This window comes from Clostridium sp. AM43-3BH, from assembly GCF_003479985.1.
Taxonomy (GTDB): Bacteria; Bacillota; Clostridia; order Lachnospirales; family Lachnospiraceae; genus Otoolea; species Otoolea fessa.
Genome location: NZ_QUIH01000005.1, coordinates 56,836 through 172,178, shown reverse-complemented (window position 1 = coordinate 172,178; position 115,343 = coordinate 56,836). Strand labels below are relative to the sequence as shown.

Sequence of the window (115,343 nt, the reverse complement as noted above, 5' to 3'; positions counted from 1 at the left end):
AGCAGATTTTTAATGAATTATTTCTGAGATATCCTCAATTGGAAGTATGTAAGAAGGATATAATAGAAAGCTATCATTTGCTAAAAACAACATATAAAGAAGGGGGCACGCTTTTAACTGCTGGAAATGGAGGGAGTGCCGCAGATTCAGAGCATATTGTTGGCGAGTTAATGAAATCATTTCTTTTTAATCGCAGAATATCTGCTCAGGATGAAGAAAAATTTAAAGAATTATATGGTGAAGAGGGTGACGAATTAGCATCTAAATTAGAAGGAACACTACGCGCTATTCCCTTGACTTCAATGCCGGCATTGTCCACAGCATTTATAAATGATGTAGATCCTACGCTTACATTTGCGCAGATGCTTTATGGATATGGAAATAAGGGGGATGTTTTTTTAGGAATCAGTACATCTGGAAATTCAAAAAATATTATTAAAGCACTCCAGGTAGCAAAGGTAAAAGGGATCAAAACTATTGGCTTGACAGGAGCAAGCGGTGGAAAAATGAAGGAGTACTGTGACGTGACGATCAAGGTACCGGAAATAGAAACCTTTAAAATACAAGAGTTTCATCTGCCGATCTATCATTGCTTATGTGCAATGCTTGAGGCGGATTTTTTTAATGAAAAATAAATAGAGCGGAGACATATATGGATTACAGAAAATTAGACGTTTTTAAAAAATTAAAAGTTTTAGTTTTGGGAGATTTTATGCTGGATAAGTATATTATCGGAAGCGTAAAAAGAATATCGCCAGAAGCACCTGTTCCGGTTATAAATGTAAAGAAAAAAGATGTCCATTTAGGCGGTGCAGGAAATGTAATTAATAATATTGTTGCGCTTGGAGCGACCGCTCGTATTATCAGCTGTGTTGGAAAAGATGTAGATGGTGACTATCTGATTCATAGAATGAATGAAAAAGGAGTTGATACCCGTTTTGCCTGGCAGAATGAGAATGAACGGACAATTGTTAAGACAAGAGTGTCTGCGAAAGGACAACAGTTTCTTAGATACGATGAGGAAATTGTAAAAGATGTAGACAGAGCATATGTAGATTATTTGGAACAAAATATTGAGAAAGTATTTGAAGGAATTGATATTGTTATCATTTCTGATTATGGAAAAGGCAATGTAACATGCGATACAGCTCAAACATTGATCCGGAAAGCACGGGAAGAAGATATTCCGGTTATCGTAGATCCAAAGGGTAGTGATTACAAAAAATATACAGGAGCAACAACTTGTACACCGAATATGTCTGAATTTTGTCAGGTTGCAGGTTGCGGAGAGAACTTAACCGAGGAAGAAATTGCTCAAGAAGCGGTGAAGATTTGCAAGAAAATTAGTTTAGAATATCTTCTAGTTACTCGTTCTGAAAAAGGAATGTCTTTGGTTGATGAAGTGGCAGGAAAACAGGATTTTCCAACAGTTGCTAGAGAGGTTATAGACGTTACGGGTGCTGGAGACACGGTTATATCTACATATTCGCTAGCGATTGCAGCGGGTATGAGCCGAGAGGATGCTTGTATATTAGCGAATGAGGCGGCATCTATCGTGGTATCAAAATTTGGGTCAGCAACAACTACAGTACAGGAAATAAAAGCTGCTAGTAAAGATGGAGAACGTTCAAAGCTAGTTTCAAGTGATGAGATAGAAGAAATAGTATCTCAACTCAAGAAAAAAGGGAAAAAGATAGTCTTTACGAATGGATGCTTTGATCTGGTTCACGCAGGTCATATATCATCTTTTGTCCAAGCGAAAGCCAAGGGGGATGTATTAATTGTAGGAATAAATAGTGACGCATCGATTAAGCGCATAAAAGGAGATAAACGACCGATAGTTACACAAATGAATCGTGCAAAACTTCTAAGTGCACTTGGGATGATTGACTATCTCGTTATATTTGATGATGATACACCTCAGAAATTAATAGAGAAAATACTTCCAGATGTTCTTGTTAAGGGGAAAGATTGGGAAGGCAAGGAAGTAGCCGGTCAGGATGTGGTTGAAAGCCATGGAGGTAAGGTTTCTTTTATTAATCTTGAAGAAGGGTTATCGACTACTAATATTATAGAAAAAATAAGAAAATTGTATAACTAATCAATTTATAAAAAGGAGAATTCGAATGAGTGTAATTGTTACTGGTGGAGCAGGTTTTATTGGAAGTTGCCTTGTAAGAACATTAAATGATATGGGAATAGAAGATATCATTATTGTGGATCATATTTCAACGAGTGATAAATGGAAAAATATGGTAAATAAAAAGTACACAACCTATATTCCGCGAGATAAGTTTTTACAGCAGCTTGATACTTTTGATGGAAAAGTTACACATGTAATTCATATGGGAGCGTGCTCTGCAACAACAGAGAAAGACTTTGATTTTTTGTATCATAATAACTTCGAATTTACAAAAATGATATGGAAATTTTGTGTTAAAAATCAAATTTCTATGATAAATGCAAGCAGTGCAGCCACATATGGCGCAGGTGAAAATGGGTTTGACGATAAAAAGGATATATGTGCGCTTCGTCCATTAAATGGATATGGTTATTCAAAACAATTGTTTGATCTTTGGGAAAGAGAACAAGTACTACGTCCTAAACAGTATGTCGGCTTTAAATATTTTAATGTATATGGACCGAATGAATATTTTAAGGGAAGCATGGCAAGTGTAATTTTCCATACATTTAACAAAATCAAGGAAACAGGTGAGATGGGTTTATTTAAATCTTATCGACCGGATTATGAAGATGGACAGCAGTTGCGAGATTTTGTCTATGTTAAGGATATTTGCAAAGTTGTAAAATTTATGATTGAAAATCCAGCAGTCAATGGATTATTCAATCTGGGAACGGGAACCGCCCGCAGTTTTTATGATCTTGCAAAAGCAACATTTACAGCTCTTGGCTTAGAACCGAATATTAAGTTTGTTGATATGCCCGAAAGCCTTCGTGCAAAATATCAGTATTATACACAGGCGGATATGCAGAAATTAAGGGATGCGGGATATCAAGAAAAATTTTATAGTCTTGAAGAAGGATGCAGAGATTATGTAGTGAATTATCTGGCTCAGGATTATAAGACATATTAAGGAGCTAAAGAGCCGTATAATGGATCAGATTACAATTTTGATGGCGGTATACAATCCGGATAAGGAATGGTTTAAAGAGCAACTTAGCTCTTTAAACCAACAAACATATCCGAAGGTTAAATTACTAATTTGTAATGATGCATCACCGGATATAAGTGAAAAAGAATTAGAAGAATTTATAAATAAATATGTTGATAATATTCAGTGGAAACTAATATCAAATATTGAAAATAAAGGCAGTACAAAAACATTTGAACGTTTGACGTTAGAAGCAGATGGGGATTATTTTGCATACTGTGATCAAGATGATATATGGAACAAAGATAAGTTGTATAAAGAACTGGAATATCTAAAAAGTAATAAGGCATGTATGGTATGCTGCAATGCGGACGCGATAGACACAGTGGGAAAAATACTGACAAAATCATATATGTGCATTACAGATGCAGAAAAAGAAAAAATTGAGAATAATACAATATGGAAAGAGCTTTTAATTCGTAATTGTTTCTGGGGATGTACGATGTTGATAAGCTCAGATAGTGCAAGGAATTCATTGCCATTTTGCAAAAATATGTACCACGATCACTATTTGGCTCTGTATGCATCAATACAGGGAAGAATTTGTTTTGTGGATAAGGCATTAATGCAATATCGTATTCATGGAGACAATCAGACGGGTTTTTTAAAGGACGCAAATGATAAAAAAAGTTATATTAAAAACAGAATACTTCCATTGAGAGCAAGATATGAAATGCTTTTAAAAAAACAATTACCTGAAGAATACAAAGCTGAAATCGAGAATGTTTTGAAATGGGTAAAAAGTCGAGAAGAGTATGCACAAGGAAAATGGAGTAGAATGTTTGATATGTTGAGAACAGGTATAAATATTAACCTAAAAACCACAATGTTTGAAATTATGACATTGTGGTTGCCAGAGCGCTTGTGGAAATGGCAGATTGAATGGTTAAAACAAAATAAAGGAAAATAGCATGAAAGAATTTTTGAGTGAATTATATAATTATAGAGAATTGCTGCAAGAATTGATAAAGAGAGATCTAAGAGTAAAGTATAGAAAATCCGTTCTGGGATATTTATGGAGCTTGTTAAATCCGTTATTAATGATGATGGTTGTTTCAACAGTGTTTTCATATGTGTTCCGATTTGATATTGAAAATTATCCCGTATATCTGATTACTGGTCAAACACTATTTAACTTTTTTCAGGAAGCAACCAACATGGCGATGACTTCTATTACTAATAGTGCCTCTCTGATTAAAAAAGTATATTTACCGAAACAGGTATTTCCGGTATCAAGGATTTTATCAAGTTTTGTAACATTTTTATTCTCATTATTGGCGATTGTTATCATTATGATTTTGACGAGAGTGAAAATTACTTGGACTATCTTATTGTTTCCACTTCCGCTGTTATACATTCTTGTGTTTTCGATTGGATTGGGATTACTGCTTTCTATAATGTCTACTTATTTTAGAGATGTATATTATCTTTGGGGGATTTTTATTACTGCATGGATGTATTTTACACCTATTTTTTATCCTACAGCGCAGTTGTCGGGATTTGCAATGAGTATTATGAGATGGAATCCATTGTATCAGATGCTACAGTGTTTTAGAGAGATTGTTTTGTATGGAGTATTTCCTACATGGCGCCGACACTTGATATGTATACTATTTGCAGTTGGAGCATTATGTTTGGGTGTATATGTGTTTAGAAAGAAACAGAAGAACTTGATTTTATACTTATAAAATGGCTGGAGGAACAATACGTGGATTCGAATGCAATTGAAATAAAAAATGTTACTATGCAGTTTAATCTTGAGAGGGAAAGAACGGACAACGTAAAAGAATTTTTTATCAAAAAAATGAAAAGAAAATTACAAATAGATTCCTTTATAGCATTAAAGAATGTAAGTTTTAAAGTGAAAAAAGGAGAGGTATTTGGCCTCATTGGGGACAATGGAAGTGGAAAAAGTACTACGTTAAAAATTATTTCTGGTATATTAAGTCCAACGGAAGGAACAGTAACTGTAAATGGATCAATTTCACCATTAATTGAACTGGGAGCAGGTTTTGATATTGAATTAACAGCCAAGGAAAACATATTATTAAATGGATTGACTCTTGGATATTCAAAGAAATTTATTGAATCAAAACAGGAGGAAATCATAGAATTTTCTGAATTAAGAGATTTTATGGATGTTCCAATTAAAAACTATTCATCCGGTATGGTCGCTCGACTTGGATTTGCAATTGCGACATTGGTAAAACCGGATATCTTAATTGTGGATGAGATCCTTTCTGTTGGGGATAGAAGTTTTCAGGAAAAATGCGAGAAGAGAATTCAAGAACTGATGGACGGTGGGACAACGGTTTTAATCGTGTCTCATAGTATTGAGCAGATAGAAAAACTTTGTAATCGGGTGCTATGGTTAGATCATGGAAATATGGTTTCAATGGGGAAAACCGATATTGTATGTGAATACTACAAAAATAAGGATTTTGATGGGGCAAGAAAATATAATGAAGCTTCCTAAATTAATAAAAAAATTTAAACCAGTGTTGGCACATCAATTGGAAATGATTCTATTGTGGTACTACAGTAAAACAGCAAAATATAGAAGACCGTCTAAGACAACAGGAAAGATACTTCTGGCAAGAACAGATGGGCTTGGAGATTTTATTATATGGTTGAGTTGTGCTAAGGCATTTCGGCAGCTATATCCTGAAAAAAAGATTGTTTTGATGTTAGACTCTATTAAACCTACAAAACATTTTGCAGAGTCAATGCCTCAATATTTCGATGAAGTTTTTAATATTGATATCCATAATTACACACGGTTTTTTGAATTCAAACGGATGATGAAGTTGGAATTTGATGAAGTAATACAGCCGGCATATTCGAGAGTAGCATTTACAGATATTTTATTATTTGCATGTAAAGCTGGAAAAAGAATCACTTTGGATACGAATGCAAAATTTCTTTCGGCACGACAGTTGACTTGGACAAATAGGGGATATGATCAAATTATTCCGACAAGCGGAGGAATAAAGCATGAACTGATACGGTGTGGTGAGTTAATACGTGGATTAGGATGGATAGATTTTAAGGTTGGGTATCCAGATATGCGGCAATTATATGAAAATAAAGAAAACTATTTTGTTTGCTTTCCAGCTGCTTCTGGACCTACAAAAATATGGGAAGCCGAGAAATATGCATATGTGTTAGACAAAATTATTCGCAGAACAGGATGGAGCTGCAAATTATGCGGTGGAAAAGAAGATTTTGAACAGTTAAGTGATGTAATGGAACAAATGGAACTGAAAGGACAGGCAGAAAATCTGGCAGGTAGGAAGACGCTGCCAGATACTATTACATTGTTAAATAAAGGGCAAATGGCAATTGGTAATGATACAGGCGCTATGCATATGGCAGCAGCATGCCATATTCCATCGATTGTATTGATGGGCGATAATGAGTTGGGTCGTTTTTTTCCGTATAAAGCAGAGAAAGGGGAAAGTCTTCCTTTATGGGTGGTAGATGCAGGAATGTCCTGCCAGGGATGCAATGCAATGAAAGATGTTCCTTGTCGTTATCCGTTTGGAACCAAAGGAGTATATCGATGTATAGAACTTATATCAAAAGAACATTGCATGGATGTTGTTGAGATCGCACTTAAAGAACTCGGATTGTAAATAGGCCTATATCAAGGCAGAAAGTAGGCAGACAAATGAAAGAATCTTTAAAAAGAAATTTCTCAAAAGGATTAAATGAAGTTTTATTTCAAATACTGCGTTTAAGAGCATTAAGGAAAAAATATATAAAGAGCAATTATGTATATGTGATTCGTTTTGCACATATAGGAGATTTCTGCTTGTGGTTAGATTCTGCAAAAGAGTTTAAAAAAATATTTCCAAAGCATAAAATTGTTTTTTTGACGTACAAGTATAAAAATGTTAAAAAGATCGCAGAAGCAACAGGATATTTTGATAAGGTGATTTGTTTTGATACAGAAGGTTTAAAGCGAATTAGGACAATACAAAAAGCCTGTCATTTAAAAGGAGATATTGTTATTAATTCAAATCCTTCTCGTTCATTACTGTCTGATTTGTTTGTACTTGCAATTCGAACAAATAAGAGAATAGCACAAAAAAGTGATTTTTCGGAAATGGGTAAAAAGCAATTAAGCCGCTCAGATTTAATTTATGACAAAGTAATTGAATGTGATCTGAAACAAATGGAATTGATAAAAAACGCAGAATTTATAAGAGGATTAGGAGAAAAAGAATTTAAAGCGAGACTTCCACAACTTCCCAAAATTCCGTGCAATGTGAAATTACCAAAAGGAAAATATGCAATCATATTTCCAGATGCAGATGCACCGATACAGATGTGGAATTATAAAAATTTTTCGATTGTAATCCAAAATATGCTAAACGAAAGCATAGACGAATGTCTTATTCTTGGAAGTGTAAAATATAGAAATGTAGGAGATCAAATTGTAAAGGAACTAGAATGTAAAATGTTGGCGGAAGATAAAAAATTGAATCACCGTTGTATTAATCGGATGGGAGAGACATCTTTAGAAGAATGTATTGAATTAGTAAGGTATGCATCAATTGTTCTCTCTAATGATACGGGGGGAGCTCATATTGCAACTGCGTGTAATACACCGTGTGTAGTATTGGCAGCAGGATGGAATAGAGGAAGATTTTTTCCGTATAAAGTGGAAGAAAAAAGAATAGGGGAATGTATGCCTGTAGATATAGTATCTGCTCAACCGTGTTTGGGTTGTGGTATAGAAAATATAAACCGGTTTAATCCGGAATGTGGAATAAATGGAGTTCCTAAATGCATTGCTATGAATGGGACAGAAGAAATTATAAAAAAAATAAAAGAAGGTTTAAAAAAATAGTATGAGGATAAAAGAAAAAATACGAAAGATAAAAAATAGATTAATAGATAGTAAATTTTTGTTTACACATTCACATTTGATGCGTAATATGGTGGAATCGATAGAAGATGAACTTATTTCACAAAATGGAAAAAAGGATGATATTCTTTACATATCTTTTTATCCAACAGGAGGATTTGGAGATTACATTATTAGTTCTAAACTTTTGGATGAAATTTCCCAAATAGTTCCATGCAAAATAGATGTATATTGTGAAAATGTTACATTTGGAAAGGCAGTATATGAAGGTAGAGAAAAAGTTGAAATTTTTCCAATTAATACGTTTTATTCTCAAATGTGGAAATATGATTTGGCTTTGAAAGTGGAACATTTTATACATATAGAAAAACAGAACGCAAATAAAATAGCAAAAATCAACCCGATATTCATGGATAAATTAAACAAATTGGGACATGGTTATCGCACGTATTATCCGGATGTAGAACAGCAATGGTTTCGAGAAAATATACATTTTAGACGCTGTGAAATTAAAGGTATTAATCGCTGGACAGAATTGAGCCATGAAGGAATATTCAAAATTGAGGATCAAAAGACATGGATACCTATGCGTGAAGAGTACAAGAAAAGATTACAAGAACTTGGGTTAAACGAGAAGAAATATATTACATTAAACCGTGGTGCTGATAGCATGGGACGGAGTAAAATGCAAACAAAGGTATGGCCATTAGAACATTATAATGATTTTGTTGTGTTGTTTAAAAATCAGTATCCAGATATAGAAATTGTTCAAGTTGGAGCTTCTGGAAATGCCAAAATTCGTGGAGTTGATAAATATATATTGGGGGAAAGTTTGGAAGTGACTAAATGGATCTTAAAAGGTTCTATATTACATTTGGATTGTGAGGGGGGATTAGTTCATTTAGCAACACAGTTGGATACAAAATGTGCGGTTGTATTCGGACCAACACCAAAGCATTTTTATGAATATCCACAAAATATTAATATGGTGTATGAAGGATGTAATAATTGTATGGGAACACATCCAGAGTGGGCATTTGAATGTTATAAGGGACTATCAGAACCCGAATGTATGTATAAAGTGACACCTGAAATTGTGATGAAAAACATAAAATCCTATATGGATTCTATAAGAAAAGAGGAAAAATAATTGAAGTATGGAAAAATACATTTTATAAATAGGATCGATTTGGAAAATGCGGGCGACAGAGAATGTTGCCCGCTTAACTATTATTATGAATATTTTAAGCAATTTAATTTGATGAGACATGATATAGATTCTATTAAATATTATGAGATTAATATAGATGATATTGTGATTTTAGGTGGAAGTGGACTCTTTAATGTAACAAAGTCATTTAACAATGCAATAAATAAAGTCTTAGAATGCTGTCATAATGTAATTGTTTGGAGTGCAGGTTTTAATACACATGCTGGAAGATGGTTTCAAGGAGAAACGTTCCCTGATATTCGGATGGAGCGGTTTAAGATGGTTAGTATAAGGGATTATAATCACCCTTCTAAAATTGAGTATCTTCCATGCCCATCAGCTATTGCAGTGGGAAAGATAAATGGATATATAGATGGAAAAAAGATTAGGAAATATGGAGTGATTGAACATAAGGATCTTCCGATACAGGGAATTGACTGGCTAAAAGATAGAATCAAAAATTCTGAAACTTTAGATAATATTGTTCGATATATAAAAAGTTCAGAGGTTATTATTACTAATACATATCATTGTGCATACTGGTCAATTTTATTAAATAAAAAAACCATTGTGATAGGAAAGTGGAGTACTAAATTTGATTATTTTAAATGTAAACCAGAGTTTATTTCTATTGGACAAGGTGAAATCCTTACCCAAAAAAAGATAGAAGAAAGTTCAAAGAAGGCAAACATATATGAAGGCGCTTTAGAAGAAGCGGTGAAATTAAATGATTTGTATTTTAAGAGAGTAAAAGATTATATAGATAAGTGCAATCTTTCAAAGTGTAAAGAGAAGCAGGAAATATATCAAATGGAATATATCAATTCATGGAATTTGCAGTCTAAATTAGAGGAAATAGACTGGTTACTCGAAAGAAGACTAGAAATGGAAGAGTTTCATCAAGAAGTTTTCTTTAAGATTAATCAATTACATGATGAATTATATTTAGCAATGAATCAATTACACGACGAATTGTATGAGAGGATAAATGTTTTACATGATGAATTATATGATAAAATTAATACTTCACATGATGAATTAGTTGGAATAACAAATAAATTACATGATGAACTGTATGAAAATAAAAAATAGATACTTTATATATAAGTTTATAATAATGAAGAAAAAGCTTAAATTATGATTAGCGATAATTATACTATATTCTAAAGAGTGAGATAATAACAAATATAATTGTTAGATTTCGGGAGATAAAATGAGTGATAGATTACGTCCGTTAGATGGAGTGAGAGGAATTGCTGCATTAATAATAGCGTGTTTTTTACATTGGCATGACAATATAAATCCAAATTTCGTATTATTAAGATTTTGGAATGGATATTTAGATGGGAGAATTTTGGTTGAATTTTTCTTTCTGATATCTGGCTTAACATTTACTGCGTTTTATATGAAAAGAATTGCTAATAGTGAAGTGTCGTTTAGTGATTTTATTTATTCTCGTTTTGTGAGATTGGCACCATTGTATTATGGAACTTTGTTTTATGTAACATTTATGCTGATTCTTAGAAAAATATTCAGTGTTGGAACATTTACTTACCAGTATAATGACGTACATCATTTTGTATTGAATTTATTGATGATACAGAATTATGGGCTACAGACAGATGCAAATTTTAATGCTATATCATGGACGGTATGTATAGAAGTTTTAATGTATATTGTTTTTTTTGTTATCTGCAAGATGACAAAAACAAAACACACATATTTTGCTATATGTTGGGGGCTGATAATTGTAGGATATACACTAGAAAAGTCAGATTGGAAAGGAAGCACATTTACTTTGGTAAATGCTAATATTGGAAGAGGTATGATTGCTTTCTTCTTTGGTAGTCTATTATATTTTTTGCTTTTGAAAGCATATCAGGGTGGAATACGATTAAAATTAATAATGTTTAGTATATTATTGATAGTTGTGTTGATTTATTATTTTGGCGGTGTAGATGTATGGAGTCATGGTGATTGGTGGTATATGTTAAGTGGATTTGTTTTTATAATATATCCAATAATGATTTATTTAATTACAACAGTTAAACTTATTAGATGTTTTTTACTATTAAAACCATTACAATATTTAGGGAAAATATCTTTTACAATTTATATGTGTCATTATCCAGTGCAATTAACAATGGATTTTATTAATAAAGTTAGTAAGATTAATGGTTCTTATGATAATTATTTTATATGGGGATTATATTGTATTTGTGTAGTGGCAATTTCGTCTATAATAAACGCATTCTACGAAAAACCTTTAATAAATTGGCTTCGGAAATATAAAGATAAGATATGGAAAGATGAAAAACTGTCAAATTTAGAGAAATTTTGAATGAGTGATTAAAAAAGACATAAATTCGCTCAGAAGAAATTCCGGGAGATGATGGAAGAAGAGGTTTATCCGGAGTATTTATGGAAATAGAATAGTAAATTAACATAAGTTAAGGCGGCTACAATTTTGTAGCCGCTATTTTTGGTTGGGTGAAAATGATGGCAAAAACAATCAAACGATGAGGAGAGAGGCAGGTGATATTTGGAGGATGCTTCATATGAATATAAAAATGCAACATGATATGAAAGGGGAAAATAAAATGCCTAAAAAGGCCCTTCTGGTAACCCACGTCAGCGGTTTTGTCCCCCAGTTTGAGATGAACAATGTCCGCATTTTACAGAGGCTTGGATATGAGGTCCATTATGCTTCAAATTTTCATACACCGTCGTATGGAACGGATAATCACCGGCTGTATGGTACGGGGATCATCTGCCATCAGATTGATTTTATCCGGAGCCCGTTCGATGCCAAGAACCGGCTGGTGTACCGGCAGATGGTTGATTTGATGCGGCGGGAACATTTTTCGCTGGTACATTGTCACACGCCGATGGGAGGTGTGATGGCGCGGCTGGCGGCGCATGCCTCGCAGACGGGACCGATGATTTATACGGCGCACGGATTCCATTTTTTTAAGGGGGCGCCTTGGAAGAACTGGCTGTTTTATTATCCGATGGAGAAGTTTCTTTCGCGGTATACGGATCAGCAGATCTGTATTAACCGGGAAGATTATGAGCTGGCGAAGCGGAAGCTTCATGCGAAGTATGTGGATTATGTGCCGGGAGTGGGGATAGATAGTTCTCAGTTTCGACTTCCTGGGGATGAGGAAAGGCAGAGGAAGAGAGAAAGGCTGGGGATGCGGCCTGATCAGGTGGTGCTTCTGACATCCGGGGAGATGATACCCAGGAAGAATCAGGAGGTTCTGTTCCGGATGCTTGCCAGAATGAAGGATGAGCCGCATCGTAGTGCATATGAAAAGCTGCATCTGCTTTTGTGCGGACATGGAGAATTGAATGAGCATCTTCATGGGTTGGCGGACAGGCTTGGAATTGCAGATCATATATCGTTTTTAGGATACAGGGAAGATATGCTGGAGATCTTTGGAGCTTCGGATATCTTCCTTTTTCCATCCCTTCAGGAAGGGCTGCCGCGGGCGATGCTGGAGGCTATGGCCAGCGGGCTTCCGGTGATCTGTTCGGAGATTCGGGGCAATACGGATCTGATGGGAGATAGCTGGACCCTGTCGGCGGATCGGAAAAGAAAGCTTTGCCCGGGCGGTTTTATGCTTAACCAGCTTCAGGATGCAGATGTCTGGGCAGAAGCTCTTGAGGATATGCTGTCCAGGAAGAATCGCTGGAAAGAGATGGGTGAAGCCTGCATCCAGCGAAGCCAGGAATTTAGTCTGGATGCAGTGGAAAAGAAGATGAGGGAGATCTATGGACGTTTTGCAGAAATGGAATAGAAGTATACCGGATGGAAATGGGACGGCAGCGGCGGTCTTATTTTTTTTGCTTTTTATATTTTTGAAACAATTTTATTTATTCCCTTCAGGGAGGATGGAGGCGGCGGATGTATGTCTGTTCGCCTCTTTTTTTATGTTGTTATGTGACTGTATGAGAAGAAGACCGGAGCGGCTCTTGCAGCTGAAGACAGAAGGCCTGTTTTATGTGTTTCTGGCATCTGTTTTGATGATTAATGCATATTATGGGATTCGTCTTGGTCGTGGTGAATTTTCTAAGTATACTTGCTTTTGGATCTTCAATGCCTGTGCTATCTGGAGTTTCTGCTATCTGGCGGAATATGGCGGAAAAGCTTTTTTGACCGGGATTAATCGTGTGGTTAAGGTGAATATCGGAGTGCAGCTGCTGATATATCTGACGGGGCGCGGACGTATCTTCCGGGAATACTGGGGTGCGGTTCGCTATCAGGGAACCTTTAATGATCCGAATCAGCTGGCGTTTTTCCTGTTTATGATGATATTGCTTTTGTATCTGTACCGGTGCCGGTTTGGGGATCGGAGCTTTCCTGTGTTTTATGTGCTGGCGCTGCCGGTGATTGCGGCATCGAAGTCTACGGGAATTTTGCTGGGAGTTTTGATTTTTACGGTTCTGGCTGTTTTGCATGCCCTGTACCGGGTGGGATGCAGAAAAGGTGTGTCTATGAAAGTGTGGACCCTGGGAATCGTCATCGGAGTGGTTCTGTTTGGCCTGTTTTTGTGGTGGATATGGCCTGCAGCGGATTTTGATGTGAAGACGGTGGATTATAACATGTTGACGCGGATTCAGGAGAAGATATGGAAGGTGGCTCATGGCGGTCTGCTGGGACTTTTTCTGGATCGTGGAATGGAGAAGCTGGTACTGTACCCTCAGTATCTTTTGTATGGAGCTGGAGAGGGCGGTTTTGACCGATTTACACTGGCTAGTCAGGTGAATGAGATTCATTGCTGCCTGTTCAGTGTGATGTTTTGCTATGGTTTAATTCCGACTAGTTGTTTGTTGGTCTGGCTTGGACGCAAGCTGCGACGCATAGATGCGGCTATGACCTGCGCTGTGATTGGACTTCTGGCGGAGAGTTTTTTCCTTGTGAATTACCGGCAGCCGATGTTTTGGATGATACTCTTGTATGGGAGTGTGGCAGGCGGATGTAGAGGCGGGGACGTATGAAAAAAATGAAACATATAATTAGTTGTAAAATTTCTGGAAGTTCACATTAGCAATAAACTTAAAATAACTCAAAAACTTTACTTTTAACATTAGCTAAGTTAAAATGAAAGAAATTGAGTTAAGGAGGAATGGAAAATATGCTTACAAGCGTATTCGGGATTTCTATAAAATATGAAGCATGGAATCATCAGGATTCTTTGCCTGTTTATATTGCAGGAAGTTATAATTTTCACACAGCATATATTGGAAACAGACGCTGTATAATGCTTACTCCGACAGAAGAACTTGCCACACTTCCGGCATTGAAAAAACAGATTACAAAAATACAGCAGATTGATAATGTACCAGTCGTATTTGAATTTGCGTCGGTATCTAATTATCGAAGAAAAAGCCTTATAGAAAATAATATACCGTTTATTACTGATAAGCAGGTCTTTCTTCCTTTCATCGGGACAATGCTTTCTGATGAGAAAGAACCCCAAAAGCTGACAGGTAAGTTTGTTTGCTCAACACAGCAGTTGTTTTTGTTTTATCTGTATAGTAAGAAAAAACGATTGTATATTTCAGAAGCCGGAAAAGTGCTTCCATTTACAGCGATGACCTTGACCAGAGCAGTAAAGCAGTTGGAAGCGACGGATTTGTTTCTTGTAGCAAAAGACGGTGTCAACAAGTTTATTGAGTCAAAATATAACAGAGATGAATTATTTGAAAAAGCAAAAGTATATTTGACAACACCTGTCCGCAAAGCAGGATATATAGATAAGACGCAAGTTACAGAAAATATGGTCTTTGCAGGGGGGACGGCACTTTCTGAAAAAACAATGCTAAATCCAAGCCGAGTTGCTACCTATGCAATCAGTGAGAGGGATTATGATAAAACTTTGCTGACCGATGAATTGATAGACCCGGATAAGCAGGTAAGACTTGAATTATGGGCATACAACCCGAAACAATTTTCAGAGGATAACAGTGCTGACGATATTTCCATTGTTTTATCTTTTGGAGATACAAACGATGAGAGAATTGAAGAAGCAGTAGATGAATTGCAGGAAAGAAGGTTGAAGGAGTAATGGTCAGCGGATTTACAAAATTTAAGGAAAGATTTCAGGGTTTTGAAAATCAATATGTTATCATCGGCGGGACAGCTTGTGATTTGATTATGGAAAATGAAGAATTACCGTTTCGTGCTACAAAAGATGTAGATATTGTATTGATTGTCGAATCCATAACAGCGGAGTTCGGTAGGCAGTTCTGGGAGTATGTCAAGGAAGCAGGATATGAGCATTTGAATAAAAGTACCGGAAATACACAGTTTTATCGTTTCACATCTCCGAAAAGCAAAGAATATCCATATATGATAGAAATATTTTCCAGAAATCCGGATTTTGTTATATGGGAAGATGATGCAGTTCTCACACCGCTTCCGATAGACGATGAAATCTCCAGCTTGTCGGCAATCCTTTTAAATGAAGCGTATTATGAATTGCTAAAAACCGGACAATTGATGGTTGATGGCATTCCGGTATTAAGTCCGACTTGTCTGATACCATTTAAGGCGAAAGCGTGGCTGGATTTAAAGGAACGCAAGCTGAATGGAGAGCAGGTTGACAGCAAAAATATAAAGAAACATAAAAACGATGTGTTCCGATTAGCACAGTTAATCACAGCCAATACAAGGCAAGTTCTCAGTCCGGAAATAGCAGAGGATATGAAAGAGTTCTTATCTGAAATAGCTGATGAAACAGTGGATTTAAAGTCTTTGGGTATAAGAGGAACAGATAAGAAGAAAATGACAGATATGTTGTACCAGTGTTATGGGTTGAAGGATAATACATAGTAAAAGTGTTCTTGAAGATTTTGGACTCGCCCTGAGAGGGGAGGGTGCGGACATTTTCTTGGACAGGTTAAACAGCCAATCCAAGTCTACGTCTGTACTCCATAGGACTCATGTATCCTAATGGAGTATTAATAAGGTATTGTGTCCAAATTGAGAGTTTGTTTTGGGGAATGCTTGAAGCTGACGGGATATTCTTGTTTAAATTGTCGTTGTATGTTATAAATAAATCACAAGTATAACAACACGTGACAAGGAGAAAACCAACATGTACGATTATTTAATAGTAGGCGCCGGTCTCTACGGTGCCGTATTCGCCCATGAGGCGAAGAAAGCGGGCAAGAAGGTTCTGGTAATTGACCGCCGTCCGAATATTGCAGGAAATGTGTATACAGAGCCGATGGAGGGCATCCAGGTTCACAAGTATGGCGCGCATATTTTCCATACGAATAATAAAGAGGTCTGGAGTTATGTGAACCAGTTCGCGGAGTTTAACCGTTTTACAAACTCCCCGGTGGCGAATTACCACGGCGAGCTGTATTCCCTGCCGTTCAATATGTACACCTTCAACAAGATGTGGGGTGTCGTGACTCCGCAGGAGGCAGCGGCGAAGATCGAGGAACAGCGCAAGGCAGCAGGCATCACGGAGCCGAAGAACCTGGAAGAGCAGGCGATCAGCCTGGTTGGCACGGATATTTATGAGAAGCTGATCAAGGGCTATACACAGAAGCAGTGGGGAAGAGAGTGCAAGGATCTTCCATCCTTCATCATCAAGCGTCTTCCGGTTCGTCTGACCTTTGACAACAACTATTTCAACGCCCTGTATCAGGGAATCCCGGTGGGCGGCTATACGAAGATGGTTGCCAATATGCTGGATGGCATCGAGGTTCGTCTGGAAGAGGATTATTTTGAGAATAAGGCTGATTGGGATGCGATGGCAAAGAAAGTAGTTTACACCGGCGCGATCGATGCGTATTTTGAGTATTCGCTGGGCGTGTTGGAGTATCGCTCCGTCCGCTTTGATACAGAGGTTCTGGATATCCCGAATTTCCAGGGCAATGCGGCAGTGAACTATACGGATGCGGAGACTCCGTGGACGCGTATTATCGAGCATAAATGGTTTGAGTTTGGCAAGGATGCAGACGGCAATGATCTGCCGAAGACGGTCATCAGCCGCGAGTACAGTTCTGAGTGGAAGTTAGGCGATGAGCCGTATTATCCGGTCAATGATGCGAAGAATGGCGCGCTGTATGAGAAGTACAAAGAGCTGGCCAAGAAGGAAGAGAAGGTGATCTTTGGCGGTCGTCTGGGCGAGTATAAGTATTATGATATGGATGCGGTGATTGCTTCGGCGTTGGAGCTGGTGAAGAGGGAGCTGTAGGAGAATTTTTGATTTTTATCCGGATCGGCGGATGGTTTCGGAATCATGAAATGGATGGGAAGCTATCTGCTGATTCAGATAAAATGGTGAAATGAAAATTGCAAATTTTTAAATTGCTAAAAAATTGTAATTTCGCTTGAATCTTACGGACTATAATGTTATATTATATATAAAGGATGCCACCGATAGACGGTTTGGTTCCCTAGTGATTAAGACAAGAAAATAGCCGCAATCGTGTCAGGATGGGCGGCTATTTTTTTGCGCTTTTTTCTACATCTTTGCCAAGTGAATATCCGGCTTTGAAGCAAGTTGCGCCGAAACTCAAAATCGCTAGTACAATTCCAATGATTTCCATATGGCATCCCTCCTCTCAGGTAGATTCCCTTGCAGGTATCTATGTAATCAGAGGGTACGCAGCCCTCTGAAAGAGGACCAAGCCGCCTACCGTGTTATGGTGGCATCCATAGATTGATTGTATCACATTTCTTTTAAATTCGAAAGTTTTTTTGCACTGTTTAAATAAAAAAATGCACATATTATTTTTGCGTTGGCATCAATTTCTCCAAATCCTCCATCATTCTCCCCAAATCCCGTTCCACCACCTCATACACCAGCACATCCGGCTTATTTTCGTTCAAAAATTCCGGCTCGAATGCCTGCCAGTGATAGAAATCGGTATGCGCGAAGTATTTCGGCAGTCCTGCTAACAGGGCGGTTCCGAAGGAGTCACGGTAAATCGCGATGCGGCGCGGGTCGGGCGTCTGGACTGCTGAGATGTGGGCGATGTTGCCATCGTCAGAGGCACTGTCGTAGTGGATGGTTACGTTGTTTCGATAACCGGATACATCTGCTTTGGTATCGTCGCACATGGATTCTGGCATGTGGAACAGGTTCGCCAGATCGCCCGGATCGCGTGGCTCATAGGTGACAGTGACGTCCTCGATCGGCGTGGAGGTGCCGCCAGCGGCATCGATGATCTGCCCGGAGACGAGAAATCCGGCAGCATCGTTCCAGTGGGTATCGGTTTTGAAATACCACTGATAGTCCCGGCGGTTTTTGAGCTCCGGGTATGGATTGACAACTGGGACATTTGTGTGTATTTCCAGATAATCGAGCAGTTCACTGCGGCGGGTAGGTCCGTCCGGTGCGGTAAAGCCGTCCGGGAGGTATTCGCTGTATACGCCTTCTTTATTGGGCGCACACAGGAAGATAAATTCGGTGCCTTTTTCTTTCCAGGCGTCGTGGACGGTCTGGAGTTTGTCTGCCAGCATCTGGAGTTCCCCGGCGGAAAAACGGTTGGTGCCGAGGAAGTCCTCGACAGAGCTTCCGAGCGTGTAAAAGTACCAGCCATCTTTTCCGGTGATGACGTCCTGCGAGTCTCCGAACTGGAATAAGGAGAGGTTTAAGCGGGCGTTCAGGCTTAAGAAGCGGTTGCGGAACGCCGCATGGTCGTTGATCCAGTCTTCAACATCGGATGGAAAGGTATCGATGGTTTCCAGCGACAGAGTTGGAAATGCCGCCAGACTGCGGTTTTCGCCGGTGCCCTCATCGGCTGTGGTTTTCAGGATAGGAAACAGCAGGTTGGGGGAGAGGATGCAGGCGAAGAAGACTGCGATCATGATATGAGTGCGTTTCATAGGATAAAGTCCTCAATTCATAAATTTTTATTCATTTCTTGAATTTTCCGTAGTGTTTATGGTTTCATTGATAGCATTTTCGGAAGATTCGCCGTTTACCTCTTTTTGAATAGTAGCTTCTTCCGATATATTTGTTTTTTTCAGTTCATCGTCCTTTTTCGGCTTTTCAGCCGCTTCGGCAGCATCGGTTTCTTCTATTATTTCTGCGTCCTCAACCGCCTTCTCCGTCGTTTTCTCCACCAAATCAAACGCCACCTGTGCCTTAAACAGGTCCCCATCGATATACAAACTAAACTGCCCTTTCTGCAGTTCCGTCAGATCTTTGGCGATCGATAGTCCCAGTCCGCTTCCCTCGGTGGTGCGGGCGACGTCGCCGCGCACGAAACGTTCGGTCAGCTCGTCCGCACGGATGTTGAGCGGATTGGCAGATATATTTTTGATGGTGAAGACTGCCTGGCCAGCAGTACCGGTTTCTGGATTTCCGGGAACGCGGGCGAGGTCTACGTAGACGCGGCTGCCCTCCATCGCATATTTGCAGACGTTGTTGTACAGGTTTTCAAGTACGCGCCACAGGCGGCGACCGTCGGCCCGGATCATCAGTGGTTCCCGCGGGGCATTGATGATGAGCTGCAGATGTCTGGCATCCAGTTTTTCTTCAAATTCGCCGTTGGTCTGAAATGCCATCTGGACGAGGTCAATGTCGGTAAATTCGAGCTTCACATTGCCGGAGCTTGCCTTGGATGCCTCGACGAGGTCTTCAATCAGTGTTTTGAGACGCTGTGATTTCTGGTCGAGCACATCGAGATAGGCATTGATCCGCGCATCTTCAATATGTTCCCGTTTCATTAGGTTTACATAATTTATAATCGAGGTCAGCGGCGTTTTGATGTCGTGCGAAACGTTGGTAATCAGGTTGGTTTTGAGGCGTTCGCTCTTCATTTTCTCCTGAAGGGCGGTTTCAAGACCGGAACTGATGTTGTTGAGTCCCTCTGCCAGCGTGAGCTCCGGACCGTCAAATTCATCGAGATCAAGCTGATAGCTGGTCTCCCCGGCGGAGAGCTGGCGGACGGCATCGCGGATGGATTCCTGTTCGCTTGCCTGCCGGAACAGTATGTAAAAGATCCACAGGTTAAACAGCAGAAATACCAGCACAGTCAGACCTGTCAGCAGGTAAACAACGTATAAATTTGCATACACGCGGTCCCAGAAATACCAGGCAAGGCTGATAAGCGCTGTGTTGATTGCAAGATAGAGAACAAATCCGATGCCTAGGCGGCTGCGGAAGTTCTGCCGTGTTTTGAGGATCAACATTTTCTTCTGAATCCGGCAGATCAGGCTGGAGGTCCACAGGGTACCGGCGCGGTAGCGGCGCAGGAGGCTGAAAAAGAGCAGCAGTCCGCCCAGATACAGGACCAGCGCCTGCAGGCTGTGATCGGAGAAGTACCAATACTGCGATGGAATGACCAGATGCAGGATGCGGATGAGAATCAGGTCGCTTACAACCAGGGCGATCGCGGTCATGGCGGCAAAAAAGACGATGCCGGTTTCAGTGCCGCTCTTGTCGAAGCCGTGCAGCGTCACGTCGAAGCTGCGGTAACTCTGGTAGCCGGACACCCGGAACAGAAACAGGAAGCTTAAAAGCAGTCCGATCGTTGCAAAGATTGTCAGTGCAAATCCGGTCAGATACAGGTGCTGCCGGTGCAGGTATGCGGTATGCGTGCGCGCGTAAAGGTCAGTGACTGGATAATTTGTATCGATTCCGATCAGCAGATAATAGTCGCTGCCGGTGTACGGGTTATTGGATGCCAGTGCGGAAATGCTGCTGAGCGGGATCGCTTTCATGTTGGTGTCGTAGAAAACGGAATTGCCCGGCAGGTACGCGTAGCGCCCGTATTCCTTGACATTTTCCGGTGTCAGGGAATCGGTGTTTGTAAACTGGGTTGTTTCGCTCTGATCCGAATCTGGCTCCGTGTACTGGATTTTAAAATGCAGGTTGGATGGATTGGCGACGAAACGGTTATACACTGTGTAATAACGATGCAGTGTGTCCATGATCTCGACCGCCGCATCCTCCAATGTGCTGCGCTTCCGGCTGGCAGAACGGTAGCTGTAGATCCGCTGCGGCTCTTGAACCGACCATTCGACGTAGCCTTCGCGGCTCTTGACGCCGTCTGCCGGTTCAGAAACCTTCTGGCAGTTAAAGTCGTCGTCGAGCTGGTACCCCATGGATTCCAGATAGGAAATCAGGGAGGACAGGGAGAAATTTTCGGTCTCGCTTGGTCCAAAGGTCATTTTGAGCATCCGGCGCGAGAGGTCGATCGAGCTGTCGGCACCGAAGACGTCCTGATATTCCATATATAGGAAGATATCGTTCAGATCGTTATTAAATTGTGTGTTAAATTCCGCGGTGTCCTCATAAGGAACCGAGCCAATGCCGGTCAGCCCCAGCCCGAAATTTCCATTGATATACATGAGGCTGATACCGATGAGTCCCAGAATCAGGAAAAACAGATGCGCGAGGCTGGCGATCCATTTCTGGATCTGCATCGGAATATGTGAGAGTTTTGTCATAAATTTTGCAACTCCTAACTTCTGTTAGATGGATGATTCACATTTTTACTGCTTCTCAATTTTATATCCAACACCCCAGACAACCTTCAGATAGCGCGGCTCCCTCGGGTTAATTTCGATCTTTTCGCGGATATGGCGGATATGAACCGCAACTGTATTGTCCGCGCCGATCGCCTCCTCATTCCAGATCGCCTCGTAGATCTGGTCGATGGAGAAGACTTTTCCGGCGTTTTTAACGAGCAGAAGCAGGATGTTGTACTCGATCGGTGTCAGCTTGATGAGTTCGCCGTCCACGGTTACTTCCTTATTTTCATCGTTGATCTGCAAGCCGCCGCATTTGAATACGTGGTTGCCCATCTGATTGTTCATATTTCCCAGCTGCGTGTAGCGGCGGAGCTGCGATTTCACGCGGGCGACCAGTTCCAGTGGGTTAAACGGCTTCGTGATATAATCATCTGCCCCGATATTTAAGCCCAGAATCTTGTCCGCATCCTCAGACTTCGCGGAAAGAATAATGATCGGGATGCTGCTGGTTTCACGCACCTTCAGCGTCGTCCGGATGCCATCTAACCCTGGCATCATAACGTCCAGAATCATCAAATTCACGGTGTGCGTTTTTAAAAGTTCCAGTGCCTCCGCGCCGTCATATGCCTTGATAACCTCAAATCCCTCACCGGTTAAGTATATGTCAATCGCTTCCACGATCTGTTTGTCATCGTCACATACAAGAATACTCTGCATAGCAACTCCTCCTTTTAATAGGGTAATATATAGATAATATAGTATACAAATTTCTGTATAGATACAATAAAGATACCTATGTCTTATAATTATACAACGAAAAAGGAAACCGCGGTATCCTAATTTTTATGTATTTCAAGTGATGCGTATTTCAGGAGAAGAGCCGCCCCCAATCTGTAGGAAACATCACTCGCGCCGGCACTTAGCGAGGTTTTTTCGAGCTTAGTGTCCGCTGCAGCGAGTGCAAGAGCGAGAGCGTTTTCCGGAAGATTGGGGGCGGCTCTTCTCTGTCCGGGTTGCGTCTTCTCACCAGAATCCTGCCGTTCATTTACAAGTTATCCTTGACAAACCCCAGATTCTCCGCTACACTCTAAATTAATTTGAATATCAAACCATTTGAAATTAAAACTATCTTTTATAGAAGAAGCGGAGTTAAACGAGAAAATGACAGCTAGAATCATTGGAATTGGCGCGTATGCGCCGGAGCAGGTTGTGACGAATCAGGATTTGACGAAATTTCTTGATACAAATGATGCCTGGATCCGGGAACGGACGGGTATTGGAGCCAGACATGTCTCGACGAGCGAGGGAACCTCGGCGTTGGCGACAGAGGCGGCGAAGCGCGCGATCGCGGACGCGGGCATTTCTCCGGAGGAGATTGAGATCGTGATTGTGGCGACTTCTTCCCCGGATCGGGCGTTCCCGAGTGCGGCGGCGGATGTACAGGGAGCCATCGGGGCGAAACACGCGGTGGCGTTTGACATCACGGCGGCATGTTCCGGATTTATTTACGCCTTACATATTGTGCAGGGATTTATTCAGGCGGGCATCTACAAGACAGCGCTGATCATCGGAGCGGAGACACTGAGCAAGGTGTTAGACTGGACGGACCGCAGTTCCTGCATCCTGTTTGGTGATGGCGCGGGCGCGGCGGTTGTCCGGGCGGACGAGACGGGTGTGGTGAAGACGCTGGTCGGCAGCGACGGAACGAAGAACGACGTTCTGTACTGCCAGGCGAGAAGTCTTGAAAACTGCCTGACGGGCGGCAGACCCGAGCTTGGTTTTATGCAGATGGACGGTCAGGAAGTCTTCAAGTTTGCGGTGAAGAAGGTACCGGAGATTGTGAATGCGATTCTGGAGGAGACCGGAACGGACCGCGAGGCGGTACAGCATTATCTGCTGCATCAGGCGAATATCCGGATTCTGGAAGCGACGTCGCGCCGTCTGAAGGTTCCGATGGACAAGATTCCGGTCAATATCGAGCGCTACGGCAATACGTCGGCGGCTTCGATTCCGATTCTCCTGGATGAAATGCACCGGGACGGACGCTTAAAACGCGGCGATACGCTGGTGATGGCAGGTTTTGGCGCGGGTCTTACCTGGGGCGCGGCATTGATGACCTGGTAGGTGCCTGGAGAAGCAAAAAATATATAGCAAAACTAATGTACATTATTCCATTTTTTGATAAAATATAAGAACAGTGATTGCATTTTTGCGGTCACAAAAAGAAAATTCATTTAAAAAGGAGATTGAAACGATGTTAGAGAAAATGAAAGAAATTATTGCAGAGCAGCTGAGCGTAGACGCAGATTCCATTACCGAGGCTTCCTCTTTCAAGGATGATCTGGGTGCTGATTCCCTGGATCTGTTTGAGCTGGTTATGGCTCTGGAGGACGAGTACTCCGTAGAGATCCCGGCTGAGGATCTGCAGAACCTGGCAACGGTAGGCGATGTTATGAACTACTTAAAAGAAAAAGGTGTAGAGGCATAATGAAAACAAAGATCACAGAAATGTTGGGGATTGAATACCCGATTATTCAGGGCGGCATGGCATGGGTGGCAGAACATCATCTGGCAGCAGCCGTTTCTGAAGCTGGCGGTCTGGGCTTAATTGGCGGCGCCAATGCACCAGGTGAGGTTGTCCGCGAGGAGATCCGCAAGGCGAGAGAGCTGACAAAGAAGCCGTTTGGTGTCAATGTCATGCTGATGAGCCCGTATGCGGATGACGTGGCAAAGGTAGTTGTGGAAGAAGGCATCAAGGTCGTAACGACCGGCGCCGGTATTCCAGGCAAATACATGGGCATGTGGAAGAAAGCCGGCATTAAGGTAATTCCGGTTGTCGCTTCGGTTGCACAGGCACGTCTGATGGAGAAGAGCGGCGCAGATGCAGTCGTTGCAGAAGGCATGGAGTCCGGCGGACACATTGGCGAGGCGACGACGATGACGCTCGTTCCGCAGGTGGTTGATGCGGTTTCGATTCCGGTGATTGCGGCTGGAGGTATCGCAGATGGACGCGGCATTGCGGCGGCATTTATGCTGGGCGCAGAGGCGGTCCAGATGGGAACCCGCTTCGTCGTATCGAAGGAATCTATCGTAAGCCAGGCTTACAAGGACAGAGTCATCAAGGCGAAAGACATTGATTCGACCGTAACCGGTATGAGTCACGGACATCCGATCCGCTGTCTTAGAAATAAGATGACGAGAGAGTATCTGAAGCTGGAAAAAGAGGGACGCCCGTTCGAGGAACTGGAGTATTTAACACTTGGAACGCTTCGGAAGGCAGTCATGGAAGGTGACGTGGACAACGGAACCGTGATGGCTGGACAGATTGCAGGTATGGTGAAGAAAGAGCAGACCTGCAAGGAAATGATTGAAGAAATGATGGCCCAGGCGGAGGCGCTTTTGGGCAGAAAGTAGAGAGTGAGTGTAACGCTATGAGCAAAATTGCATTTATTTTTCCGGGTCAGGGCGCACAGACCACTGGCATGGGACAGGATTTTTATCAGGAAACGGAAACGGGACGCGAGATGTTTGAGAAAGCAAGCGAGATCCTTGGGTTTTCAATGACCGATCTTTGCTTTGATCCGGCGCAGACGGACCGTCTGAATATCACGGAGTATACGCAGCCGGCGATGGTAACTGCCAGCCTTGCGATGATGCGTGTATTCATGGAACGTACTGGAATCCGCCCGGATGTGGCTGCGGGCCTGAGCCTGGGAGAGTATCCTGCAATGGCGGCTGCAGGCGTTATGTCTGACGAAGATGCCATCCGTACCGTGCGGCAGAGAGGTATTCTGATGCAGGGCGAAGTCCCGGTTGGTCAGGGCGCCATGTCTGCCGTACTGGCGATGGATGCAGAGAAGATCGAAGAGGTGATCGCGCCGATCGAGGGTGTGCAGATTGCCAACTATAACTGCCCGGGACAGATTGTTATCTCTGGTAAGACAGAGGCGGTTGCCGAGGCAGGAGAGAAATTGAAGGAAGCGGGCGCAAAACGCGTTCTTCCGTTAAAGGTAAGCGGACCGTTCCATTCCAAGATGTTAGTGGGAGCTGGCGAGAAGCTTGGAAAGGTACTCGATACCGTTGAGATTCATACACCGGAGATTCCGTATATTGCGAATGTGACGGCAGATTATGTGACCGATGCAGCCGATGTAAAACCGCTTCTGATGAAGCAGGTTTCTTCCTCCGTCCGCTGGGAGCAGACGATCCGGAAGATGTTAGCAGACGGTGTGGACACATTTATTGAGATCGGACCGGGTAAGACCCTGACTGGTTTCATGCGTAAAATCGACAAAAACGCGAAGGCGTTCAATATAGAGAAACTGGAAGATATCGACAAAGTAAAGGAGGCGCTTGGATGTTAAATGGAAAAGTAGCAGTTGTGACAGGTGCCAGCCGCGGCATTGGCCGTCAGATCGCTATTTCGATGGCGAAAGAGGGCGCTGTGGTGATCGTCAATTATAATGGCTCTGCGGCAAAAGCAGAGGAAGTTGTGAAGGAAATTACCGAGGCGGGCGGACAGGCGGAAGCCGTTCAGTGCAATGTTTCGGATTACAGCGCGGCGGAGGTGTTCTTAAAGGACATTATCAGCCGCTATAAGAGAATTGATATTTTAGTCAACAACGCGGGCATTACCCGTGACAATCTTCTGATGAAGATGAGTGAGGAAGAGTTTGACGCCGTCATCGATACGAACTTAAAGGGCGCATTTAACTGCATTAAGCACGTATCCCGCCAGATGTTAAAGCAGAAGGGCGGACGCATCATCAATATTTCCTCTGTTTCCGGCGTGATGGGAAATGCGGGACAGGCAAATTACTGTGCGTCCAAGGCGGGCGTGATCGGACTGACCAAATCCGTGGCAAGGGAGATTGGAAGCCGTGGTATCACGGTCAACGCGATTGCACCGGGATTTATTGATACGGAAATGACCGCCGTTCTTCCGGACGATGTGAAGAAGGCGATGGGCGAGCAGATTCCGTTAAAACGTTTCGGTACGACCGAGGATGTAGCGCAGGCAGCCGTATTTCTGGCTTCTGACCGCGCAGCCTACATCACAGGACAGGTTCTGTGCGTGGACGGCGGAATGGCGATGTAGGGAAAAGGTGCTTTACAGATAGGCACTTTTGGAACCGAAAGTGCCGTACGATAACGTAGTGGCAGCGGATTTTGCCGATTTGGAATGCGAAGCATCGGCAAAATCGTGTCGCAGTTTGCACAACGTGTGAACTGTGACGATAGAAAGGCAGGTTTTTAGATGGGAAATAAGACACGTGTAGTAGTAACCGGTCTGGGAGCGATCACTCCGATTGGAAATGACGTAGCAAGCTTCTGGCAGGGATTAAAGGATAAAAAAGTCGGTATCGCGCCGATCACATATTTTGATACAACCGATTATAAGGCAAAGCTGGCAGGCGAGGTGAAGGATTTTGATCCGAAGAAATACATGGATCCGAAGGCAGCGAGACGTATGGAGCCGTTTTCCCAGTATGCGGTAGCGGCAGCCGGTGAGGCGATCGCACAGGCGGGTCTGGATATGGAAAAAGAGGATCCGTTCCGCGTGGGAACCAGCATCGGTTCCGGTATCGGAAGCTTACAGGCGATGGAACGTGAGCACAAAAAAATGCTGGAAAAAGGACCGAACCGCGTGAACCCGCTGCTCGTTCCGATGATGATCAGCAACATGGCAGTCGGCAATGTGGCAATGCATTATGGTTTAAAGGGCAAATCCATCAACGTGGTAACTGCCTGTGCGACCGGTACGAACTCTATCGGTGAGGCGTTCCGCTCGATCCAGTACGGCGAGGCAGACGTGATGGTAGCCGGTGGTACCGAGTCTGCGATCACACCGCTCGGTATGGCAGGTTTCGCGTCTCTGACGGCTCTTTCTACCAATGATGACCCGGAGACGGCATCCCGTCCGTTTGATAAGGATCGCGATGGTTTCGTCATGGGCGAGGGCGCTGGTATCGTAGTTCTGGAGTCCTTAGAGCACGCGCAGAAGCGCGGCGCAAAGATTCTGGCAGAGGTAGTCGGCTACGGCGGAAGCAACGATGCATTCCACATCACTTCCCCGGCAGAGGATGGAAGCGGCGCAGCGTATGCGATGGAGATGGCGCTCAAGGATGCAGGTATCGCACCGGAGAAGATTGATTACATCAATGCACATGGAACCAGTACACACCATAACGATCTCTTCGAGACGATGGCAGTGAAAAAAGCGCTGGGCGATCACGCTTACAAGGTAAAAATTAACTCCACTAAGTCGATGATTGGACATCTTTTAGGTGCAGCGGGCGGTGTTGAGTTTATTGCCTGCGTGAAATCCATTGAGGATGGATTTGTACACGCAACCGCAGGTTTAAAAGAGGCAGGCGAGGGCTGCGATCTGGATTACACAATGGGCGAGGGCGTTCCGATGGATATCCACTATGCCCTGACCAACTCCCTGGGATTTGGCGGTGTCAATGCCAGCCTGGTAATCAAGAAATTTGAGGACTAAATATAATTTGAGGACGTTTTTGTGTGGATGATTGAATGATTGGAAGCGGCGCACTGGAGCTGGCGGAAGAGACTTGCAGCATACAAAAATGATGTCTGGGAAAGCGAAAGAGGTAACTGAAATTATGATGGGAATTAAAGAGATCCAGGAGATCATCCCGCACCGTCATCCGTTTCTTTTGATCGACTGTATCGAGGAAGTGACACCGGGCGAGGGCGCGGTTGGATATAAAAATGTAACATACAACGAGCCGTGGTTTGCAGGTCATTTTCCGCAGGAGCCGGTCATGCCGGGCGTCCTGATCGTGGAGGCGCTGGCGCAGGTCGGCGCGGTTGCGATTTTAAGTGAAGAAGGAAATAAGGGCAGGACGGCATATTTCGGGGCAATCAACAACGCAAAATTCAAGAAAAAGGTAGTTCCGGGCGACAAGTTAAAGCTGGAGTGCCATATCATCAAGAGAAAAGGACCGGTCGGCATCGGAAGTGCGACGGCAACCGTCGATGGCAAGCTGGCTGTTTCCGCAGAGCTGACGTTTATGATTGGCTAATAAGTGAGGTTGAATAAGAGATGTTTAAAAATCTGTTTAAGAAATCGTATACTTCGATCAATACAAACGACCACGGTTCTGCCGGCGTAAGCCGTGCGGAGAGCGCGAAAGCAGATAAAAGGGCGGCAGAGGCAGCACAGGAAAAACCGGAGAAGATTCCGAGCCGTCCGACGGCGATGACGCCGGAAAGTCTGCGTTCTTTATGGCGTAAGTGTAATAAATGTGAGAAACCAATTCTGGTGCAGGATGTCAAGGACAACCTGTATGTGTGCCCGCGCTGCGGCGGATATTTCCGGATGCATGCGTACCGCCGGATTGAGATGCTGATCGATGAAGGTACCTTTGAAGAGTGGGATAAGGAGATGTCTGTGGTCAATCCGCTTGCATTTCCGGGCTATGAGGGCAAGGTTGAGGCAGCCAGAGAGAAAACCGAGTTAAATGAGGCGGTTGTCACTGGTAAAGGAAAGATTCACGGTTATGAGACTGTGATCGCGGTCTGCGACTCCCGTTTTCTGATGAGCAGCATGGGTCACAACATGGGAGAGAAGATTGCCCGTGCGGTAGAGCGTGCGACCGAGGAACGGCTTCCGGTTATCATCTACGCGGCTTCCGGCGGCGCGAGAATGCAGGAGGGCATGATCTCCCTGATGCAGATGGCGAAAACTTCCGCAGCCTTAAAACGTCATTCCGAGGCGGGACTTCTCTACATAAGCTTTATGACGGATCCGACCACCGGCGGCGTAACGGCAAGCTTTGCGTCCCTGGGCGATATCATCCTGGCAGAGCCGGGAGCGCTGATTGGATTTGCGGGTCCGCGTGTCATCGAGCAGACGATCGGCCAGAAGCTCCCGGAGGGCTTCCAGAGAGCCGAGTTCCAGCTGACACACGGTTTTGTGGATCAGATCGTGGAAAGAAAAGATCAGAAGCGTGTTCTGGGACAGATTTTGAAGCTTCACAGCCAGGAGCATGGCTGGGAGAAATGGAACGACGAGGCGGAGAACCACACAGAAGCGGCATCTGCATCTAGGGCAGAAAAAGCAGCTTCTGTGGAGGAAGGCAAGTTAAAGAGCCGGAAAGCACCGTTCTCCGGTATCATGCGCCAGAAGACCTTAAATAAGATCGCAGGCCGAGAGAGAGACGCCTGGGAGGCAGTACGCCAGTCCCGTAGCGCCGGACGTCTGAACGCCAGCGATTATATCCGGATCCTGTTTGACGATTTTACCGAGTTCCACGGCGACCGGTATTATGGCGATGATATGGCGGTCATCGGCGGTGTGGCATCCTTCTATGGAATGCCGGTCACGGTCATTGGACAGGAGAGAGGTAAATCCCCGAAAGACAGCATGAAGCACAACTTCGGCATGCCGTCTCCGGAAGGATACAGAAAGGCGCTCCGTCTGATGAAACAGGCGGCGAAATTTAACCGTCCGATCATCTGTTTTGTCGATACGCCAGGTGCATTCCCGGGTATGGAGGCAGAGGAGAGAGGCCAGGGCGAGGCGATTGCCCGCAACCTCTTTGAAATGTCGGATATGAAGGTGCCGATTCTGGCGATTATCACTGGTCAGGGCGGCAGCGGCGGCGCACTGGCGCTGGCGGTTTCCAACGAGGTATGGATGATGGAGAATGCGACCTACTCGATCCTTTCTCCGGAGGGCTTTGCTTCGATTCTGTGGAAAGATGCCAAGAGAGCCAGCGAGGCGGCGAAGGTCATGAAGATGACGGCAGAGGATCTGTATGAGCTTGGCATGATCGAGCGCATTATCTGCGAGGATGAGCCGGCAACCGATGACAACATCGAGGAGATCGGACGCATCATCGACCGCCATATGCGTGAGTTCTTCCAGTCCTGCGCGGAAAAGACACCGGATGAGATCGCGGAGCAGCGGTATGAACGTTTTAGAAAAATCTAAAAAATAGATATTGAAAGGGGGTTGCCGCGCGGCGGTCCCCTTTGTGAATATAGGAGATCGTATGAGTACAATTTTATCACAGTTAAAACCGCTGAAAATTGGTGATCTGACGGCGAAGCTTCCGATCATCCAGGGCGGTATGGGGGTTGGTATCAGCCTGTCCTCACTGGCAGGAGCCGTGGCGGGGGCTGGCGGCATCGGCATTATTTCCACTGCCCAGATCGGTTTCCGGGAGCCGGATTTTGCCGAACATCCGCAGGAGGCGAACCTGCGCGCGATCGGTTCAGAGTTACAGAAGGCGCGCGCGATCGCGAAGGGCGGCATCGTGGGCTTTAATATCATGGTGGCAACGAAAAACTATGCGGAGTACGTTAAAACGGCGGTCAAGGCGGGCGCTGACCTGATCATATCGGGCGCAGGACTTCCTGTTTCCCTGCCGGAGTATGTGAAAGGGACGGCGACGAAGATTGCGCCGATCGTTTCCTCCGTTAAGGCGGCGACGGTCATCTGCCGGATGTGGGACCGCAAGTACCAGACCGCACCGGATCTGGTGGTCGTTGAGGGACCGCTGGCGGGCGGACATCTGGGATTTGACCGTGAGAAGCTGACTGAGCTGGAGGTAGACACGCCGCATGCAGCCGAGACATTCCATCAGGCGGAATATGACGAGGAAGTGCGGGGAATTATCGCGCTGGTTAAAAAATACGCGCAGAAATATGGCAAATCGATTCCGGTTGTGACGGCTGGCGGCATCTACGACCATGCGGATGTGATGCACCAGATGGAGCTTGGCGCGGACGGCGTGCAGGTGGCAACCCGTTTTGTGACAACCGAGGAATGCGATGCACCGATGGCATATAAGCAGGCATATCTGGATGCGAAGGAAGAAGACATCGTGATTGTCAAAAGTCCGGTCGGCATGCCGGGACGCGCGATCAAGAATGCGTTCTTAAAAGAACTGGAAAAAGGAAGACAGGCAGTGACACACTGTTACCAGTGTCTGGAACACTGTGATCCGGCGAAGATCCCGTACTGCATCACACAGGCACTCGTCAATGCCGCCCGCGGTGATGAAGATCATGCGTTGATTTTCTGCGGCGGAAACGCGTGGAGAGCAGAGAAGATAGAGACGGTTGAGGGCGTGATGCGGGCGCTGTGCGAAGGGTAGGATAGATCTTGGCACCATAGATTTTGGCAGAGTTCAGGGATAAGCCAAGATGAAACTTGCAAATAGTTTGATATAAGATGCAAAAATATAAAAAGAGGGTTTGCAAAATGCAGCCCTCTTTTTATATTTATCTTAAAAATCATCCCCTAAAACGATTCAAACAAGCATAAATCTCCTGCATGCGCGGCATTGCCAGTCCCATGGCCGCATATGAAGCATCGCTGAACACAGAGAGCCCGTCTGCTTCATAGGCTTTTAAGAGTGTGGCAACCGTTTCCTGTACGGTGCAGCGCTCCAGAAGCCCTTTTTCCAGGCAGTAGCGCACCATTTGGGCGAGTGCGGCGGTCTGCTCGCTGTCGGCAAGCTGTTCGACGAAGCGCAGATCGACCGGCTCTTTGGCAACCTGGAAAGAGTGTTTGTCGTGGACACGGACTTTGATACGCGTGTTCCGGTCGGAATTTCGGTCAGTTTCGTGGCGTCCTCCGCGACCGCGTTCAAAGCGTCCTGCATCGGAGGCGCTGCCGCCGCGATTGCCAAACCGTCCAGAACGACCGCTGTTTTCGCCCTTTTCCTGAGATTCACCGCCTGCTTCTGCGCGGCTGTCGCCAAAATTCAGCGCCATCGCGCCCACAGCCCGTCCTGTTCCGCCAGCCGCCAGCTTCCGTCCAGCCGTCGGGAGCTTGAACCCAGGAGCCTGGATGGCGGGTTTGGAAACTTCCTGTTCGCAGGCATTTTTTACCATCTCCGTGATATCAAACGGGCGGTATGCATCCATCTGGATGATAGTGTCTGCGATGAAGAAGTAGGCACCGGAGCTTCCAGCTACGAGGACGGTGGAGATGCCTGCCTGCTTGTAGAGATCGCGGGCGCGTTCGATGAACGGGGTGATCGGCTCTTTATCGCGGCTGACGATGCGCTGCATCAGGTCGTCCCGCAGCATGAAGTTGGTAGCGGAGGTGTCCTCATCGATCAGGAAAGCGCGGGTTCCCGCTTCAATGCTTTCGATCACGGCTGCCGCCTGGGAGGTACTGCCGCTGGCATCGGCGGTGGAAAAGCAGGTGGTGTCTTTTTTGTTCGGCAGATCCCGGATAAAGAGGGAAATATCAACGTGGTTGATGCTGCGTCCATCCTCGGCGCGCAGCTTGACTGCGGTTTCATCGGTGATGACATATTCACGTCCATCCCCTGGAATATGGTTGTAGACGCCGGATTCCAGCGCTTTTAGCAGTGTGGATTTGCCGTGGTAGCCGCCGCCCACGATCAGGGTGATGCCGCGGTGGATTGCCATGCCGGAGATCGGACCGTGTCCCGGAAGATTCAGAGTGATTCTTAAGGAATCCGGGGAATGGAACGCAACACTGCCCTTCATCGGACGGTCGGAGACGCCGGTTTCACGCGGCAGGATTGAGCCGTCTGCGACGAAGGAGATGAGGTCTAAGCGTTTCAGCTCATTGCGGATAAAATGCTGATCGTCTGCCAGCGTAATGCGTTTTTTGATTTCAGCGGTGTTCTGGCGGCGGTAGAAAAAGACGTTTTCGACACAGCCTGGAAGAAAATCAAAGAAAATCCGGATCAGTTCACCTGAGTTGATGGTGCGCCCGAATGCCGGGAAACCAACCTCAAAACGGGCTGTAATCTCATTTCTCCCGATTTCGCAGGCGGTCCGGGAGAGAACCTCCTGACCGGGGCGGCTGGTGGCGATCAGACCACTTTTTCCAGAACCTTTTGCCTTGAAAGAAAGACGACCGATTTCACGGGAAAAACAGCGGAGCAGGTAATCTTCAAGCGCTGTTTTTTTCCACGGCGTATCAAAGAGTTCTGCCGGAAATCCGGCTTTCGCGTGGCGGACCTGGATACTGACCTTGGAAGGGGACGCAAACGGGTCACCCTGTACATGGTCGATGGATAAAATATACGTATTAAAATCATAAGCGCCGCGCACATCCTTGTAAGCCGGATAGCTTTTATGATCGATGGAGGTGAGGAGACGCTTTAAATCTGCGGATTGTTTCATTCTGAATACCTCGTTTTCATAATATTAAATCATATTTCAATGTCTTCACGGTTTTTGGCAGGAGAATCCATATAAAATGGCCTTTTTCAAAGAATGTCTGTCATGTGAAGGAGATGATAGTTCTTATTTTAAAGATCCAAATTCTGAAATGCAAGCGGAATGGACGAAAAGAAACGATATAATTGTATCTATTTATGATGGTGTATATTTGGCGTCTTTTTATACTTGTCTGAGTATAAAATGTTCTGAGCGTACCATATGACAGCAGGGAGGTAGATGCATGTTAAATGCACTCTGGGCGTTTATGATGCTTACGGGGCTTGGCTGGGCGGCGGTGCATGGGACGCTGGGGGCGGTGACGGAGGGAATGCTTGCAGCGGCGGGGGATGCAGTCTCGCTGGGAATCACGATGCTGGGGGTGATGGCGTTCTGGACGGGAATTTTGGAGATCGGACGGCGGGCGGGGCTGATTGAGCAGTTGTCGGCGGGGATGCGGCCGGTGCTTCATTTCCTCTTTCCACGCATTCCAGCGGGTCATCCGGCGCTTTCTTCGATGGCCGCCAATATGATTGCCAATATGCTGGGGCTTGGCTGGGCGGCGACCCCGGCGGGGCTTACGGCGATGAAGGAGCTGGAAGAACTGGAGGAGGAACGGAGAGCGGCGGGGGATCCGGCGGCGGTCACACAGGGAACGGCGAGCGATGAAATGTGTACGTTTCTGGTCGTAAATATTTCATCGCTGCAGCTCATTCCTATCAATATGATCGCCTACCGGAGCCAGTACGGATCGGCGCATCCGCTGGCAGTGGCCGGTCCGGCGTTCCTGGCGACCTGTGTCAGCACGCTGGCAGGAGTGGCGGTGTGCCGCGTGATGTGCAGGAGAAAGCAATATAAATCAATAAAAAAGGATGGCTGGAAATAGAAAACGCAATTTGGCGTCATGTAGGGGGAAAATTTCACACAAAAAACAAATTTATCCCCTATAATGCCCTTGTTAAAATAAGGGGCGCTGGAAACAGATCCGTTATCATAGAACGCGGATTCAAACCATACATATAAAACAAGTATAGACACGGGAGCCGTCGAATGCGCTGCATCAATTACCTCTCTGAATACCTGGTTCCGGTTGTTTTGTTTTATATCGTTGGGTTTGCGGTGCTTCAGAAACGCCCGGTTTTTGATGATTTTATCGAAGGGGCGCTTGCGGGGCTTAAAACGGTGGCTGGAATCCTGCCGACGCTGGTGGGACTGATGGCGGCGGTCGGCGTGCTTCGGACCTCCGGTTTTCTCGATTTCCTCTCCGGGGTGCTGGCGGGACCGGCGGCATTTCTGCATATACCGGCACAGGTGGTTCCGCTGCTTCTGGTGCGTCTGGTGTCCAGTTCGGCGGCGACGGGGCTGCTCTTAGATATTTTTAAAACGTATGGACCCGATTCGCGGCTCGGCATGATGGTGTCGGTTCTTGAGAGCTGCACGGAGACGGTTTTTTATACGATGAGTGTCTACTATCTGACCGTGCGGATCTCAAAGACGCGATGGACGCTTGCGGGGGCGCTGATTGCAACGTTCGCGGGGCTTGTGGCGAGTATCTTATGTAGTGCTATGGTAACTGTTCACGGGTAGGCACTTTTGGAACCGAAAGTGCCGTAAGAAAACGTGGTGGCAGCAGGAATTTGCCGTATTTAAATGCGAAGCCACGGCAAATTCCGTTACTGGGCACGTGTGCGTGAAAAGTAACAAGTGCTATGGTATAAGAGAAGATGTAAGAAATTTGCTAGTTGTCTTGCCGCACAGAATATTGTATAATCGGTAGGGTAAATTGCCGTTTTGCGCGCTGAAACCAAGGATGAGAGGGAAAACTGTGGGAAATTATGAGACGCTGAATGAGCTTCTGGTGACGCTGTTCCGCGATGTGATGGACATAGAACAGAAGGTAATCATTACGCCGGAGTTTAAAGACATCACGAATAACGATATGCATGTGATCGAAGCGATCGGGATTGGTGAACCGAAAAATATGTCATCGATCGCCAGAGAACTGTCCGTTACGGTGGGAACGCTCACGATTGCCATGAACAGCCTGGTCAAAAAGGGCTATGTGGAACGAAGCCGGGGACTCGAGGATCGGCGGGTCGTATATATTTCTCTTTCAGAGCGGGGCAGAAAAGCGTATGGGCATCACGCCCGGTTCCACCGGGAGATGATCGAGAGCCTGACAAGCGATCTGTCGGAAGATGAGATGCAGACGTTAGTAAAGGCGCTGATGAAGCTGAATCAGTGGTTTAGGAGTAAGGATGGGCAGCGGTAAAAAGAATGGATGTAGTCTACACTGGATGGAAACAGGTGTGAAAGACAAAAACGGTTGCGAAAACCGTGAAGCAACTGCTGCGAGGAGAATACAAGGAGGTACATTATGAAGAAATTTATGGTAATGGCAGCTGGTCTTATGATGGCAGCTGTTCTGGGCGCATGTGCGCCGACGGCAAGAAATACAGGGGAGACCAGCGAACATGGAACTGCCCCGGCGGGTGCGGCGCAGCAGGAGACTGTAGACGGCGTGGCTGAGAAAGAAAGCATGGTGGTAACGGATGCAGATCCGACGGTAACGGTTTGCGTATATTCTGTAAAATCTGATAAGAGCGGCTTAAAACAGAATATGGATGGCATTGACGGCGATGAGCTGGATGCACAGGAACTGCTTGATAAGATGGCAGAGGTGGGCGTCATTGAAGAGGGAATCACCGTGGATAAATTTGAGCAGAAGGACGGCGCCCTGACGCTGGATCTCTCCTCCTTAAAGGAGTCCTCTGACAAGCTGGTTGTCATGGCCATTGCCAATACATTTATCCAGAACTACGAGGCAAAGACGCTGGAGTTGAGCGTAGCAGGCGAGAAGATCGGCGACGGTCCGATGAGCTTTGAGAAGAATTACAAGAAAGTAAACTAAAGCATGAAAATGCGAAAAGAGCGGGATCCCTGAAGCCTGCGGATGCATACAGGGAGATACCGCTCTTTTTCTCTTATACGTGCAATTTCTCCGTCATCAGCCATGTTTGAAAATACGGTTTGATGACCCGGAAGGAAGCGCCGTCCATGTTCAGGATGAACTGGTGGAAGCTCTTGGCGTTGAATTTGTTTCCAAGTACCTCCTCGGCTTCCTGGCGCATGGTCAGGATTTCCAGATAGCCGGTATAGTATTTCAGGTAATTGCCCGGATTATCAATGATTGCCAGGTATATCTCGCGCGCGGATTCCGGATCCGTAAATCCGTAGGAATTTTCCAGATAACTGGTGGTTGTGGCGAGATCCCAGCCATCATAGTGGATGCAGATGTCGAGAAGCGCGTACAGCCCGTAGCTGCTGGCTTCGCTGCAGCGCATCAGCGGTTTGACCGCTTCCGGCAGTCCGTTGTCGAAGGAGTAGGCGTACAGTTCGCTGTAGAGTCCCCAGCCTTCGTTGTAGCCGCTGCAGGCAAGAAGCCGCCGTACCGGAACCGGCTCCCGGTCATTGAAATAAGCCGACTGGTAGAGATGCCCCGGATAGCCCTCGTGCGCCAGCATGGTGTAGAGGTTCTGCTCAGTGCTTGCTTTTTCGTTGATGTAAATGGTGTTGGAACCGTCGGAATCGATCGGCGGTACGAGGAAAAACGCTGGGGACAGGGAAGATTCCAGCGCTTCCGGGACGTATTTGATCGCGTAGGAGGTATCTGTAAGCGCTGGGAAATCATCCTGAATCTGCGTCTGTAAATTCTGAAGGATCTCATCCGGATCGGAGAGTGTGATGGCAGAGTCGGTCATCTGCCGGACGAGTTCCGGATGTTCCTTTAAGCGGACGCGGATTTCGGATAAATCTGCCTGCATCTGCTTCTCAATCCGCGTTTTGAGCGCATCGACCGAGGAATCTGTGCCGGTCAGCGCCGCCGCAAGATAGGCATAATACTCCCTGCCGTGTTCGTAGGTGCTAAGTCCTCCTGCCTCCGGATGGGAGCCCTTGAGCGATTCCAGTGCTTTAGAGAGGTTTGTATATGCCGGGATAAAGTGTTCCTTTAAAATGGTCAGATGTTTTGCTTTGTAGGATGCCTTTTCTGCATTGCTTAAGCCCTCAACCGCATTTAAGCGGGAGGCAAATGTTTCCGTCAGCAGGCTGTTTTCCGGGCGGATGAGGTAGCTCTTACAGGATTTTAAAATCCGGTCGATGGTGTCGTCGGACGGTGCGAGACCGGCGTCTGCCTGCGCCTGTTCATACGCTGCAAGCTGCTTGTAATATGTGTCGATCTGCGAAAGCAGTGCCAGGTAATGGTCGATGTCGGCACGGTTGTAAAATGTGTATTCGGCTAATAAGGTCGGAAGTTCCGCCTGCGTGCCGATCAGGGCGCTTAACGGCTGATTGTAGAGTTCCAGTCCCTTCGAGCCGGCTTCCGTCTCCAGTGTGTCCTTCATCATCCGGTAGGTGAAGAGCTGGTCGGAGGTCAAGAGAGAGGTATCGAAGGAAGAAAGTTCCTCAAGAACGGCCGCGTTTTCCTCGGAATCTTTTTGAAGCTGTTCCAGGGAATATTCTGGAAATTTCATCTCCGGTTCGGTGATACCGTAATTTTCCGGATTCCGGACAAGAAAATGAAGGGAGAGCGGATCGTCCTGCACGCTTTCTTGAAACTGGTGTGCCAGAAACGCATCAAAACGCGCCTGTTCGCTGGCAGCATCGGACGATGCATTGGAAGGAGAACCAGTCTGCCCGGAAGCGGCGTAGGATTCGGCGGGGGTCCCTGAGCCGGAAGAACCAGCGCATCCGGAGAGCGCCAGGGCAGCAGCTGCAGCGATCGCGAGCGCTGTGCGCGGCAGGGGCGGGAAGGAAAAGCGTTTCTGCATAATATAATACCTCCAAAACAAATATATATGTCTGCAAGTATACCATACTTGACAAAGGGATGCAAAACAGATAGACTTAATCTATATATTTATATATGAAGAAAAGGCAGAGAAAAGAAGGTGGCTTGCCTTTAATCGCAGATGGAAAACCATGGGCGGTTAGAGGCTTTTTTTGTGAAGAACACAATTTAAAGCGCAATTTTAATAAGGAGGGCATGATAAATGTGTCAGAACTGTAAGAAACCTTACTATATAACAACTGCGATTGCCTATACATCGGGCAAACCGCATATCGGAAATACCTATGAGATCGTACTGGCGGACAGCATTGCGCGCTACAAGAGAGCGCAGGGCTACGATGTGCGTTTCCAGACGGGCACCGATGAGCATGGTCAGAAGATCGAGTTAAAGGCAGCTGAGGCTGGCATCACGCCGAAGCAGTTTGTCGATAACGTGGCGGGTGAGATCAAGACGATCTGGGATCTGATGAATACATCCTACGACAAATTTATCCGCACCACTGACGAGGATCATGAGGCGCAGGTAAAGAAGATTTTCAAGAAGCTCTATGATCAGGGCGATATTTACAAGAGCTGCTACGAGGGACTTTACTGTACCCCGTGCGAGTCCTTCTGGACCCAGTCCCAGGTCGTAGACGGCAAATGCCCGGACTGCGGACGCCCGGTGCAGCCGGCGAAGGAAGAGGCGTATTTCTTCCGTATGAGCAAATATGCGCAGAGACTCATCGATTATATCAATGAGCACCCGGAGTTCATCCAGCCGGTTTCCCGTAAAAATGAGATGATGAACAACTTCCTGCTTCCGGGCCTGCAGGATCTGTGTGTTTCCCGTACTTCCTTTAAATGGGGGATTCCGGTTGATTTCGACCCGAAGCACGTTGTATATGTATGGCTGGATGCACTGACCAACTATATCACCGGTCTTGGATATGACTGCGACGGCGAGAGCGGCGAGCTGTTCAAGAAATACTGGCCGGCAGACCTGCATTTGATTGGTAAGGATATTATCCGTTTCCATACCATTTACTGGCCGATCTTTTTGATGGCACTCGACCTGCCGCTTCCAAAGCAGGTATTTGGTCATCCGTGGCTGTTACAGGGCGACGGCAAGATGAGTAAATCCAAGGGAAATGTGATTTACGCCGATACACTGGTTGATTTCTTTGGCGTGGATGCAGTCCGTTACTTCGTTCTGCATGAGATGCCGTTTGAGAACGACGGCGTTATTACCTGGGAGCTGATGGTAGAGAGACTGAACTCGGATCTGGCAAATATCCTCGGCAACCTCGTAAAGAGAACGGTATCGATGACGAACCAGTACTTTGGCGGCGTGGTAGCCGACAAGGGCGTGACGGAGCCGGTGGACGAGGATCTGAAGAAGGTAGTGCTGGAAGCAGTCCGCAAGGTTGATGAGAAGATGGATAAGCTGCGCGTTGCCGATGCGATCACCGAGATCTTCAATATTTTCCGCCGCAGCAACAAATACATTGACGAGACAACCCCGTGGATTCTGGCAAAGGAAGAGGACAAGCAGGATCGTCTTGCGACTGTTCTCTACAACCTGGTTGAGTCTATCACGATCGGTGCGTCCCTGCTTGAATCCTTCATGCCGGAGACCTCGGAGAAGATCTTAAAAGAATTAAATACCGTAAAACGTGAACTGCCACAGATGGATGAATTTGGCCGTTATCCGTCCGGAAATAAGGTGACTGAGGAGCCGGAGGTTCTCTTTGCCCGCCTGAAACTCGACGATGTGATGAAGAAAGTCAAAGTTATCCAGGAAGAGCAGAAGAAGGCAGTTGCTGCAAAGGCAGAGCCGGAGAAGGAAGAGGACGAGAAAGCCGAGGGCATCGATATCGAGCCGAAAGCAGAGATTACCTACGATGATTTTGCAAAACTGCAGTTCCAGGTTGGCGTGATCCTCTCCTGCGAGGCTGTTCCGAAGTCCAAGAAGCTTCTCTGCTCCCAGGTTCAGGTCGGAAGCAAGGTGCGCCAGATCATCAGCGGCATCAAGCATTCCTACTCCCCGGAGGAGATGGTCGGCAAGAGAGTCATGGTTGTGACCAACTTAAAACCGGCGAAATTGGCAGGTCTGCTCTCCGAGGGCATGATTCTCTGTGCGGAGGATGCTGAAGGCAAGCTGTCTCTGATGACCACCGAGAAGGATATGCCAGCGGGTGCAGAAATTTGCTAATATCAGATGTGAGATGACTCCCATCTTGCAGCAAGAATATTGAGACATTCTTGAATGGAAATGGAGAAATATAAGTTATATGATATTTGACACACACGCCCATTATGATGATGAGGCATTTGATGAGGACCGGGAGGCGCTGCTTTCCGGTCTGGCAGCAGGCGGGATCGGAACGGTTGTCAATGTGGGTGCCGATATGGAGAGCACAAAGACCACCATTGAACTGACGAAGAGATATCCCTTTATCTACGGTGCGGCCGGTGTTCATCCCAGCAGCACGGCGGAGCTTGACGAGGAAAAATTTGCCGAACTCCGTGTGTTGGCACAGTCCGGGAAGATCGTGGCGATCGGCGAGATCGGTCTCGACTATTACTGGGAAGAGCCGGATCATGAGACACAGAAAAAATGGTTCCACCGCCAGTTAAATCTGGCGCGGGAATTAAAACTTCCAGTCATCATCCACAGCCGCGACGCGGCGAAGGATACGCTCGATATCATGAAGGAAGAGCACTCCGGGGAGATAGGCGGTGTGATTCATTGCTTCTCTTATGGAAAAGAGATGGCGGCAGAGTATTTAAAGATGGGCTTTTACTTAGGCATCGGCGGCGTACTGACCTTCAAGAACGCGAAAAAGCTTCTGGAAGTAGCCGAGATGGCGCCGCTCGACCGTCTGGTACTCGAAACCGACTGCCCCTACCTCGCTCCGGTTCCCAACCGCGGCAAACGCAACTCCTCACTGAACCTGCCATATGTGGCGGAAAAGCTGGCAGAAATCAAGAAATGTACACCGGAAGAGATCGTCCGTGCGACTGAAGAGAATGCGCGGAGGCTGTACCGGTTACCGTAAAAAGGGGTGTCCCGGACACCCGGGAAAGGATTTTCGGAATGGATCTTGGAAACCCGAAGAACACAATCGAAGTAATACAGAAATACAATTTCGCCTTCCAGAAAAAATTCGGTCAGAATTTTCTGATTGATACGCACGTGCTGGACAAGATTATCTCAGCGGCGGGCATGACCAAGGAGGACACCGTCCTGGAAGTCGGTCCTGGCATCGGTACGATGACACAGCGCCTTTCACAGGCGGCAGGACAGGTCATCGCCGTGGAGATCGACACAAATCTGATTCCGATCTTAAAAGATACGCTTCAGGACTGCGAAAATGTAACTGTTATCAATGAAGATATTTTAAAGATTGACATAAAAAAAATGGCGGAAGAAAAAGGCGGCGGACGTCCGGTTAAGGTCGTGGCGAACCTGCCGTACTATATCACGACCCCGATCATCATGGGGCTGTTTGAGAGCGGTGCGCCGATCGACAATATTACGGTTATGGTGCAGAAAGAGGTCGCAGACCGGATGCAGGTTGGTCCGGGCTCGAAGGATTACGGCGCGCTGTCGCTGGCGGTTCAGTATTATGCCGAGCCATACATCGTGGCAAATGTGCCGCCGAACTGTTTCATTCCGCGTCCGAATGTCGGCTCAGCGGTCATCCGTCTGACCCGCCATGCGAAGCCGCCGGTGGAGGTAAAGGATAAAGATTTAATGTTCCGTCTCATCCGCGCGTCCTTCAACCAGCGCCGGAAAACCCTGCAGAACGGGCTTTCCAACGCGCAGGATCTCTCCTTTAGCAAGGAAGAGATCGCAGTCGCAATCGAGTCGCTGGGACTTTCCCCGTCCGTGCGCGGCGAGACGCTGACGCTGGCGCAGTTTGCAGCGCTTTCGGATGTGCTTGGGAAATAGAAATTGGATAAGAGAAATATAAAAAAGTCCCATCCTTATGCAGATTCAAATCTGAAAGGATGGGACTTTTTGAACTTTTTGCTTTTTTAAAATTATTCCGACAATAAAATCCGGTCATTATCCAGCGCGTGGCCTGCGCCGGTCTTGAAGCGGGCGATCAGATCTTCGACAGTCATGGAAGCGCGCTCTGCGCCGCCGACGTCGAGCACGATATTTCCGTTTGCCATCATGAGCGTGCGGTTTCCGAGCTCCAGAGCCTGGTTCATATTGTGGGTGATCATCAGGCAGGTGATTTTCTCCTCAGCAACGATATTTTTCGTCAGCTCCAGTACTTTTTCAGCTGTTCCCGGATCGAGGGCGGCAGTGTGCTCATCGAGCAGCAGAAGCTTCGGCGTGATGAGGGTTGCCATGAGCAGGGTGAGCGCCTGGCGCTGACCGCCGGAGAGAAGTCCGACCGGCTGGGTCATCCGGTCTTCAAGCCCCATATTTAAGAGGGAGAGGCGTTCGCGGAACGCATCCTTATCTTTCTTGGAAATGCGGGAAAATGGCGATTTCCCCTTTGCAGTCCGCAGATAGGCGAGGGCAAGATTTTCTTCGATCGTCATGCCCGGCGCCGTTCCCTTTAACGGGTCCTGGAAGAGGCGGCCGACCATCAGGCTGCGCTTGTGCTCCGGCATATAGGTGATGTCCTCGCCGTCCAGCTCGATAAAGCCGTCATCGACGTAGAAGCTGCCGGCAATCGCATTGAACAGGGTCGATTTTCCGGCGCCGTTGGAGCCGATGATTGTCACAAAATCGCCGTGGTTCAGATGCAGGGACAGCCCGGAGAGCGCCTGTTTGGCGTTGACAGTTCCCGGATTAAAGGTTTTTGATATCGACTGAATATTTAACATGCTCCGTGTCCTCCCTTCCGGCGTGCAGCTGCATTTTTACGTGTCTGGAATGCCGCCCATTTCCGGATTGTCGGAAATGCGATTGCCAGCGCCACGATCACAGCGGTGACCAGTTTCAGTCCCTGTACCGGCATAATTTTTGTATACAGGACGATGGCGTAGATAAAACGGTAAATAATCGAACCGATGAAGGTGGCGATGACGCCTCTTGCCACACCGCGGCGCCCGAGGACGGTTTCACCGATGATCAGGCAGGCAAGACCGATCACGACGATACCCGTGCCGCCGTTGATGTCGGCGGTATTCTGGTACTGACCGACCATTGCGCCGGAGAGCGCGGTCAGCGCATTGGCGATGCATAAACCGATCGTGATGGTAAATGCCGGGTTGATGGAGGAGGCGCGCACCATGTCAATGTTGTTGCCGGTTGCCCGGATGGAGAGTCCCAGACGGGTACCGAGGAAATAAACGAGCAGTGCGCCCGCAAGCACGGTCACGCAGATTGCCAGAAGTGCTTCATACCAGTCGCCCCCGATACCGGTTTTTTGAAGCAGGGAAAAGATGGTCTCTGCCTTTAAAAGACTCACGTTGGCGCTCCAGCCCATCACCATCAGATTGATGGTGTAGAGTCCCATATTGGTGATGATACCGGCGAGAATGGACGGCACACCGAGACGGGTCTGCTGAAATGCGGTAACAAATCCGGCGCAGATGCCTGCAAGCATGGCAGCCGGAATCGCGAGAAATGGATGCCCTGCCGCAGCCATTGTGACGGATACCGCTGTGCCGAGGACGAAACAGCCGTCCGTCGTCATATCCGCGATATCCAGTATGCGGAAACTCAAGAACAGCGCCATTGGCACAAGCGCATACAGAAATCCCAGTTCCAGAGCGGTTTGTAAAATATGAAGCATGGGAAATTACCTCCGTAGAATGATCGGTACTCCCAGAACGTTCATAAGGCAGATGCGCCAGCCGCGTGGTAAGTGGGGGATGCGGCGGGCGTCTGGTCTGTCTTGCGGCTCTGAGAGTACATGAAAGTTAGTCAAACATTATAATATGTAAAAATTGGTGGATCGGTTATGAAACAAATGTCAGGCAAATGAAAATCAAAGTGCCGCCGGATGAGGATGCATTAGTCCTCGGTGGTTTTAACCTCTACAACATCGCCAAAGTCCTTAAATACAGCTGTGTCGATATTCAGGGCTTTGGCAGTCTCGGTATTTACGGTTACGATGCCGCCTTCTGCGGTGTAGTAGTCTTCCATACCGTCCATGCCTTCGGTGATTGCCTGATAAGCAAGATCAGCGGTCTGTGCACCAAGGTCCGTGTAGTTGACGCCGCAGGTAGCAAATGCGCCGTTGCGGACGAAGGAATCAGCGCCGGTATAGTGCGGGATGCCTGCAGCAGCCAGATCCTTGAAGATAGCCAGCTCAGCTGCCATGATGACATTGTCGGTAGGAGTGAAGATAGCGTCTACTTTGTCAGCAACCAGGGAGGAAGCAGCGGTGATAACTTCGTCGTTGGTGTTTGCAGTCTGCTCGGTGTAGGAGATGCCTTTTTCATCTAAGTATGCCTTTGCATCCGCGATCGGTTTGGTTGAGTTTGCCTCGGATAAGGAGTATAAAAGACCTACATTTTTAACATCTGGGTTTGCGGCAAACATCATATCCATGATTTTCTTAGTGTTCAGCGCATCGCTGGTACCGGTTACATAGTCGATGCCGGTCAGCTCAGCGGCTTCCGGATCGGAAACAGCGGCGTAGACAACCGGTGTCTGGGTCTGCTGTGCGGATACGGTCGCTACCTGTGCAGCCAGGGTTGCAATCGGGATGATGGCGTCAACACCGTCAGCAACCGCCTGATCACCAATCTGCTTTAAGGTTGTCTGGTCATTCTGGCCGGAGTACAGTTCGTAGTGAATGGTTACATTGTTATCCTCGGCGATTTTATCTAACTCTGCCTCGACTGCATTTGCAATCTCATCGAGGGAAGCGTGGTCGAGCTGTTTGACAATCGCTACATTATAAATTTCTTTGTCCGCGGAAGCTTCCTGAGAGCTTTCGGCGGTGGTGTCTGCTTCGGAAGCGTTGTTGGATGTGCTGGAAGAGCATCCTGCGGTTGTCAGTGTCAGGGCTGCGGTGCATCCAAGTGCAAATAATTTTTTCAGATTCTTTTTCATAGTCATTTTCTCCATTCTTTATTCTTATTTTGATATTTGTTTTGGATGGCAGATGTATCAGTCTGCCTTGCCGGAGCAGAGTAAAGAATGTGTCTGGAAAGAAGATTCTCTTTGGTTTGGCGCCGCGCGCCGTGATGAAAGATTTTACTGAGAATGTTTCCAGAAACTAAAAAACGCCTCTGTCCCCATACATGGGACAAAAGCGTAAACTTCTGCGATACCACCCAAATTGACATTCATGAAAATGTCCACTCGCTTACACGTACCATCATACGTGCCCCGATGGATAACGGGTGGGGTCCCGTCAGCCCCTACTGAAACAATCGTTCAAGGCTGCCCTCGGAAGTCCATTCACTGACGGTAAGGCGTTCCGTTTCCACCATCCGGAACTCTCTGTGGCGATACATAGGTCAGATACTCCTCTTCCTCATCGGTTTATCTGTGTTCTTCGTTACATGCATTATAAACACACCCAAAAGGATTTGTCAACCATCAAAATCAAAAAGATGCAGGAAAATGAAAAAGAGTCGGTTTTTCCATTGTTTACGGAAAATTTGGAGATGAAGATGTGGACGCTGGCTGTGCGGCAGGAACAGCAAGTTGAAAAAGTTTTTGAAAAAATTTAGAAAAGTAGAAAAAAATAGTTGACATTTAAAAGACTCTCTAGTATAATAACTCATGTCGCTGAACAAGAGCGAACATGAGAATCACAGGATTCCTCAGGATGCCCAGATAGCTCAGTTGGTAGAGCAGAGGACTGAAAATCCTCGTGTCACTGGTTCGATTCCGGTTCTGGGCATTACAATTTCATAATTTATCATGCGGGTGTAGTTCAATGGTAGAACACCAGCCTTCCAAGCTGGATACGTGGGTTCGATTCCCATCACCCGCTTTTTCTTTTGTCACGTTTCGTTTTTGCGGGACGTGTTTTTTGTGTAATAGGAAATTCCTTGGAATCCCCTATTACACAAAAAGGGCGTGTGAAAAAATGAGAAATCATTTTTTACACGCTCTTTTAGACTAAAAAATTATAAACGAAGTAGTCTCTAAAAGCGCATTTCCCCCTTACCCCATAAATTTGTTGATTTTCAAATCTATGCAGCTGATTTTATTTTCATCTGTTTGTTGTGGAATTTATAAAGATTGTGTCCCAGTGAAACAAGGTATACTTCAAGTTGAACGGATTTTATCCCTCTTCGCACAATCCGTTTATACCAGCGGTCATTTTTTATAATACCAAAAGTACCTTCTGCCTGGATGGAACGGTTCATTCTAAGCAGCGCACCCTGGATACTCTCAAGGTTTTGAATCACTTCCTGATGCATCTTTGTTAGTTCCTGATTGACACGCACGGTACGGTTTCCTTCTCCCTTTTTACATTTTTCTACGTAAGGACATCCACTGCAGTCTTCGCACTGATAGATTTCCTCTTCCCGTCCATACGCGTTTCCTTTTATTGCCTTACGGTACTGCAAATGGAGTCCCTTTCCGTTAGGGCACCGCATTTTTCCATCTCCGTCGATCTTGAAATTAACTGCCCGGAATGGGTCTTCATGATAGTTTCTGTTGGTGGTTTCTTTCTTAAACATTGGGAATTTCATATATTTTTCCAGCCCATTCTGTTCACAGAAAATATAGTTATTATACGAGCCGTAACCGGCATCCGCTACCGGATATTTGGGGTAGAATCCATAAATATCATGGAACTTATTCATGAGGGGGATGAAACAGTCCATATCTGAACGGTATTGGTTCACATCAACAACCGCTATATACTCATCCGCCACACCGACCTGGACATTATACGCCGGGAGTAGCTGGTCATTTCCCATATAGTCTTTTTTGATTCGCATGAAAGTAGCGGAATGATCAGTCTTGGAATAGCTATTGCGTCCATCTCCACAGATTTGGATCTTTTCTACATATTCATTCAGCTTTGACAGATATTCCTTAAGTTTTTCATAATGGCGCTGCTGGACGGACTTTCGATGTCCTTTACCAGCGACAAACGTTGTTTCATCCAACTGCCAGATTTCTACGTATTTCGATGCGGCTTCCTTTAAGTATTCTGGCGAGTATTCCGTATTAATACTAAACTTACGAGGAATTAAAATCTGAAATAGAACGTTTTATAAAATACTACAATGAGAAACGAATAAAAGAAAAGTTAGGATGGAGGAGTCCTGTCCAATACCGACTCCATCTTTTAACTGCATAAAGAAAAACGAGACGACCGAAGTCGTCTCGTAAAAGTCTAACTTTGAGGGGGCACCTCACATTATGAATCCTTGGTCCTTCTTTTTTATAGGCTATGTTTTTTCACAGCCCCTGTTTTTTTTAATGCACCCTTCTCATCTGATGAAAAGAATTTATTCTATCTTCACAAATGCCTTTCGCTCTTTCTAAAACATATCTTACTGCAATAGAAAAGCGTCCTCTGCTTTTATACAGGGACGCTTTTCTATTACCAGTCATCTATTTTTCTAGCGAGCCCTGTTGGTATAAACCACCACATAACTAATAAAATTATAAGTATTACATCCGCTACCTTCCCTAAAAATTGCAAAGGAATCATAGCAAATCCTATAATAGGTAACGTTAATACTTGGATTATATATTGTACTAATTCCCCCAATGAGAAAGAGCCAAAAAACTTCGGCGGCGGATCGTCATAAGGAAATTTTTCACGAAAATCATAAGGATAGAGTAAATGTTTAATATACAATACGACTGCAGTAATTATAACACATTCCGGGTAAAACATTATATATTTCATATTCCGTTATATCCCCGCATAGTCAGAAAAGCGCAGTGCGTACCTGCCACTATAGCCGTACTGTAACGATGCACTTCCGTACTATTGGAAGCTCGTCCTTGAGTTGATTCACTTGCAAAAGTCGATGCAGCAGTTGAGCACATTATGATACTCAATGTTAAGCCAAATGCAACAAAACGCCTGAAAGTTTTCATTTAATTTCCTCCTCTTAATCCTGGTTTATTTGTATTAATGATATTGTATTTTTTATATTCCGTCAAGCGTCTTATTGCATTATCAAAATTCTGAAATATTTTATAATAAACCTATTTTATCTATTTTTTGTGGTGGGCTACGTCCCTTGTTTACTATATTTTTGGAGATGATCTGAATCACCATAATGGCAAGATAGTACCGGAAAATATGGCCATCTATCAAGCGAGGGGCACATACTTACAGAAGCAATCTATACAGAGGCAACTATCTTTGACTCTAATAAAGCATCTGTAAAAACCGAAGACGGCTCTGAATATGATATGCTCCGCTGTCACAAAACCAAAAGCGGAGGACTTAGAAAGCGCAGGGCATGGAAGAAGAAAGGAAAAGAGCTTGTGACCGGAGAAAAAAGGGGTTCCCTGGGGAACTGATTGGCAAAGGGGATCCAGATTATCCTCTTTCGGCGCGTTTTCAGACAGTCTCCAGACTGTCAGCGCCAGTGGGTGGGAGTGGGCACCGAACCGCGGATGCGGGCAGTCGGAATGGTACTAAAAAAGAACCGTCCATAGAGTTGTACTAAAAAAGCGGGAGAAAAACCCTCGCTTTTTGTTTGCACTATTTGCTCAGTTCTGCCTGCCGCGTGAGTACCATTCTGAAAGCTTGTTTCACCACTCGATCGAAAGCATCCCTGTCCATGACACACAGTTTATACAATATATCCGTGGCTCCAATCATCATTCCATATGCGATATCCGCCTCCGTGCTGCTAGGCGCGCCCTGGATACTATGCAAAAAGTCGTAACAGATGGGGCGTGCCAGGTCGTACATGCGGTCCTGCAATTCTGATGCAGATGGAACGCCATCCCAGAGCTGCGCGATATCTGCCTCAATGAGACGGGTAATCTGCTCATGCTTATCTGCCAAAGGTGGTAAGATACGTCTTTGTAAAGTGAAGCTAAGTTACAACGATTTATTTGCTAACAAGGAATGGTATGTACTGGTGGAACATGATGCGTGGATACATCAGGTGCCGGCAAATGTTATGTGCACTTTTGAAATAAGAGAACTGCAAAATGGAATCATTGAATTGTTTATCGTATCACACGCCCTTTTTTATCAGATGCTATAAAAAACCAGAAAATATACCGCCATCAGGACTGCTAGAAATCCCGCATTTGCAATCGTGAACCAGCGGAAGTAGATTCCTTTTTTCTCTGGGCAGGAGCGGACGATATATTTGTAAGAAATAAGACTCGCCATGGATGCGATCAGGGTGCCGAGACCGCCGAGGTTAGTTCCGATCAGAAGGGAAACTCCTTTTTCGGTAAATCCGGACAACAGGATGGCGGCCGGAACGTTGCTGATTACTTGGCTGGCCAGAACGGAGACTATCACTTCGTGTCCCGTGATCATACTGGAAAGCAGGGAGCTTACCGCAGGAATGTGTTTCAGATTCCCGATGAAGATGAAGAATCCGATAAAAGTCAGGATGAGAGAGTAATCTACCTGACAGAAGATCTTCGGGTCTGCCAGACAGCCAATCGCCAGAATGCAGATAAACAGGATTGGAAGCGGCAGAAGACCGGCTACGGTGCAAAGGCACAGGAAAAACATTCCCAGACAGCAGAAAAGGCAGCGTTTAGGAAAGGTCTCATCGGAGGTTGTAGCTCTACCGGCAGTATCTAGTGAGATAGTCTCCCTTGGTGTAAACATTGTGACGAGCAGCAGCAAAACTAATGAAAGCAGCGAAAATGGACCGATGCTCCGGATAAATGTATCAAGTGAAAGCTCAAAGTGGGAATACAGATACAGATTCTGGGGATTCCCTACCGGAGTTGTCATGCTGCCGAGATTGGCTGCCAGTGTCTGGCAGACGACAACCGGAACGATCCGGTCTTTGCGGTTTACCATCCGCAGTAGTTCCAGAGCAAATGGAACGAAGGTAATTAAGGCCACATCGTTGGTGATCAGCATGCTGGAAAAGAAACACAGAAGAATCAGAAGCTGTTCCAGCTGCCTGAGTGAATGGATTCGAAGCAGCAGTAATTCCCCGAGCTGTCGAAAGAAACCGATGTTTTGGAGGCCTGTGGTTGCTGTCATCAGGCCAAAGAGCAGGATCAGTGTGTGCAGATCCAGATATCCCAGGTATCCGGCAGACGGTGGTATGATAAACATGGAAAGGACAGCCAGAGCCAGGGCGATGGTTAAAACGGTATCCTTTTTGAGAAAAGAACTTACTTTTTGTATCATGGTAAAATACTCCCTTGAAAAAGAAAAAGTGTAACTGTGACCAGTAACGAAAATAGCGGAAACCCTCATGAAAATGAAAAAGGTTTCCGCTATAAAATAAAAAGAGCGCGAGACGGGACTCGAACCCGCGGCCTCGACCTTGGCAAGGTCGCGCTCCACCAACTGAGCCACTCGCGCATTTCTGAAGCATCGCTTCAACGAGTTATATATTATCACAGGTCGGTTGATTTGGCAAGGGTTTTTTTGAAAAAAATCAAAAAATATAGAAAATTCTTGTTGCTCTATAGGTCAGGTACTTTTGGAACCAAGAGAGCCGTATGAAACCGATCAAGTTTCCATATTGTTCACTGGATGTGTTCCCACGGTTTGCACAAACCCGATGATCTGTCCGGACAGAAGAACCGTGAGGATGGAGTATGCCATGCGGTTTAACGGAATGTAGCTCAGTGAAAGCACCAGTACAGCAAAATCGGACAGGAGGTAGATCCACTGGATTTTGATGTGCGTCACGTGGGAAAGGCTCATCGCAAGCGCATCGTCTCCGCCCGGGGCACCGCCGATCCGCACGCAGAGCCCGGCACCGACGCCGACGAAGATTGCGCCGAGCAGGGATGCGGCAAGCGGCATATCGGCAAGCTGCGGCCACAGGGGCGGAAACTGCTCACAGATCCGGTAAGACAGGGAGAAGCTGGCGCTGGAAAGAATGGAGTAGGCGATGAACTGCCGCCCCAGAAGTTTCCATCCCATCGCGTAGCAGGCGAGGTTCATGACGAAGCCGGATACGGATGGGGAGATATGGAACCAGTGATCAAGCAGAAGCGTCATTCCTAAGACACCGCCCTCGGTGACACCGGAAAAGGAATGGACATGGTACAGCCCAAATGCCAGAAATGCACTGCCAAACAGTGCAATCAGGCAGGATTTTAGTTTTAAATCGAGGGAATGGAATAATTTCAGCAAAATAACAGGTTGCCACTCAAAATGTGTGTAAATATACTCACATCGAGATGTTGTAAGTTCTCACGAACATTACTTACTGCTTCATCGTATATGCTTTTACAATCTGTAAACAGATATGCTACTCACAAGTTCTTGTATACTCCACAGTCGTTAATTCCCGAAATAGCCTTCGGTACATACTTACATTTGCTTTTCATTATGCAATCTTGTAAGTTTTAGCATCTTTCAAATTAAGTGCCGCATTGAGATCCCTATCTACAACATAGCTACAATCACATCTATAGATTCTATCTGAAAGTTTTAAATCTTTCTTTATAGAACCGCAACAATGACATAGTTTAGAAGATGGATAAAATCTATCTACAACCCTAAGTTCAATATTGTTATCATCACATTTGCTTTTCAGTGTAGTTCTAAACTCGTAGAATTTCTGTGATGCAACAGCTTTAGAAAGATGCCTGTTCTTCATCATACCTGACACATTCAAATCTTCAATCGTTATATAAGATGGTTTGGTTTTCACTATCTCAGCAATTATCTTATTGATGTAATCAGTATGGATATTATCCAGTCTATGATAAAGTTTCTGTACTTTGAGCTTTTGCTTTTGTATATTTGCTCTTTGAGTGGACTCTCCTTTCTTTAAATATTTATATTTACGAGAGAGACATCTTTGCTCTCTTCGTAGTTGTTTTTCAAGTTTCTTTAATCTTGCTGATTTATTAATGTTCTTGTACGTCTTTCCGTTTGAAACAATAGCAAAATTTTTTAAGCCTAAGTCTATCCCAATGCCATCATTATTACTGCTATCAATAAGCATATCAGGAATCTCTACAAGAACGGATACGTAGTATCTACCAGCTTTAATAGATACCGTACCGCTTTTAATTACATACCCATCTTTTGTCGTAGGAATATATCCTTTTTCTTTGATACGAACCCAACCAAGTGATGGAATATTAATTCTGTGTCTTTCGCATCGGCAATCCTTTGGATTATTCTTTACGAAATACATCTTCACATCAGATTTGCCTTTCTTTTTAAAATTAGGAAAAGCACTTTGATGTTTGAAAAATCTGGTAAATGCGATACAACCATTTTCGATTGAACGCTTTACAGATTTTGAACTGACTTCCTTAATCCATAGCTTATCTGGATTTTTGGGAAGATACTCATTGTTCAGCCAGACACTAAAACTTTTACCACTCATAAACTTTTCTCCATTGTCATGAAGCTCTTTGTTGTGAGCGAGATAGAAGTTGTAAATATATCTACAAGTTCCTATTGTTTTACGGATCTTAACTTTCTGCTCCTCTGTCGGATTTATTTCCGTTTTGAAGCTCTTTAGCAATTTCCACATCCCTTTCTATTTGTTTTTTATACTTACGAAGTCCGTACAACCTACAAGAGAACGCATGGAGTATTGAAACAATATCCTGCACGAGTTCTTCTTGTGGTGATAGTTCTTCATTGTTCACTACCACTATGGTCGTATTAAACTTTGTACAGAATTTTTCAAACCAGTCGTAACCAAATCTGATAAATCTATCTTTGTGAGTTACGATTATGGTTTTGATTTTTTGTTCCATCACTTCATCTAATAATTCGTTCCACTTTTTACGATTGTAATTAAGACCACTTCCATAATCTTCAATGCACTGGTCTACAATAATACCTTTCGCATTACAAAACTGTCGTAAAAATGCAACTTGGTTTTGTAAATCATCTTTTTGATTTTTTGTAGATACCCTGGTATAAATAACTACCTGACGTTGGTCATCTTCAGTATTTATTCCTTTGAATTGCAGATATTGGTCATAAGTGTAATAACGTCTATCAGTTGGAGTTCGGTTTGCCTTTAGAGTTCCTTCTCTATCCCAACGCTGTAATGTTTTTACGGATACACCTAACAGTTCAGCAAAATCTTTTGGCTTGTAATTTGTGATATTTGATGTGTTCATAATAATTTACTCCTTTGAGTATATTTAAACACATTTAATCATGTTAGTCAATAAATTCGATTACTTAATATGCTCTCCTTACAAATGATAGTGTTGTTAAAGGTTTCTTTATTTTAGTATGGAAACAAATTTGTGTCAAGAATAGACAAAAATGTGGGATGTGCGTATACTGGAAGATAGGAAGACGGAAAGGGGAATGAAAACATGGTAGAAAATCATCCGGACACCCGGAAGCAGGAATACCGCGGAATTGCCTGCCTGGTGCTGTCTGCGTTCTGTTTTGCGCTGATGAGTATGTTTGTACATTTGGCGGGCGATCTGCCGTCGATGCAGAAGAGTTTTTTTCGCAATCTTGTGGCGGCGCTGGCAGCGGTTGTTTTGCTTTTGCGGGCGGGAGAGCCGTTTCGTATCCGCAGGGGAAATCTGCCGTATTTTCTGATGCGGTCAATTTTCGGCACGATGGGAGTGCTGTGTAACTTTTATGCGGTGGATCATCTGGTGCTGGCGGACGCATCGATTCTAAATAAAATGTCGCCGTTTTTTACAGTGCTGTTCAGCTGGCTGATCTTAAAGGAAAAAGTTATGCCAATTCAGCTTTCGCTGATCTTCGGTGCGTTTCTCGGCAGTATATTCGTGGTAAAGCCGACATTCTCCAATCTGGCACTTGTGCCGTCGCTGCTGGGCTTTTTCGGCGGCATCTGCGCGGGCGCGGCGTACACGATGGTGCGGAAACTGGGAGAGGCAGGAGAAAAGGGACCGGTGATCGTGCTGTTTTTCTCGGTATTTTCCTGTGTGGTTGTGCTGCCGTGGCTGATTTTTGACTATCATCCGATGACCTGGCAGCAGATGGGGATCCTGCTTTTGGCGGGCTGCGCGGCGGCGGGCGGACAGTTTGCGATCACGGCGGCATACCGCTATGCCCCGGCGAGCCGTATTTCCATCTACGATTATTCGCAGCTGATCTTCTCGACGATGCTCGGTTTCTTCATCTTCGGGCAGGTGCCGGACGGCTGGAGTTTCCTAGGATATGGAATTATCTGCCTGATGGCAATTTTCATGTTTGTGTATAACAATCGGAAGGAAAAGTGCCCGTAGATACGCTTTACAAGCGTTGTCAAATTATATATACTGGAGATAAAGCCGGTGTGAGTTCCATGTTTCAGAGAATAAAGTTCTGGAATAAAGTGGATTGCCGACATGGTTCGAAAAATGGTTTACAGGAGGGAATAGGAATGAAAAAATTAGCAACCGCACTTGTGAGTGCAGCAGCCATTATGACAATGTCAACAACCGCATTTGCAGCTGAAAATCCGGCGGAAGTATTTGACCGGGTGATGGAGAAGAACAATACGATTCAGTCTGTGGAGATTCAGAGCGGCGTCCATTCGGTCGTACTTGCAAGGGATGTCATTCCGGACGGTCAGATGAAAGTTGATATGGCGATGCATGCAGAGATGGATATGCAGGATACCACCGATCTCAAGTACCTGGCACAGGTCGCTTCCTCGATTCTGGGACAGGACAGCTATTCACAGGTTTTTTATACGGACGGATACTATTACGTAGATGCCAACGGTGTCAAACTGAAATATCCGATGCCATTAGAGCAGATCATATCTTCCGTCCAGACCGGAGTCAACACCAGCAATATGGAATCCAGCTATATGAAGGGCATTTCCTTAAACGAGGTCAATGGAAAACGTGTGCTGGCATATGAGGCAAATCCAAAGAAGCTAAACAAGAACGTCAAAGAAGCCCTCGGAACCGTGATGAACACACTCGGCACCGATGTCAATCTGGACATGAACATCCAGGAAATGAAAGGCGCTTACGTGCTGGATGACAACGATTACATTATCTATATGACAAACTATATCGTATACAACATGGAAGTCCTCGACCAGCCGATGACCTGCATTACTCTGATGGAGACCGAAGTCCAGAACCCGGGCGAGCCGGTCGTAGTGACACTTCCATCCACGGATGGCTATGAAGACTTAATTGGTTTATACGATGGAGTCATTGAAAGCGAAGTAGAATAAAAAAACAGACAAAAACAAAAATAGACAATCAAAAGCCAGCGTTCCAATTATCGATTGTACGCATCCCACGCCAGCTGTCCGGCTGGGGCGGACATTTTTGTCCGATCCAGACGAACAGATGTAGCGAAAGCAAGCGAACAATGATAATTGGAGACGCAGGCGGTGCAGATTCCCGGACGCCTCTTTCCGCATCACGACAATCAATCAATCTATCTATTACTGCATCTCATCCTCAATCATCCGATACCCAATCCCGATCTCCGTAAACACATACTGCGGTTCCGCTGGATTCTGCTCCAGTTTCCTTCGAATATGTGCCATATTCACGCGCAGAATACTGTTATCATCGTCCGCATACGGCCCCCAGATATTCGAAATAATCGTATCATACGTCATGACTCTGCCGGAATTCTGTGCCAGCAGGGAGATAATCTTAAACTCGATCTGCGTCAGATGGACATCCCTTCCATCAACCGATACCAGATGTTTTTCAAAATCGATCGTCAGTCCCTTTGCATGGAATGGGCGCTTATAAAGCGGAGAAGCTGTGTTTAGGCGGTTGCTGTGGCGCAGGGCAGTCCGGATGCGCGCGAGAAGCTCGGAGGTGCCGATCGGCTTGGTCAGATAATCATCCGCGCCAAGGTCGAGCGCACGTACCTTTTCCTGTTCCTGCGTGCGGGCGGAGAGGACGATGATCGGGACGCTGGACCAGGTGCGGACCTGGCGGATGATCTCCATGCCGTCCATGTCCGGAAGCCCCAGGTCGAGGAGAATCAGATCCGGGCACTGGGACGTGATGATCGGAAGTGCTTCTTTTCCCGTGTGTGCGGTGGAAATGCGGTAATCCTGTGCGGACAGGGAGGTGGAGATGAAGTCGCAGATGTTTTTTTCATCTTCTACTAATAAAATAGAAAGTTTATGTGTCATGTTATTTGTCCTCCTTTGGAAGGGTAAAGTAAAATTCGGCACCGCGCGTGTGGTTGATTGCCTTGATTTCGCCGCCGTGGGCGAGAATGATCGTTTTACAGATGGAAAGCCCGATTCCCATGCCCTTTCGTCCATCCGGCGAAGTGCTGGTCGTCGAAGAAGAGCCGTCAAAGATGGTTGCCAGCTTCTCCGGCAGGATGCCGACGCCGTAATCGCGCACGTGGAAAATCGCATAGTCGGAAAGTGATTCCACATAGCACTCGATCGGCTCGGTGCTTTCAGCATGGACAACGGCATTTTCCAGCAGGTTGATGAGAACCTGTTCGATGAGGACGGCGTCCATCGGGACCATCAGGAATTCCTCCGGCACGCGCACATGGATATTGGCGTCTGGAAGTCTCTTTTTTAAGCGGATCATCGCCTCGGAGAGAACTTCCTCGACTGGTTCCGAGGTCTTAGTTACCTTTGCCGTCTCATTGTTGATACGCGTGACGGAGAGCAGGTTTTCAACCATGTTTAAGAGCCAGTTAGAGTCCTCAAGAATATGGCGCACCAGCGCATTTTTCTCAACCTCCGGGAGGCTGCTGCCATTTTCCAGATATACGGTACTGGAACCGATGATGCTGGTAAGCGGGGTGCGGAGATCATGGGAGATTGCCCGCAGCAGGTTCGCCCGCATCTTTTCTTTTTCCGCTTCCATCAGCATCTTTTCACGTTCTGCCAGCACGCGCGCCTGTGTTTTCATGTTGCTTGTGATGGCGCTTGTAATGCTGGAAATTGAAAACATTGCCACGAAGGTAATCGGATAGCCGGCCATCGTGAAATCCAGCGCGAAATACGGATACGTGAACAGAAAATTGACGCAGACAACGCCGACAAAGGAGGAGAACAGACCGAAGCTGTATCCGTCCGTAAAACGCGCTACCAAAAAGACCGCCAGAATGTATGTTAGCGCGATGTTGGCAGTCGGATTTTTGAGCGCATGAAAAAAGCAGAACGCGATGATCGTGGCGGTACCCATGAAAAACAGGGTAAGTCCCCAGCTCTGTATGTATGTCGGAAGTGCACAGAATTTTTCAACGATCGGGCGGGTCCGGAACCAATTTTTTAAGGCGTCAATTTTGTGTGGATATGTTTCGCTGCCATTGGAAGTGCTGGTATCCGGAGAGTTGGGTTCGGCTGAACCTTGAAGGCTGCTGGCTGATTCTGTTTTCAGGAAAGTTTCATTGGAAGTTCCAGAAACAGAAGGTTTACTTGAATGTTTCATTTAAATAAAGAAAGTCTCCTTTCAAAAAATTCATATGGATGCTTCTATTATACAATGTTTCTTCTGAAAAATAGAGAGGAAGACTGTTAAAAAGTTGAAAAAATCGTGAAAATTTGGGATAAAAACAGTAACACAATTATTGAGAATCTGGCTGGATAAGGGCGATTTCATTGCATTTTCAGCGTCGGTGTGTTAAACTCCAAACAGTCTCCCGAATGAGGGAAGCAGGCTGACCCGCCTGTTAGAAAGTGACAAACGGGCTGCCGGAGTGCAGGACGAAAGGAATGAAAGTAAGATGAAAAAATTAGGAAGAAATGATCTGTGCTGGTGTGGAAGTGGAAAGAAGTACAAACATTGCCATGAGGCGTTTGACGAGAAGCTGATGGAGGCGGCGGATGCCGGACACCAGATTCCGGATCACGACATGATCAAGACCCCGGAGCAGATCGAGGGGATCCGCGAGAGCTGCAAAATCAATGTGGCAGTTCTGGATTATGTGGCTGAGCATATCAAGGCTGGCGTCACAACCGAGGAGATCGATCAGTGGGTATATAATGAGACGACCCGCATGGGCGGAATCCCGGCGCCGCTTGGCTATGAAGGATTCCCGAAGAGCGTGTGCACATCCATCAATGATCAGGTCTGCCACGGCATTCCGTCAGCAGATGTCGTATTAAAGGATGGCGATATCATCAACGTGGATGTTTCGACCATTTATCACGGCTATTATGCGGATTCTTCCCGTATGTTCTGCATCGGAAATGTCAGCCCGGAATATAAAAAACTGGTGGATGTTGTCAAAGAGTGCGTGGAATTAGGTCTGGAGCAGGTAAAACCGTGGGGCTTCATGGGCGATATGGCGGAAGCGGTCCAGAAGCATGCGGAAGAAAATGGTTATTCTGTGGTTCGAGAGATCGGCGGTCACGGCGTTGGTATCGAGTTCCATGAGGATCCGTGGGTTGGCTATATTGGTCAGAGAGGCACCGGCATGATGTTTGCACCGGGCATGATGTTCACGATCGAGCCGATGATCAACGAGGGAACCGAGGAGGTATTCGTGGATGGCGACGACGACTGGAGTGTATACACGAAGGATGGAAAAGCATCCGCCCAGTGGGAGATCCAGGTGCTGGTAACTGAGGATGGCCATGAGGTGCTTTCCTGGTAGCTTGCAGAGTATATAAAAAGAGACGGCGTCAAACCGTCTCTTTTTTGTACCCAAGGTGGGGTTCTTCACAGCCGAAGGGGGATAAAAGACTGCGAAGAAATATCTATATAAAGGAAATTGTTGTTAGTCGAGCCAGATAACGATTGCGCGCATCTTGTAGTGTCATCTGCCTCATTGATGTTATGCCATTATAATACTGGATAATTGTGTCCATATTTTGACCAATATCTAAAATAAATCTAAACGAGTATTACATAATTCGAAACTTTTTCGGAACTGTTTATGAGGCTGGCACGCTTGAATTTTTCTTGTCGATTTCTTGGATGGGGTATATAATAAATCTGGTGATTAAAGGGGGGCGGCCTGACTGGATAGAAACCGCGTCCAGAACAAAGCAATTAAGAAGAAAGTGGCAGGAATTATATGGAAAATTTTTTATTTGCACTTAATACAGTCCTTCCGTTTCTGCTCTATATCGCATTTGGATATGGAGTCAGGATGTCGGGGCTGGCGGATGAGGATTTTATGAAGCGCCTGAATAAAGTGATCTTTCAGGCATTCTTTCCGATTCTGATGTTTAACAACCTGTATTCCATTCCGGAGGGAATGACATTAAATCTGCGTCTGGTGGCAGTCGCCATTATCAGCGTGCTGCTTTTGCAGGCGGTTCTGCTTGCTGTGGTTCCGCGTCTGGTAAAGGAAAATGAGCGGCGCGGCGTTATCATCCAGGCGATTTACCGCAGCAATTTTGTCCTGTTCGGCATTCCGCTGGCAACCAGCGTGTTCGGTGAGGAGGGAACACTGCTGGCGACGATGATGGTGGCGATCGTGATTCCGGTCTACAACATAACGGCGGTCGTGATTCTGGAATTGTTCCGGGGCGGCAAGGTCCCGGTTTCTGTTTTGATTAAGAATATCTTGAAAAATCCGATGATCCGCGGCGCGCTCCTGGGCTTTATCTTCCATATATTAGGAATTAAACTTCCGGTTTCCGTGGAAGGACCGATCAAGCAGTTTGCCAATCTGACAACGCCGCTGGCACTGTTCGTACTGGGCGGAACGCTGCATTTCAATGCGATCGGCGGCAATCTGAAATATGTGGTTCCGTCGATGACCTTCAAGATGGTGATCCTGCCGGCAGTGATTCTGGCGGTTGCGACGCTGCTCGGCTTTTCCGGTGTGGAACGTTTTGTTTACTTTGAAATGTACGCGACTCCGGTTGCGACGGCGTCCTATGCGATGGCGCAGAACATGGGCGGCGACGGCGAGCTGGCGGGACAGTTTGTCGTGTTGAGCACGGTCGCCTCGGTTGTGACGATCTTTTTGTGGGTCTATTTCCTTAATTCGATCGGGTGGCTCGCATAAAAATAAATATATAATAGGGGACTGCCAGACAGTGGTTTGTGGAAGAGCAACAATTGTCTGGCAGCTTTTTTTGTGGAAACAAACACTGTTTTTCATGAGAACCGAAATTTTTTTTCATAAATTAAGATGTATGTATAATCTTTTCAAAATTAAAACATTTAATAGACAAAACTGATTGAAAAAGTTATAATAGTATACAAATGCGAGAAAACTTATTTATTTTCCATGTGCTTTTGATGCTTCGAATCAGCGAATTGTATGGAATGGGAGGATGTGAAACATAATAAGGATATTGCATTATTGTTGAAAAAAAATTAGGGGAAAAGGTGGTGGTTCAATGATCAAGGAGACGATCCAGGCGGTCGAGGACGCAGAGGCGAAGGCATCGGAACTGGTCGCGCAGGCTTCGGAGGATGCACGCCGCGTTAAGGCGGAGGCGGAGGCAGAAGCGGATCGAATGCTCGCAGATGCACAGAAAAGGGGGAAAGAAGCAGCTGTGAAGCAGGAAGAAGAACTGACTCTCAGAGGGGAGGAGTACGTAAAACAGGCACTGGCAGAAGCCGAGGCGGAGTGTCAGACGCTCAGAGAGACGGCGGACAGACGGAAACCGGAGGTGGTTGACCGGCTCATAGCGGAACTGGTCTAGTGAATGGAGGGATGTAGATATGGCAGTATTGCAGATGCAAAAGCTATGTATCTGTGCCCTGAAGAAGGACCGTAAGTCCCTGATGGAGTTTCTGCAGGCTGCCGGAGTGCTGGAGCTGACAGCGGAGGCGGAGCCGGACGAGGTATTTAAGCGGACGGACACGCTGGAGGATCGGCAGAAGTTTGAGCGGAATGCGGCGACGGCGGATCGCGCATTGGAAGTGCTTGCCGCGGTGGTTCCGGAGGAAACATCGATGCTTGCTGGGCTTGCCGGAAAGCCGCTTGCAAAGGCAGGCGCGTACCGGGAGACGGAGGCGAACGCAGAGGCGCTTTTAGGTCAGGCGGAACGCATTTTGAACCTGCAAAAGCAGATCACGGAGGAAAAGACTGCGGCGCTTAGACTGCTGGCGGAGGCGGAAAGCCTGAAACCGTGGCAGAAGCTGGAGATTCCACTTGCGTATCAGGAGACGAAACGGTGTGCTATCTTAGCTGGCGCGGTCGGCGGAGGCGCTTATACGCAGGAAGAAATTTACGCTTCGGTGGCAAAACAGGAGCCGCAGCTTGAAAAATGGGAGCTGGAGGTTGTCGGAAGCGATGCCGACCAGACCTGCATTGCGGTAATTTGCCTGAAAGAGGACGAGGAGAAGCTGGAGACAGCACTCCGGTCGATTGGATTTGCCCGTCCGGCGCGTCCGGTGGAGGAAGTTCCGGCAGCTTACGCTAAGAAACTCAAAGCGCAAGCGGCAGAGCATGAGGGACGCGCGGCGGCGACGGAAGAAGAACTGAAACAGTGCGCTCCGGCGAGGGAAGATTTGAAACTGTTATCCGACTATTACCGCCTGCGGGCACAGAAGTATGAGGCGCTCGGCGAGATCTTACAGTCGGAAAAAACGTGTATGATCACGGGATTTATCCCGAAGCGCGATGCGAAAGGACTGGAGGAGAAGCTGAATAGCCGGTTTGAACTTGCAGTGGAAAGTTCGGATGTGCCGGAGGATGAGGAAGCACCGGTGCTTCTCTCCAACGGAACCTTCGCGGCGTCGGCGGAGGGCGTGACCGCGTCCTTTGGCTTACCGGCGAAGGGGGAGATGGACCCGACCGGCATCATGGCAGCGTGCTATGTATTTTTGTTTGGTCTGATGCTTTCAGATGCGGCATACGGATTTATTGTATTTTTGATGTGCTTCCTGGCACTTAAGAAATTCCCAAGGATGGAAGAAAACCTGCGGAAATCACTGCGGCTCTTTATGTACTGCGGACTTTCGACCCTGTTCTGGGGCGTCATGTTCGGCGGTTATTTCGGAGATGCGGTGGACATCGTGAGCCGGACATATTTTGGACATACGGTGACGATACCGGCGCTCTGGTTTGTCCCGCTAAATGACCCGATGAAGCTTTTGGTTTATTCGATGTTATTTGGCGTGATTCACTTATTCCTGGGGCTGGGACTGAAAGGATATATGCTCTTAAAGGATGGCAAGGTTGTGGATTTTATCTGCGACGTGGTACTCTGGTACCTCCTGCTTCTGGGGCTGATCCTGATGCTGCTTCCGACGGAACTGTTTGGTTCCATCGCGCAGATGAATATCGTATTCCCGCCGGTGCTTAATTCGCTGGCAAAGGGAATGGCGATCGTGGGCGCGCTGGGAATTCTGGTGATGTCGGCGCGCGACAAGAAGAATCCGCTCCTGCGGCTGGCGCTTGGCGCATATGATTTGTACAATATTACCGGATGGGTGTCGGATGTGCTTTCCTACTCGCGCCTTCTGGCGCTCGGACTGGCAACCGGCGTTATCGCATCGGTTATCAACCAGATGGGAAGTATGGTTGGAAATAATGTATTTGGCGTGATTGTATTTATACTGGTATTCTGCTTCGGACACCTGTTTAACCTAGCGATCAACCTGCTCGGCGCGTATGTGCATACCTGCCGTCTGCAGTACGTCGAGTTTTTCGGAAAGTTCTATGAGGGTGGCGGAAAGGCGTTCCGTCCGTTTAAGCAGATAACAAAATACGTGGAAATCAAGGAGGATTAAATATGAGCGGAATTGTATTTGCATTGTTGGGAGTTGCAGTGGCGGTTATTCTTGCAGGTATGGGTTCAGCCTACGGCGTAGGCGTGGCAGGTCAGGCAGCAGCCGGAGTCGTAACCGAGGATCCGGATAAATTCGCGAAGGTGCTTCTGCTCCAGCTGCTTCCGGGTACCCAGGGTATCTACGGTCTGCTGGTTGGTTTCATCGCTCTTTCTAAGATTGGTCTTCTTGGCGGCGGCGCTGACATGAGCATGTCGATCTCCCAGGGACTCTTATATCTGGCAGCATGCCTTCCGATCGGCGTGGTTGGTCTGGTATCGGCGAGACATCAGGGAAGAACGTCGGTTGCTTCCATCGGTATCGTAGCGAAGAAACCGGAACAGTTTGGTAAAGCGATGCTGTTCCCGGCGATGGTTGAGACCTATGCGATTCTGGCACTTCTGGTTTCGATTCTGGCAATCAATGCACTGTAATCTGGCACGGCGGAAAGAATCAAAATCAGTTAAGGAGTGAAGCGTATGAATGGATTAGATAAGATTATTGCTCAGATCCTTGACGATGCAAAGCAGGAATCCCTTGCGATTCAGGAAAAAGCAGCCGGTGAAGCGGAGACGACCCTTGCGGCAGCCGGTGAAAAGGTAAAAAAGCTGGAGGAAGAGCAGGCGAAATCGGCGGCGCAGCGTGAAAAAAGCTATGAGGAACGGCTTCGTTCTTCGGCGGCGCTAAAGAAGCGCCAGGCGATCCTTGCGGCAAAGCAGGCGATCATCGAGGAAATGCTTGCGGCGGCACACAAGGAGCTGCTGGCAAAGCCGGATGAGGCGTATTTTGCATGGATGGAGCAGCTTCTTTCCCGGTTCGTGACGGATCGGGCAGGAGAAATCTATGTTTCAAAACGTGATTTAGAGCGGATGCCGGATGATTTTCCGGCAAAGATAGAGAAGACGGCGCAGGAAAAGGGCGGAAGCCTGGTACTGAAAAAAGAACCGAGGGAGATCGACGGGGGCTTTGTTCTGGTGTACGGCGGCGTCGAGGAAAATTGTTCTGCCGGGGCGTTGTTTGCGTCGCAGCGGGATGAGCTGGCGGACAAGGTACATGCGATGCTGTTTGGATAACGGCGGGAGAAGGTAAGGAGGGCTTATATGTCTGATACAAAATATGCCTACGCGGTCGCCCGGATCCGGGCACTGGAAAATGGGCTTTTTTCCTCCGCACAGATTGAACAGCTGCTGTCCGTAAAAAGCTACGAGGGGGCGCTGCGTTTCCTGACCGAACACGGCTGGGGGGATGCAGATACACCGCTCAGCGCGGAGGCGATCCTGACCTGGGAGAAGGCGAAATCCTGGGAGACGGTCCGCGACCTTTTGAAGGGCGACGACGCGATCCTGGCAGTGCTTTCCTACGGGGATCTCTACCACAATTTAAAGGCGGCGATCAAGGATGCAGCGGCGCCGGGCAGCCACGGCAATGTCTATTTTGACGACTGCGAGGTGGACGGCGCGCGGATGGCGAAGATCGTGGCGGAAAAGGACTGGCAGGCGCTTCCGGCACATATGCGGGAGGCGGCGAAGGAAGCCAGCGAGACATTTCTGCACACGGGCGACGGGCAGCTCTGCGATATCATTGTTGACCGGGCGGCGCTCGCAGCTATCTATGAGTGCGGAAAGAATGCGTCCGACGCGATCATCCGTGATTATGCCGAGACGACGGTCGCGGTGGCGGATATCAAGATAGCGGTGCGCTCCCAGAAGACGGGAAAACATCTGGATTTTATGCGGCGCGCGATGGCACCGTGCGATAGCTTGAATATCGAGCGCCTGTCACAGGCGGCTCTTGGCGGTGTCGGTGCGATCTGCGAGTATCTGGAAGGAACCCGCTATGCGGGCGGCGCGCAGGCATTAAAGGAATCGCCGTCGGCGTTTGAGCGGTGGTGTGACAATCAGCTGATCGAGACGATCAAGCCGCAGAAATACAACCCGTTTACGGCGGGACCGCTGGTTGCCTATGTGCTGGCGAAGGAAAATGAGATCAAAACGGTCCGTATCATCCTGACCGCCCGTCTGAACGGTCTTGAGGAGGAACAGATTCGGGAAAGGATAAGGGAGATGTATGTATAAGGTTGCAGTAGTCGGAGATTACGACAGCATCTACGGATTTGCGGCGCTGGGACTGGAGACATTTCCGGTGTCCGATGTAAATGAGACGGAGAAAGTATTTCTGGAACTGGCTTCCGGTTCCTATGCGGTGATCTATATCACCGAGGCGGCGGCTGCCGGGATTGAGACAGCCATCGACCGCTACCGGGAACAGCCGCTTCCGTCCGTGATCCTGATTCCGGGTATTTCCGGGAATACGGGAAAGGGCGTGGAGTCGGTCAAGCATTCGGTGGAACAGGCAGTTGGATCGGATATTCTGTTTGGAGATGCATGATAGAAAGGTGGGTGAAACCTTCCAATGAGCAAAGGAACGATAAAGAAGGTAGCAGGACCGCTGGTTATCGCCAGCGGGATGCGGGATGCCAATATGTTTGACGTCGTCCGCGTCAGCGACGAACGTCTGATTGGCGAGATCATAGAGATTCACGGAGATGAAGCGTCGATTCAGGTATATGAGGAGACTTCCGGTTTAGGACCTGGCGAGCCGGTAGAGTCGATGGATGTGCCGCTTTCGGTTGAACTGGGACCGGGACTCCTGACGAGTATCTACGATGGAATCCAGCGGCCGCTGGACGATATCATGAAGGAGACGGGCAGCAACAACTTAAAGCGCGGCGTTGAGGTTCCGTCTTTAAAGCGTGATAAGAAATGGCAGTTTGTGCCGACCGTGAAAGCGGGCGACAGCGTGGAAGCAGGCGACATCATCGGTACCGTGCAGGAGACGCTGATCATTGAGCATAAGATTATGGTGCCGTATGGTGTAAAAGGTACCGTCAAAGAGATCAAGAGCGGTGAATTTACGGTGGAGGAAACTGTAGCGGTCATTGAGACGGAAAACGGCGAAAAAGAGCTTACAATGATGCAGAAATGGCCGGTTCGGCGCGGACGTCCGTACCAGACGAAGCTGCCGCCGGTAAAACCGCTGATCACCGGACAGCGTGTCGTTGACGCATTCTTCCCGATCGCCAAGGGCGGCGTGGCAGCCGTGCCGGGACCGTTCGGAAGCGGCAAGACCGTCATCCAGCACCAGCTGGCGAAATGGGCGGAAGCGGACATTGTTGTTTACATCGGCTGCGGTGAGCGCGGCAACGAGATGACGGATGTTTTAAATGAGTTTCCGGAGTTAAGGGATCCAAAGACCGGGCACTCCCTGATGCAGCGGACCGTGCTGATTGCCAATACTTCGGATATGCCGGTAGCAGCCCGCGAGGCATCGATTTACACGGGTATCACGATCGCAGAGTATTTCCGCGACATGGGCTATTCGGTGGCACTGATGGCGGATTCCACCTCCCGATGGGCGGAGGCGCTGCGAGAGATGTCGGGCCGTCTGGAAGAGATGCCAGGCGAGGAAGGTTATCCGGCCTACTTAGGAAGCCGTCTGGCACAGTTCTATGAGCGTGCAGGTCATGTCATCTGCCTTGGCAGGGACGGACGCGAGGGCGCCCTGTCCGCAATCGGAGCCGTATCCCCGCCAGGCGGCGATATTTCCGAGCCGGTTTCCCAGGCGACGCTGCGTATCGTCAAGGTATTCTGGGGACTCGATTCAGCGCTGGCATACAAGCGCCATTTCCCGGCGATCAACTGGCTGACCAGCTATTCCCTGTATGTGGACAATCTGGGAAAATGGTTTGATGAGAATGTATCGGATGAGTGGATGAGCTGCCGCCAAGGTCTTATGAGCCTTCTGCAGGAAGAGGCAGAGCTGGAGGAGATCGTAAAGATGGTCGGCATGGATGCATTGTCCCCGATCGACCGCCTGAAAATGGAAGCGGCGCGCTCGATCCGTGAGGATTTCCTGCATCAGAACTCCTTCCATGAGATTGACACGTATACACCATTGCAGAAACAGTTCCGCATGATGAAGCTGGTGCTGGCGTTCTATGAGCAGTCGAAGAAAGCGCTGGAAGGCGGCGCTTCCATCCAGAATCTCATCAAGATGCCGGTGCGCGAGCAGATCGGACGTTTTAAATATACGAAAGCAGAAGACGTGGAGAAAGAGTATCAGGCGGTCCTCGATGAACTTGCGAAAGAGGTTGCCGATGCGGCTGGAAAGGGGGCATTCTAAATGCCGAAAGAATATAGAACCATACAGGAGGTTGCAGGTCCTCTGATGCTGGTGCAGGGCGTGGAAAATGTTACCTATGACGAGTTGGGCGAGATCGAGCTGGCGAGCGGCGAAAAGAGACGCTGCAAGGTGCTGGAGATCGACGGTGGCAATGCGCTGGTACAGCTTTTTGAGAGTTCCACGGGTATCAACCTTTCAAATAGTAAGGTGCGTTTTTTAGGCAGAACGATGGAACTTGGCGTATCGGAGGATATGCTGGGACGCGTCTTTGACGGTCTGGGCAATCCAATCGACGGCGGTCCGGAGATCCTGCCGGAGGAACGCCGCGATATCAATGGTCTGCCGATGAACCCGGCGGCGAGAAGCTATCCGCAGGAGTTTATCCAGACGGGTGTTTCCGCGATCGATGGTCTGAATACACTGGTTCGCGGTCAGAAATTGCCGATTTTCTCGGCGTCCGGTCTGCCGCATGCGAATCTGGCAGCCCAGATTGCGAGACAGGCGAAGGTGCGCGGCACGGACGAACCGTTTGCCGTTGTCTTCGCGGCGATGGGTATCACCTTTGAGGAAGCGCATTTCTTTACCGAGAGCTTTAAGGAGACGGGCGCGATCGACCGTACCGTCCTGTTTATCAACCTGGCAAACGATCCGGCGGTTGAGCGTATCGCGACCCCGCGTATGGCGCTGACGGCTGCCGAGTATCTGGCATTTGAGAAAAATATGCACGTTCTCGTTATCCTGACGGATATCACAAACTACGCGGATGCGCTGCGAGAGATTTCGGCTGCCCGCAAGGAAGTTCCGGGACGTCGTGGTTATCCGGGTTATATGTACACGGATCTTGCATCCCTGTATGAGAGAGCCGGACGCCAGAGAGGCAAGAATGGTTCGATCACGATGATTCCGATCTTAACCATGCCGGAGGATGACAAGACGCACCCGATTCCGGACTTAACCGGATATATTACCGAGGGACAGATTATCTTAAGCCGTGATCTGTACCGCAAGGGCATCACACCGCCGATTGACGTACTTCCGTCGCTGTCCCGTCTGAAAGATAAGGGAATTGGCGAGGGCAAGACGCGTGCCGACCATTCGAACACCTTAAACCAGCTCTTTGCGGCGTATGCGCGCGGCAAGGAAGCAAAGGAACTCATGGTGATCCTGGGCGAGGCGGCATTGTCCGATGTTGACTTAATCTATGCAAAATTTGCGGACGCCTTTGAAAAAGAATATGTTTCCCAGGGCTACAATACGGACCGCGATATCGAGGAGACGCTGCGGATTGGCTGGAAACTGCTTTCCATCCTGCCGAGAAGCGAGCTGAAACGTATCGATGAGAAGTATCTGGATCTGTATTATGGGAAAGAGTAAAAATGCCTGTGCATGGCGGATGCGCTTGAAAACGAAAGCGGCGTGTCATAACGCGGCTGCGGGAGCTGGCGGATCTGTTGTGACAAAGTGATTGCAGGAGAGAGGTGGTACGCATGGCATCGACACAGGTCAACCCGACCCGAATGGAGCTTACGAGGCTGAAAAAGAAGCTGGCGACAGCCACGCGGGGACATAAACTGCTGAAGGATAAGCGGGATGAGCTGATGCGTCAGTTCCTGGATCTGGTCCGGGAAAATATGGCGCTGCGCCAGAAAGTGGAGGCGGGCATCAGGAGTGCGAATGTGAATTTCGTCATCGCTAAAGCCGGGATGTCCGAGCAGGCGTTAAATACCGCGCTTGCCGCGCCGAAACAGGCGGTTTATCTGGAAGCAGACAAGAAAAACGTAATGAGCGTCGATATTCCGGTGTTCCATTATAAGACCCGGACGGCGGATGAGAACGATATTTACTCGTATGGATTTGCGTTTACTTCGAGCGATCTGGACGGGGCAGTCAAGTCGCTGGCGGACATTCTGCCGGATATGCTGCGGCTGTCCGAGACAGAGAAAGCCTGCCAGCTCATGGCAGCCGAGATCGAGAAAACGCGCCGGAGAGTCAATGCGCTGGAACACGTAATTATTCCGGAGGCGCGCAAAAATATCAAATATATCACGATGAAGCTGGATGAAAATGAGAGAAGCACGCAGATCCGCCTGATGAAGGTGAAGGATATGATGCTGGAGGAGAAGCATCATTATAAGGAGAAGCGGGAGCTTTGTTCGTGATGATGAAAATGCCTCTTCTGGCGGCTTTAGGGCTGTCAGGGGAGGTTTTTTTGCACATAGTTGTGAAAATGACGGGACGAGCCCACGAGGTTCGAACCGCCCTTTCGATATACCTTTGTTCGCTTGCTTTCACTACAGATGTTCGCCCATGACGGACTGCGTCCGCCCTGTTCGGACACCTGTGTTCAAGATGCGTACAAAGATATATGAAAGGCGGTTCGGACCTCGCGGGCTCGTCCCTGTGTATTGGAAAAATAAAAGAGACAGAAAAAAGTAAAGTATTTATTGGAAATATTTGGTAGAATAGGAGGAAATGAGGGGAGGAATTTTGCATGGCAAAGCAGGTACAGAGGGCGATCGGCTGGGTGGCAGCATTTCTTTTGGCGGTGGGGATGTTGTTCCTGCCGGTTTCGAAGGCGTATGCGGGTCCGGTATCGGGCGGCAGTCCTGGAAGTGGAGAGATGAGAGGTGTCTGGGTTTCGTATCTGGACTGGAATGGATGGGCGAAGGATGAGGCTGGATATAAGAAAGCGATGGATCAGACACTGGACCTCTGTGTACAGAAGGGGTTAAATGCGGTTTTCCTACAGGTTCGCCCGGATGGAGATGCGATGTATCCGTCACAGTATTTCCCGTGGTCGAAATTTGCCTCTGGAAAACAGGGAAAGAATCCGGGGTATGATCCGCTGGCATATGCGGTGCAGGCGGCGCATCAGCGGGGCTTGCAGCTTCATGCGTGGATCAATCCGTACCGGATCACGGGGTATCTGAACCGTTATTCGGATCTGTGTGCGTCAAATCCGGCGATCGCGTGGGCGAAGGACGGGGACAGTTCGAATGACCGGTGGGTATTGTGCCAGAATGGTGAGTATTATTACAATCCGGCGATTCCGCAGGTGCGCCAGCTGATTATTGACGGTGTGAAAGAGATCGTGACGAATTATGAGGTGGACGGCATCCATTTTGATGATTATTTCTATCCGAATCTCGATGACAGCAAGGCGGAAACATGGTTTGATTATCCGGAGTACCAGGCGGGCGGCACATCGCTGAGTGTGGCGGCGTGGAGACGGAATAATGTCAATGAGCTGGTAAGGGGAGTTTATAGTGCGGTCAAGTCGATCCGTCCGCAGGCATTGTTCGGTATCAGCCCGGAGGGATATTTACAGAACCTCCGAAAAGATACCCGACAGTTTACAGATGTGGATGCGTGGATGACCCAGAGCGGCTATGTGGATTACCTGATGCCGCAGATTTACTGGGGATTTGAGGCGAAGCAGAACGGCCAGGCAGCGGGCTATGCGTTTGCAAACTGCCTGAATGAGTGGGTGACGCTGAAAAAGAAGGGAAATGTGAAGCTGTATGTCGGTCTGGCGCTCTATAAGACCGGAACAGATGCAGTGGACGGCAACGAGGTGCCGGAGTGGCAGCGGTATCATGATATCATGAAGCGCGAGGTGCAGGCTGGACGGGCAACCGGACAGGTGAGCGGTTACTGCTTCTATGATTTATCGTCCCTGACGCGTGCGGCGGCAGCGGAGGAAGTGGCGAATGTGACGGCGCTGTTCCATTAAGTGCTCCCAGATAGTTACTGTTCACGCATACGTGCCCAGTAACGGAATTTGCCGTGACTTCGCATTTAAATACGGCAAATTCCTGCTGCCACCACGTTTTCTTACGGCACTTTCGGTTCCCAAAGTGCCTACCCGTGAACGGTAACCATGATACCTTGTTGGAGAAATGGAAACCCCTGTGGATGATTGCAACCACAGGGGTTCTGTGTTATACTGGACATACGATTGCAGTAAAAATGTTGTTGTTTACATAATGTTCAGATGGCAGCAAATATACGGACGAGGAGAGGGAAGATGAAAAAAACAGCACTTGTCATTATGGCAGCCGGAATCGGAAGCCGTTTTGGCGGAGGGATCAAACAGCTGGAGCCGGTGGGTCCGAATGGGGAGATCATTATGGATTACTCTATCCATGACGCGCTGGAAGCTGGATTTGACCGGATTATCTTTGTGATCCGCCATGATTTGGAGGAGGACTTCAAAGAAGTGATCGGGAACCGGATTGAGAAGATTGCGCCGGTGACATACGCATTCCAGGAGCTTTCGGATGTACCGGAGGGATTCAGTGTCCCGGCAGACCGGAAAAAACCGTGGGGAACTGGACAGGCGATTTTGAGCATCCGCGGACTGGTCGAAGAGCCATTCCTGGTGATCAATGCGGATGATTATTATGGAAAAGAAGTGTTCCGAAAGATTCATACATACATGGTGGAACAGATGGACGTGAACGCACCGGTGTATGATATCTGCATGGGCGGCTTTATTCTGGCAAATACGCTCAGCGAGAACGGCGGCGTGACACGCGGCGTCTGTGAGGTGGGCGAGGGAGAGATTTTAAAACGCGTAACCGAAACCTACAATATCCAGAAGACAGCGGACGGCATGACGGCGACGGACAAAGAGGGGAATCCGGTTTCGGTTCAGGAGAACCAGCATGTATCGATGAATATGTGGGGACTCACACCGGGCTTTGTGGAGGAGCTGGAAAAAGGATTTCCAGAGTTTCTTGCGGGGCTGAAAGAGGGCGACGTGAAGTCGGAGTACCTGCTTCCGACGATCATCGATCAGATGATCCACGACGGGCGCGCAAGGGTGAAACTTCTGGAGACGCACGACTGCTGGTTTGGTGTGACCTACCGTGAGGATAAGGAGAGCGTGACGGAGTCGATCCGGGCGCTGATCCGTGAGGGCGTGTACCCGGAAAAACTGTTTTGATAATTTGAGGAACAGTTGATTCGGCTGTGCAGAGGATAACGTGAAAAACGGTACGTGAGAATAACATGATACGCATAAATCCTGCATAGGATACCATGTAAGCCTTGAATTAAGGGGGAATGGCAGTCCGATGCAGGATTTTGCATATTTTAAGAGTCTTTATCCGGCTGCATGTAAGCAGATGCAGCTTTGCGTGGAAGCGGTCTGTGATGAGCTGGAGTATGAGGGGAGTCCCATCTATGATGAATATCCGGATCGGATCTTTCTGGAAAAACTGACAAAACGGGCACTGGAAAAATGGCAGAAGGTTTATCCGGCTGGAACGGAGAGGACGGATACACTGACGACCTATATGAAGGCGGCGGACGTGGGCACTGTATCCACAGAAGAAGGAACGGCGATGGTGGAAAATTCCCTGAAAATAGATTCTCCTGGTGGAGAAAGAGAAGAGAATCTGGCGGGAACCAGCATACAGCCGCATCTTCCTGGAAATGATGTATGGTATGGACCACTTCGGGGCGAACAGAAGGGCGGAAACGCTGGATATATGGTGTGGGAGGCGGATGAGCCGAATCTGACCGCGCAGGAGCGCCGTCCATGGAGTCCGCCGCCGGGACCGCGCCCGGGAGGACCGGGAAATCCGTGGGGACCGCCACCCCCGCCGCCGGGACCGCGCCCGGGAGGACCGGGAAATCCGTGGGGACCGCCACCCCCGCCGCCGGGACCGCGTCCGGGAGGACCAGGAAATCCGTGGGGACCGCCGCCCCCGCCGCCGGGACCGCGCCCGGGAGGACCGGGAAATCCGTGGGGACCGCCACCCCCGCCGCCGGGACCGCGCCCGGGAGGACCGGGAAATCCGTGGGGACCGCCACCCCCGCCGCCGGGACCGCGTCCGGGAGGACCGGGAAATCCGTGGGGACCGCCGCCCCCGCCGCCGGGACCGCGCCCGGGAGGACCGGGAAATCCGTGGGGACCGCCACCCCCGCCGCCGGGACCGCGCCCGGGAGGACCGGGAAATCCGTGGGGACCGCCACCCCCGCCGCCGGGACCGCGTCCGGGAGGACCGGGAAATCCGTGGGGACCGCCGCCCCCGCCGCCGGGACCGCGCCCGGGAGGACCGGGAAATCCGTGGGGACCGCCACCCCCGCCGCCGGGACCGCGCCCGGGAGGACCGGGAAATCCGTGGGGACCGCCACCCCCGCCGCCGGGACCGCGTCCGGGAGGACCAGGAAATCCGTGGGGACCGCCGCCCCCGCCGCCGGGACCGCGTCCGGGAGGACCGGGAAATCCGTGGGGACCGCCACCCCCGCCGCCGGGACCGCGCCCGGGAGGACCGGGAAATCCGTGGGGACCGCCGCCTCCGCCGCCGGGACCGCGCCCGGGGAGACCGGGGAATCCGTGGGGAGCGCCGCTTCAGGATTTTCTTCAGGTTTTATTAATGAATGAGTTGCAGGAGCGAAGACGGTGTCGGAAGTGCTGAAATTGCGGTTTTCAGGTGTAAATTTTTTAAATTAAAATGCGGTAACATCCAGGTGTGACAACGAATTTTACCGATTTGGAAAAAGAACAATCGGGTTACTGGGCACGTATGCGTGAACAGTAACACAATCGGAGTTCTTACAAATCATAGAAATTCTGGAATTTGAAGCCTGCTTGTGTTATACTGAAACAAAGGCTGCCGCCGGGACAGATGGGTGCCTGCGGCAGTTTTTGGCGTGCATGACAAAACGGAAACAGTTCGGCGGGTAGATTTTCCTGTACCTGTGAAGATACGGAACTGGTATGGTGGAGAGATAAAAGGAATTGATTTGATATATGAAGAAAAACCTGAAAAAGATACTGATTTTACTGATCTTATTTGTGCTGGCAGCAGCCGGTTATTTTACCTGGTCCTGGATGCAGCTGCGGGAGGATGGGGCGGTCTATACCTCGATTGAGGACGCGAACCTTCCAGTCGCTTATGTGAATATTCTGGGGCGGCGGATGAACGAGCTGGACGGTTTCGTGGAGGACAGCCAGAAAGCGGCTGGACGCGGGGATCTGACGCTGCTTCCGGCAGACCGGAAACTGTCGGTGACGATCGACAAGCTGGACTCCCAGATTACGGGGATGCAGTATGAGATCCGCAGTCTGGACGGCGAACGTCTGGTAGAACGGACAACGCTTGACCACTGGGAACAGTCAGGGGAAGAGGTTTCTGCGGAGCTTCCGATCCAGAACCTTCTGACGGAGGAAAGCGAATACCGCTTAACGATTGCGATCGCGACGGAAAAGCACCCGGCGATCTATTTTTACACGCGCGTGATGTGGCAGCAGGAGAGCCGTGTGCAGGAGATGGTCGATCTGGCGGTGTCCTTTTCTGAAAAGACGTTTGATTATGATTCAGCGAGGGAGCTGACGACCTATCTGGAGACGGATCCGAATGCGGATAACAGTTCGTTGGGACATGTGACGTTAAAAAGCGATTTCAGCCAGCTGACCTGGAAAGGGCTTTCGATGGAGCGGGTCAGCGAACCGGAAATTCATCTGCGGGAGCTGCAGGGCATCATTGGGACGATCGATTTAAAGTATGTTGTAAGTGAGATGAAGGATGGCAAGGCGGCTGCTTATTACGATGTGATCGAGAGCTTCACGATGAAGCTGGGCGCACAGCGCATCTACATGATGAATTATGACCGCCGCGCGGACCAGATTTTTACGGGGGAGAGCAGCGCCTATTCTGGCGACCGGATTCAGCTGGGGGTTTCGGATGCGGAGGATCTGCAGTCGATGCAGGATGAAGCGGGGAAATACCGTGCCTTTGTGGCAAACCGGGCGCTCTGGATTTATGATACAGGAAAAAAAGAGAGCACAAAGGTATTTGCGTTCCGCAAGAGCGAGAATGATACGAGGGTCAATTATGATACCTACGGAATCAAGATTCTGGATGTGAGCGAGGCAGGCCAGATTGATTTTGCCGTGTACGGCTATATGAGCCGCGGTAACCACGAGGGAACGACGGGAATCGCGCTGTACCGCTATGAGAGTGCGGGAAATGCCCTGACAGAGCGGCTGTATCTGCCGGCATCGACCGATTACGGCAACCTGCGCCAGGATATCAACCAGCTGTGCTACTTAAGCGGCGGGCAGACGTTGTATGTGCTGATGAACCATGCGGTTTACAGTGTCGATCTGACGGGAAAAGAGTACATGGTGGTGGCAGATGGCCTGACGGAGGAAAATTTTGCAGTCAGCACGGATGCCTCCCGGATTGCGTGGCAGGATGGGGCGGATATTTACCGTTCGACCAAGCTGCATGTCATGAATCTGGAGACAGGCAAGAAGGATGAGATTTCCTTTCCGGATCAGACCGTGATCCGGCTGATCGGATTTGTCGGAACCGACTTAGTCTACGGGCTTGCCCATCCGAACGAGCAGCTTACGATGGACGGACGCGTGACGGGGCTTCCGCTGTATGCGGTCGAGATCGTCGGCAGCAATATGGAGATGGAGACCCGCTATGAGAAGCCGGGTGTCAGCCTGGTGGATGTGCGGATTCAGGACAGCCGGGTTCATCTGTCACGGATGCACCAGATAGGAAGCGGCTATCAGCCGATGGACGAGGACACGCTGGTCTGTAATGAGGAAGTGTCGAAAGATCCACTGGATGGAATCGCTACGTTAAATGACAGTGCAAAGGGGCGTCTCTACTGCGTCAAGCTGGATGCAGGCAAGACGGCACGGAGCACGAAGGTGCATGTTCCGAAGCAGGTGGCAGCAGAAGAAAATGATGTGATTGTGCTTCAGAACAATGGCGCAGCTGCACAGCGGATTTACAGTGCCTACAGCGAGGGACGCCTGAAAGGCTCGTATGCGGAATTTTCCAGCGCGGTGCAGGCAGCTTACGATGGCATGGGACTTGTAACGGATGAAAATGACCGGGTTGTCTGGGTGAGAGCAAACCGGAGCGACGCGAAGACGATCCGCGACGTCCAGAATATGGCGGGAACCGTCAGCCGCTATCTGTCGGATATGGCGGACGGAAAGACGACCTCCTCGGATGGCACAGAGTTAATCGACGCACGCGGGCTGACGCTGAACCAGATTCTCTACTTTGTCTACACGGGCATGCCGGTGGTGGCATATCTGGGAGACGGAAGCTATGGTCTGATCTGTGGATACGACGCGTACAACATCTCTTGTCTCTGGTATCCGGGCACGGAATTTGCCTACACGGATAAGATGGGACTCAACGATGCAGCGGCATTTTTCGAGGGAAACGGAGGCAATGATTTCATTTGTTTCCTTGCCAATTAAGGAAAAAACGGAAATTACTGTTCACGGGTAGGCACTTTTGGAACCGAAAGTGCCGTAAGAAAACGTGGTGGCAGCAGGAATTTTCCGTATTAAAATGCGAAGCCACGGCAAATTCCATTACTGGGCACATATGCGTGAACAGTAATAAACGGAAAGCCAATGCTTTACAAATTGAGATGTTATGATATAATCATGTAGATAACGTGATATAAATTTAAGAAAATATTAAAGATTTGAGGCGCCGTCTGGCGCGTGTAAGTATCGTAAGATAATAGATTTTGAGGTGCAGAATGGAACAATTTATTATGAAGGGCGGAAATCCGCTGGTAGGCGAAGTGACTATCAGCGGAGCGAAGAATGCGGCGCTGGGAATCTTGGCGGCATCGATTCTGACTGACGAGGATGTTTTAATAGAAAATCTGCCGGACGTGCGTGATATCAACGTGTTTCTGGAGGCTGTTTCGGAGATTGGCGCGATGGTAGACCGGATTGACCGGCACACTGTCCGCATCAATGCGAAGGGGATTCATGCGATCCATGTGGATGACGAGTACATCCGCCGGATCCGAGCTTCCTACTATTTTATTGGCGCCCTGCTTGGCAAGTACAAAAGCGCACAGGTTCCGCTTCCGGGCGGATGCAACATCGGCAGCCGTCCGATCGACCAGCATTTAAAGGGCTTCCGTGCCCTCGGTGCGAAGGTGCAGGTGGAAAATGGCGCGGTGCTCGCACATGCGATTGATTTAGTTGGTACCCATATTTATCTGGATATGGTGTCGGTCGGCGCGACGATCAATATCATGATGGCAGCGACGCTGGCAGAGGGCGAGACGATCATCGAGAATCCGGCGAAAGAACCGCATGTCGTCGATGTGGCGAACTTCTTAAACAGCATGGGAGCCAATGTCAAGGGTGCCGGAACCGACGTGATCCGCATCCGCGGCGTCCACAAGCTGCATGGAACCGAATATTCGATCATCCCGGACCAGATCGAGGCAGGTACATTTATGTGTGCGGCAGCGATCACCCGCGGCGACGTGATGGTACAGAATGTCATTCCGAAGCATCTGGAAGCAATTTCTGCGAAGCTTATCGAGATGGGCTGTGAGGTGACGGAGTTTGATGAGGCGGTTCGTGTTGTGGGACGCCCGAGCCATGTGCATACCGATATCAAGACACTTCCGTATCCGGGATTTCCGACTGATATGCAGCCGCAGATCACTGTGACACTGGCACTGGCAGAGGGAACCAGTGTAGTGACTGAGAGTATTTTTGAAAACCGTTTTAAATATGTGGACGAACTTGCCCGTATGGGTGGACGCATCAAGGTAGAGGGCAATACCGCGATCATTACCGGCGTGAAGAAGCTGACCGGAGCACAGGTGGAGGCACCAGATCTGCGCGCAGGCGCTGCCCTGGTCATTGCGGGGCTGGCAGCGGAAGGATATACGACCGTTGATGAGATCGGTTATATCCAGAGAGGCTATGAGCATTTTGAGAAGAAGCTGCAGGGACTTGGCGCGGTGATCGAGAAAGTCGATTCCGAGAAAGAGGCGCAGAAGTTCAGACTCAAAGTGGGCTGATAAAAAAGAATGCGGTGTCACATATTGCTTGACAGACACCGCGGAGTATGTTATCGTACTGTTGAAACTTTTAACAATTAAAAAGTTCGTATATATCCCTTATTCAGAGTGATGGAGATACAAAGGATCTATGAAGTCACGGCAACCCCGTTACATGGGACTGAAAATTGGTCTCAGCAGGGAACGGAAGGTGCCAGCCTGAGCGAGGAACCGGGAGATCGGTTTATCGAGCAATAAGAGGATTTGATCGAGATAATCAAGTCCGTGTTGCTGCGGACTTTTTTTATGTCTTACGACAAACTTATCAAAGGAGGAAATATGGAGAGATTACTTTTTACATCTGAATCAGTAACCGAAGGACATCCGGATAAAATGTGTGATCAGATTTCCGATGCGATTCTGGACGCGCTCTTAGAGCAGGATCCGATGAGCCGTGTGGCTTGTGAGACGGCGACGACAACCGGTCTGGTTATGGTTATGGGCGAGATCACAACGAAAGGCTATGTGGATATCCAGAAGGTAGTCCGCAATACCGTCCGTGAGATCGGTTATGACCGTGCGAAATACGGTTTTGACTGTGATACCTGCGGCGTGATCGTGGCACTGGACGAGCAGTCCCCGGATATCGCGATGGGAGTTGATAAAGCGCTGGAAGCAAAAGAGAACAAGATGAGCGACGAGGAGCTGGAGGCAATCGGTGCCGGCGATCAGGGTATGATGTTTGGTTATGCGACCAACGAAACGGATGAATATATGCCATATCCGATTTATCTGGCACACAAACTGGCACGCCAGCTGACCAAGGTCCGCAAAGACGGAACCCTGCGCTACCTGCGCCCGGACGGCAAGACACAGGTAACCGTAGAGTACGATGAGAACGGCAAACCATCCCGTCTGGATGCAGTGGTTCTTTCCACCCAGCATGACGAGGAAGTAACCCAGGAGCAGATCCATAAGGATATTAAAAAATATGTATTTGACGAGATTCTGCCGGCAGAGATGGTTGATGAGAATACAAAATTCTTTATCAATCCGACCGGACGTTTCGTTATCGGCGGTCCGCATGGAGACAGCGGTCTGACCGGACGTAAGATCATTGTGGACACCTACGGCGGCATGGCGCGTCACGGTGGCGGCGCATTCTCCGGAAAAGACTGCACAAAAGTGGATCGTTCTGCTGCATACGCAGCCCGCTATGTTGCGAAAAACATCGTAGCAGCCGGACTGGCAGACAGATGTGAGATTCAGCTTTCCTATGCGATCGGTGTTGCACAGCCGACCTCCATCATGGTAGATACATTCGGAACCAGCAAGTTGCGTGAGGATCAGCTGGTTGAGATGATCCGCAAGCACTTTGACCTGCGTCCGGCTGGCATCATCAAGATGCTTGACCTGCGCCGCCCGATCTACAAACAGACGGCTGCATACGGACATTTCGGCCGCGACGATCTGGATCTTCCGTGGGAGAAGCTGGATAAGGTGGATGAATTAAAGGCGTATCTGTAAGAGTAGGAAACGCTGCAGGGGTATCTGCCCGTAAAAAATCATAAGATCAGAACGAGGGGGCTGCCGCTTTTGCGGCAGTCTCTTTTATTACACAAAAAGGCACATGCTTTTTTATTTATAATACTTTTAGAGACGTAATCTGCAAAATATGATACACTATTTGTGGAAGATATCAGGAGCAAAAGCGCAGAAGTCCGACGCAGTTTTGCGGGAGGATTTTTGTAGGGGCAATCTGGTATCAGACCGGGCAATGACTGGAGGAAATAGGATGAAGATACGCACACGTCTGGCGATTGCTTTTGTGACGATTACGGTCGTTCCGATTGTGCTCATATTTGTGGCGGCGTTCGGACTCGTAAACTATCAGGAGCATCTGTTTCAGAAAACATACGGGCTGTCGGAGCAGATCGATCTGCTCTCCGGCAATCAGACACAGGTGTTTAACCGGCTGACGCAGGGAATCCAGGAGGAGATCCGCGAGGCGGTCGGGAAAAATACAGATTTATTTGAAGAACCGGCTTATTTGAGCAAGGTCAATGAAGAACTGCGCGATAAATATTCGTATCTGGTCATCCGCAAGGGCAAGGACATCACATTCTGCGGAAACGAGGATGGACGCGAGCTCTGCGAACGGCTGGCGCCGTACGGTGATCAGGGAAGTATGGCAGGCAGTATTTACATGGATGGCGAGGAACAGCATCTGGTCAAACAGATCGATTTCCGGTTTTCAGATGATTCACAGGGCAGTGTGTTCATCGTGACGAACGTCGGGGATTATGTGCCGGAGATCAAGGCGCTGCTCGGAGAGATGCTGCTTCTCGGCGTGCTGATCATCAGTTTTATGGGCGGTCTGCTGATCATGTGGATCTACCGTTCTCTGCTGCGTCCGCTGCACAAGCTGCAGGAGGCGACCAAGCAGATCCGGGATGGAAATCTGGACTTTACGCTCGATGTGGATGATGAAGATGAGATCGGAATGCTCTGCCAGGATTTCGAGGAGATGCGTCTGCGTCTCAAGGAATCGCAGGAAGAAAAACTCCAGTACGACAAGGAGAGCAAAGAGCTGATCAGCAATATTTCCCATGATCTGAAGACTCCGATCACGGCGATCAAGGGGTATGTGGAAGGCATTCAGGATGGCGTGGCTTCTTCACCTGAGAAATTGAATAAATATATTCGGACGATTTATAATAAAGCAAACGATATGGATCGACTGATTGACGAGCTGACGTTCTATTCGAAGATTGATACGAACAAGATTCCGTACAACTTTTCAAAGATCAATGTGGCGGAGTATTTTGGTGATTGTGTTGAGGAAGTTGGTCTGGATATGGAGACGCGCGGCATCGAGCTGGGATATTTCAACTATGTGGACGAGGATGTGGTCGTGATCGCGGACGCGGAGCAGATGAAGCGAGTGATCAACAACATTATCGGAAATTCGCTCAAATATCTGGACAAGAAAAAGGGTATTTTAAATATCCGCATCAAGGATGACGGCGATTTTATCCAGGTCATCATCGAGGACAACGGAAAGGGAATCGCGGCGAAAGATCTGCCGTATATTTTCGATCGTTTCTACCGGACGGATTCGTCGAGAAATTCGTCCAAGGGCGGCAGCGGCATCGGGCTTTCGATCGTAAAGAAGATTATCGAAGATCACGGCGGACGCATCTGGGCGACCAGCAAGGAAGGCATCGGAACGGAGATCCATTTCGTTTTGCGCAAGTATGTCGGGGCATAGTGATTTGAAGTTTGGTCGTTTAAATAAAAACAGCAGGAGGAATTCACAGATGAGCAGAATATTAATCGTAGAAGACGAGGAGAGTATTGCAGAGCTGGAAAAAGACTATCTGGAGCTTTCTGGTTTTGAGGTTGAGATAGAAAATAATGGAGAAACGGGACTGAAACGCGGCATGGAGGAAGATTTTGACCTTCTGATTCTTGATCTGATGCTGCCAGGGGTCGATGGCTTCGAGATCTGCAAGAAGATCCGGGAAGTAAAAAACACACCGATCATCATGGTATCTGCGAAAAAGGACGATATTGACAAGATCCGCGGTCTGGGACTGGGCGCGGACGATTATATCACGAAACCATTCAGTCCGAGCGAGATGGTGGCGCGTGTCAAGGCGCATCTGGCGCGTTATGAGCGCCTGATCGGCAGCGGTATGCCGGAAAACGAGATCATCGAGATCCGGGGACTCAAGATTGATAAGACTGCCCGCCGCGTTTACATCAACGGCGAGGAGAAGAACTTCACGACGAAGGAATTTGACCTGCTGACCTTTTTAGCACAGAACCCGAACCATGTATTTACCAAGGAAGAACTCTTCCGCGAGATCTGGGATATGGAGTCGTTGGGAGATATCGCGACGGTTACCGTGCATATTAAGAAGATCCGTGAGAAGATCGAGTTCAACACGGCGAAACCGCAGTATATTGAGACGATATGGGGTGTTGGATACCGGTTTAAAGTCTGATGACTGGGTAAGCCACATAAAAACGACCCTTGGGAAACGCAAACAGGAGCGCTTTCCAAGGGCCGTTTTATATTTCATAGGAAATTGCGTCCTATGAAATATAAAATGCTCCGCGAGGATGCGCACTCGCGCGAAGCAGAAACATGTCGCAAGCGACCGCGCGAGACGCCCGAAGGTGCCAAGGCACATTCTTTTTCATCCCAACAAGATTTGGCTTGCCCGCTTCAGATCGTTCTCGTCCGGGATACGGATGTCGGACAGGGAATAGGGAATGCCGAGCGTTTCCCATTTATAGATGCCGAGCGTGTGGTATGGGAGAATTTCTACCTTTTCCACATTTGAAAGTGTGTCCAGAAATGCACGGATTCCATGCAGGTTGGCCGGATCATCGGTAATGCCGGGGACTAAAACATGCCGGATCCACAGGGGCTTATGAATCTGGTCTAAAAACCGGGCAAAGGAAAGAATGGATTCGTTGGAGTGCCCAGTCAGAAGACGATGTTTTTCCGGATCGATGTGTTTCAGATCCAGAATAACAAGATCGGTGTGCTCTAAAAGCGTGGTCAGGTGGGAAAAGAAAGGTTCGGCGGTGGTAAATGGCTGTCCCGCGGTGTCCAGTGTGGTGTGAATGTGCTGTTCTTTGGCAAGCTGGAAAAGTTCACATAAAAAGTCAGCTTGAAGGAGCGGTTCTCCGCCGCTGACGGTGATGCCGCCGCCCCCGCGCCAGTAACTCCGGTAGCGGAGTGCCTGGCGAAGAAGTGCTTCCGGGGTGATTTCCTGCGAACCGGTGTGTTTGGATGGGCAAGAAACGCCTTTGGAAAGAGCGGATGTGCCGGAAGTGTGGGTGGAGACGTCCGGGAGGAAAAGTTCCTTTGGCAGTACCCATGTATCCGGATTGTGGCAGTAGCGGCAGCGCATGAGACAGCCCTGCATGAATACCACGAAGCGGACACCGGGACCGTCTACGGAGCCGAAGGTATCGATGGAATGAATATAACCGGTATGCATCGTTACAGCACCTCGTGGCAGGTGCGGGCGATCACGTCGAGCTGCTGTTCTCTGGTCAGATTGATAAATTTAACGGCATATCCGGAAACACGGATGGTGAAGTTGGCATATTCCGGTTTTTCCGGGTGTTCCATCGCGTCTTTCAGTTTTTCGATTCCAAAGACATTTACATTTAAATGATGCGCGCCCTGATCAAAATATCCGTCCAGGACGTGAACCAGGTTGTTTTTCCGCTCTGTCTCGGAGTGACCGAGCGCCCCCGGTGCAATCGTTTCTGTGTTGGAGATGCCGTCGAGCGCATATTCATATGGAAGCTTTGCGACCGAGTTTAAAGAAGCGAGCAGACCGTTCTGCTCTGCGCCGTAGGAAGGAGTTGCGCCCGGGGCAAACGGGGTGAATGCCGGCCGTCCGTCCGGAAGTGCGCCGGTTGCCTTGCCATATACAACATTGGAGGTGATCGTGAGGATGGAGGTGGTTGCCTCGGAATTCCGGTAGGTGTGGTATTTTTTTACTTTATGTAAAAAGGTTTTTAACAGCCATACGGCAATCTCGTCGGCGCGGTCGTCATCATTTCCGTAGCGTGGGAAATCGCCCTCTGTCTCAAACTTGCGGGCGATGCCGTATTCATCACGGATGACCTTCACTTTTGCATACCGGATCGCGGAGAGAGAATCGACCACGTGGGAGAAACCGGCGATTCCGGTGGCAAAGGTACGCCGGACATCCGTGTCGATCAACGCCATCTCAGCGGACTCATAGTAATATTTATCGTGCATATAGTGAATCAAATTGAGGATATTCACATAAATGCCCGCCAGCCAGTCCAGCATCTGATCGTATTTATGCATGACTTCCTGATAATCGAGGTATTCGGATGTGATCGGCGCATACGCCGGACCAACCTGCATCGGGCGTCCGTCTTTGGTAGTGTATTTCTCGTCTCTGCCTCCGTTGATGGCATAGAGAAGGCATTTGGCAAGATTGGCACGGGCGCCGAACAGCTGCATTTCCTTGCCTGTCTGGGTGGCGGAGACGCAGCAGCAGATGCTGTAGTCGTCCCCCCAGATCGGACGCATGACATCGTCGTTTTCATACTGGATCGAGGATGTGTTGATGGAGATTTTGGCAGCATATTTCTTAAATGCCTCTGGCAGGCGGGAAGAGTAAAGGACGGTCAGGTTTGGTTCTGGGGACGGTCCCATATTTTCCAGCGTATGTAAAAAGCGGAAATCGTTTTTCGTTACCATCGGACGCCCGTCTTGTCCCAGACCGGCAACTTCCAGCGTTGCCCAGACCGGATCGCCGGAGAAAAGTTGGTTGTAGGATGGGATCCGGGCAAATTTTACCATGCGGAATTTCATTGTCATATGGTCGATTAATTCCTGCGCCTCGATCTCGGTCAGTGTTTGTTCTGTTAAATCCCGGTTGATGTAGATATCAAGGAAGGTGGAAATGCGTCCGACACTCATGGCGGCACCGTTCTGGGTCTTAACGGCAGCGAGGTAACCGAAGTAGAGCCACTGGACGGCTTCTTTGGCATTGGAAGCCGGACGGGAGATATCAAAACCATAGATGGCAGCCATCTCCTGAATGTCCTTTAGAGCGCGGAGCTGCTCGGCGATCTCTTCCCGCTGGCGGATGATGTCATCAAACATGGCGCCATTTCCACAGCGTTCCAGATCCTTTTTCTTTTCCTGAATTAGGAAATCGATTCCGTACAGGGCGATCCGGCGGTAGTCGCCTACGATCCGGCCGCGTCCATAGGTATCCGGAAGCCCGGTGACGATATGGCAGTGGCGGGCGGTTTTCATTTCCGGGGTATATGCATCGAAGACGGCCTGGTTGTGGGTTTTATGGTATTCGGTAAAGATTTTATGAAATTTTGGATTGACATGGTAGCCGTAGGTTTTGGCGGCTTCCTCCGCCATCTTGATTCCGCCGAATGGCATAAAAGCCCGCTTGAGTGGTTTGTCGGTCTGAAGTCCGACGATGCGTTCCAGATCTTTAAGCTCCGGATCGATATATCCCGGACCATAGGCGGTCAGGCTGGATACGATTTCAGTTTCGCATTCGAGCACACCGCCCTTTTCGTGCTCTTTCTTCTGAAGCTTTTGAAGGCGTTCCCAGAGCAGATGAGTGGCACTGGTTGGGGCAGCGAGAAAGCTTTCATCGCCATCATATTGCGTATAGTTGTTCTGGATGAAATCGCGGACGTTCACTTCGTCGGTCCATTTGGAGCCCAGAAAACCTCTCCAGGCTGTTTGAAAGATAGGTGTGTTTTGGAATGTTTGATACATAGCAGACATGTGTTTCCCTCCTGGTTGAAAAATTTCGATCCCAGCAGAGACAGTGAGAGTGAAAAAAAGTAAAAAAAATACCCACGGTCTGTGCTGTGACGCCCAGACGGTCGGCAATTTCCAGTCATACTTCATGTGGTTGATCCACTTATCCGTCAGTTGTATGACTGCTATGTTTAAGATATATCAGAACCGAAGAGGAATGTCAAGCTATATTTGGGGGAAGAGGTAACGGTTCAAATCCGTAGCTGTTCACAGTAACAAAAAGAGTGCCGGAAAGAGTGGACATTTGGCAAATGACTTGATAAAATGAGTAAAGTTTTAGGGCAGATGGGAATGAAAAAGGGATAAAAAGTTGCTGGGCACGATGCTTGAACAGTAATGATGAAACCTGAATTTGACAGAAATGACAGAAGTGAGGAAGAAAATGCTGGAAAAATTTTGTGTCGGGCTGGTGCGGATTTTGTTGGGAGGAATTCTTTTTTTCCTGACACTGCTCAGCGCGGTTGTGACCTGCCGGGTCTATGGAGGTTCTGAGATTGTACAGTATGGAAGGGACAGTCTGTTTCTGCACCTGTTTTTTGGTGCGGGTGTGATTGGACTGACGGTGTTTTACAGGAGGAGAAAGGAACGAAAGTGCCGGAAGAACCAGTGGCTTCTTTTAGCGGCTGCTGCCTATCTTTTTTGGATTCTCCTTGTCCCGTCCTGGGGCGGTTCTGACTCCCATCAGTGTATGGCGTCCGCGCAGGGACTTCTGCAGGGCGATTTCAGCGCCTGGGAGCCGGTGGCGTATTCGTATGGGACAGCGGAAGGACCCCTTGGGTATGCGTACACTTACCCGTCTCAGAACGGGCTGATTCTCTATATGGCAGTGCTGGCATTTTTCTTTGGAGATGCGGCGTATGTAGTTTTCCAGATTTTAAATATCGGATTTTTTATTCTGGGAATCGTGAGCCTGCAGCGGATGACGGTCCGGGGAAACGAAAGGTGCAGCTTGCTTTTGTGGATGGCGTGCTGTCTGCCATTTTCTTTCTATATCCTCTTCGTGTACGGCACGATGCCAGGATTTGGACTTTCGTGTCTGGCGATGGAACGTCTGGTGCGGTATGTGGAAGAGGGGCGGGGAAGAGACTTCTGGATTGGCGCGGCAGCAGTAGCGGCGGCGGTGATCCTCAAGTCGAATTATGAGATTGTGCTGGTGGCGCTGTTTTTGTATCTGGCATCCTCGGGAGTCTTTCGAAGGAAAGCACGCCTGCTGGTGGCAGCGGTGCTTCTGATTACAGTGTATGTGATTGGAAACCGGGGGATTCAGACAGGAATTTCTTCTGTGACCGGACACACGGTATCGGACGGTGCGCCGATGATTGCCTGGGTGCAGATGGGACTGGAGGAGAGCAAACGTGGACCGGGCTGGTACAATGGCTATCAGGTAAAACTCTTTCAGAAGGCAGATGGGGATGCGGATCTGGCGGCCGCATGGGCGCAGGCAGATTTGCGGAAAACGATTTCAGATATGGCAGAGGAACCGGCGAAAGCCGCTGATTTCTTTGTTCGGAAGATCGAGTCAATCTGGGCGGAACCGACCTTTCAGAGTCTCTGGATCCAGGAGGTGGGAAATACCTCCTGGGCGGAGGGAAGCCCGCCATGGGAGCTTTTCAAGGAAGAAGGGGGTCTGAACCGGCTCTATGTTTTTGCGGCGAATCTGGTGCAGACGTTTGTGTATGCGATGGCATGTGTATGGGTGATTGCCGGGATGAGTGCCAAAGGAAGCCGAAGTAAGCATGTCCTGATGAACCGAACATGGGAAAAGAGGATAGAAGCAGAAAAGGCAGAAAAAACTGTGAAAGCTGTGAAAAAACAGGGAATGGAAACGGTCTGGGAGAGGCAGGAACGTGGAGAAACGGACAGATGGGGGATGCTGATTCCGGGAATCGTGTTTATTGGGGGATTCCTGTTCCATCTGGTCTGGGAGGCAAAGGGGCAGTATTCGGTGGTGTATTTTATGCTGCTGCTGCCGTATGCGTATCTGGGGATGGAAAGAGTGGCGGATGTATTTTTAGATGTGACAGGTGCCGGGAAAGAATGATGTTTTGAGATAAAAAAGATACTGGGAACAGCCTGAAATAAGCCGTTTTCAGTATCTTTTTTATGGTTTAAAAGAGCTATGATTTCTAAAAATCCATTAAAAATTGCAATGATAAATCCGCTCCGCCGCCTGATAGAACACAGTTTCCCAGTATTTTTCCGGAATCAGCCGTTTCGTAATTTCGATGTAATCTTCATAGTTGGCGAGCGGCCAGTCGGTGCCGAACATGAGCTTATCATAGTCGCGGATGTAGGCAAGCCAGGTTTTCAGGGTGCTGATATACCCGCTCTGCTCTTCCAGAAACTCCGGAATGTCAAATTTGCCCTCTAAAAGCCCAGAGAGGTCGGCGGCGACATTTTCATTTTTCTCGACAACGGCGGCGGCATCCATCAGCCACGGGTTGCCGAAGTGGCACATGACGAACTGGACATCCGGATGGCGGACGGCGGCTTCATCGAGGGTCAGCGGATGGCTGTATTTGATGAATGCTTTGGAACCGGCGGTCTGTCCGGTGTGGATGGCAACCGGCTTTTTATACGCCTTGGCGAGGTCGTAGATCGGTTCGAAGCGCTCGTCGGTAACGTAGATGGAATCATATCCCGGATAGAGTTTGATGCCGACGCAGGTATTCCGTTTTAAGTTTTCTTCGACAAGATCGCATGTCTTCTGAATCTTTTCCGGCGTCAGTTTTCGTGCTTCGACGCCGACGCAATAGCGCAGAAAATCCGGGTATGTGTGATTATCCGGGTGAACGCCGCGGTTTCCCATGACGATGCCGCCGACGATATTATATTTCTGAAAGCATTCCCGCAGATGCTCTTCATTATTGATATGACCGGCTTCGATGGCAATCTCATCGAAATGCGGGTAACCGGGACAAAAGTGCAAATGTGAATCAATGATTTTCATAATGATAACAGGCGCCTGTATCAAAAACCTTTTGGAAAAAGAACGGCGCTGTCCTCCTTTCTGCTGTGATGTATGTCTGGAAGTTTTGAGAAAATCCGGTGCAACAAAACTTCGGGTGTATATAAATAAGAAATGCAGTGACAGTCCGGCAGGTTCATAGAGCATGCAGCAACTGTATGAAATCAACTGTTAGTGTAGTCCCAAATGGGGTGGATGTCAAATTTTTCTCCATCTGTTTGACATCCACACTATGATCTGGTATAGTGATAGCTATGCGTATTGCAAAGGGGCAAACTGCCTCTTTCTTTTTTTGTAAATATTCCGGAAGAATGCAAAAAAGATAACTAATATGATATATGAAATGTATCTCCGGAATGTGCAGACCGTTAATCAGACAATGAAAGGAATAGAATGGAAACAATCAGATTTGAAGATTTAGAGTTAGATGCAAAGATCATGCGTGCGATCACCGATATGGGGTTCGAGGCGGCTTCTCCGATTCAGGGACAGGCGATTCCGCTGGAACTGCAGGGACTGGATATCATCGGACAGGCACAGACCGGTACCGGTAAGACGGCTGCGTTTGGTATTCCGCTGTTACAGAAGATCGATCCGAAGAATAAGAAGCCGCAGGCGATCATTCTCTGCCCGACCCGTGAACTTGCCATCCAGGTATCTGAGGAGATCCGCCGCCTGGCAAAATACATGCACGGTGTCAAGGTTCTGCCGATCTACGGCGGACAGGAGATCGGACGTCAGATCCGTTCCCTCAAGGATGGTGTGCAGGTTATCATCGGTACGCCGGGGCGTGTGATGGATCACATGCGCCGCAAAACCGTCAAGATGGATCAGATCCACACGGTTGTCCTCGACGAGGCGGACGAGATGCTGAACATGGGCTTTTTAGAGGATATGGAAACCATCTTAAGCGCACTGCCGGAGGAGAGACAGACGCTGATGTTCTCAGCGACGATGCCGCAGGCGATTCAGCGGATCGCGACGAACTTCCAGAAAGATCCGCAGATTGTGCGCGTGGTCAAGAAAGAGCTGACCGTTCCGAAGGTAACCCAGTATTATTATGAAGTAAAACCGAAGAATAAGCTGGAGGTTATGTGCCGTCTGCTGGATCTCTATGATCCGAAGCTCTCAGTGGTATTTTGCAACACGAAAAAGCAGGTCGATGAGCTGGTACAGGGCTTACAGGGACGCGGTTATTTTGCAGAAGGACTTCACGGCGATCTGAAACAGGAGCAGCGTGACCGTGTCATGCGTGCATTCCGTACCGGACGGACGGACATTCTGGTGGCAACGGATGTGGCAGCCCGCGGTATCGACGTCGATGATGTTGAGGCGGTATTCAACTATGATGTACCGCAGGATGACGAGTATTATGTACATCGCATCGGACGTACCGGCCGTGCCGGACGCGAGGGCAAGGCGTTTAACCTCGTAGTCGGCAAAGAGGTTTACAAGCTGCGCGAGATCCAGCGCTACTGCAAGACCCGCATCATTCCGCAGGCGATTCCGTCTCTGGACGATGTGACCTCCATCAAGGCAGATAAGATTCTCGACCAGGTGGGCGAGGTGCTGCAGGACAGCGATCTGAGCAAGGTGATCGATATTGTAGAAAAACGTGTGCTGGAAGAGGACTACACGACGCTCGATCTGGCAGCAGCGCTGCTCAAAATGATGATGGGCGAAGAGGGCGAGGAGCTCTTAGAGGAGAACCGTCCGCTGCGTGAGCTGGAGGATCTCGAGGATGAGAGCCGCCGCAGCCGTGGTGGAAGAAACGGCAGAGGAAGCCGTGGCAGAAATGAGGACGTAGCGCGTCTCTTCATCAACATCGGAAAGAACCAGGGCATCCGTCCGGGCGATATCCTCGGTGCGATCGCCGGAGAATCCGGCATGCCGGGACGTATGGTCGGAAGTATCGATATGTTCGATAATTACACATTCGTCGAGGTGCCGAGAGAGCATGCGGACGTTGTACTGCAGGCGATGCGCGGTGCGAAGATCAAGGGCAAGAACGTGCATATGGAGAAGGCGAACCGGAAGTAAAGAGCATATTGAAATTATATTTGGCATATGCTATAATGCCATTAGGCGAAAAGACAAAAGTGTTCAAAGTGGCACAAAAACAAATCCCTCAGGTGCGGGCACACCTGAGGGATTTTATTCCATTTGGGCGAGGTGGCTTAAGCCTCTGGCTGACTACCTAACGATGTCCGTCCAACCACTTGCATATGTAATAGGCGATTACACTTGCCACGACGGACACAAGAAAAGACAGAAATATATTCAAAATGGCACACCCCCCTTTCTGCACCTGTCTAGGGGTGGTAGCTGTATTAGTATATCATAAAGATAAAATTATAAAAAGTCATCTTTGAGATGTTTTGTTTGTCTCAAAGATGACTTTTTATCTTAATAACTTTAAAATTTGCTCTTACAGCTCCGCCGTAATAAAAATATCATAAATTGCTTTCACAGCCGCCTCGAAATCTGCGTTCTTCACGCCGATGATGATGTTGAGTTCACTGGAACCCTGGTCGATCATCTTGACGTTGATGCGGGCGTGTGCCAGGGCGGAGAAGATACGTCCGGCAGTGCCGCGGGTGGACTTCATGCCGCGTCCTACGACGGCGATGAGTGCTAAATCGGACTCAAGCTCGATGGAATCTGGCTGTACCGCGCGGTGGATGTTGGAGATAACGAACTGTTCATGCTGTTCGAATTCGGACTGGTGTACGAAGATGGTCATCGTATCGATTCCGGACGGCATATGCTCGAAGGAAATACCGCAGTCCTCGAAGACACCCAGAACTTTTCTCCCAAACCCAATTTCGGAGTTCATCATCGCTTTCTCGATGGTGACAGAGCAGAAACCAGTCTTTCCGGCGATACCGGTGATGGTGTATTTCGGCTTCCGGCAGGTATTCTCGACGATGAGTGTACCCGGATCCTCCGGCTTGTTGGTGTTGCGGATATTGATCGGAATGCCCTCACGGCGTACCGGGAAGATGGCATCCTCATGAAGGACGCTTGCACCCATGTAAGCCAGTTCACGCAGTTCTTTGTAGGTGATGGTCTCGATTGGAACCGGATTTTCCACGATGCGCGGGTCGGTTACCAGGAAACCGGATACATCGGTCCAGTTCTCGTAGAGGTCTGCGTGAATCGCGCGGGCTACGATGGAACCGGTGATATCAGAACCACCGCGGGAGAAGGTGTGGATCGTGCCGTCCGGATTGGACCCGTAGAAGCCCGGGATGACGGCGCGCTCAGTGTGCGCGAGGCGTTCGGACAGCTCTTCATTGGTTTTCTCGGACAGGAATGTACCATTCTCGTCAAAGAAGATTACCTCGGCTGCATCGATGAACTCATAGCCCAGGTAATGGGACATGATGATACCGTTTAAATACTCACCGCGGGAAGCTGCGTAATCGCTGCCTTTTTTTGCGATAAAGTTTTCCTCGATGGTCTTGAACTCATAATCGAGGTTTAAATTCAACTCCAGACCGTCGATGATCTGCTCATAGCGCTCTTTGATGGCGGAGAGAAGCTTGCCGTAGCTTGCGCCGGTGGAAGCTGCCTCGTAGCAGGCATAGAGCATATCGGTTACTTTGGTGTCATTTTTGTTGCGTTTGCCCGGAGCAGACGGTACAACGTAGCGTCTGGATTTATCAGCACGGATAATATCTCCGACTTTTTTGAACTGTTTTGCGCTGGCGAGGGAACTTCCGCCAAACTTTACTACTTTCTTCATGATGTTCTTTGTTCCTTCCTAAAGTAAATATTGGGTTAATTCAGTTTCTGGATCTTCGGAAAATACTGGAACAGTACCTTGGCAACCAGTTTGTCGCGCTTGACGTATTTGTGCGTCCAGCGGCGGGCGTCGTTGGAATAGTTCCGGTTGTCGCCCAGCATGAAATAGCAGCCATCCGGCACTTCGTAGTGCTGCGGTTCCTCCGGTTCCATCGGTTCATGCAGATACGGTTCGTCGAGCGGTGTATCGGAACCATTTAAGTATACCTTGCCGTCTACGATGTCGATCGTGTCGCCCGGCATACCAATGATACGTTTGACATAGTACGTTTTGATGCCTTTCGCTTCATCATCCGGATAAATGAAAATGGCGATGTCACCCCGCTGCGGATCTCCGAATTTGTAGCTTAACCGTGAGCCGATGACGCGGTCGCCAGCCATGATGGTCGTTTCCATCGAGCTGGTCGGGACTTCGCTGTTGGCGATGATGAAATGGTTGACGCAGAATGCGATAATAGCGGCGGCAACCAGAACCTGAATCCAGCTTATGACCTCGTCCTTGAGATTGAAGCCTTCCTTGCGGCTCTTGCCCTTCTTGGATTTTGCGGCATTTCCGGTACCTGAAGCGTTGTTGTTCTCTTCGGGCGTATCTTCCAAATCGTGTTCCGAAGAGTTCTGGCCTGGCTGGTTGATGCCGATTTTTCCGGCGCGGAGTTCATCGAGCATCTCATCCAGTTCCTGATCGGAACGCCCGGAGAAATTGCTTCGGGACGAAATATGGTCTCTATCTTGATCTTCCATATATATCTCCTCTCTCTGCTGTTGCTGTCTGTGTGACGTTATCTTATGGCACTTTCAGTTCCAAAGGTGTCTGCTACGGCAGTAACGTTTGTGCAACGCATGAGCAGTAATAGGCTACTGTAAATGGTAACCTTCTGACATAATAGTGTATATGAGATGCCTTGATTTATCAAGTTTTTTCACGAAATTTCGGGAAAATTCATAAATGTTTTGAAGTGTATGATTGTATTATTGGGCGCGGGATGCTAAAATGAAGCTAAAACCAAAAACCACAAAGGAACGCAAGGGGGCGTATGTATGGATAAAACATTATACGATCTGATGGACTGGGCTGGAATTGAAGAAATTGTCTATTCGGAAGCGGCAAACCCGCACCGGATGCTGGGAGCCCATATGACGCCGGAGGGAATGCTGGTACAGGCGTTTATTCCGACGGCGCGCGATATTACGGTCAAACTTTCGGCAACCGGCAAGCAGTACCAGATGGAGATGGCGGACGAGACTGGCTTTTTTGCGGCGCTGATTCCGCGCAAGACTCTGGCGGATTATACCCTCCTTGTGTTTTATGATAATGGTACGTTAAGCGAGATACACGATCCGTATTCCTTTGCACCGCAGTTTACGGAATCGGATTTGAAGAAATTCGAGGCGGGCGTCCACTACAGCATTTATAATAAGATGGGCGCGCATCCGATGACGGTCAAAGGTGTGAGCGGCGTCTATTTTGCAGTCTGGGCGCCGGAAGCGATGCGCGTGAGTGTCGTCGGTGATTTCAACCTGTGGGATGGCAGACGCAGCCAGATGCGGCGGTTGGGAGATTCGGGCGTGTTTGAGATTTTTATCCCGGAGCTAAAAAAGGGCGCTGTTTATAAATATGAAATTAAGTTCAAGAACGGCGACCCGGCGCTGAAGGCGGATCCGTATGCGAACTATGCGGAACTTAGACCGAACACGGCATCCATCGTCTGGGATCTGGACGAATATAAATGGAACGATCAGGACTGGATGAAGAAACGGGCGGCGCTCGACACGAAGACGGCGCCGATGTCGATCTATGAGGTGCATCTCGGTTCCTGGATGCGAAAACCGACCGAGGTGGATAAGAGAGGACGCGAGATTGTCGGATCAGAGTTTTACAATTACCGTGAGATCGCGGTCAAGCTGGCGGAATATGTGAAGGAAATGGGGTATACCCATGTGGAACTTCTGCCGGTCATGGAACATCCGCTGGATGCTTCGTGGGGCTATCAGGTGACGGGATATTACGCACCGACCAGCCGCTTCGGCACACCGGATGATTTCATGTATTTTATGGATTACCTGCACGGACAGGGGATTGGCGTTATCCTTGACTGGGTTCCGGCACATTTCCCACGTGATGCATGGGGCATGGCGCAGTTTGACGGAAGCTGCCTCTATGAGCACAAGGATCCGAGACAGGGGGCGCATCCGCACTGGGGTACGCTGATCTACAACTACGGCAGACCGGGGGTTTCAAACTTCCTGATTGCGAATGCGATGTTCTGGGCGGACCGCTATCACGCGGACGGCATCCGGTTTGATGCGGTGGCGTCGATGCTGTATCTGGATTATGGCAAGAATCCGGGTGAATGGATTGCCAATATGTACGGCGGTCATGAGAATCTGGAGGCGGTCGAGTTCTTAAAGCATCTGAACTCTGTCTTCAGGGGACGCAAGGACGGCGCGATTCTGATTGCCGAGGAATCGACGGCATGGCCGAAGGTTACCGGTGACGTGAAGAACGGCGGTCTTGGCTTTGATTATAAATGGAACATGGGCTGGATGAACGATTTTCTGGGCTATATGGAGCAGGATCCATATTTCCGGTGCCACCACTACAATGAACTGACCTTCAGCATGATTTACGCCTACAGTGAAAATTTCGTCCTCGTTTTCTCACATGACGAGGTGGTTCACGGAAAAGGTTCCCTGGTCAATAAGATGCCGGGACAGACGTTTGAGGACAAGTTTGCGAACCTGCGGGCGGCATACGGTTTTATGATGGGACATCCGGGCAAGAAACTCCTCTTCATGGGACAGGATTTCGCCCAGATGGATGAGTGGAATGAGAATGCATCGATCGAGTGGGAGCTGCTGCAGTATCCGATCCACAGCCAGATGAAGGAGTATGTGAAGGAGTTAAATCACTTTTATACCAGCCATCCGGCACTCTATCAGAAAGATTATCAGACGGAAGGCTTCGAGTGGATCAACTGCATGGATGCAGCGGACAATATCATTGCATTTCTCCGGCGCGGCGCGGATGAGACACTGCTCTTTGTCTGCAACTTTGCCCCGCAGCTGCATGAGAAGCTGACGGTCGGCGTACCGTTTAAGGGAAAATACAAAGAGATTTTCAACAGCGATGCGGAGAAGTTCGGCGGAAGCGGAAAGGTCAATCCGCGTATGAAGTCCTCGAAGGCAGAGGAATGTGATGGAAAGGAAAATTCCATCACGATCCAGCTGGCGCCGCTTGGCATCAGCGTCTTCAACTGCACGCCGACGGAGCCGGAGAAGAAAGAAAAACCGGCGAAGGCGAAAAAGACGACCCACAGCACTAAGAGTGTAAAAGAAAAGGCTGAAACCGATCTCCAGAGCATGATGGCGGATGCAGCGGCGGCATTCAATGGAAAAGCCGGGGGGACAGCTGCTGCGGCAGCAGAACGCCTGGCGGGTATTTCAGATAAGCTGGCAGAGGCGAAGGCGGGGCTTTCCTCCAAGATTATCAGTCTGTCCTCGATTGCGAGACGACAGGCGGGATTGGAAGAAGGTCTGGATAAAAAGGTAGGAAAAGAGTAAGTACAGGAAGGAATGAAATAGATGGCAACAGCGGCAGAGCTGACAGGCGAGGAGATCGCGGCGGTAGCAGAGTCACTATCGGATCCGGCAAATTTGAACGTGGATACGATGGCTGCGATCATGCACCGGATTGGCCCGGGGCTTATGGCATTGGGACAGAAGGTACTGGTGGCGCTCATCATTTTCCTGATTGGACGTAAGGTCATTTCGATGATCGAGAAGATGCTGTCCCGCTCGATGGAGCATGCCGGTATGGATGTGGGTGTGACTCGTTTCCTGCGGGCGCTGACCCAGTTTGTGATGAATGTCTTCCTGCTTTTTATGATTGCAGGGCAGCTTGGCATGGACAGCGCCTCGATTGTGGCGGTTCTTGGCGCGGCAGGTCTTGCGCTGAGTTTGGCGCTCCAGCAGAGTCTTGGAAACTTTGCGGGCGGACTCTTGATTTTAATTATGAAACCGTTCCGGGTGGGGGATTATATCATTTCCCCGTCCGGGGAGGGAAGGGTTTCGATGGTCGGGCTGGTTTACACGACTATCCTGACAACCGATAATAAAGCAATTACCATCCCGAATGGCACCCTTTCAAACTCAACCGTGACCAACGTGACGGCGATGGACAAGCGGATGCTGGAACTCAAGGTCGGTATCGCCTATGAGGCAGATATCCGGACGGCAAAGGCAGTGTTAGAGCGCGTTTACAGGGAACATCCGATGGTGAAGAAGGACGAGGACATCAAGGTATTTGTGGACAGCCTGGGCGACAGCAGCGTGGTGCTTGGTATCCGGGGCTGGGTAGAGACGTCCGATTACTGGCAGACGAGATGGGACATTCTGGAACGGATCAAGCTGTCATTTGACGAGGCGGGCATCGAAATTCCATACAACAAGATGGATGTACATTTGAAACAGTAGCAATCGTTTAAACAGTATAAGCAATATAGACAGAGGAACAACCATGATTGACAGAGCGGCAAAATTCGCAGAACAGGCGCATAAGGGCGCACACCGGAAGGGAACCAGAATTCCGTATATCGTTCATCCGCTGGAGACGGCGCTGATTGCGTCGATGCTGACGAACGATGAGGAGATACTGGCAGCGGCACTTCTGCATGATACGATCGAGGACACGGGTGTGACCTACGAGGATTTGAAACAGGAGTTTGGCACCCGGGTTGCGGATCTGGTCGCGGCGGAGAGCGAGGATAAGTCCAAAACCTGGATTGAGCGCAAGGGGCACACGCTGGAACATCTGAAAACAGCGAGTCCGGCGGAGAAGATCCTGACGATGGCGGACAAGCTGAGCAATATCCGCAGCATGGCGCGTGACTATCTGTTGGTCGGGGAGGAGCTCTGGCAGCGGTTTAATATGAAGGACAGAGAGAAACAGGCGTGGTATTACACGTCGATGATAGACCTTTTAAAGGACTTGAATGAGACACCGGAATATCAGGAATATGTGCGTCTCTGCGGCAAGGTATTTGGCGGGATCGCAGGGTGTTGTAGTTTACAAAATATATGAACGGCAGCATAAAAACAACATAGGATGACAATGAGAAACTGCAGCAGCCAGTCAGAAAGAATGGCTGTCGGAGAAGGATGGTAGGTTCTGAGATTTTGCGGAAACGGAAAGGTCATTCAGTTCAGTAAAAGGGGAAGAGACATGATTTTAAAAGATATTTGGATGGATGTAAAAGCGGTTCAGGAGCGAGATCCGGCTGCGAGAAATGCATTGGAGGTACTACTTTTATATCAGGGCGTACATGCCCTGATCTGGCACCGGGTGGCGCACTGGTTTTATGAGCACCATATGTTTTTCATTGCGCGCCTGATTTCACAGGTGGCACGTTTCTTTACATTGATTGAGATTCATCCGGGTGCACAGCTCGGACACGGTATTCTGATTGACCACGGCTGCGGCGTTGTCATCGGTGAGACGGCGGTGGTCGGCGACAACTGTACGATTTACCAGGGTGTGACGCTGGGCGGTGTCGGAACACAGAAGGGTAAACGTCATCCGACGCTGGGAAATAATGTGACGGTCGGTTCCGGCGCAAAGATTCTCGGTTCTTTCGAGGTCGGTGATAACTGTTCCGTAGCGGCAAATGCGGTTCTGCTCCGCCCGCTCGAGGAAAATACCACGGCTGTCGGCATTCCGGCGCGTCCGGTCAAGAAGGACGGCGTGGCGCTGCCGAAGAAGCAGAAGATGATCATCGGCGAGGACGATCAGCGTATTTTAGAGCAGATCGACGCGCTCCGGAAAGAGCTTCAGGAACTTAGAGAAGAGTCGGCAAACCTGCGGAAGGAACTGGAGGCAGTGCGGGCAGGACAGGAGAAAGCCTGACACAAAATTATTCATAACGCCCCTTTCGGCTGCATAAATTTCTTTGAGAGAAATGCGTGCGGTTTGGAAAGGGGCGTTTTTTATGATAGAGCTGATCAAAAAAGAGATACATATGAATCGGCAGAGGGGGACGGCGGTGTCGCAGCTGACGCTGGATGATGATTTTATTGTGCCGGATGCGCTGGATGATGCGGTGCAGATACTGCTGTCAGACGGGGAAGTTCAGATAGAAAATTCACGGATTCAGGGAGAAAAGGTGCTGATCCGGGGAAAGCTTGTGTTCCGGGTGCTGTACCGCCGGGAGTCGGGCGGGCTGCAGGCGATGGGCGGGGAGATTCCATTTGAGGAAACGGTCAATGTGCCGGAGCTTTCGGAGCGCGACTATACGCAGATCGTATGGAATATCGAAGATTTGAATATTACCATGATTCATTCGCGCAAGCTGAGCGCCAAAGCGGTGCTGACGCTTACGGTGCGGGCGGAAAGCCGCGTCGATGCGCAGGCTGCCGCGGACGTCGAGACGGACGATGCGGGGCTGCAAGTCCTGAAGAGAAGCGTTCCGGCAGCGACGCTTGCAGTGCGGCGCAAAGATATCTACCGGGTCCGGGAGGAAGTAAGCGTATCGGCAAATAAGCCGAATATTGAGACGATTCTCTGGCAGGAGATGCGTCTTCGGGATGTTTCGGTGCGCCCGTTGGATGGAAAACTGCATCTGGACGGTGAATTGTCGGTGTTCCTGATTTACAGCGGCGAGGGCGAGCACACGCCGGTTCAGTGGTTGGAGGAGAGTATTCCGTTTTCCGGTGAAGTGGAACTCTCGGAGGCGGTGGAGGAGATGATCCCGGCGGTCGGGGTCCGGATTCTTCATGCAGAGGCGGACAAAAAGCCGGACAGCGATGGGGAGATGCGCGAAGTGGAAGTGGAGGCGGTGCTGGAGCTGGACATCCGACTTTATAAAGAAGAATCAGTGGAACTTTTAAGCGATCTCTATTCGACCGGCTGCGAGGTCGTGAGCGAGCAGGGGGAGGTGTGCTTTGACCGGCTTTTGACGCGCAACAGCTGCAAAATGCGGGTGGGCGGAAGCGTTTCTTTTCAGAAACCGGATCGAATTCTGCAGATTTGCCACAGCAGTGGGATTGTCCGGCTGGATGAGAGCCGCCCGTCAGAAAACGGTCTGGCGATCGAGGGAGTGCTGGAAGTCAGTCTCCTGTATCTGACGGATGATGACGCGGCGCCGGTCGGGGCAATTTCTGAGGTTCTGCCATTTTCCGGCACGGTCGAGGCGGAGGGGATCCGGGAAGACTGCGTCTGGCAGTTGAATCTGGGGCTGGAACAGCTCGGCGCGGTGATGCTGGGTGGCGGTGAGGCGGAGGTCAAGGCGCAGCTCACGGTGGAACTGCTTGTATTCCAGCCGATGCAGGAAGCGGTGGTTACATCCGTGCAGACACAGCCGTTCGATTTAAAGCGCTGGGAGCAGCAGCCAGGGATTGTGGGTTATATTGTGCAGCCGGGGGATTCTCTGTGGAAAATTGCAAAAAAATTCCACACGACGGTGGATCAGGTGCGGGAAATGAATGAAATCGACGGGGAGGAAGCCGGTGCAGGGGCGCGGCTGCTTCTGATCAAAGAGGTAACGGCGGGTAACTGTTCATAGGTAGGAATTTTAGAGAGAAAAAATCGTTTCTGTTCACGGGTGGGCACTTTTGGGACCGAAAGTGCCGTAAGAAAACGTGGTGGCAGCAGGAATTTGCCGTATTGAAATTCGAAGCCACGGCAAATTCCGTTACTGGACACGTATGCGTGTACAGTAACAAAAAATCCAGCCGGAATGGTTGCATTTGGGGGAAAACTTTATATACTATTATTGTAACGGTTCAATATCTTCACAGTTACAAGCAAAAATCCATGCAGATTTGACTTTGACAAAGGATTTTCGCCTTGTAAGCCAGGAAAACGCATCCGGCCGGTGCTTGATGATAGATCCGGGGAAGGAGTTTCCCGAACCGGGCGGTGCCCGTGCATTGCAAGGCGCGGCGCCGTTTACATAGGGCATCCGGATGCGTTTTCCTGTGTACTGAGAAATTTTTGTCGGGAGTGCGAACCATAAAGGCAGGATGAGGCATGAATTATACATATCTTTTGCGCTGCGCGGACGGAACCTTGTACTGCGGGTGGACGAACCATCTGGCAGCGCGGGTGGCGGCACACAATGCCGGGAAAGGTGCAAAATACACGAAAACCCGCCGTCCGGTAGTGCTGGCATACTATGAAGAATATGCGACGCGCAGCGAGGCGATGCGCCGGGAGGCAGCGCTCAAGAAACTGACCAAAAAGGAAAAAGAGGCGATGGCAGCGCTGGGACGGACGGAGCTTCCGGTGGATGACGAGACGTAGATATATCGCGCCGGGGCAGATTATGTACGAAGAATTGGTACAAACAATAGCGGTAAAGGCAAGAAACAGCAGTAGAAATTGGTAACTGTTCAGTAGGTCTGCACATTTACTGTGCTGACCGTACGAAAACATGGGCCAGCAGGCAAAAATCCCATTGCCGTAGGCAATTTTTAATGGATTTTTGCGCGTGACTGTGAAGGTACTGAACAGTTACAGAAATTGAAAGATAGAGAGAAAACAGGAGCGGATAGGTACAGTGAGAAAAAGTAGAAGAAACAAAGGATGTATAGTGATGGCAACAGTCCTTCTGGCAGCGCTGCTTGGCGGCTGTTCGTTTCTATCGAAGGAGGCAGACGCGACGGAGGTTTCCAGCAAGGCGGAAACGGAAAGTCCGGGTGCCACACAGGAGTCGGAGACTGAGACAGCTGAGACAGAGGAGACACAGGAGAGCCATGAGGCTGCCGAAGACGAAGAAAGCGGGGAAGAGGAAACCGAGGACCATTTCGTGGAAAAGAAGATCGTGGTGGCAACGGATATGCACTATTTTGCCGAGAAACTGGCAGGAAACCGCTGTGATTCCTTTGTCGGAATGGCGAGGGGCGGAGACGGGCGCGTGCTGGAGTACGGCTGGGAGGTCATGGACGCCTTTCTCGATGATATGAAGGAGGAAGATCCAGACCTCCTGATTCTGAGCGGAGATCTGACGCTGGACGGAGAGAAAGCGAGCCATGAGGAACTGGCAGAACTTCTGGAAGGACTCAGCGAGGCGGGAATTGAGGTCGCGGTTATACCGGGAAACCACGATATCAATAACCCGGATGCCCGCCGCTATACGGCGGATGGAGCGGAAAAGGTGGAGTCCATCACAGCGGACGAGTTCCGGGATATCTATGCTGATTTTGGCTATGTAGCGGCGGACAGCCGGGATCCGGCATCGCTGAGTTATCTTTATAAGATAGACAGTGCAAACTGGGTGCTGATGCTGGATTCCTGTCAGTATGAACCGAAAAATGAGGTCGGCGGCATGATCCGCCGGGAAACGTATGAGTGGATGGAGCCGATTCTGGAAGAGGCGGAGCGGGAAGGCGCCCGCGTGATATCCGTCAGCCATCATAACCTGCTGGATGAGAGCGGAGTGAGCCGGACCTTTTATGACAACTGTACGATCGAGCACAACGAGGAACTGGTGCGGATGCTGTCGGATCATGGCGTGCGCCTGCACTTGAGCGGACATCTGCATATCCAGCATTATAAGGAAGACGAGGACACGGGCATCTATGAGGTTGTGACGGGTTCCATGGTGATGGCTCCGTGCCATTACGGGATTGTCCGCATCTGGAATGACGGGACCTACCAGTATGATGCGAAACCTGTCGATGTGGACGGCTGGGCGATACGCCACTCGTACCACAACCGAGATCTGGCAGATTTTACGGCTTATTCGGAGTCGATCCTGCGTCGGGCGGCAATCCGCGATGCAATTCGGGATCTGAATCGCCATATCGAGGATCGCCATGCATTTTTTACGGACGAGAAGAAACAGGAAATGGCTTCGTACTACGCGGATCTGTGCGTGAATTATTATGAAGGACGGATGTATCAGATCGAGGAAGCCGCAAAGGAAAATCCGGTGCTGGAAGATTGGAACAAGATCGGCTATGTCAGCGAACTGAGCGATTTTCTGCAGAATATCCTGGAGGACGAGGCGAAGGACTACGGGCATCTGAAGATTCCGAGCGTACATTAAATAAAAATGGAGGTACCAGGAGGCATGGGAGAGACAAAAAAACAGCGTTCGCCGCTGACAACGCTCTGCTACATTGAAAAAGACGATTCATATCTGATGCTGCACCGCATTAAGAAGAAACAGGATGTGAATGAAGGAAAATGGATTGGCGTCGGCGGACATTTTGAGGAGAATGAAAGCCCGGAGAACTGCCTGTTGCGCGAAGTGAAGGAGGAGACAGGGCTGACTCTGACTTCCTGGCGCTTCCGCGGAATCGTGACGTTTATCGCGAAAGGCTGGCCGACGGAATATATGTGCCTGTACACGGCGGATGGATTTGAGGGAACGCTTCGCGAATGTGATGAGGGCGAGCTTGCCTGGGTGGCGAAAAAGGATGTATCGGCTCTGCGGCTCTGGGACGGCGATCGGATCTTTTTGAAGCTTCTGATTGAAAGGGATACGTTTTTTTCATTGAAATTGTCATATGATGGGGACGAGCTGATAGAAACTGAGCTGGACGGGGTAAAAATTACATACAAATAAGCACGCAACTGCGGGTTGGTTGGGGAACGAGGGTTCTGCAGTGCGTGCTCATGAGGAATAATCAATATATGGGAACCGATTTTGGGGAAAATCGGGGTGGTTGGCTATGCCAGAAAGATAAGAAGATGAATTATTTTCTCTTGTTCCTTATCTTTAACTTGATTATATATCATTCATCGTATATAATCAAATATAAATAAGAAGATAATTATTATAAATTTTTTGTTATAGAATCACAAGTGGACAAAAGTGCCGGAAACCCTGTAGATAAAGGGGAAAGAATGGAACAGAATGAGAATGTTCACGGGCGGGAAGTTTCGGGATGAAATATCCCGCAGGATGCAGCGATGAGAAAAAGCAGGGTACATAGGAGGAAACATGTTCGACGGAAAAGAGTATGTATACGCGGTCTACGAGGAAAAGAGTTTTTCGAAGGCGGCGCAGAAACTGTATATTACGCAGCCGGCGTTAAGCACGGCGATCAAGAAGGTGGAGAAAAAGATAGGAACTCCGATTTTTGACCGGAGCACCTCTCCGATCGGACTGACGCCGGGCGGTGAAGTTTATATCGACGCGATCGAAAAGCTGTTTGCGCTGGAACAGAACACGCTCAATCAACTGAATAACTTAAATGGGCTTCTGGCGGGCAAGCTGTCGGTTGGCGGAACGATCTTTTTTACCTCGTTTGTACTTCCGGGCGTGTTGAGCGAGTTTTCCCATCGGTATCCGCAGATCAAGATTGATCTGCAGGAGGGCACGACCACACAGCTGACCGATAAGCTGGTTGCCGAGGAACTGGATCTTCTGATCGATAACTCGGAACTGGATGACAAAAATTATGAAAAGTATTATTATAGCACGGAGAGAATTATTCTGGCTGTTCCGAAGAGTTTTCCGATCAATGAGGAGCTGACCCAGTATCAGCTTACCGCGGAAGATATCCGGGCAGGACGCCACAGTCAGGCGGAGTTCCCGGTACTGCCGCTGCCGCTCTTAAAGAGTACTCCGTTTATCTTCGTCAAAGAGGAAAACAGTATTTACAAGCGCAGCATGAAGATGTGCAGCCGCCAGAATTATTCGCCGAATATTATCATGAAACCGGACCAGGTTGTCTCTGCGTTCAACATGGCAGGACGGGGCGTGGGCGCGACCTTCATCCCGGATGGCCTGATCGTCAATCTTCCATATGAAGTGCCGCTGTGCTTTTACAAGATGAATGAAGAGCTGGCGGTCCGTTACGTTTATTTGTACAAGAAGAGAAATAAATACCTCACGAAGGCGATGGAGGAGTTTATCCGCGTGGCAGTCGGCGACGAGGCGTTCCAGAAGGTACGGGAGCAACGGGAGAAAGAGAATCAGGAGAAGAAAGGTTCGGATAAGAAGGGGGATAAATAATGCGAAGAGGAGAACGTGCGATTGAGTCGAAAGACGGGCAGAAAGCCATTTTGGAACACTGCCGGGTGTGTAGTCTCGCCTTTTCCGGGGATGAATACCCGTATGTGATCCCGTTAAATTATGGTTTTGTGTGGAACGAAGACCAGGAGATGCCGGTGCTGTATTTCCACGGCGCTCCGGTGGGAACGAAGATTGAGCATATGGAGCGCGACAACCGGGTGGCATTCTGTGTGCAGAATGAAAAAGAGATAAAGATTCTGGAACCGGCATGCAGAAGCACGATGATTTATGAGAGTGTCTGCGGGACTGGACGGTTATCCCGTGTGGCTGCTCCTGGGGAGAAAGGAGAGGCACTGACAAGGATCATGCAGCAGTATGACCCGGAGGGCGGACCGTATGAGTTTGCTCCGGAGGTAGCGGCGAGAACCACCGTCCTCTGCCTGCGTGTGGAAACTCTGACAGGTAAGAGCAATGCGCCGAAACCGGAGCAGCCATGAAACAGTTAAGACAGATGTCGATTCTGGTGCGGGGGGCACAGCTTCTGCTGCTGGTCCTCGCACTTTTTCTGGTTGTATGGCTGGTGCCGGATGCAGGGAAAAAGCATGCATCCGGGACGGAAGCTTCGGAAGCTGAGACAGATGGCGGCGATGTGGCGGAGAATGAAAAAAATAGAGCCGCCGGGAATCTGGAGGAGGATGAATCATCCGCCGGGGAAGTGATACAGGATGATGCAGATGAGAACGCTTCGGATGGAGAAACGGCTTTAAAGCGCCGGACTTCCCGGAAACAGCTGTATAAAAGAAAAAAAAAGCCCCAGAAGGCACAGGAAGAGACAGTTTATATGCCGCCGACCATCTGGCTGGCGACGGATCTTCACTATCAGTCCCCGCAGATGACAGATTTCCAGTCGGCGTTTGATACCTATACGATGGGAAATGATGGGACGATCGTGCCGTATCTGGATGAGATTACGGAGGCATTTCTGGAGGAGGTGCGGACGGCGCATCCATCGGCACTGGTTTTGAGCGGAGATCTCTCCCAGAATGGTGAGAAAGCAAACCATGAAGCGCTTGCAGAGAAGCTAGAGCGGGTGCAGGCAGCGGGAATTCCGGTGCTGGTGATTCCGGGCAACCATGATATTAACCACCCGTGGGCGGCAACGTATTTTGATGATCAGGTATCCCCGGCAGAGGGAACAAGTTCGGAAGAGTTTTACCAGATTTACCATAAGTTTGGCTATGATCAGGCGGTGTCCCGGGCTTCGGATTCGCTGAGTTATGTTTACCGCCTGGATGAAAAATATTGGCTGATGATGCTGGACAGCTGCATGTGTGAACCGGTCCATGAGACGGGCGGAAAGCTAAGCGAAGAGACGGTTGCGTGGATGAAAACACAGCTGGAGGAGGCGAAAAAACAGGGTGTGACGGTCATTCCGGTTTCACACCACAATCTGCTGGATGAGAGTACACTCTATCCGGAGGAATGCACGATTGAAAATACGAAAGAAGTGACCGCGCTTCTGGAAGCATATGGAGTTCCGGTGTATTTGAGCGGGCATCTGCATTTGCAGAGAATCAAGAAGCATACGTCAAATCTGAATACACCGGGCGGATATGGAATCCGGGAGATAGTGACTTCTCCGCTTCCGATGGCGCCGTGCCAGTACAGTATCCTAAACTGGCAGACGGATGGCAGTCTGTCCTACCATACAAAAAAGGTAGACATAGCAGGCTGGGCGCAGCGCTACGGGGAAGAAGACGAGAATCTTCTCAATTTTGATGCTTATGCGGATCAGTTTCTGGTAGATGTGATTTCGAAACAGGCGTTTAAGGCGCTGCAGTCGGCATCAAAGGATATCAAAGAAGAGATGGCAAGGCTCTATGCCGATATGAACCGTGATTATTGTTCGGGCACGAAGATTGATGTGGCAAAGATCAGAAAAAGCGAGGCATATCAGTACTGGATCCGTTATAGCGGCAATGATTTCTGGCTGGCAAGGCTGCAGGCGATCCTGCACGATGCCCGGACGGACAACACGGTGCTGGAGCTGAAAGCGGGTGTGGATTTCCCGCTGCCGGGGGAGACGATAGAAAACCCGGAGAATGCAGAAAAAGAGGAAACTGTCGGAGCAGATGCGGGCAGTCCGGCAGAGGAGATACAGAAAAAGGAGGAATCATATGGACTACGAGGGAATTGTATACAGACCGCCGAGTGAGGCGCGCAGCCTGATCATTCAGGTGACGATCGGATGTGCACACAACACCTGCGGCTTTTGCAATATGTATAAAGAAAAGAAGTTCCGGATCCGGAGCCTGGCGGAGATTCTGGCAGATTTGACGGAGGTTTCGCACAATCCGTATGCGCCGTATATCGAGAAGGTATTTTTGGCGGACGGCGATGCGCTGGTTATGAAAACAGAGGATCTTCTGGTAATTCTGGATGCGATCCACCGCCTGTATCCGGGCGTGAAGCGGGTGGCTTCCTACGGAACGGCACAGGATATTTTGCGGAAATCGGAAGAAGAGCTGATCCGCCTGCGCGAGGCGGGACTCGGAATCGTCTATGTGGGCGCGGAATCCGGCGACAATGAGATTTTAAAATATATCAATAAAGGCGTGACGGCGGAACAGACCATTGAGGCAGGGCAGAAGCTGAAACGCTGCGGCATCGCGACCTCAGTGACGCTGATTTCGGGGCTTGGCGGACGCAGCAAGGTGGAAGAACATGCCCTGTCCTGTGCGAAGCTCATCACGGCGATGAACCCGGAGTACGCATCCTTCCTGACGCTGCGCCTGTACGAGGGCACGCCGATGTATGCAGATGTCGTGGAAGGGCGGTTCCAGCGGATAACCCCGGATGAAATTGTGGATGAAATGGAAATTTTCCTGAAAAATGTGGATTCTCCGGGCACTGTATTCCGGACGAACCATGCGTCGAACTACGTGATTCTGGCGGGAACCTTAAACGGGGATATCCCGGCCATGCTTAAAAAACTGGAGGAGGCAAAGAGAACGCATCATTACCGGAAATTCCGGGAGACTGGCGATCTCTTATAAGTAGGTATGATTTATCTGATTTTTGCGATTCTTTTCAGCGCGTCCCTGGCGCTGGCGCTGCGGATCAGTGAGACGTTCAGCGATAACCGATATGGGATTTTGGTTGGAAATTATGTGACCTGCCTGGTGGTGGCATTTATTCTGCTTCCAGATAAAAATATCTTTGCGGCAGGCAGCCGGACGGCGGTTCTCACGGGAATCGTGAATGGATTTTTGTTTACAGGAAATCTGGTTCTGATGCAGAAATGCATCCGTGAAAATGGGGCAGTTCTGTCGTCGGCATTTGCGAAGCTTGGTATCGTGATTCCGGTCACGGCGAGTATCCTGTTTTTAGGTGAGATCCCGACGCTGTTCCAGCTGGTGGGAATTGTGCTGGTTATTGTGGCGATCTGGGTCATCAACAGCGAGGGGGACCGCGGCTGCGGACGCAGACGGAGGATGGGTTCGGCGGGACTTCTGCTCGTTTTATTTGTCGTCAGCGGTATGGCAGACGGGATGTCCAAGGTAACGGAGAGGATCGGCGAGAGACGGTTTGATGCGCTGTTTCTGTTCTATACGTTCCTGACCGCACTGGTTCTGACTGTGGTTCTGGCATTTCTCGAGCAGCAGAGAACCCGCCGCAAGATTGGAAAGATGGACTTTTTGAGTGGTGTGGCAGTCGGATTTCCAAACTATTTTTCAACCTCGCTGCTGCTGGCGAGTGTGTCGAGACTGCCGGCGTTTATCGTGTATCCGAGCTTTAGTGTCGGCACGATCCTGGTGGTCAGCTTTGTGAGCGTGCTGGTGCTCGGGGATCCAATCAGCCGGAGACAGATTGGGGGATGCGGGATTATTTTGGTGGCATTGGCGCTGCTGAATCTTTAGAATTTTCCGTTTCGGATGCTGCGCTCATAATAAAAGATATACTGTTGCATTACCCCTGCGTATCCTTTATAGCTTCCAAAAAAATCCTGGATAATAGTAGTGTACAGGCGGCTTTTTGGAAGGCGGCGGTAGCGGATGGGATGTTTGGGAAGGTATTCTTTGGTCAGGATCTGTTCGATCCAGGTATCGACGGGGAAGGCGTCGATGTGGTGGAGTCCGAAGAGGCAGACGCAGTTGGCGACCTTGGGACCGATGCCATAGAGGCTGGTAAGTGCGGTCATGGCTTCGTCCGGCGGCAGGGCTGCGAGGGATTCTAAGGATACGGTTCCGGCGAGGACATCCTGGATGAGGCGGTGGATGTATTTGGCGCGGTAGCCGAGTTTTAAGGCTAATAGGTCGTCCAGGCTGGCAGATGCCAGTTCTTCGGGCGAGGGAAAAGAATAGTAGGTGCGGATAGAACCGTCGGACAGGGCGGCGGTTCTCTTCGCACCGTATTTTTTTGCCAGGGTCTCGACGGCTTCGCGGATCTTTGGGATGGTTTTCTGCTGGGAGATCAGGAAGGTGATCATCATTTCCCAGAGATCCTGACGGAGAATCCGGATGCCGGAACCGGCGTCTGCCGCCGCCGCGAGGTAGGCATCGTCTGCGCGGATGGAGGCGATGAAAGAGCCGTAATCGGTGCCGAGATCGAAGTATTGTTTCCAAAAAGGAAGCGCTTCGTCCGGGCAGTCGAAGAAGAAACCGTCCGGCGTCTCGGAAATTTCCAGATAGTGCGTCCCGCTGATGAGTGACCAGATCCCCGGTTTTTCCGGAACCGGAAGCATACGGAAACATTGACCGGAGGCGGCGATCTGTGCGAGGTTCAGGTTCAGGCAGGAGATGATGTGGGAGTTGGGAAAATTGTGCTTTTCGATTGCAGGCAGGTTTGTTGTATGTGTGTTCATGGCAGGGCATCCTCTTTTTTTAAAATATTTTTTGCTTATATCAATGGAATATCAAGTTATAAAACCTTGAATCATAAAGTATCAAATCATGTAATTCTTATGAGACGTATCATAGCATAGAAGACCTTTGCCTGCAAACGGTTACCTTTTATCAGAAAGGAATTGCATCAGAATTGCATCAGAGCGTAAAAAAATCTTGCGAAAGACGCGCTACTTAGGTATGATGTATATATGTGCGCACTCGCGCGAAGAGGAATCATGTCGCAAGCGACCGCGCTCGGCGCGAGAATGTGCCAGAGCACATTCTTTGTTCTATGGCAGGAGGGGAGACGGATGTTTTTTATCGGTGGCATCAGTTCCGGCGTGAAGCCGCTGGAGTACCTGAAAACAGTGATCTGCGGGCGCTGCGGCGCTTATGGGCGGTATCAGGTGTACATGACCTATATGTATTTTAGTTTCTTTTTTATCCCGATTTTTAAATGGAACCGGCGCTTTTTCGTAGAAATGTCGTGCTGCGGTGCGGTCTATGAGCTGGATCCGGAGGTAGGAAAGAGGCTGCTTCGGGGCGAGGAGGTCGAGATCACGGAACGCGATCTGACACTTCGGCAGGATGGAAATGAAAATCCGTGGACGGGAAGTGATGCATCACACCGTCATAAGGTCTGTCCGTCCTGTGGATTTGAGACGGATGAGGATTTTTCGTACTGTCCAAAGTGCGGCAAACCGCTGTAAGGCGGGGAAATACAGACGGATACCGCTAAAAGAGTGATGGCGGCTGTGGAAGCAAGGGACGGTTACAAAAATTTGATACAGCGCAGATTTTGGCGCAAAAAAGAAAGAGAGGCAGACAATATGTTAGAAGCTGGTATCAAGGGAAGACAGGAAGTTATGGTTACGGACGAAAATTCCGCAGCAGCAGTGGGAAGCGGTCTGTTACCGGTGTTTGCAACTCCGGCGATGGTTGCATTGATGGAGAAAACCGCGTGGATGAGCGTGGCTCCGTACTTAAACGACGGTGAGGGAACTGTTGGTACAAAGCTGGAAATTGCCCATAATGCAGCGACCCCGGTCGGCATGCAGGTTTGGTGCGAGAGTGAGCTGGTAGAGGTAGACGGCAGACGCCTCGTATTTAAGGTAGAGGCATTTGACGCGAAAGGTTCCATCGGCGGCGGCACACATGAGCGTTTCATCATCAAAAATGAGAAATTCTTAGCAAAAGCACAGAGCAAGAAAGAAAACTAAAGGTTGCGAAGAGAGCACAGCCGGCTGAAAGCGCTGCGAGTATCGTATGCGGGATACTTTTGGCTGGCTGTTGTTTCGTGTAATAGGAAATTCCTTGAAATTTCTTATTACACAAAAAGGCACTAACGTGCCAATGATGCGCACTCGCGCGAAGCAGAAACATGTCGCAAGCGACCGCGCTCGGCGCGAGAATGTGCCAAGGCACATTCTTTTTCATTATAGAAGGGAATTAATTCGTTTGAAAATCACATATATTCATCACAGCTCGTTTTCAGTTGAGCTTGAAAATGCCGTGATTCTGTTTGATTATTTTAAGGGAACTCTCCCGGAGTTTCCGGCAGGGAAGCCCCTCTTTATCTTTGCGAGCCATTTCCATGCCGATCATTATGCTCCGGTAATCTTTCAGCTGGGAGAGAAACGGGAAAATGTTTTTTATATTCTCTCAAAAGAGATTGGGAAAAAGATACCGGAGGAATATCGTAAACGATATAAAGACAGGATACGGCTGGTAAAGGCAGGAGAAAGATTTTGCCTGAATATTTCTGAAGAAAGCCTTATCGTCGAGACGTTCCATTCCACCGACGAAGGCGTCGCCTTCTGGCTCTCCTGCGAAGGAAAGGAGATTTATCACGCCGGTGACTTAAATAACTGGTGGTGGGAAGGCGAAGATATGGCATGGAACCGGAATATGGCGGCTTCTTATAAACAGGAGATGAAAAAGCTTTCCGGGCGCACGGCGGATCTGGCATTTATCCCGGTCGATCCGAGGCAGGAGCAGTGGTTTTATCTGGGCGCTGCCGGTTTTATGGAGCAGGCGGACGCAAAATGGATTTTCCCGATGCATTTCTGGGAAGATTATACGATTATACCAAAATTAATCGAACATCCATCCAGTGAAGGCTGGCGGGATCGGATTGTAGAGATTCACAAGGAAGGAGAGGAGTTTATTCGATGAAATTTACATTTGCACACAACAATTTCAATGTCATCGATCTGGACAAGTCACTGAAATTTTATGAGGAAGCACTGGGACTTAAGGAGGTACGCCGCAAGGAGGCGGCAGACGGAAGCTTTATCCTTGTTTATCTGGGCGACGCCACGACCAGCTACCAGCTGGAGCTGACCTGGCTGCGCGACTGGGAGAAGGACTCCTACAACCTGGGCGACAATGAGTTCCATCTGGCATTTGAGACGGAAGACATGGAGGCGGCACATGCCAAACATAAGGAAATGGGATGCATCTGTTTTGAAAATCCGGCGATGGGTATTTATTTCATTAACGATCCGGATGGATACTGGCTGGAGATCGTGCCGGCGAAGAGGAGTTAAGGGCTGAGTTTGTCTGAAAAAATGTTTTGACGTGATTGTGAAGGTACTGAACAGTTACGTTTTAACATATGAGTTAAAAAGGGGTTAGAATGGTAAAAATAATTAAAAACGGAAGAGTCATCGATCCGGAGAGCAGATTCGACGGAAGGGCAGATTTGTGGATTGAAAATGGAAAAATCCAGAAAATCGTGAAAAAAGATACAAAATCAGAATCAGATGAGGCATCTGACGCACCGTTCATCCCGGCGGATGCCGAGGTGCTGGATGCAGAAGGGCTGATCGTCGCGCCGGGACTGGTGGACGTCCACGTGCATTTCCGCGATCCGGGTCTGACCTACAAGGAGGACATCGAGACGGGCGCGGCGGCTGCGAAGGCGGGCGGCTTTACGACGGTGGTCTGTATGGCAAACACGAAACCGGTTGCCGATACGCCGGAGATTGTCCGGTATATTCTGGAAAAGGGTGCGAAAACGGGAATCCACGTGGAAACCTGCGCGGCAGTCTCGAAGGGATTTCAAGGAAAAGAACTGACCGATATGGAGTCCCTCAAAGAGGCGGGTGCGATCGGATTTACGGATGACGGAATCCCGCTGATGAGCGAAAAATTGGTCAAAGAGGCGATGGAGACGGCGAAACGTCTCAATGTGCCGCTCAGCTTCCATGAGGAGGATCCGGCATTTATTTTCAACAACGGCATCAACCGCGGTCCGGTGTCCGAGCAGCTGGGAATCGGTGGTTCCCCGGCGCTGGCGGAGGATTCGATGGTGGCGCGCGACTGCATGATCGCGCTTCACACGGGCGCAGATGTGGATATCCAGCACATCAGTTCCCGTAATGCGGTGCAGATGGTCGGGCTGGCGAAAAAGCTGGGCGCGCATGTCTGGGCGGAGGTGACACCGCATCATTTTACACTGGACGAGACGGCGGTTCTGGAGTACGGAACACTGGCGAAAATGAATCCGCCGCTGCGGAGTGCTGCGGATCGCGAGGCGTTGATTGAAGCAATCAAGGACGGCACGATTGATATGATTGCGACGGATCATGCACCGCACAGCGCCGAGGAGAAGGAAAAACCGCTGACCGAGGCACCGAGCGGCATCATCGGGCTGGAAACCTCCCTGCCATTGGCGGTTACCAGGCTGGTAAAAGCTGGTCACATTGATTATCTGACTCTGTTTGAGAAAATGTGCCTGAATCCGGCGAAGCTGTACCGGATGAAGGAGGCGGGACGCATCCGCGAGGGCGGCGCGGCGGATCTGGTTCTTTTTGACGACCAGACACCATATACCGTAGAAAAATTCCATTCCAAGGCGTCTAACTCCCCGTTTGTGGGAGTGAAGCTCTATGGAAAGGTTCACTATACCATCTGCAGCGGTGAGACAGTATATCGGGCAGAATAGGAGGAAACGAAGCGATGAAGACAATGTTAAAACGCGGCGCAGGCGTACTGATGCCGATTTTCAGCCTGCCGTCGCCGTATGGAATCGGTACGTTCGGACGGGCGGCGTATGAGTTTATTGATCAGTTAAAACGCGGACGCCAGACGTACTGGCAGGTGCTTCCGATGGGACCGACCTGCTACGGGGACAGCCCGTACCAGTCCTACTCTGCATTTGCGGGAAATCCGTATTTTATTGATCTGGATACGCTGAAAGACGAGAAACTTCTGACCCAGGATGAGATAGACGCCTGCTGGTGGTGCGACAAGCAGGATCAGGTCAAATATGACGCGCTGTATTATTACCGTTTTCCGCTTCTGCGCAAGGCGTATGAGCGGAGCAGCCATAAGGAAAGTGAGGAATATCAGGCATTTCTGGAAGAAAATGAAGAATGGCTGGACGACTATGCGCTCTATATGGCAGTCAAGGGTAAATATGAAGGAAAAGGCTGGATGGACTGGGACGAGGACATCCGGTTCCGCCGTCCGGAGGCGCTTTCGGCATGCCGCGAAGAGCTGGCAGAAGAAATAAATTACTGGAAGTTCTTACAGTTTAAGTTTTTTGAACAGTGGAAAAAATTAAAACAGTATGCAAAAGAAAAAGAACTTCAGATCGTCGGTGATATTCCGATTTACGTGGCGCTCGACAGCGCGGATGTCTGGAGCCACCCGGAGCTGTTCCAGCTCGACGAGGAAAATCTGACGCCGCTCAAGGTATCGGGTGTGCCGCCGGATGCATTTTCAGAGGATGGACAGCTCTGGGGCAACCCGCTTTACGACTGGGAGAAAATGAAACAAACCGATTTCGCCTGGTGGCGAAGCCGGATGAAAGCGTCCGCGAAGCTCTACGATGCGGTGCGGATCGACCATTTCATCGGCGTGGTGCAGTATTATGCAATCCCGTATGGCGCTGTGACTGCGAAAGACGGCGAGTGGGAGAAAGGTCCGGGCAAAAAGCTGACCGACGCACTTGACGAGGCGGCAGGCGAGACGAAGATCATCGCGGAGGATCTGGGTGTCTTCTGTCAGGAGGTCAAGGATCTGCTGGCAGAGACGGGCTATCCGGGCATGAAGATCATTGAGTTTGCGTTCAGTGGCGACCGTTTCAACGAGCATCTGCCGCACTGCTATGACCCGAACTCCGTAGTCTACGGTGGAACGCACGACAATGAGACGCTGGCGGGGTATTTCAAACCGGAAAAACGTCAGTGGTGGGAGCTTCAGTACATTGCCGATTACCTCGGTGCAGCACACCAGAGTGAGGTGGTAGACCGCGTGTTCCGCGCGGCATACGGTTCAGTCGCGAGCGTTGCCATTTTCCAGATGCAGGATGTGTTGAAGCTCGATAACTGGGCGCGCATGAATACGCCGGGAACCCTCGGGGAAAACTGGCGCTGGCGTCTGGTTCCGGGGCAGTTTACGGATGAGCGGGCAGATTATTTGTCCTGGCTGGTGGATACGTTCGGAAGATTTTAGTTTTTGGCGTATTTAAATGCGAAGCCACGGCAAATTCCGTTACTGGGCACGTATGCGTGAACAGTAACTTGGTTTTTGTCGGATGGGAATAAAAACCCGTAAAATGCTTGCAAATTCGGGAAAAACCTGTAAAATATACATGGATTGCACCCGCCCGGGGCAAAGATGCACCTGGGGAGTATGAACGATTTGAACAGTATGAAAGGAAATTGCCATGATTAGTACAAGCAATGTAACACTGCGAGTAGGAAAGAAGGCGTTATTTGAGGACGTAAGCATTAAATTTATTGAGGGAAACTGCTACGGACTCATCGGTGCCAACGGTGCCGGAAAGTCTACCTTTTTACGAATCCTGTCCGGACAGCTGGAACCGACCAATGGTGAGGTTATCATCACACCGGGACAGAGACTTTCATTCTTACAGCAGGATCACTTTAAATATGACGCATATCCGGTACTTGATACCGTTATTATGGGAAATGCGAGACTCTACGAGATCATGAAAGAGAAGGAAGCTATCTACATGAAGGAAGACTTC

The 115,343-nt window shown here is 48.8% G+C and carries 99 protein-coding genes, 3 tRNA genes, 1 pseudogene, 2 riboswitches and 1 other annotated feature (2 of these 106 only partly in view); of the genes and pseudogenes, 79 read left to right on the top strand and 24 right to left on the bottom strand.

Features of this window, described 5'->3' with window-relative positions:
* The 16 genes from DW931_RS09655 to glf all read left to right on the top strand — a co-directional run.
* Window positions 1–635, top strand: the 3' portion of a protein-coding gene (locus tag DW931_RS09655) for an SIS domain-containing protein (protein ID WP_117796557.1). The gene continues 25 nt to the left of window position 1, outside the view; the window shows 635 of its 660 coding nt (coding positions 26–660); its start codon lies beyond the left edge, outside the window; its stop codon occupies window positions 633–635.
* 17 nt (window positions 636–652) lie between these two features.
* A complete protein-coding gene (gene hldE, locus DW931_RS09650) occupies window positions 653–2,101 on the top strand; it encodes a bifunctional D-glycero-beta-D-manno-heptose-7-phosphate kinase/D-glycero-beta-D-manno-heptose 1-phosphate adenylyltransferase HldE (protein WP_118482503.1) in 1,449 nt (482 codons plus the stop codon).
* Between the two features lie 25 nt (window positions 2,102–2,126).
* The gene (gene rfaD / locus DW931_RS09645) at window positions 2,127–3,095 is read left to right on the top strand and encodes an ADP-glyceromanno-heptose 6-epimerase (protein ID WP_117796555.1); all 969 of its coding nucleotides are present in this window, start codon (window positions 2,127–2,129) and stop codon (window positions 3,093–3,095) included.
* A 19-nt stretch (window positions 3,096–3,114) separates the two neighbouring features.
* Window positions 3,115–4,083 (top strand): glycosyltransferase, encoded by a 969-nt coding sequence (locus DW931_RS09640; RefSeq protein WP_117796554.1) that lies wholly within the window; start codon window positions 3,115–3,117, stop codon window positions 4,081–4,083.
* Between the two features lies 1 nt (window position 4,084).
* Window positions 4,085–4,861, top strand: a complete 777-nt coding sequence (locus DW931_RS09635) for an ABC transporter permease (protein WP_117796553.1) — start codon at window positions 4,085–4,087, stop codon at window positions 4,859–4,861.
* A 56-nt stretch (window positions 4,862–4,917) separates the two neighbouring features.
* Window positions 4,918–5,649 (top strand): ABC transporter ATP-binding protein, encoded by a 732-nt coding sequence (locus tag DW931_RS09630; RefSeq protein WP_117796588.1) that lies wholly within the window; start codon window positions 4,918–4,920, stop codon window positions 5,647–5,649.
* Window positions 5,618–6,808, top strand: coding sequence for a glycosyltransferase family 9 protein (locus DW931_RS09625; protein ID WP_207664447.1), 1,191 nt, complete (start codon window positions 5,618–5,620; stop codon window positions 6,806–6,808). Before DW931_RS09630 ends, DW931_RS09625 begins: the two co-directional genes overlap by 32 nt.
* 35 nt (window positions 6,809–6,843) lie before the next feature.
* On the top strand, window positions 6,844–8,028 hold the full coding sequence (locus DW931_RS09620) for a glycosyltransferase family 9 protein (protein ID WP_117796551.1): 1,185 nt from the start codon (window positions 6,844–6,846) through the stop codon (window positions 8,026–8,028).
* A gap of 1 nt (window position 8,029) precedes the next feature.
* Window positions 8,030–9,196 carry a glycosyltransferase family 9 protein gene (locus DW931_RS09615; RefSeq protein WP_118626955.1) on the top strand — a complete coding sequence of 389 codons (1,167 nt, stop codon included), beginning with the start codon at window positions 8,030–8,032 and terminating at the stop codon, window positions 9,194–9,196.
* Entirely contained in the window at window positions 9,197–10,348 is a 1,152-nt protein-coding gene (locus DW931_RS09610; RefSeq protein ID WP_118626954.1) for a polysaccharide pyruvyl transferase family protein, read from the top strand.
* A gap of 121 nt (window positions 10,349–10,469) precedes the next feature.
* The gene (locus tag DW931_RS09605) at window positions 10,470–11,597 is read left to right on the top strand and encodes an acyltransferase (protein ID WP_118626953.1); all 1,128 of its coding nucleotides are present in this window, start codon (window positions 10,470–10,472) and stop codon (window positions 11,595–11,597) included.
* A 259-nt stretch (window positions 11,598–11,856) separates the two neighbouring features.
* Complete coding sequence (locus tag DW931_RS09600) at window positions 11,857–13,056, top strand: glycosyltransferase family 4 protein (protein WP_181986241.1); 1,200 nt, start codon at window positions 11,857–11,859, stop codon at window positions 13,054–13,056.
* A gap of 175 nt (window positions 13,057–13,231) precedes the next feature.
* Complete coding sequence (locus DW931_RS09595; protein ID WP_147353588.1) at window positions 13,232–14,257, top strand: hypothetical protein; 1,026 nt, start codon at window positions 13,232–13,234, stop codon at window positions 14,255–14,257.
* A 128-nt stretch (window positions 14,258–14,385) separates the two neighbouring features.
* A complete protein-coding gene (locus DW931_RS09590) occupies window positions 14,386–15,327 on the top strand; it encodes a MarR family transcriptional regulator (protein WP_243015369.1) in 942 nt (313 codons plus the stop codon).
* Window positions 15,327–16,094 carry a hypothetical protein gene (locus tag DW931_RS09585; RefSeq protein ID WP_118482522.1) on the top strand — a complete coding sequence of 256 codons (768 nt, stop codon included), beginning with the start codon at window positions 15,327–15,329 and terminating at the stop codon, window positions 16,092–16,094. The genes DW931_RS09590 and DW931_RS09585 overlap by 1 nt, the downstream gene beginning before the upstream one ends.
* A 265-nt stretch (window positions 16,095–16,359) precedes the next feature.
* Window positions 16,360–17,472 (top strand): UDP-galactopyranose mutase, encoded by a 1,113-nt coding sequence (gene glf, locus DW931_RS09580; protein WP_118482521.1) that lies wholly within the window; start codon window positions 16,360–16,362, stop codon window positions 17,470–17,472.
* A 536-nt stretch (window positions 17,473–18,008) separates the two neighbouring features.
* Here the strand turns inward: glf and DW931_RS09575 are convergent.
* From DW931_RS09575 to DW931_RS09565, 3 genes are read right to left on the bottom strand one after another with little or no spacing between them, the layout of a single operon-like run.
* A complete protein-coding gene (locus DW931_RS09575) occupies window positions 18,009–19,109 on the bottom strand; it encodes an alginate O-acetyltransferase (RefSeq protein ID WP_118626952.1) in 1,101 nt (366 codons plus the stop codon).
* A gap of 27 nt (window positions 19,110–19,136) precedes the next feature.
* Window positions 19,137–21,680, bottom strand: coding sequence for a HAMP domain-containing sensor histidine kinase (locus DW931_RS09570; RefSeq protein WP_118482520.1), 2,544 nt, complete (start codon window positions 21,678–21,680; stop codon window positions 19,137–19,139).
* A 45-nt stretch (window positions 21,681–21,725) separates the two neighbouring features.
* On the bottom strand, window positions 21,726–22,421 hold the full coding sequence (locus DW931_RS09565; RefSeq protein WP_022360531.1) for a response regulator transcription factor: 696 nt from the start codon (window positions 22,419–22,421) through the stop codon (window positions 21,726–21,728).
* A gap of 444 nt (window positions 22,422–22,865) precedes the next feature.
* Between DW931_RS09565 and DW931_RS09560 the strand changes: the two genes are divergently transcribed.
* From DW931_RS09560 to DW931_RS09520, 9 genes are all read left to right on the top strand, one after another.
* Entirely contained in the window at window positions 22,866–23,828 is a 963-nt protein-coding gene (locus tag DW931_RS09560) for a beta-ketoacyl-ACP synthase III (RefSeq protein WP_118482519.1), read from the top strand.
* 130 nt (window positions 23,829–23,958) lie between these two features.
* Window positions 23,959–24,192, top strand: coding sequence for an acyl carrier protein (gene acpP / locus DW931_RS09555; protein WP_022360533.1), 234 nt, complete (start codon window positions 23,959–23,961; stop codon window positions 24,190–24,192).
* Window positions 24,192–25,118 carry an enoyl-[acyl-carrier-protein] reductase FabK gene (gene fabK, locus DW931_RS09550; protein ID WP_118482518.1) on the top strand — a complete coding sequence of 309 codons (927 nt, stop codon included), beginning with the start codon at window positions 24,192–24,194 and terminating at the stop codon, window positions 25,116–25,118. Before acpP ends, fabK begins: the two co-directional genes overlap by 1 nt.
* Window positions 25,119–25,135: 17 nt before the next feature.
* A complete protein-coding gene (gene fabD / locus DW931_RS09545) occupies window positions 25,136–26,068 on the top strand; it encodes an ACP S-malonyltransferase (RefSeq protein WP_022360535.1) in 933 nt (310 codons plus the stop codon).
* Window positions 26,062–26,802: a 3-oxoacyl-[acyl-carrier-protein] reductase gene (gene fabG, locus DW931_RS09540; RefSeq protein WP_118482517.1), complete on the top strand. Its 741-nt coding sequence runs from the start codon at window positions 26,062–26,064 to the stop codon at window positions 26,800–26,802. The genes fabD and fabG overlap by 7 nt, the downstream gene beginning before the upstream one ends.
* Before the next feature lie 159 nt (window positions 26,803–26,961).
* On the top strand, window positions 26,962–28,206 hold the full coding sequence (gene fabF, locus DW931_RS09535; protein ID WP_118482516.1) for a beta-ketoacyl-ACP synthase II: 1,245 nt from the start codon (window positions 26,962–26,964) through the stop codon (window positions 28,204–28,206).
* A gap of 124 nt (window positions 28,207–28,330) precedes the next feature.
* Window positions 28,331–28,753 carry a 3-hydroxyacyl-ACP dehydratase FabZ gene (gene fabZ, locus DW931_RS09530; RefSeq protein ID WP_022359380.1) on the top strand — a complete coding sequence of 141 codons (423 nt, stop codon included), beginning with the start codon at window positions 28,331–28,333 and terminating at the stop codon, window positions 28,751–28,753.
* Between the two features lie 20 nt (window positions 28,754–28,773).
* Complete coding sequence (gene accD, locus DW931_RS09525) at window positions 28,774–30,666, top strand: acetyl-CoA carboxylase, carboxyltransferase subunit beta (RefSeq protein WP_118468872.1); 1,893 nt, start codon at window positions 28,774–28,776, stop codon at window positions 30,664–30,666.
* A 61-nt stretch (window positions 30,667–30,727) separates the two neighbouring features.
* Entirely contained in the window at window positions 30,728–31,834 is a 1,107-nt protein-coding gene (locus DW931_RS09520) for a nitronate monooxygenase family protein (RefSeq protein ID WP_107000849.1), read from the top strand.
* Between the two features lie 139 nt (window positions 31,835–31,973).
* Here the strand turns inward: DW931_RS09520 and DW931_RS09515 are convergent, their stop codons facing one another.
* On the bottom strand, window positions 31,974–33,848 hold the full coding sequence (locus tag DW931_RS09515) for an ABC-ATPase domain-containing protein (protein ID WP_118556126.1): 1,875 nt from the start codon (window positions 33,846–33,848) through the stop codon (window positions 31,974–31,976).
* A 280-nt stretch (window positions 33,849–34,128) separates the two neighbouring features.
* On the opposite strand from DW931_RS09515, the gene DW931_RS09510 reads away from it, so the two are divergent.
* The 4 genes from DW931_RS09510 to DW931_RS09495 all read left to right on the top strand — a co-directional run bounded on the left by DW931_RS09510 (window position 34,129) and on the right by DW931_RS09495 (window position 36,795).
* Window positions 34,129–34,770: a nucleoside recognition domain-containing protein gene (locus DW931_RS09510; RefSeq protein WP_117796537.1), complete on the top strand. Its 642-nt coding sequence runs from the start codon at window positions 34,129–34,131 to the stop codon at window positions 34,768–34,770.
* A gap of 164 nt (window positions 34,771–34,934) precedes the next feature.
* Window positions 34,935–35,471 carry a hypothetical protein gene (locus DW931_RS09505; protein ID WP_022359373.1) on the top strand — a complete coding sequence of 179 codons (537 nt, stop codon included), beginning with the start codon at window positions 34,935–34,937 and terminating at the stop codon, window positions 35,469–35,471.
* 238 nt (window positions 35,472–35,709) lie between these two features.
* Entirely contained in the window at window positions 35,710–36,156 is a 447-nt protein-coding gene (locus DW931_RS09500) for a MarR family transcriptional regulator (RefSeq protein ID WP_022358468.1), read from the top strand.
* A 105-nt stretch (window positions 36,157–36,261) separates the two neighbouring features.
* Window positions 36,262–36,795 (top strand): GerMN domain-containing protein, encoded by a 534-nt coding sequence (locus DW931_RS09495; protein WP_022358467.1) that lies wholly within the window; start codon window positions 36,262–36,264, stop codon window positions 36,793–36,795.
* 73 nt (window positions 36,796–36,868) lie between these two features.
* Here the strand turns inward: DW931_RS09495 and DW931_RS09490 are convergent, their stop codons facing one another.
* Complete coding sequence (locus tag DW931_RS09490) at window positions 36,869–38,713, bottom strand: DUF885 domain-containing protein (RefSeq protein ID WP_118482515.1); 1,845 nt, start codon at window positions 38,711–38,713, stop codon at window positions 36,869–36,871.
* 95 nt (window positions 38,714–38,808) lie between these two features.
* Between DW931_RS09490 and DW931_RS16090 the strand changes: the two genes are divergently transcribed.
* From DW931_RS16090 to rsmA, 4 genes are all read left to right on the top strand, one after another.
* On the top strand, window positions 38,809–38,952 hold the full coding sequence (locus tag DW931_RS16090) for a hypothetical protein (RefSeq protein ID WP_207664446.1): 144 nt from the start codon (window positions 38,809–38,811) through the stop codon (window positions 38,950–38,952).
* Window positions 38,936–40,927: a methionine--tRNA ligase gene (gene metG, locus DW931_RS09485; protein ID WP_118482514.1), complete on the top strand. Its 1,992-nt coding sequence runs from the start codon at window positions 38,936–38,938 to the stop codon at window positions 40,925–40,927. Before DW931_RS16090 ends, metG begins: the two co-directional genes overlap by 17 nt.
* A 79-nt stretch (window positions 40,928–41,006) precedes the next feature.
* Window positions 41,007–41,774 carry a TatD family hydrolase gene (locus tag DW931_RS09480; RefSeq protein ID WP_118482513.1) on the top strand — a complete coding sequence of 256 codons (768 nt, stop codon included), beginning with the start codon at window positions 41,007–41,009 and terminating at the stop codon, window positions 41,772–41,774.
* A 38-nt stretch (window positions 41,775–41,812) separates the two neighbouring features.
* Window positions 41,813–42,670, top strand: a complete 858-nt coding sequence (rsmA, locus tag DW931_RS09475; RefSeq protein WP_118482526.1) for a 16S rRNA (adenine(1518)-N(6)/adenine(1519)-N(6))-dimethyltransferase RsmA — start codon at window positions 41,813–41,815, stop codon at window positions 42,668–42,670.
* A gap of 92 nt (window positions 42,671–42,762) precedes the next feature.
* Here the strand turns inward: rsmA and DW931_RS09470 are convergent, their stop codons facing one another.
* From DW931_RS09470 to DW931_RS09460, 3 genes are all read right to left on the bottom strand, one after another.
* A complete protein-coding gene (locus DW931_RS09470; protein WP_107000841.1) occupies window positions 42,763–43,563 on the bottom strand; it encodes an ATP-binding cassette domain-containing protein in 801 nt (266 codons plus the stop codon).
* Window positions 43,557–44,477 carry an ABC transporter permease gene (locus DW931_RS09465; protein WP_118482512.1) on the bottom strand — a complete coding sequence of 307 codons (921 nt, stop codon included), beginning with the start codon at window positions 44,475–44,477 and terminating at the stop codon, window positions 43,557–43,559. The genes DW931_RS09470 and DW931_RS09465 overlap by 7 nt, the downstream gene beginning before the upstream one ends.
* Window positions 44,478–44,698: 221 nt before the next feature.
* Entirely contained in the window at window positions 44,699–45,745 is a 1,047-nt protein-coding gene (locus DW931_RS09460; RefSeq protein WP_118626951.1) for an ABC transporter substrate-binding protein, read from the bottom strand.
* A gap of 189 nt (window positions 45,746–45,934) precedes the next feature.
* Window positions 45,935–46,185 (bottom strand) — a binding site (T-box leader).
* A gap of 286 nt (window positions 46,186–46,471) precedes the next feature.
* On the opposite strand from DW931_RS09460, the gene DW931_RS09455 reads away from it, so the two are divergent.
* Both DW931_RS09455 and DW931_RS09450 read left to right on the top strand, forming a co-directional pair.
* Window positions 46,472–46,544 (top strand) — tRNA-Phe (locus DW931_RS09455).
* Window positions 46,545–46,566: 22 nt separating this feature from the next.
* Window positions 46,567–46,637 (top strand) — tRNA-Gly (locus DW931_RS09450).
* 202 nt (window positions 46,638–46,839) lie between these two features.
* Here DW931_RS09450 and DW931_RS09445 read toward each other — a convergent pair.
* A complete protein-coding gene (locus tag DW931_RS09445; protein WP_227589467.1) occupies window positions 46,840–47,769 on the bottom strand; it encodes a transposase in 930 nt (309 codons plus the stop codon).
* 77 nt (window positions 47,770–47,846) lie between these two features.
* Between DW931_RS09445 and DW931_RS09440 the strand changes: the two are divergent.
* Window positions 47,847–47,963: pseudogene (locus DW931_RS09440) on the top strand (IS3 family transposase); the annotation flags it as partial.
* A gap of 246 nt (window positions 47,964–48,209) precedes the next feature.
* Here DW931_RS09440 and DW931_RS09435 read toward each other — a convergent pair.
* The 7 genes from DW931_RS09435 to DW931_RS09395 form a co-directional block, all read right to left on the bottom strand.
* Window positions 48,210–48,521 (bottom strand): hypothetical protein, encoded by a 312-nt coding sequence (locus DW931_RS09435; protein ID WP_118468855.1) that lies wholly within the window; start codon window positions 48,519–48,521, stop codon window positions 48,210–48,212.
* A gap of 810 nt (window positions 48,522–49,331) precedes the next feature.
* The gene (locus tag DW931_RS09420) at window positions 49,332–49,640 is read right to left on the bottom strand and encodes a hypothetical protein (RefSeq protein ID WP_118482511.1); all 309 of its coding nucleotides are present in this window, start codon (window positions 49,638–49,640) and stop codon (window positions 49,332–49,334) included.
* A gap of 192 nt (window positions 49,641–49,832) precedes the next feature.
* Window positions 49,833–50,966, bottom strand: a complete 1,134-nt coding sequence (locus tag DW931_RS09415) for an SLC13 family permease (protein ID WP_118482510.1) — start codon at window positions 50,964–50,966, stop codon at window positions 49,833–49,835.
* A gap of 104 nt (window positions 50,967–51,070) precedes the next feature.
* Window positions 51,071–51,143: transfer RNA gene (locus tag DW931_RS09410), tRNA-Gly, on the bottom strand.
* A 150-nt stretch (window positions 51,144–51,293) separates the two neighbouring features.
* Window positions 51,294–51,926 carry a YitT family protein gene (locus DW931_RS09405; RefSeq protein WP_227589468.1) on the bottom strand — a complete coding sequence of 211 codons (633 nt, stop codon included), beginning with the start codon at window positions 51,924–51,926 and terminating at the stop codon, window positions 51,294–51,296.
* A 196-nt stretch (window positions 51,927–52,122) separates the two neighbouring features.
* The gene (locus DW931_RS09400; RefSeq protein WP_347559439.1) at window positions 52,123–53,277 is read right to left on the bottom strand and encodes a transposase; all 1,155 of its coding nucleotides are present in this window, start codon (window positions 53,275–53,277) and stop codon (window positions 52,123–52,125) included.
* Window positions 53,225–53,872, bottom strand: coding sequence for an IS607 family transposase (locus DW931_RS09395; protein ID WP_182426664.1), 648 nt, complete (start codon window positions 53,870–53,872; stop codon window positions 53,225–53,227). Before DW931_RS09395 ends, DW931_RS09400 begins: the two co-directional genes overlap by 53 nt.
* Before the next feature lie 219 nt (window positions 53,873–54,091).
* On the opposite strand from DW931_RS09395, the gene DW931_RS09390 reads away from it, so the two are divergent.
* Both DW931_RS09390 and DW931_RS09385 read left to right on the top strand, forming a co-directional pair.
* Window positions 54,092–54,982: a DMT family transporter gene (locus DW931_RS09390; RefSeq protein ID WP_118626949.1), complete on the top strand. Its 891-nt coding sequence runs from the start codon at window positions 54,092–54,094 to the stop codon at window positions 54,980–54,982.
* Between the two features lie 137 nt (window positions 54,983–55,119).
* Window positions 55,120–55,929: a hypothetical protein gene (locus DW931_RS09385; protein WP_118481959.1), complete on the top strand. Its 810-nt coding sequence runs from the start codon at window positions 55,120–55,122 to the stop codon at window positions 55,927–55,929.
* Window positions 55,930–56,145: 216 nt separating this feature from the next.
* Here DW931_RS09385 and DW931_RS09380 read toward each other — a convergent pair whose 3' ends face one another.
* Window positions 56,146–56,856, bottom strand: coding sequence for a response regulator transcription factor (locus DW931_RS09380; RefSeq protein ID WP_118471578.1), 711 nt, complete (start codon window positions 56,854–56,856; stop codon window positions 56,146–56,148).
* Window position 56,857: 1 nt separating this feature from the next.
* The gene (locus DW931_RS09375) at window positions 56,858–58,123 is read right to left on the bottom strand and encodes a DUF4118 domain-containing protein (RefSeq protein ID WP_117796528.1); all 1,266 of its coding nucleotides are present in this window, start codon (window positions 58,121–58,123) and stop codon (window positions 56,858–56,860) included.
* 295 nt (window positions 58,124–58,418) lie between these two features.
* On the opposite strand from DW931_RS09375, the gene DW931_RS09370 reads away from it, so the two are divergent.
* From DW931_RS09370 to DW931_RS09280, 19 genes are all read left to right on the top strand, one after another.
* Entirely contained in the window at window positions 58,419–59,291 is an 873-nt protein-coding gene (locus DW931_RS09370; RefSeq protein WP_118481960.1) for a methionyl aminopeptidase, read from the top strand.
* A 423-nt stretch (window positions 59,292–59,714) separates the two neighbouring features.
* Window positions 59,715–60,656, top strand: a complete 942-nt coding sequence (locus DW931_RS09365; protein ID WP_117796527.1) for an AEC family transporter — start codon at window positions 59,715–59,717, stop codon at window positions 60,654–60,656.
* Window positions 60,657–60,993: 337 nt separating this feature from the next.
* Entirely contained in the window at window positions 60,994–61,302 is a 309-nt protein-coding gene (locus DW931_RS09360) for a hypothetical protein (protein WP_107000830.1), read from the top strand.
* 19 nt (window positions 61,303–61,321) lie between these two features.
* Window positions 61,322–63,337, top strand: coding sequence for a V-type ATP synthase subunit I (locus tag DW931_RS09355; RefSeq protein ID WP_118469032.1), 2,016 nt, complete (start codon window positions 61,322–61,324; stop codon window positions 63,335–63,337).
* A gap of 2 nt (window positions 63,338–63,339) precedes the next feature.
* Window positions 63,340–63,807: a V-type ATP synthase subunit K gene (locus DW931_RS09350; protein ID WP_022358667.1), complete on the top strand. Its 468-nt coding sequence runs from the start codon at window positions 63,340–63,342 to the stop codon at window positions 63,805–63,807.
* A gap of 45 nt (window positions 63,808–63,852) precedes the next feature.
* Window positions 63,853–64,446 (top strand): V-type ATP synthase subunit E, encoded by a 594-nt coding sequence (locus tag DW931_RS09345; RefSeq protein ID WP_118469034.1) that lies wholly within the window; start codon window positions 63,853–63,855, stop codon window positions 64,444–64,446.
* A gap of 27 nt (window positions 64,447–64,473) precedes the next feature.
* Window positions 64,474–65,448 (top strand): V-type ATPase subunit, encoded by a 975-nt coding sequence (locus DW931_RS09340; RefSeq protein WP_118469036.1) that lies wholly within the window; start codon window positions 64,474–64,476, stop codon window positions 65,446–65,448.
* Complete coding sequence (locus DW931_RS09335) at window positions 65,441–65,761, top strand: V-type ATP synthase subunit F (RefSeq protein WP_107000826.1); 321 nt, start codon at window positions 65,441–65,443, stop codon at window positions 65,759–65,761. The genes DW931_RS09340 and DW931_RS09335 overlap by 8 nt, the downstream gene beginning before the upstream one ends.
* A 24-nt stretch (window positions 65,762–65,785) precedes the next feature.
* A complete protein-coding gene (locus tag DW931_RS09330) occupies window positions 65,786–67,555 on the top strand; it encodes a V-type ATP synthase subunit A (RefSeq protein ID WP_118469037.1) in 1,770 nt (589 codons plus the stop codon).
* Window positions 67,556–68,929, top strand: coding sequence for a V-type ATP synthase subunit B (locus tag DW931_RS09325; RefSeq protein ID WP_022358662.1), 1,374 nt, complete (start codon window positions 67,556–67,558; stop codon window positions 68,927–68,929).
* Between the two features lie 113 nt (window positions 68,930–69,042).
* Window positions 69,043–69,714 carry a V-type ATP synthase subunit D gene (locus tag DW931_RS09320; protein WP_022358661.1) on the top strand — a complete coding sequence of 224 codons (672 nt, stop codon included), beginning with the start codon at window positions 69,043–69,045 and terminating at the stop codon, window positions 69,712–69,714.
* Window positions 69,715–70,046: 332 nt separating this feature from the next.
* Window positions 70,047–71,288 carry a family 10 glycosylhydrolase gene (locus tag DW931_RS09315; RefSeq protein ID WP_117796524.1) on the top strand — a complete coding sequence of 414 codons (1,242 nt, stop codon included), beginning with the start codon at window positions 70,047–70,049 and terminating at the stop codon, window positions 71,286–71,288.
* Window positions 71,289–71,582: 294 nt separating this feature from the next.
* Window positions 71,583–72,503, top strand: a complete 921-nt coding sequence (locus tag DW931_RS09310) for an NTP transferase domain-containing protein (RefSeq protein ID WP_022358659.1) — start codon at window positions 71,583–71,585, stop codon at window positions 72,501–72,503.
* A gap of 130 nt (window positions 72,504–72,633) precedes the next feature.
* Window positions 72,634–73,983: a hypothetical protein gene (locus DW931_RS09305; protein ID WP_118626948.1), complete on the top strand. Its 1,350-nt coding sequence runs from the start codon at window positions 72,634–72,636 to the stop codon at window positions 73,981–73,983.
* 335 nt (window positions 73,984–74,318) lie between these two features.
* A complete protein-coding gene (locus DW931_RS09300; protein ID WP_118469039.1) occupies window positions 74,319–76,799 on the top strand; it encodes a hypothetical protein in 2,481 nt (826 codons plus the stop codon).
* 290 nt (window positions 76,800–77,089) lie between these two features.
* Window positions 77,090–78,382: a UDP-N-acetylglucosamine 1-carboxyvinyltransferase gene (locus DW931_RS09295; protein WP_022359474.1), complete on the top strand. Its 1,293-nt coding sequence runs from the start codon at window positions 77,090–77,092 to the stop codon at window positions 78,380–78,382.
* Between the two features lie 96 nt (window positions 78,383–78,478).
* Window positions 78,479–78,622, top strand: a riboswitch (SAM riboswitch).
* A 78-nt stretch (window positions 78,623–78,700) separates the two neighbouring features.
* Window positions 78,701–79,888 carry a methionine adenosyltransferase gene (gene metK, locus DW931_RS09290; RefSeq protein ID WP_118469041.1) on the top strand — a complete coding sequence of 396 codons (1,188 nt, stop codon included), beginning with the start codon at window positions 78,701–78,703 and terminating at the stop codon, window positions 79,886–79,888.
* 268 nt (window positions 79,889–80,156) lie between these two features.
* Window positions 80,157–81,632: a HAMP domain-containing sensor histidine kinase gene (locus DW931_RS09285; protein ID WP_118469043.1), complete on the top strand. Its 1,476-nt coding sequence runs from the start codon at window positions 80,157–80,159 to the stop codon at window positions 81,630–81,632.
* A 49-nt stretch (window positions 81,633–81,681) separates the two neighbouring features.
* Window positions 81,682–82,371, top strand: coding sequence for a response regulator transcription factor (locus DW931_RS09280; protein WP_022359471.1), 690 nt, complete (start codon window positions 81,682–81,684; stop codon window positions 82,369–82,371).
* Window positions 82,372–82,566: 195 nt separating this feature from the next.
* On the opposite strand, the gene DW931_RS09275 is transcribed toward DW931_RS09280, so the two are convergent.
* The gene (locus tag DW931_RS09275) at window positions 82,567–83,379 is read right to left on the bottom strand and encodes a radical SAM protein (protein ID WP_118469045.1); all 813 of its coding nucleotides are present in this window, start codon (window positions 83,377–83,379) and stop codon (window positions 82,567–82,569) included.
* Window positions 83,380–83,381: 2 nt separating this feature from the next.
* Window positions 83,382–85,685, bottom strand: coding sequence for a formate C-acetyltransferase (pflB, locus tag DW931_RS09270; RefSeq protein ID WP_279220378.1), 2,304 nt, complete (start codon window positions 85,683–85,685; stop codon window positions 83,382–83,384).
* Between the two features lie 84 nt (window positions 85,686–85,769).
* Window positions 85,770–85,849, bottom strand: a riboswitch (ZMP/ZTP riboswitch).
* A gap of 233 nt (window positions 85,850–86,082) precedes the next feature.
* Between pflB and DW931_RS09265 the strand changes: the two genes are divergently transcribed.
* On the top strand, window positions 86,083–87,762 hold the full coding sequence (locus tag DW931_RS09265) for a hypothetical protein (RefSeq protein WP_147353625.1): 1,680 nt from the start codon (window positions 86,083–86,085) through the stop codon (window positions 87,760–87,762).
* A gap of 96 nt (window positions 87,763–87,858) precedes the next feature.
* Here DW931_RS09265 and DW931_RS09260 read toward each other — a convergent pair whose 3' ends face one another.
* The gene (locus DW931_RS09260) at window positions 87,859–88,671 is read right to left on the bottom strand and encodes an amidohydrolase family protein (RefSeq protein ID WP_022359467.1); all 813 of its coding nucleotides are present in this window, start codon (window positions 88,669–88,671) and stop codon (window positions 87,859–87,861) included.
* A 411-nt stretch (window positions 88,672–89,082) separates the two neighbouring features.
* On the opposite strand from DW931_RS09260, the gene DW931_RS09255 reads away from it, so the two are divergent.
* Window positions 89,083–90,729, top strand: a complete 1,647-nt coding sequence (locus DW931_RS09255; protein WP_107000818.1) for a DEAD/DEAH box helicase — start codon at window positions 89,083–89,085, stop codon at window positions 90,727–90,729.
* 388 nt (window positions 90,730–91,117) lie between these two features.
* Here DW931_RS09255 and DW931_RS09245 read toward each other — a convergent pair whose 3' ends face one another.
* Window positions 91,118–92,437: an aspartate kinase gene (locus DW931_RS09245; protein WP_107000817.1), complete on the bottom strand. Its 1,320-nt coding sequence runs from the start codon at window positions 92,435–92,437 to the stop codon at window positions 91,118–91,120.
* A 35-nt stretch (window positions 92,438–92,472) separates the two neighbouring features.
* The gene (gene lepB / locus DW931_RS09240) at window positions 92,473–92,985 is read right to left on the bottom strand and encodes a signal peptidase I (protein WP_227589452.1); all 513 of its coding nucleotides are present in this window, start codon (window positions 92,983–92,985) and stop codon (window positions 92,473–92,475) included.
* 549 nt (window positions 92,986–93,534) lie between these two features.
* Between lepB and glgB the strand changes: the two genes are divergently transcribed.
* The 13 genes from glgB to DW931_RS09175 all read left to right on the top strand — a co-directional run bounded on the left by glgB (window position 93,535) and on the right by DW931_RS09175 (window position 108,376).
* Complete coding sequence (glgB, locus tag DW931_RS09235) at window positions 93,535–96,057, top strand: 1,4-alpha-glucan branching protein GlgB (protein WP_227589443.1); 2,523 nt, start codon at window positions 93,535–93,537, stop codon at window positions 96,055–96,057.
* Between the two features lie 21 nt (window positions 96,058–96,078).
* Window positions 96,079–96,969, top strand: coding sequence for a mechanosensitive ion channel family protein (locus DW931_RS09230; protein WP_118469049.1), 891 nt, complete (start codon window positions 96,079–96,081; stop codon window positions 96,967–96,969).
* Window positions 96,970–97,012: 43 nt separating this feature from the next.
* Entirely contained in the window at window positions 97,013–97,576 is a 564-nt protein-coding gene (locus DW931_RS09225) for an HD domain-containing protein (protein ID WP_118469051.1), read from the top strand.
* A gap of 141 nt (window positions 97,577–97,717) precedes the next feature.
* Window positions 97,718–98,398 (top strand): serine O-acetyltransferase, encoded by a 681-nt coding sequence (gene cysE / locus DW931_RS09220; protein WP_022359459.1) that lies wholly within the window; start codon window positions 97,718–97,720, stop codon window positions 98,396–98,398.
* Between the two features lie 82 nt (window positions 98,399–98,480).
* Window positions 98,481–100,052: an SPOCS domain-containing protein gene (locus DW931_RS09215; RefSeq protein ID WP_118469053.1), complete on the top strand. Its 1,572-nt coding sequence runs from the start codon at window positions 98,481–98,483 to the stop codon at window positions 100,050–100,052.
* A gap of 467 nt (window positions 100,053–100,519) precedes the next feature.
* Window positions 100,520–100,792 carry a GIY-YIG nuclease family protein gene (locus DW931_RS09210; RefSeq protein ID WP_118469055.1) on the top strand — a complete coding sequence of 91 codons (273 nt, stop codon included), beginning with the start codon at window positions 100,520–100,522 and terminating at the stop codon, window positions 100,790–100,792.
* A gap of 292 nt (window positions 100,793–101,084) precedes the next feature.
* The gene (locus tag DW931_RS09205) at window positions 101,085–102,539 is read left to right on the top strand and encodes a metallophosphoesterase (protein ID WP_118556186.1); all 1,455 of its coding nucleotides are present in this window, start codon (window positions 101,085–101,087) and stop codon (window positions 102,537–102,539) included.
* 24 nt (window positions 102,540–102,563) lie between these two features.
* Window positions 102,564–103,061: an 8-oxo-dGTP diphosphatase gene (locus DW931_RS09200; RefSeq protein ID WP_107000811.1), complete on the top strand. Its 498-nt coding sequence runs from the start codon at window positions 102,564–102,566 to the stop codon at window positions 103,059–103,061.
* A gap of 378 nt (window positions 103,062–103,439) precedes the next feature.
* Window positions 103,440–104,456, top strand: a complete 1,017-nt coding sequence (locus DW931_RS09195) for a LysR family transcriptional regulator (RefSeq protein ID WP_022359453.1) — start codon at window positions 103,440–103,442, stop codon at window positions 104,454–104,456.
* The gene (locus tag DW931_RS09190; protein WP_107000809.1) at window positions 104,456–104,953 is read left to right on the top strand and encodes a pyridoxamine 5'-phosphate oxidase family protein; all 498 of its coding nucleotides are present in this window, start codon (window positions 104,456–104,458) and stop codon (window positions 104,951–104,953) included. Before DW931_RS09195 ends, DW931_RS09190 begins: the two co-directional genes overlap by 1 nt.
* Window positions 104,950–106,671: a metallophosphoesterase gene (locus DW931_RS09185; RefSeq protein ID WP_118481965.1), complete on the top strand. Its 1,722-nt coding sequence runs from the start codon at window positions 104,950–104,952 to the stop codon at window positions 106,669–106,671. The genes DW931_RS09190 and DW931_RS09185 overlap by 4 nt, the downstream gene beginning before the upstream one ends.
* Window positions 106,634–107,512 carry a radical SAM protein gene (locus DW931_RS09180; protein WP_117796508.1) on the top strand — a complete coding sequence of 293 codons (879 nt, stop codon included), beginning with the start codon at window positions 106,634–106,636 and terminating at the stop codon, window positions 107,510–107,512. Before DW931_RS09185 ends, DW931_RS09180 begins: the two co-directional genes overlap by 38 nt.
* 6 nt (window positions 107,513–107,518) lie before the next feature.
* Window positions 107,519–108,376 carry an EamA family transporter gene (locus tag DW931_RS09175; RefSeq protein ID WP_107000806.1) on the top strand — a complete coding sequence of 286 codons (858 nt, stop codon included), beginning with the start codon at window positions 107,519–107,521 and terminating at the stop codon, window positions 108,374–108,376.
* On the opposite strand, the gene DW931_RS09170 is transcribed toward DW931_RS09175, so the two are convergent.
* The gene (locus DW931_RS09170; RefSeq protein ID WP_107000805.1) at window positions 108,373–109,320 is read right to left on the bottom strand and encodes a DNA glycosylase; all 948 of its coding nucleotides are present in this window, start codon (window positions 109,318–109,320) and stop codon (window positions 108,373–108,375) included. The genes DW931_RS09175 and DW931_RS09170 overlap by 4 nt on opposite strands.
* 258 nt (window positions 109,321–109,578) lie before the next feature.
* Between DW931_RS09170 and DW931_RS09165 the strand changes: the two genes are divergently transcribed.
* The 7 genes from DW931_RS09165 to DW931_RS09135 all read left to right on the top strand — a co-directional run.
* Window positions 109,579–110,052, top strand: a complete 474-nt coding sequence (locus DW931_RS09165) for a zinc ribbon domain-containing protein (protein WP_347559242.1) — start codon at window positions 109,579–109,581, stop codon at window positions 110,050–110,052.
* Window positions 110,053–110,172: 120 nt separating this feature from the next.
* Window positions 110,173–110,562 carry a thioesterase family protein gene (locus DW931_RS09160; RefSeq protein ID WP_022360593.1) on the top strand — a complete coding sequence of 130 codons (390 nt, stop codon included), beginning with the start codon at window positions 110,173–110,175 and terminating at the stop codon, window positions 110,560–110,562.
* A gap of 238 nt (window positions 110,563–110,800) precedes the next feature.
* Entirely contained in the window at window positions 110,801–111,517 is a 717-nt protein-coding gene (locus DW931_RS09155; RefSeq protein ID WP_107000804.1) for an MBL fold metallo-hydrolase, read from the top strand.
* Window positions 111,514–111,891: a VOC family protein gene (locus DW931_RS09150; RefSeq protein WP_107000803.1), complete on the top strand. Its 378-nt coding sequence runs from the start codon at window positions 111,514–111,516 to the stop codon at window positions 111,889–111,891. The genes DW931_RS09155 and DW931_RS09150 overlap by 4 nt, the downstream gene beginning before the upstream one ends.
* Before the next feature lie 89 nt (window positions 111,892–111,980).
* Window positions 111,981–113,291: a dihydroorotase gene (locus tag DW931_RS09145; protein WP_107000802.1), complete on the top strand. Its 1,311-nt coding sequence runs from the start codon at window positions 111,981–111,983 to the stop codon at window positions 113,289–113,291.
* A 14-nt stretch (window positions 113,292–113,305) separates the two neighbouring features.
* Window positions 113,306–114,805: a 4-alpha-glucanotransferase gene (malQ, locus tag DW931_RS09140; RefSeq protein ID WP_118471554.1), complete on the top strand. Its 1,500-nt coding sequence runs from the start codon at window positions 113,306–113,308 to the stop codon at window positions 114,803–114,805.
* A gap of 214 nt (window positions 114,806–115,019) precedes the next feature.
* Window positions 115,020–115,343 carry the beginning of an ATP-binding cassette domain-containing protein gene (locus tag DW931_RS09135; RefSeq protein WP_022360588.1) on the top strand. Its footprint extends 1,314 nt past the window's final position, so the window shows 324 of its 1,638 coding nt (coding positions 1–324); its start codon is at window positions 115,020–115,022; the stop codon falls past the right edge of the window.

Excerpts from the sequence above, each read along its gene's own strand:
- hldE (WP_118482503.1), top strand. The coding sequence starts at position 653 with ATGGATTACAGAAAATTAGACGTTTTTAAAAAATTAAAAGTTTTAGTT.
- rfaD (WP_117796555.1), top strand. The coding sequence starts at position 2,127 with ATGAGTGTAATTGTTACTGGTGGAGCAGGTTTTATTGGAAGTTGCCTT.
- DW931_RS09640 (WP_117796554.1), top strand. The coding sequence starts at position 3,115 with ATGGATCAGATTACAATTTTGATGGCGGTATACAATCCGGATAAGGAA.
- DW931_RS09635 (WP_117796553.1), top strand. The coding sequence starts at position 4,085 with ATGAAAGAATTTTTGAGTGAATTATATAATTATAGAGAATTGCTGCAA.
- DW931_RS09630 (WP_117796588.1), top strand. The coding sequence starts at position 4,918 with ATGCAGTTTAATCTTGAGAGGGAAAGAACGGACAACGTAAAAGAATTT.
- DW931_RS09625 (WP_207664447.1), top strand. The coding sequence starts at position 5,618 with ATGGGGCAAGAAAATATAATGAAGCTTCCTAAATTAATAAAAAAATTT.
- DW931_RS09620 (WP_117796551.1), top strand. The coding sequence starts at position 6,844 with ATGAAAGAATCTTTAAAAAGAAATTTCTCAAAAGGATTAAATGAAGTT.
- DW931_RS09615 (WP_118626955.1), top strand. The coding sequence starts at position 8,030 with ATGAGGATAAAAGAAAAAATACGAAAGATAAAAAATAGATTAATAGAT.
- DW931_RS09605 (WP_118626953.1), top strand. The coding sequence starts at position 10,470 with ATGAGTGATAGATTACGTCCGTTAGATGGAGTGAGAGGAATTGCTGCA.
- DW931_RS09600 (WP_181986241.1), top strand. The coding sequence starts at position 11,857 with ATGCCTAAAAAGGCCCTTCTGGTAACCCACGTCAGCGGTTTTGTCCCC.
- DW931_RS09590 (WP_243015369.1), top strand. The coding sequence starts at position 14,386 with ATGGAAAATATGCTTACAAGCGTATTCGGGATTTCTATAAAATATGAA.
- DW931_RS09585 (WP_118482522.1), top strand. The coding sequence starts at position 15,327 with ATGGTCAGCGGATTTACAAAATTTAAGGAAAGATTTCAGGGTTTTGAA.
- glf (WP_118482521.1), top strand. The coding sequence starts at position 16,360 with ATGTACGATTATTTAATAGTAGGCGCCGGTCTCTACGGTGCCGTATTC.
- DW931_RS09575 (WP_118626952.1), bottom strand. The coding sequence starts at position 19,109 with ATGAAACGCACTCATATCATGATCGCAGTCTTCTTCGCCTGCATCCTC.
- DW931_RS09570 (WP_118482520.1), bottom strand. The coding sequence starts at position 21,680 with ATGACAAAACTCTCACATATTCCGATGCAGATCCAGAAATGGATCGCC.
- DW931_RS09565 (WP_022360531.1), bottom strand. The coding sequence starts at position 22,421 with ATGCAGAGTATTCTTGTATGTGACGATGACAAACAGATCGTGGAAGCG.
- DW931_RS09560 (WP_118482519.1), top strand. The coding sequence starts at position 22,866 with ATGACAGCTAGAATCATTGGAATTGGCGCGTATGCGCCGGAGCAGGTT.
- acpP (WP_022360533.1), top strand. The coding sequence starts at position 23,959 with ATGTTAGAGAAAATGAAAGAAATTATTGCAGAGCAGCTGAGCGTAGAC.
- fabK (WP_118482518.1), top strand. The coding sequence starts at position 24,192 with ATGAAAACAAAGATCACAGAAATGTTGGGGATTGAATACCCGATTATT.
- fabD (WP_022360535.1), top strand. The coding sequence starts at position 25,136 with ATGAGCAAAATTGCATTTATTTTTCCGGGTCAGGGCGCACAGACCACT.
- fabG (WP_118482517.1), top strand. The coding sequence starts at position 26,062 with ATGTTAAATGGAAAAGTAGCAGTTGTGACAGGTGCCAGCCGCGGCATT.
- fabF (WP_118482516.1), top strand. The coding sequence starts at position 26,962 with ATGGGAAATAAGACACGTGTAGTAGTAACCGGTCTGGGAGCGATCACT.
- fabZ (WP_022359380.1), top strand. The coding sequence starts at position 28,331 with ATGATGGGAATTAAAGAGATCCAGGAGATCATCCCGCACCGTCATCCG.
- accD (WP_118468872.1), top strand. The coding sequence starts at position 28,774 with ATGTTTAAAAATCTGTTTAAGAAATCGTATACTTCGATCAATACAAAC.
- DW931_RS09520 (WP_107000849.1), top strand. The coding sequence starts at position 30,728 with ATGAGTACAATTTTATCACAGTTAAAACCGCTGAAAATTGGTGATCTG.
- DW931_RS09515 (WP_118556126.1), bottom strand. The coding sequence starts at position 33,848 with ATGAAACAATCCGCAGATTTAAAGCGTCTCCTCACCTCCATCGATCAT.
- DW931_RS09510 (WP_117796537.1), top strand. The coding sequence starts at position 34,129 with ATGTTAAATGCACTCTGGGCGTTTATGATGCTTACGGGGCTTGGCTGG.
- DW931_RS09505 (WP_022359373.1), top strand. The coding sequence starts at position 34,935 with ATGCGCTGCATCAATTACCTCTCTGAATACCTGGTTCCGGTTGTTTTG.
- DW931_RS09495 (WP_022358467.1), top strand. The coding sequence starts at position 36,262 with ATGAAGAAATTTATGGTAATGGCAGCTGGTCTTATGATGGCAGCTGTT.
- DW931_RS09490 (WP_118482515.1), bottom strand. The coding sequence starts at position 38,713 with ATGCAGAAACGCTTTTCCTTCCCGCCCCTGCCGCGCACAGCGCTCGCG.
- DW931_RS16090 (WP_207664446.1), top strand. The coding sequence starts at position 38,809 with ATGAAGAAAAGGCAGAGAAAAGAAGGTGGCTTGCCTTTAATCGCAGAT.
- metG (WP_118482514.1), top strand. The coding sequence starts at position 38,936 with ATGTGTCAGAACTGTAAGAAACCTTACTATATAACAACTGCGATTGCC.
- DW931_RS09480 (WP_118482513.1), top strand. The coding sequence starts at position 41,007 with ATGATATTTGACACACACGCCCATTATGATGATGAGGCATTTGATGAG.
- rsmA (WP_118482526.1), top strand. The coding sequence starts at position 41,813 with ATGGATCTTGGAAACCCGAAGAACACAATCGAAGTAATACAGAAATAC.
- DW931_RS09470 (WP_107000841.1), bottom strand. The coding sequence starts at position 43,563 with ATGTTAAATATTCAGTCGATATCAAAAACCTTTAATCCGGGAACTGTC.
- DW931_RS09465 (WP_118482512.1), bottom strand. The coding sequence starts at position 44,477 with ATGCTTCATATTTTACAAACCGCTCTGGAACTGGGATTTCTGTATGCG.
- DW931_RS09460 (WP_118626951.1), bottom strand. The coding sequence starts at position 45,745 with ATGAAAAAGAATCTGAAAAAATTATTTGCACTTGGATGCACCGCAGCC.
- DW931_RS09435 (WP_118468855.1), bottom strand. The coding sequence starts at position 48,521 with ATGAAATATATAATGTTTTACCCGGAATGTGTTATAATTACTGCAGTC.
- DW931_RS09415 (WP_118482510.1), bottom strand. The coding sequence starts at position 50,966 with ATGATACAAAAAGTAAGTTCTTTTCTCAAAAAGGATACCGTTTTAACC.
- DW931_RS09390 (WP_118626949.1), top strand. The coding sequence starts at position 54,092 with ATGGTAGAAAATCATCCGGACACCCGGAAGCAGGAATACCGCGGAATT.
- DW931_RS09385 (WP_118481959.1), top strand. The coding sequence starts at position 55,120 with ATGAAAAAATTAGCAACCGCACTTGTGAGTGCAGCAGCCATTATGACA.
- DW931_RS09380 (WP_118471578.1), bottom strand. The coding sequence starts at position 56,856 with ATGACACATAAACTTTCTATTTTATTAGTAGAAGATGAAAAAAACATC.
- DW931_RS09375 (WP_117796528.1), bottom strand. The coding sequence starts at position 58,123 with ATGAAACATTCAAGTAAACCTTCTGTTTCTGGAACTTCCAATGAAACT.
- DW931_RS09370 (WP_118481960.1), top strand. The coding sequence starts at position 58,419 with ATGAAAAAATTAGGAAGAAATGATCTGTGCTGGTGTGGAAGTGGAAAG.
- DW931_RS09365 (WP_117796527.1), top strand. The coding sequence starts at position 59,715 with ATGGAAAATTTTTTATTTGCACTTAATACAGTCCTTCCGTTTCTGCTC.
- DW931_RS09360 (WP_107000830.1), top strand. The coding sequence starts at position 60,994 with ATGATCAAGGAGACGATCCAGGCGGTCGAGGACGCAGAGGCGAAGGCA.
- DW931_RS09355 (WP_118469032.1), top strand. The coding sequence starts at position 61,322 with ATGGCAGTATTGCAGATGCAAAAGCTATGTATCTGTGCCCTGAAGAAG.
- DW931_RS09350 (WP_022358667.1), top strand. The coding sequence starts at position 63,340 with ATGAGCGGAATTGTATTTGCATTGTTGGGAGTTGCAGTGGCGGTTATT.
- DW931_RS09345 (WP_118469034.1), top strand. The coding sequence starts at position 63,853 with ATGAATGGATTAGATAAGATTATTGCTCAGATCCTTGACGATGCAAAG.
- DW931_RS09340 (WP_118469036.1), top strand. The coding sequence starts at position 64,474 with ATGTCTGATACAAAATATGCCTACGCGGTCGCCCGGATCCGGGCACTG.
- DW931_RS09335 (WP_107000826.1), top strand. The coding sequence starts at position 65,441 with ATGTATAAGGTTGCAGTAGTCGGAGATTACGACAGCATCTACGGATTT.
- DW931_RS09330 (WP_118469037.1), top strand. The coding sequence starts at position 65,786 with ATGAGCAAAGGAACGATAAAGAAGGTAGCAGGACCGCTGGTTATCGCC.
- DW931_RS09325 (WP_022358662.1), top strand. The coding sequence starts at position 67,556 with ATGCCGAAAGAATATAGAACCATACAGGAGGTTGCAGGTCCTCTGATG.
- DW931_RS09320 (WP_022358661.1), top strand. The coding sequence starts at position 69,043 with ATGGCATCGACACAGGTCAACCCGACCCGAATGGAGCTTACGAGGCTG.
- DW931_RS09315 (WP_117796524.1), top strand. The coding sequence starts at position 70,047 with ATGGCAAAGCAGGTACAGAGGGCGATCGGCTGGGTGGCAGCATTTCTT.
- DW931_RS09310 (WP_022358659.1), top strand. The coding sequence starts at position 71,583 with ATGAAAAAAACAGCACTTGTCATTATGGCAGCCGGAATCGGAAGCCGT.
- DW931_RS09305 (WP_118626948.1), top strand. The coding sequence starts at position 72,634 with ATGCAGGATTTTGCATATTTTAAGAGTCTTTATCCGGCTGCATGTAAG.
- DW931_RS09300 (WP_118469039.1), top strand. The coding sequence starts at position 74,319 with ATGAAGAAAAACCTGAAAAAGATACTGATTTTACTGATCTTATTTGTG.
- DW931_RS09295 (WP_022359474.1), top strand. The coding sequence starts at position 77,090 with ATGGAACAATTTATTATGAAGGGCGGAAATCCGCTGGTAGGCGAAGTG.
- metK (WP_118469041.1), top strand. The coding sequence starts at position 78,701 with ATGGAGAGATTACTTTTTACATCTGAATCAGTAACCGAAGGACATCCG.
- DW931_RS09285 (WP_118469043.1), top strand. The coding sequence starts at position 80,157 with ATGAAGATACGCACACGTCTGGCGATTGCTTTTGTGACGATTACGGTC.
- DW931_RS09280 (WP_022359471.1), top strand. The coding sequence starts at position 81,682 with ATGAGCAGAATATTAATCGTAGAAGACGAGGAGAGTATTGCAGAGCTG.
- DW931_RS09275 (WP_118469045.1), bottom strand. The coding sequence starts at position 83,379 with ATGCATACCGGTTATATTCATTCCATCGATACCTTCGGCTCCGTAGAC.
- pflB (WP_279220378.1), bottom strand. The coding sequence starts at position 85,685 with ATGTCTGCTATGTATCAAACATTCCAAAACACACCTATCTTTCAAACA.
- DW931_RS09265 (WP_147353625.1), top strand. The coding sequence starts at position 86,083 with ATGACAGAAGTGAGGAAGAAAATGCTGGAAAAATTTTGTGTCGGGCTG.
- DW931_RS09260 (WP_022359467.1), bottom strand. The coding sequence starts at position 88,671 with ATGAAAATCATTGATTCACATTTGCACTTTTGTCCCGGTTACCCGCAT.
- DW931_RS09255 (WP_107000818.1), top strand. The coding sequence starts at position 89,083 with ATGGAAACAATCAGATTTGAAGATTTAGAGTTAGATGCAAAGATCATG.
- DW931_RS09245 (WP_107000817.1), bottom strand. The coding sequence starts at position 92,437 with ATGAAGAAAGTAGTAAAGTTTGGCGGAAGTTCCCTCGCCAGCGCAAAA.
- glgB (WP_227589443.1), top strand. The coding sequence starts at position 93,535 with ATGGATAAAACATTATACGATCTGATGGACTGGGCTGGAATTGAAGAA.
- DW931_RS09230 (WP_118469049.1), top strand. The coding sequence starts at position 96,079 with ATGGCAACAGCGGCAGAGCTGACAGGCGAGGAGATCGCGGCGGTAGCA.
- DW931_RS09225 (WP_118469051.1), top strand. The coding sequence starts at position 97,013 with ATGATTGACAGAGCGGCAAAATTCGCAGAACAGGCGCATAAGGGCGCA.
- cysE (WP_022359459.1), top strand. The coding sequence starts at position 97,718 with ATGATTTTAAAAGATATTTGGATGGATGTAAAAGCGGTTCAGGAGCGA.
- DW931_RS09215 (WP_118469053.1), top strand. The coding sequence starts at position 98,481 with ATGATAGAGCTGATCAAAAAAGAGATACATATGAATCGGCAGAGGGGG.
- DW931_RS09210 (WP_118469055.1), top strand. The coding sequence starts at position 100,520 with ATGAATTATACATATCTTTTGCGCTGCGCGGACGGAACCTTGTACTGC.
- DW931_RS09205 (WP_118556186.1), top strand. The coding sequence starts at position 101,085 with ATGGCAACAGTCCTTCTGGCAGCGCTGCTTGGCGGCTGTTCGTTTCTA.
- DW931_RS09200 (WP_107000811.1), top strand. The coding sequence starts at position 102,564 with ATGGGAGAGACAAAAAAACAGCGTTCGCCGCTGACAACGCTCTGCTAC.
- DW931_RS09195 (WP_022359453.1), top strand. The coding sequence starts at position 103,440 with ATGTTCGACGGAAAAGAGTATGTATACGCGGTCTACGAGGAAAAGAGT.
- DW931_RS09190 (WP_107000809.1), top strand. The coding sequence starts at position 104,456 with ATGCGAAGAGGAGAACGTGCGATTGAGTCGAAAGACGGGCAGAAAGCC.
- DW931_RS09185 (WP_118481965.1), top strand. The coding sequence starts at position 104,950 with ATGAAACAGTTAAGACAGATGTCGATTCTGGTGCGGGGGGCACAGCTT.
- DW931_RS09180 (WP_117796508.1), top strand. The coding sequence starts at position 106,634 with ATGGACTACGAGGGAATTGTATACAGACCGCCGAGTGAGGCGCGCAGC.
- DW931_RS09175 (WP_107000806.1), top strand. The coding sequence starts at position 107,519 with ATGATTTATCTGATTTTTGCGATTCTTTTCAGCGCGTCCCTGGCGCTG.
- DW931_RS09170 (WP_107000805.1), bottom strand. The coding sequence starts at position 109,320 with ATGAACACACATACAACAAACCTGCCTGCAATCGAAAAGCACAATTTT.
- DW931_RS09165 (WP_347559242.1), top strand. The coding sequence starts at position 109,579 with ATGTCGCAAGCGACCGCGCTCGGCGCGAGAATGTGCCAGAGCACATTC.
- DW931_RS09160 (WP_022360593.1), top strand. The coding sequence starts at position 110,173 with ATGTTAGAAGCTGGTATCAAGGGAAGACAGGAAGTTATGGTTACGGAC.
- DW931_RS09150 (WP_107000803.1), top strand. The coding sequence starts at position 111,514 with ATGAAATTTACATTTGCACACAACAATTTCAATGTCATCGATCTGGAC.
- DW931_RS09145 (WP_107000802.1), top strand. The coding sequence starts at position 111,981 with ATGGTAAAAATAATTAAAAACGGAAGAGTCATCGATCCGGAGAGCAGA.
- malQ (WP_118471554.1), top strand. The coding sequence starts at position 113,306 with ATGAAGACAATGTTAAAACGCGGCGCAGGCGTACTGATGCCGATTTTC.